This is a genomic window from Pseudomonas sp. SCA2728.1_7 (genome assembly GCF_018138145.1).
Taxonomy (GTDB): Bacteria; Pseudomonadota; Gammaproteobacteria; order Pseudomonadales; family Pseudomonadaceae; genus Aquipseudomonas; species Aquipseudomonas koreensis_A.
This window is the reverse complement of sequence record NZ_CP073104.1, coordinates 4888793-5004135: the sequence shown is the minus strand read 5'-3', so window position 1 is coordinate 5004135 and position 115343 is coordinate 4888793. Positions and strand designations below refer to the sequence as shown.

The 115343-nt window shown below is 60.3% G+C and carries 103 protein-coding genes and 1 pseudogene (2 of these 104 running past the window's edge); 53 read left to right on the top strand and 51 right to left on the bottom strand.

Annotated features, from left to right (window positions below; genetic code table 11):
- Nucleotides 1-778 carry the 5' portion of a DUF6515 family protein gene (locus KBP52_RS22390; protein WP_212620982.1) on the bottom strand. The gene continues 296 nt to the left of window position 1, outside the view, so the window shows 778 of its 1074 coding nt (coding positions 1-778); its start codon is at nucleotides 776-778; its stop codon lies off the left edge, out of view.
- Nucleotides 779-1230: 452 nt separating this feature from the next.
- Between KBP52_RS22390 and KBP52_RS22385 the strand changes: the two genes are divergently transcribed.
- Both KBP52_RS22385 and KBP52_RS22380 read left to right on the top strand, forming a co-directional pair.
- A complete protein-coding gene (locus tag KBP52_RS22385) occupies nucleotides 1231-1710 on the top strand; it encodes an Lrp/AsnC family transcriptional regulator (protein WP_008081091.1) in 480 nt (159 codons plus the stop codon).
- Between the two features lie 413 nt (nucleotides 1711-2123).
- Complete coding sequence (locus KBP52_RS22380) at nucleotides 2124-2333, top strand: DUF2788 domain-containing protein (protein WP_007909655.1); 210 nt, start codon at nucleotides 2124-2126, stop codon at nucleotides 2331-2333.
- Here the strand turns inward: KBP52_RS22380 and KBP52_RS22375 are convergent.
- The 4 genes from KBP52_RS22375 to KBP52_RS22360 all read right to left on the bottom strand — a co-directional run bounded on the left by KBP52_RS22375 (nucleotide 2328) and on the right by KBP52_RS22360 (nucleotide 8814).
- Nucleotides 2328-2963 carry a pseudouridine synthase gene (locus KBP52_RS22375; protein ID WP_077574650.1) on the bottom strand — a complete coding sequence of 212 codons (636 nt, stop codon included), beginning with the start codon at nucleotides 2961-2963 and terminating at the stop codon, nucleotides 2328-2330. The genes KBP52_RS22380 and KBP52_RS22375 overlap by 6 nt on opposite strands.
- A gap of 70 nt (nucleotides 2964-3033) precedes the next feature.
- Nucleotides 3034-4533: an AMP nucleosidase gene (gene amn / locus KBP52_RS22370; protein ID WP_161986511.1), complete on the bottom strand. Its 1500-nt coding sequence runs from the start codon at nucleotides 4531-4533 to the stop codon at nucleotides 3034-3036.
- 180 nt (nucleotides 4534-4713) lie between these two features.
- Complete coding sequence (locus tag KBP52_RS22365) at nucleotides 4714-6363, bottom strand: acyl-CoA dehydrogenase family protein (RefSeq protein ID WP_212620981.1); 1650 nt, start codon at nucleotides 6361-6363, stop codon at nucleotides 4714-4716.
- A gap of 93 nt (nucleotides 6364-6456) precedes the next feature.
- Complete coding sequence (locus tag KBP52_RS22360; protein ID WP_212620980.1) at nucleotides 6457-8814, bottom strand: hybrid sensor histidine kinase/response regulator; 2358 nt, start codon at nucleotides 8812-8814, stop codon at nucleotides 6457-6459.
- Nucleotides 8815-9117: 303 nt separating this feature from the next.
- Between KBP52_RS22360 and KBP52_RS22355 the strand changes: the two genes are divergently transcribed.
- From KBP52_RS22355 to KBP52_RS22340, 4 genes are all read left to right on the top strand, one after another.
- The gene (locus tag KBP52_RS22355) at nucleotides 9118-9915 is read left to right on the top strand and encodes a hydroxymethylpyrimidine/phosphomethylpyrimidine kinase (protein ID WP_007909650.1); all 798 of its coding nucleotides are present in this window, start codon (nucleotides 9118-9120) and stop codon (nucleotides 9913-9915) included.
- A gap of 18 nt (nucleotides 9916-9933) precedes the next feature.
- Nucleotides 9934-10557: a thiamine phosphate synthase gene (gene thiE, locus KBP52_RS22350; protein ID WP_212620979.1), complete on the top strand. Its 624-nt coding sequence runs from the start codon at nucleotides 9934-9936 to the stop codon at nucleotides 10555-10557.
- 15 nt (nucleotides 10558-10572) lie between these two features.
- Nucleotides 10573-11856, top strand: coding sequence for a glutamate-1-semialdehyde 2,1-aminomutase (gene hemL / locus KBP52_RS22345; RefSeq protein WP_212620978.1), 1284 nt, complete (start codon nucleotides 10573-10575; stop codon nucleotides 11854-11856).
- 225 nt (nucleotides 11857-12081) lie between these two features.
- A complete protein-coding gene (locus KBP52_RS22340; protein ID WP_003228518.1) occupies nucleotides 12082-12636 on the top strand; it encodes a tetratricopeptide repeat protein in 555 nt (184 codons plus the stop codon).
- A 137-nt stretch (nucleotides 12637-12773) separates the two neighbouring features.
- On the opposite strand, the gene KBP52_RS22335 is transcribed toward KBP52_RS22340, so the two are convergent.
- A complete protein-coding gene (locus KBP52_RS22335; RefSeq protein ID WP_003185742.1) occupies nucleotides 12774-13103 on the bottom strand; it encodes a DUF1820 family protein in 330 nt (109 codons plus the stop codon).
- 133 nt (nucleotides 13104-13236) lie between these two features.
- Between KBP52_RS22335 and miaB the strand changes: the two genes are divergently transcribed.
- The 5 genes from miaB to lnt all read left to right on the top strand — a co-directional run bounded on the left by miaB (nucleotide 13237) and on the right by lnt (nucleotide 18628).
- Nucleotides 13237-14565, top strand: a complete 1329-nt coding sequence (gene miaB / locus KBP52_RS22330) for a tRNA (N6-isopentenyl adenosine(37)-C2)-methylthiotransferase MiaB (protein ID WP_212620977.1) — start codon at nucleotides 13237-13239, stop codon at nucleotides 14563-14565.
- Between the two features lie 194 nt (nucleotides 14566-14759).
- Nucleotides 14760-15758: a PhoH family protein gene (locus KBP52_RS22325; RefSeq protein WP_038361873.1), complete on the top strand. Its 999-nt coding sequence runs from the start codon at nucleotides 14760-14762 to the stop codon at nucleotides 15756-15758.
- Complete coding sequence (gene ybeY, locus KBP52_RS22320; protein WP_007909643.1) at nucleotides 15751-16245, top strand: rRNA maturation RNase YbeY; 495 nt, start codon at nucleotides 15751-15753, stop codon at nucleotides 16243-16245. The genes KBP52_RS22325 and ybeY overlap by 8 nt, the downstream gene beginning before the upstream one ends.
- A gap of 5 nt (nucleotides 16246-16250) precedes the next feature.
- The gene (locus KBP52_RS22315; RefSeq protein ID WP_007909641.1) at nucleotides 16251-17090 is read left to right on the top strand and encodes an HlyC/CorC family transporter; all 840 of its coding nucleotides are present in this window, start codon (nucleotides 16251-16253) and stop codon (nucleotides 17088-17090) included.
- 14 nt (nucleotides 17091-17104) lie between these two features.
- Complete coding sequence (gene lnt / locus KBP52_RS22310) at nucleotides 17105-18628, top strand: apolipoprotein N-acyltransferase (RefSeq protein ID WP_212620976.1); 1524 nt, start codon at nucleotides 17105-17107, stop codon at nucleotides 18626-18628.
- An 81-nt stretch (nucleotides 18629-18709) separates the two neighbouring features.
- Here the strand turns inward: lnt and KBP52_RS22305 are convergent, their stop codons facing one another.
- Entirely contained in the window at nucleotides 18710-19471 is a 762-nt protein-coding gene (locus KBP52_RS22305; RefSeq protein ID WP_212620975.1) for a YdcF family protein, read from the bottom strand.
- Between the two features lie 104 nt (nucleotides 19472-19575).
- Entirely contained in the window at nucleotides 19576-19899 is a 324-nt protein-coding gene (locus KBP52_RS22300) for a hypothetical protein (protein ID WP_077574659.1), read from the bottom strand.
- A 255-nt stretch (nucleotides 19900-20154) separates the two neighbouring features.
- Between KBP52_RS22300 and leuS the strand changes: the two genes are divergently transcribed.
- The 5 genes from leuS (at nucleotide 20155) to KBP52_RS22275 (ending at nucleotide 26262) form a co-directional block, all read left to right on the top strand.
- Nucleotides 20155-22761, top strand: a complete 2607-nt coding sequence (gene leuS / locus KBP52_RS22295; protein ID WP_116029850.1) for a leucine--tRNA ligase — start codon at nucleotides 20155-20157, stop codon at nucleotides 22759-22761.
- A gap of 87 nt (nucleotides 22762-22848) precedes the next feature.
- Nucleotides 22849-23454, top strand: coding sequence for an LPS assembly lipoprotein LptE (gene lptE / locus KBP52_RS22290; protein WP_116029851.1), 606 nt, complete (start codon nucleotides 22849-22851; stop codon nucleotides 23452-23454).
- 39 nt (nucleotides 23455-23493) lie between these two features.
- Nucleotides 23494-24531, top strand: a complete 1038-nt coding sequence (gene holA / locus KBP52_RS22285; RefSeq protein ID WP_077574662.1) for a DNA polymerase III subunit delta — start codon at nucleotides 23494-23496, stop codon at nucleotides 24529-24531.
- Between the two features lie 183 nt (nucleotides 24532-24714).
- Nucleotides 24715-24879, top strand: coding sequence for an alternative ribosome rescue factor ArfA (gene arfA / locus KBP52_RS22280; protein ID WP_016986126.1), 165 nt, complete (start codon nucleotides 24715-24717; stop codon nucleotides 24877-24879).
- A gap of 60 nt (nucleotides 24880-24939) precedes the next feature.
- On the top strand, nucleotides 24940-26262 hold the full coding sequence (locus KBP52_RS22275) for a lytic murein transglycosylase (RefSeq protein ID WP_212620974.1): 1323 nt from the start codon (nucleotides 24940-24942) through the stop codon (nucleotides 26260-26262).
- A 112-nt stretch (nucleotides 26263-26374) separates the two neighbouring features.
- Here the strand turns inward: KBP52_RS22275 and KBP52_RS22270 are convergent, their stop codons facing one another.
- The 13 genes from KBP52_RS22270 to KBP52_RS22210 all read right to left on the bottom strand — a co-directional run bounded on the left by KBP52_RS22270 (nucleotide 26375) and on the right by KBP52_RS22210 (nucleotide 38959).
- A complete protein-coding gene (locus tag KBP52_RS22270; protein WP_212620973.1) occupies nucleotides 26375-27325 on the bottom strand; it encodes an LD-carboxypeptidase in 951 nt (316 codons plus the stop codon).
- Nucleotides 27326-27498: 173 nt separating this feature from the next.
- Nucleotides 27499-28497 carry a lipoyl synthase gene (gene lipA / locus KBP52_RS22265; RefSeq protein WP_161986515.1) on the bottom strand — a complete coding sequence of 333 codons (999 nt, stop codon included), beginning with the start codon at nucleotides 28495-28497 and terminating at the stop codon, nucleotides 27499-27501.
- 25 nt (nucleotides 28498-28522) lie between these two features.
- Nucleotides 28523-29170 (bottom strand): lipoyl(octanoyl) transferase LipB, encoded by a 648-nt coding sequence (gene lipB / locus KBP52_RS22260; protein ID WP_008087909.1) that lies wholly within the window; start codon nucleotides 29168-29170, stop codon nucleotides 28523-28525.
- On the bottom strand, nucleotides 29170-29445 hold the full coding sequence (locus KBP52_RS22255) for a DUF493 domain-containing protein (protein WP_077574665.1): 276 nt from the start codon (nucleotides 29443-29445) through the stop codon (nucleotides 29170-29172). The genes lipB and KBP52_RS22255 overlap by 1 nt, the downstream gene beginning before the upstream one ends.
- Before the next feature lie 85 nt (nucleotides 29446-29530).
- The gene (locus KBP52_RS22250; protein WP_038361911.1) at nucleotides 29531-30688 is read right to left on the bottom strand and encodes a D-alanyl-D-alanine carboxypeptidase family protein; all 1158 of its coding nucleotides are present in this window, start codon (nucleotides 30686-30688) and stop codon (nucleotides 29531-29533) included.
- Between the two features lie 185 nt (nucleotides 30689-30873).
- Entirely contained in the window at nucleotides 30874-31884 is a 1011-nt protein-coding gene (locus KBP52_RS22245) for a septal ring lytic transglycosylase RlpA family protein (RefSeq protein ID WP_007909599.1), read from the bottom strand.
- A complete protein-coding gene (gene mltB / locus KBP52_RS22240) occupies nucleotides 31884-32894 on the bottom strand; it encodes a lytic murein transglycosylase B (protein ID WP_007909597.1) in 1011 nt (336 codons plus the stop codon). Before mltB ends, KBP52_RS22245 begins: the two co-directional genes overlap by 1 nt.
- Before the next feature lie 17 nt (nucleotides 32895-32911).
- Complete coding sequence (gene rodA, locus KBP52_RS22235) at nucleotides 32912-34015, bottom strand: rod shape-determining protein RodA (RefSeq protein ID WP_049802149.1); 1104 nt, start codon at nucleotides 34013-34015, stop codon at nucleotides 32912-32914.
- Between the two features lie 31 nt (nucleotides 34016-34046).
- Entirely contained in the window at nucleotides 34047-35942 is a 1896-nt protein-coding gene (gene mrdA / locus KBP52_RS22230; RefSeq protein ID WP_212620972.1) for a penicillin-binding protein 2, read from the bottom strand.
- Nucleotides 35943-35952: 10 nt separating this feature from the next.
- Nucleotides 35953-36420, bottom strand: a complete 468-nt coding sequence (gene rlmH, locus KBP52_RS22225; protein WP_003185785.1) for a 23S rRNA (pseudouridine(1915)-N(3))-methyltransferase RlmH — start codon at nucleotides 36418-36420, stop codon at nucleotides 35953-35955.
- Nucleotides 36421-36429: 9 nt separating this feature from the next.
- On the bottom strand, nucleotides 36430-36924 hold the full coding sequence (gene rsfS / locus KBP52_RS22220) for a ribosome silencing factor (protein WP_016986117.1): 495 nt from the start codon (nucleotides 36922-36924) through the stop codon (nucleotides 36430-36432).
- Nucleotides 36925-36996: 72 nt separating this feature from the next.
- Entirely contained in the window at nucleotides 36997-37686 is a 690-nt protein-coding gene (gene nadD / locus KBP52_RS22215; RefSeq protein WP_212620971.1) for a nicotinate-nucleotide adenylyltransferase, read from the bottom strand.
- A gap of 1 nt (nucleotide 37687) precedes the next feature.
- Entirely contained in the window at nucleotides 37688-38959 is a 1272-nt protein-coding gene (locus KBP52_RS22210; RefSeq protein WP_077574669.1) for a glutamate-5-semialdehyde dehydrogenase, read from the bottom strand.
- 177 nt (nucleotides 38960-39136) lie between these two features.
- Here KBP52_RS22210 and KBP52_RS22205 point away from each other — a divergent pair, with 177 nt between their 5' ends.
- The 7 genes from KBP52_RS22205 (at nucleotide 39137) to KBP52_RS22180 (ending at nucleotide 51063) form a co-directional block, all read left to right on the top strand.
- Complete coding sequence (locus KBP52_RS22205) at nucleotides 39137-39832, top strand: DNA-3-methyladenine glycosylase (protein WP_123593163.1); 696 nt, start codon at nucleotides 39137-39139, stop codon at nucleotides 39830-39832.
- Nucleotides 39833-39899: 67 nt separating this feature from the next.
- Nucleotides 39900-41216: a bifunctional DedA family/phosphatase PAP2 family protein gene (locus KBP52_RS22200; RefSeq protein WP_212620970.1), complete on the top strand. Its 1317-nt coding sequence runs from the start codon at nucleotides 39900-39902 to the stop codon at nucleotides 41214-41216.
- Nucleotides 41217-41531: 315 nt separating this feature from the next.
- Entirely contained in the window at nucleotides 41532-43595 is a 2064-nt protein-coding gene (locus KBP52_RS22195) for a hypothetical protein (RefSeq protein ID WP_212620969.1), read from the top strand.
- 52 nt (nucleotides 43596-43647) lie between these two features.
- Nucleotides 43648-47127: a calcium-binding protein gene (locus KBP52_RS22190; RefSeq protein WP_212620968.1), complete on the top strand. Its 3480-nt coding sequence runs from the start codon at nucleotides 43648-43650 to the stop codon at nucleotides 47125-47127.
- A 307-nt stretch (nucleotides 47128-47434) separates the two neighbouring features.
- Nucleotides 47435-48841 (top strand): hypothetical protein, encoded by a 1407-nt coding sequence (locus KBP52_RS22185; RefSeq protein WP_249122204.1) that lies wholly within the window; start codon nucleotides 47435-47437, stop codon nucleotides 48839-48841.
- A complete protein-coding gene (locus KBP52_RS30580) occupies nucleotides 48822-49037 on the top strand; it encodes a hypothetical protein (protein WP_249122203.1) in 216 nt (71 codons plus the stop codon). The genes KBP52_RS22185 and KBP52_RS30580 overlap by 20 nt, the downstream gene beginning before the upstream one ends.
- Before the next feature lie 49 nt (nucleotides 49038-49086).
- A complete protein-coding gene (locus KBP52_RS22180) occupies nucleotides 49087-51063 on the top strand; it encodes a hypothetical protein (protein ID WP_212620967.1) in 1977 nt (658 codons plus the stop codon).
- A 58-nt stretch (nucleotides 51064-51121) separates the two neighbouring features.
- Here the strand turns inward: KBP52_RS22180 and KBP52_RS22175 are convergent, their stop codons facing one another.
- The 5 genes from KBP52_RS22175 to KBP52_RS22155 form a co-directional block, all read right to left on the bottom strand.
- Nucleotides 51122-51682 (bottom strand): hypothetical protein, encoded by a 561-nt coding sequence (locus tag KBP52_RS22175; protein WP_077574676.1) that lies wholly within the window; start codon nucleotides 51680-51682, stop codon nucleotides 51122-51124.
- A 72-nt stretch (nucleotides 51683-51754) separates the two neighbouring features.
- A complete protein-coding gene (locus KBP52_RS22170) occupies nucleotides 51755-51970 on the bottom strand; it encodes a hypothetical protein (protein ID WP_116029864.1) in 216 nt (71 codons plus the stop codon).
- Between the two features lie 114 nt (nucleotides 51971-52084).
- A complete protein-coding gene (locus tag KBP52_RS22165; RefSeq protein ID WP_212620966.1) occupies nucleotides 52085-52675 on the bottom strand; it encodes an LON peptidase substrate-binding domain-containing protein in 591 nt (196 codons plus the stop codon).
- 10 nt (nucleotides 52676-52685) lie between these two features.
- A complete protein-coding gene (locus KBP52_RS22160) occupies nucleotides 52686-53402 on the bottom strand; it encodes an LrgB family protein (protein ID WP_077574679.1) in 717 nt (238 codons plus the stop codon).
- On the bottom strand, nucleotides 53402-53764 hold the full coding sequence (locus KBP52_RS22155; RefSeq protein WP_102899886.1) for a CidA/LrgA family protein: 363 nt from the start codon (nucleotides 53762-53764) through the stop codon (nucleotides 53402-53404). Before KBP52_RS22155 ends, KBP52_RS22160 begins: the two co-directional genes overlap by 1 nt.
- Before the next feature lie 181 nt (nucleotides 53765-53945).
- Between KBP52_RS22155 and KBP52_RS22150 the strand changes: the two genes are divergently transcribed.
- The 3 genes from KBP52_RS22150 (at nucleotide 53946) to KBP52_RS22140 (ending at nucleotide 56910) form a co-directional block, all read left to right on the top strand.
- Entirely contained in the window at nucleotides 53946-54401 is a 456-nt protein-coding gene (locus KBP52_RS22150) for a MaoC family dehydratase (protein ID WP_212620965.1), read from the top strand.
- Nucleotides 54402-54513: 112 nt separating this feature from the next.
- The gene (locus tag KBP52_RS22145; protein WP_077574681.1) at nucleotides 54514-56241 is read left to right on the top strand and encodes a C13 family peptidase; all 1728 of its coding nucleotides are present in this window, start codon (nucleotides 54514-54516) and stop codon (nucleotides 56239-56241) included.
- 27 nt (nucleotides 56242-56268) lie between these two features.
- On the top strand, nucleotides 56269-56910 hold the full coding sequence (locus KBP52_RS22140) for an oxidoreductase (protein ID WP_034153753.1): 642 nt from the start codon (nucleotides 56269-56271) through the stop codon (nucleotides 56908-56910).
- Between the two features lie 107 nt (nucleotides 56911-57017).
- Here the strand turns inward: KBP52_RS22140 and KBP52_RS22135 are convergent, their stop codons facing one another.
- The 4 genes from KBP52_RS22135 to KBP52_RS22120 form a co-directional block, all read right to left on the bottom strand.
- Nucleotides 57018-57302, bottom strand: a complete 285-nt coding sequence (locus tag KBP52_RS22135; protein WP_150706818.1) for a YceK/YidQ family lipoprotein — start codon at nucleotides 57300-57302, stop codon at nucleotides 57018-57020.
- Nucleotides 57295-57942, bottom strand: a complete 648-nt coding sequence (gene ubiX / locus KBP52_RS22130) for a flavin prenyltransferase UbiX (protein ID WP_007909567.1) — start codon at nucleotides 57940-57942, stop codon at nucleotides 57295-57297. Before ubiX ends, KBP52_RS22135 begins: the two co-directional genes overlap by 8 nt.
- Complete coding sequence (gene mpl, locus KBP52_RS22125) at nucleotides 57939-59288, bottom strand: UDP-N-acetylmuramate:L-alanyl-gamma-D-glutamyl-meso-diaminopimelate ligase (RefSeq protein ID WP_007909560.1); 1350 nt, start codon at nucleotides 59286-59288, stop codon at nucleotides 57939-57941. The genes ubiX and mpl overlap by 4 nt, the downstream gene beginning before the upstream one ends.
- A gap of 551 nt (nucleotides 59289-59839) precedes the next feature.
- Nucleotides 59840-61753, bottom strand: coding sequence for a sigma-54-dependent Fis family transcriptional regulator (locus KBP52_RS22120; protein WP_212620964.1), 1914 nt, complete (start codon nucleotides 61751-61753; stop codon nucleotides 59840-59842).
- Between the two features lie 301 nt (nucleotides 61754-62054).
- On the opposite strand from KBP52_RS22120, the gene KBP52_RS22115 reads away from it, so the two are divergent.
- From KBP52_RS22115 to KBP52_RS22050, 14 genes and pseudogenes are all read left to right on the top strand, one after another.
- The gene (locus tag KBP52_RS22115) at nucleotides 62055-63575 is read left to right on the top strand and encodes an aldehyde dehydrogenase family protein (protein WP_034153748.1); all 1521 of its coding nucleotides are present in this window, start codon (nucleotides 62055-62057) and stop codon (nucleotides 63573-63575) included.
- Nucleotides 63576-63883: 308 nt separating this feature from the next.
- Complete coding sequence (eat, locus tag KBP52_RS22110; protein ID WP_116029869.1) at nucleotides 63884-65254, top strand: ethanolamine permease; 1371 nt, start codon at nucleotides 63884-63886, stop codon at nucleotides 65252-65254.
- Between the two features lie 183 nt (nucleotides 65255-65437).
- A complete protein-coding gene (locus KBP52_RS22105) occupies nucleotides 65438-66832 on the top strand; it encodes an ethanolamine ammonia-lyase subunit EutB (RefSeq protein ID WP_137216637.1) in 1395 nt (464 codons plus the stop codon).
- A gap of 5 nt (nucleotides 66833-66837) precedes the next feature.
- Nucleotides 66838-67662, top strand: a complete 825-nt coding sequence (eutC, locus tag KBP52_RS22100; protein ID WP_212620963.1) for an ethanolamine ammonia-lyase subunit EutC — start codon at nucleotides 66838-66840, stop codon at nucleotides 67660-67662.
- Nucleotides 67663-67777: 115 nt separating this feature from the next.
- On the top strand, nucleotides 67778-68239 hold the full coding sequence (locus KBP52_RS22095) for a GNAT family N-acetyltransferase (protein WP_007910890.1): 462 nt from the start codon (nucleotides 67778-67780) through the stop codon (nucleotides 68237-68239).
- A 229-nt stretch (nucleotides 68240-68468) separates the two neighbouring features.
- Complete coding sequence (locus KBP52_RS22090; RefSeq protein WP_007910892.1) at nucleotides 68469-69119, top strand: DedA family protein; 651 nt, start codon at nucleotides 68469-68471, stop codon at nucleotides 69117-69119.
- Between the two features lie 4 nt (nucleotides 69120-69123).
- A complete protein-coding gene (locus KBP52_RS22085) occupies nucleotides 69124-69936 on the top strand; it encodes a zinc-dependent peptidase (RefSeq protein WP_077574687.1) in 813 nt (270 codons plus the stop codon).
- 112 nt (nucleotides 69937-70048) lie between these two features.
- Nucleotides 70049-70576 carry an inorganic diphosphatase gene (ppa, locus tag KBP52_RS22080; protein ID WP_003205933.1) on the top strand — a complete coding sequence of 176 codons (528 nt, stop codon included), beginning with the start codon at nucleotides 70049-70051 and terminating at the stop codon, nucleotides 70574-70576.
- 223 nt (nucleotides 70577-70799) lie between these two features.
- Nucleotides 70800-71546 (top strand): helix-turn-helix transcriptional regulator, encoded by a 747-nt coding sequence (locus KBP52_RS22075; RefSeq protein ID WP_077574688.1) that lies wholly within the window; start codon nucleotides 70800-70802, stop codon nucleotides 71544-71546.
- 459 nt (nucleotides 71547-72005) lie between these two features.
- Nucleotides 72006-72743 (top strand): hypothetical protein, encoded by a 738-nt coding sequence (locus KBP52_RS22070; protein ID WP_212620962.1) that lies wholly within the window; start codon nucleotides 72006-72008, stop codon nucleotides 72741-72743.
- Nucleotides 72744-72876: 133 nt separating this feature from the next.
- Nucleotides 72877-74418: pseudogene (locus tag KBP52_RS22065) on the top strand (DUF2875 family protein); the annotation flags it as partial.
- A gap of 220 nt (nucleotides 74419-74638) precedes the next feature.
- On the top strand, nucleotides 74639-75814 hold the full coding sequence (locus KBP52_RS22060) for a diguanylate cyclase (RefSeq protein WP_212620961.1): 1176 nt from the start codon (nucleotides 74639-74641) through the stop codon (nucleotides 75812-75814).
- Between the two features lie 127 nt (nucleotides 75815-75941).
- Nucleotides 75942-76499 (top strand): hypothetical protein, encoded by a 558-nt coding sequence (locus KBP52_RS22055; protein WP_212620960.1) that lies wholly within the window; start codon nucleotides 75942-75944, stop codon nucleotides 76497-76499.
- A gap of 62 nt (nucleotides 76500-76561) precedes the next feature.
- Nucleotides 76562-76996 carry a hypothetical protein gene (locus KBP52_RS22050; RefSeq protein WP_212620959.1) on the top strand — a complete coding sequence of 145 codons (435 nt, stop codon included), beginning with the start codon at nucleotides 76562-76564 and terminating at the stop codon, nucleotides 76994-76996.
- Nucleotides 76997-77019: 23 nt separating this feature from the next.
- On the opposite strand, the gene KBP52_RS22045 is transcribed toward KBP52_RS22050, so the two are convergent.
- The 6 genes from KBP52_RS22045 to KBP52_RS22020 are packed head-to-tail and all read right to left on the bottom strand — an operon-like array spanning nucleotide 77020 to nucleotide 87198.
- On the bottom strand, nucleotides 77020-77829 hold the full coding sequence (locus tag KBP52_RS22045; RefSeq protein WP_212620958.1) for a DUF2135 domain-containing protein: 810 nt from the start codon (nucleotides 77827-77829) through the stop codon (nucleotides 77020-77022).
- A gap of 3 nt (nucleotides 77830-77832) precedes the next feature.
- Nucleotides 77833-79452 (bottom strand): DUF2300 domain-containing protein, encoded by a 1620-nt coding sequence (locus KBP52_RS22040; RefSeq protein WP_212620957.1) that lies wholly within the window; start codon nucleotides 79450-79452, stop codon nucleotides 77833-77835.
- 1 nt (nucleotide 79453) lies between these two features.
- On the bottom strand, nucleotides 79454-84028 hold the full coding sequence (locus tag KBP52_RS22035; protein ID WP_212620956.1) for an alpha-2-macroglobulin: 4575 nt from the start codon (nucleotides 84026-84028) through the stop codon (nucleotides 79454-79456).
- Nucleotides 84025-84663, bottom strand: coding sequence for a DUF1175 family protein (locus KBP52_RS22030; RefSeq protein WP_077574696.1), 639 nt, complete (start codon nucleotides 84661-84663; stop codon nucleotides 84025-84027). Before KBP52_RS22030 ends, KBP52_RS22035 begins: the two co-directional genes overlap by 4 nt.
- Nucleotides 84660-86372: a DUF2138 domain-containing protein gene (locus KBP52_RS22025; protein ID WP_212620955.1), complete on the bottom strand. Its 1713-nt coding sequence runs from the start codon at nucleotides 86370-86372 to the stop codon at nucleotides 84660-84662. The genes KBP52_RS22030 and KBP52_RS22025 overlap by 4 nt, the downstream gene beginning before the upstream one ends.
- A 34-nt stretch (nucleotides 86373-86406) precedes the next feature.
- Nucleotides 86407-87198 carry a DUF2135 domain-containing protein gene (locus tag KBP52_RS22020; protein ID WP_095048805.1) on the bottom strand — a complete coding sequence of 264 codons (792 nt, stop codon included), beginning with the start codon at nucleotides 87196-87198 and terminating at the stop codon, nucleotides 86407-86409.
- 354 nt (nucleotides 87199-87552) lie between these two features.
- Here KBP52_RS22020 and KBP52_RS22015 point away from each other — a divergent pair, with 354 nt between their 5' ends.
- The 4 genes from KBP52_RS22015 to KBP52_RS22000 all read left to right on the top strand — a co-directional run bounded on the left by KBP52_RS22015 (nucleotide 87553) and on the right by KBP52_RS22000 (nucleotide 92692).
- Nucleotides 87553-87795 (top strand): exodeoxyribonuclease VII small subunit, encoded by a 243-nt coding sequence (locus KBP52_RS22015; protein ID WP_003228627.1) that lies wholly within the window; start codon nucleotides 87553-87555, stop codon nucleotides 87793-87795.
- Entirely contained in the window at nucleotides 87792-88679 is an 888-nt protein-coding gene (gene ispA / locus KBP52_RS22010) for a (2E,6E)-farnesyl diphosphate synthase (protein WP_116029881.1), read from the top strand. Before KBP52_RS22015 ends, ispA begins: the two co-directional genes overlap by 4 nt.
- Before the next feature lie 91 nt (nucleotides 88680-88770).
- Nucleotides 88771-90669 carry a 1-deoxy-D-xylulose-5-phosphate synthase gene (gene dxs, locus KBP52_RS22005; RefSeq protein WP_212620954.1) on the top strand — a complete coding sequence of 633 codons (1899 nt, stop codon included), beginning with the start codon at nucleotides 88771-88773 and terminating at the stop codon, nucleotides 90667-90669.
- Between the two features lie 139 nt (nucleotides 90670-90808).
- On the top strand, nucleotides 90809-92692 hold the full coding sequence (locus tag KBP52_RS22000; RefSeq protein ID WP_212620953.1) for a TonB-dependent receptor: 1884 nt from the start codon (nucleotides 90809-90811) through the stop codon (nucleotides 92690-92692).
- A gap of 138 nt (nucleotides 92693-92830) precedes the next feature.
- On the opposite strand, the gene KBP52_RS21995 is transcribed toward KBP52_RS22000, so the two are convergent.
- The 12 genes from KBP52_RS21995 to nrdR form a co-directional block, all read right to left on the bottom strand.
- The gene (locus KBP52_RS21995; RefSeq protein ID WP_212620952.1) at nucleotides 92831-93631 is read right to left on the bottom strand and encodes a cobalamin-binding protein; all 801 of its coding nucleotides are present in this window, start codon (nucleotides 93629-93631) and stop codon (nucleotides 92831-92833) included.
- On the bottom strand, nucleotides 93631-94050 hold the full coding sequence (locus KBP52_RS21990) for an MFS transporter (protein WP_116029885.1): 420 nt from the start codon (nucleotides 94048-94050) through the stop codon (nucleotides 93631-93633). The genes KBP52_RS21995 and KBP52_RS21990 overlap by 1 nt, the downstream gene beginning before the upstream one ends.
- Entirely contained in the window at nucleotides 94047-94664 is a 618-nt protein-coding gene (gene ribA / locus KBP52_RS21985; protein ID WP_212620951.1) for a GTP cyclohydrolase II, read from the bottom strand. Before ribA ends, KBP52_RS21990 begins: the two co-directional genes overlap by 4 nt.
- A gap of 245 nt (nucleotides 94665-94909) precedes the next feature.
- Nucleotides 94910-95647: a transporter substrate-binding domain-containing protein gene (locus KBP52_RS21980; RefSeq protein ID WP_212620950.1), complete on the bottom strand. Its 738-nt coding sequence runs from the start codon at nucleotides 95645-95647 to the stop codon at nucleotides 94910-94912.
- A gap of 35 nt (nucleotides 95648-95682) precedes the next feature.
- Entirely contained in the window at nucleotides 95683-96186 is a 504-nt protein-coding gene (locus KBP52_RS21975) for a phosphatidylglycerophosphatase A (protein ID WP_007910933.1), read from the bottom strand.
- Nucleotides 96183-97148: a thiamine-phosphate kinase gene (gene thiL, locus KBP52_RS21970; protein WP_212620949.1), complete on the bottom strand. Its 966-nt coding sequence runs from the start codon at nucleotides 97146-97148 to the stop codon at nucleotides 96183-96185. The genes KBP52_RS21975 and thiL overlap by 4 nt, the downstream gene beginning before the upstream one ends.
- Nucleotides 97149-97166: 18 nt before the next feature.
- A complete protein-coding gene (gene nusB, locus KBP52_RS21965; RefSeq protein ID WP_039761889.1) occupies nucleotides 97167-97667 on the bottom strand; it encodes a transcription antitermination factor NusB in 501 nt (166 codons plus the stop codon).
- Nucleotides 97664-98140, bottom strand: a complete 477-nt coding sequence (gene ribE, locus KBP52_RS21960) for a 6,7-dimethyl-8-ribityllumazine synthase (RefSeq protein ID WP_003228649.1) — start codon at nucleotides 98138-98140, stop codon at nucleotides 97664-97666. The genes nusB and ribE overlap by 4 nt, the downstream gene beginning before the upstream one ends.
- 91 nt (nucleotides 98141-98231) lie before the next feature.
- Nucleotides 98232-99323 (bottom strand): bifunctional 3,4-dihydroxy-2-butanone-4-phosphate synthase/GTP cyclohydrolase II, encoded by a 1092-nt coding sequence (ribBA, locus tag KBP52_RS21955; protein ID WP_212620948.1) that lies wholly within the window; start codon nucleotides 99321-99323, stop codon nucleotides 98232-98234.
- A 16-nt stretch (nucleotides 99324-99339) separates the two neighbouring features.
- On the bottom strand, nucleotides 99340-100005 hold the full coding sequence (locus KBP52_RS21950; protein ID WP_212620947.1) for a riboflavin synthase: 666 nt from the start codon (nucleotides 100003-100005) through the stop codon (nucleotides 99340-99342).
- Nucleotides 100006-100052: 47 nt separating this feature from the next.
- Nucleotides 100053-101186, bottom strand: coding sequence for a bifunctional diaminohydroxyphosphoribosylaminopyrimidine deaminase/5-amino-6-(5-phosphoribosylamino)uracil reductase RibD (gene ribD / locus KBP52_RS21945; RefSeq protein ID WP_123593138.1), 1134 nt, complete (start codon nucleotides 101184-101186; stop codon nucleotides 100053-100055).
- On the bottom strand, nucleotides 101183-101647 hold the full coding sequence (gene nrdR, locus KBP52_RS21940; RefSeq protein WP_007910946.1) for a transcriptional regulator NrdR: 465 nt from the start codon (nucleotides 101645-101647) through the stop codon (nucleotides 101183-101185). The genes ribD and nrdR overlap by 4 nt, the downstream gene beginning before the upstream one ends.
- A 128-nt stretch (nucleotides 101648-101775) precedes the next feature.
- On the opposite strand from nrdR, the gene KBP52_RS21935 reads away from it, so the two are divergent.
- From KBP52_RS21935 to trxA, 3 genes are all read left to right on the top strand, one after another.
- A complete protein-coding gene (locus KBP52_RS21935; RefSeq protein ID WP_053124259.1) occupies nucleotides 101776-102240 on the top strand; it encodes a YbaY family lipoprotein in 465 nt (154 codons plus the stop codon).
- Nucleotides 102237-102890 carry a 50S ribosomal protein L11 methyltransferase gene (locus tag KBP52_RS21930; RefSeq protein WP_212620946.1) on the top strand — a complete coding sequence of 218 codons (654 nt, stop codon included), beginning with the start codon at nucleotides 102237-102239 and terminating at the stop codon, nucleotides 102888-102890. The genes KBP52_RS21935 and KBP52_RS21930 overlap by 4 nt, the downstream gene beginning before the upstream one ends.
- Nucleotides 102891-103073: 183 nt before the next feature.
- Nucleotides 103074-103946: a thioredoxin gene (gene trxA / locus KBP52_RS21925; RefSeq protein ID WP_116029891.1), complete on the top strand. Its 873-nt coding sequence runs from the start codon at nucleotides 103074-103076 to the stop codon at nucleotides 103944-103946.
- Nucleotides 103947-104034: 88 nt separating this feature from the next.
- Here the strand turns inward: trxA and KBP52_RS21920 are convergent, their stop codons facing one another.
- Nucleotides 104035-104394, bottom strand: a complete 360-nt coding sequence (locus KBP52_RS21920) for a hypothetical protein (protein WP_077574711.1) — start codon at nucleotides 104392-104394, stop codon at nucleotides 104035-104037.
- Between the two features lie 135 nt (nucleotides 104395-104529).
- Between KBP52_RS21920 and KBP52_RS21915 the strand changes: the two genes are divergently transcribed.
- The 5 genes from KBP52_RS21915 to KBP52_RS21895 all read left to right on the top strand — a co-directional run bounded on the left by KBP52_RS21915 (nucleotide 104530) and on the right by KBP52_RS21895 (nucleotide 108696).
- On the top strand, nucleotides 104530-105129 hold the full coding sequence (locus KBP52_RS21915; protein ID WP_116029892.1) for a DUF2796 domain-containing protein: 600 nt from the start codon (nucleotides 104530-104532) through the stop codon (nucleotides 105127-105129).
- Between the two features lie 138 nt (nucleotides 105130-105267).
- The gene (locus tag KBP52_RS21910; protein WP_016984101.1) at nucleotides 105268-105978 is read left to right on the top strand and encodes an ABC transporter ATP-binding protein; all 711 of its coding nucleotides are present in this window, start codon (nucleotides 105268-105270) and stop codon (nucleotides 105976-105978) included.
- Nucleotide 105979: 1 nt separating this feature from the next.
- The gene (locus KBP52_RS21905) at nucleotides 105980-107245 is read left to right on the top strand and encodes an ABC transporter permease (protein ID WP_212620945.1); all 1266 of its coding nucleotides are present in this window, start codon (nucleotides 105980-105982) and stop codon (nucleotides 107243-107245) included.
- An 11-nt stretch (nucleotides 107246-107256) separates the two neighbouring features.
- On the top strand, nucleotides 107257-107775 hold the full coding sequence (locus tag KBP52_RS21900; protein WP_034153908.1) for a DUF3299 domain-containing protein: 519 nt from the start codon (nucleotides 107257-107259) through the stop codon (nucleotides 107773-107775).
- A gap of 222 nt (nucleotides 107776-107997) precedes the next feature.
- On the top strand, nucleotides 107998-108696 hold the full coding sequence (locus tag KBP52_RS21895; RefSeq protein ID WP_077574716.1) for an OmpW family outer membrane protein: 699 nt from the start codon (nucleotides 107998-108000) through the stop codon (nucleotides 108694-108696).
- Nucleotides 108697-109166: 470 nt separating this feature from the next.
- On the opposite strand, the gene KBP52_RS21890 is transcribed toward KBP52_RS21895, so the two are convergent.
- Together KBP52_RS21890 and KBP52_RS21885 are read right to left on the bottom strand one after the other, a co-directional pair.
- Nucleotides 109167-110099, bottom strand: coding sequence for an NAD-dependent epimerase/dehydratase family protein (locus KBP52_RS21890; RefSeq protein ID WP_212620944.1), 933 nt, complete (start codon nucleotides 110097-110099; stop codon nucleotides 109167-109169).
- Nucleotides 110092-110976: a sugar nucleotide-binding protein gene (locus KBP52_RS21885; RefSeq protein ID WP_116029895.1), complete on the bottom strand. Its 885-nt coding sequence runs from the start codon at nucleotides 110974-110976 to the stop codon at nucleotides 110092-110094. The genes KBP52_RS21890 and KBP52_RS21885 overlap by 8 nt, the downstream gene beginning before the upstream one ends.
- A 278-nt stretch (nucleotides 110977-111254) precedes the next feature.
- Between KBP52_RS21885 and KBP52_RS21880 the strand changes: the two genes are divergently transcribed.
- Nucleotides 111255-115343 carry the 5' portion of a DEAD/DEAH box helicase gene (locus KBP52_RS21880; protein WP_212620943.1) on the top strand. 198 nt of this gene lie beyond the right edge of the window, so the window shows 4089 of its 4287 coding nt (coding positions 1-4089); the start codon lies at nucleotides 111255-111257; the stop codon falls past the right edge of the window.

The following is a 115343-nucleotide window of genomic DNA, read 5'->3' as shown; positions in this document are numbered from 1 at the left end:
CGGCGAGGAACAGCAGCGAACCACCGATCCACACTTCACGGGCGTAATCCGGCAGATACTGAATGCGGATCCCGCGCGGCGGTTGCACGACGATGTAGCGCGGGCCTTGTGGGCGATACCAGTAACCGCCGGAAAAGAAGTAATCCTGCCCGCGATACGGCACGCGGTAATCGCGATCCGGGAAACGGTCGATCACATGCCCCGGCCGATATTGCGGACCCGGGCCCCAACCGTTGCCGTGTCCGTCGGGACGTCCCGGCCAGCGATTGTCGTTGGGCCGGTTGCCGGTCTGCCATTGCTGGTTGTGGTAACCGTTCTGCGGACGCTCGTCGCGGTAGTAACCCTGACGCGGCTCCTGGGTCTGACGCACAGTGTCGGGCCGTGGCTGGATCGGCAGGCTATTGGCCGGCAGTTGCGGTGGCGGTGGTGGCTGGCGCACCGGGTTGGGATTGTAGGCCGGGCGGTTCTGGTCGTGGTTTTGCCACTGGCCATTGTTGTTGTGCTGCTGACCGTTGTGCTCGAACTGTCGGCTGTTGTCGCCACGAATGATCTCGTTGTTCTGCGGACGCGGCTGATTCTGTTGCGGCTGACTCTGCGATGGATTGTTCTGCGGGCGCGGCTGATTGTTGCCGCCATGGCCCTGATTGTTGCCCTGATGATCCTGGCCGTGGCCGCCGCCATCCGGGCCGCGATTCTGCGGCTCATCGGCAAGCGCTTGCGCACTGACACTCACACACAGCAAACCAACACCGGCCAGACGCCAGATGCGCGACTTCATGCTTTTTCTCACTGCGGGGCCTGCAAATGTAAGAGGACTTGTCACTAAGACCGGGAATACACACACCGGGTTCTGCAACAGGTTATCAGTCGCGCAACTTATTTATTAAGCGCTAGGGCATGAAATCGCAGGCAAGAAAAAAGGGAGACCCGTCGGCCTCCCTTCTAGAGAACTTCGTCCTGGCTCGACGCTTTTGACGTCGGCTCACCTCACGCCGTCTTCTGGACAGTGTGCAGCTCGGGGGCCGGCACAACCCCGGTGGGGGTGGCGGCCGCGGCAGGCCGGATAGGGCGGGCCGCGTGGACTGTGTTACCGAGCAGTGATTCTGGTGATAAGAATAGGCCTGAGGCGGCGACAGAGGATTGCGAAGATTGCTGAAATAAACACCACTTGCGCAATTTTTAACCCTGGATAGATAATCTGCCGCAATAGTTACAACCAAGGACAGATTGATGAGCAAACTCGACCGTTACGACCTGAGCATTTTGGCGGAATTGCAGCGCGACGCCCGCATCTCCAACCAGGAATTGGCCGAGCGCATCGGTCTGTCGCCCTCCCCGTGCTCGCGCCGGGTCAAGCAGCTGGAAGACGACGGCTACATTTCGCGTCAGGTGGCGTTGCTCGATCGCAAGATGCTTGGGCTGAGCCTGACGGCGTATGTGCTGATCGGCATGGACCGGCACACGCCGGAGCGTTTCGAAAACTTCGAGGCGGCGATTCGTACGTTGCCGCAGGTGCTGGAGTGCAGCCTGGTGACGGGGGTGGATGCGGATTACCAGTTGAAGGTGGTGGTGCCGGATATGGATCACTATCAGAAGCTGTTGCTTGGGCACCTCACCCGGATTGAGGGCGTGACCAGCGTTCGTTCGAGCTTCGTACTGAATCAGGTGCTCAACAGCACAGAATTGCCCTTGACCCACCTGCGCAACTGATCAAAGGCACCCTCACCCCAGCCCTCTCCCGGAGGGAGAGGGGGCCGACCGAGGTGTCTGGCGTCATACATCGACCTGAAAGATTGAGTCGATTATGGATTCACAACAAAACGTTCAGGTCGGCGTATTCCTTGAACATCCCCCAATCAGCCCCCTCTCCATCTGGGAGAAGGGGCCGACCGAGGTGTCTGCTGTCATACATCGACCTGAAAGATTGAGTCGATTATGGATTCACAACTTCTGGATCAAGTCGGTGTAGTTCTCAAGCATCCCCCGGTCAGTCCCCTCTCCCTCTGGGAGAGGGCTAGGGTGAGGGCAACAGTTCCGGATCAGACCCAGATCAATGCCCCCCCCACAAACCTTGGCGTATACTCGCCGCGCCCTTTTAGCCGCATGCGCGCCGGAGAAATCCAATGGATCCAGCATTATTAGAAGAGTGGATGATGACCGGCCTGGTCAGCATCCTGATCATTTTCATGGGTTTCATCGTCTGGGATCTGGCGAAGAAGTCCAAGGCCGGGCGCTTTGGCTCGTTCATTCTGTTCTTCGTGCTGGGCCTGGGCGTGGCCGCGTTCATCATCAAGAGTGTGGTGATCGGCCTGATCGAATCCGGCGCGTTATAAGCGCGCCGGCACTTCCTTCCACTGGCCTTGATCGAGCCCTTCGATCGTCCAGTCACCAATCCTGACCCGCACCAGCCGCAACGTCGGCAGACCGACCGCCGCCGTCATGCGCCGCACCTGACGGTTGCGCCCCTCGCGAATCACCAGTTCCAGCCATGAAGTCGGTATGGTCGCGCGAAAACGCACCGGCGGATTGCGCGGCCACAGCTCAGGCTCATCCAGTTGCCGCGCCTCGGCAGGCAAGGTCATACCGTCATTCAGCTCCACGCCGTCACGCAAACGCTGCAGCTGTTCGGCCGTCGGCACACCTTCAACCTGCACCCAATAGGTCTTCGCCAATTTGTGTTTCGGATCGGCGATACGTGCCTGCAACTGCCCGTCGTTGGTCAGCAGCAACAAGCCTTCGCTGTCGCGATCAAGGCGTCCGGCCGGGTAGATACCGGGCACATCAATGAAATCCTTGAGCGTCGCCCGCCCTTCGCCGTCGCTGAATTGCGTGAGCACATCGAACGGTTTGTTGAACAGGATCAGTTTCGGCTCGGCCGGTGGTGCCTTGGCAACACGACGCGGGGAAGCAGACTGAGGCTTCGCGCCAGGACGGCGGGAAGGTGGACGTGGAGGACGGGACATGGCGAAAAGAACATCTAACGGTCAGGGCTGCCAATGCTAGTAGCCTGACCGTTAAATGACCATCAACAAATCAGCGGAACGGCGGTTCGTCGAAGCTGCGCAGTTTGCGCGAGTGCAGCGAGTTGAGCTCGGTACGCAGCAGATCCACCGCTTCGATGCCGATTTTCAAGTGCTGGCTGACTGCGCGTTCATAGAAGGCGTTGGCCGAACCCGGCAGTTTGATTTCACTGTGCAGCGGTTTGTCCGAAACGCACAGCAACGTGCCGTACGGCACCCGCAGGCGATAACCCTGCGCGGCAATCGTGCCGCTTTCCATGTCCACCGCGACAGCGCGGGACAGGTTGATCAACGGCCGTTCCTGCGCCCAACGCAATTCCCAGTTACGGTCGTCGTAGGTCAGCACGGTGCCGGTGCGCAGGCGTTTTTTCAGATCGTCGCCCTTCTCGCCAGTGACATTCGCCGCCGCCTGCTGCAACGCCATTTGCACCTCGGCCAGGGCCGGGATCGGAATGTTCGGCGGCACCACGCGGTCGAGAATGCCATCGCGACGCATGTAAGCGTGCGCCAACACATAGTCGCCGATGGTCTGCGACTGACGCAGGCCACCGCAGTGGCCGATCATCAGCCAGCAATGCGGACGCAGCACCGCCAAGTGGTCGGTGATGTTCTTGGCGTTGGACGGGCCGACACCGATGTTGACCAGCGTCACGCCGTGGCCATCGCTGGCGATCAGGTGATAGGCCGGCATCTGGTAACGGTGCCAGACCACACCGGCAGCAATCGCCGAGGCTTCGCCGTGATCCATGCCCTTCTCGATGATCACGTTACCCGGCAACACCATGCGCACGAAACGCGGGTCGCTGCGCAGTTGCTCCAGACCATGGACGATGAACTGGTCGACGTAACGGTGATAGTTGGTCAGCAGAATCCACGGCTGCACATGGCGCCAGTCGCTGCCGGTGTAGTGCACCAGTCGGCGCAGGGAGAAATCCACGCGCGCCGCGTCGAACAAGGCCAGCGGCAGCGGATCGGTGTTTTCCCAGTCGTAGAGACCGTCGGCGATGCCATCGGTGGCCGCGGACAGATCGGTACTCGGGAACACCCGCGCCAGCACCGCAGCGGTGACGCCGGAGCCGGCCAGTTCATCACCCTGCTCGACCACGTACGGATACGGAATGTTTTGCTGGCTGACACCAACTTCCACGGTCACCGTGAAGTCGTGCATCAGCGGCACAAGTTGTTCGAGCAGATATTTGCGGAACGCAGCAGGGTGGGTGACGGTGACGCTGTAAGTGCCTGGCAGTTGCACCTTGGCGTAAGCGCGGGTGGTCTGCGGGACTTCGCCCTGGCAATGGTAGGTCAGACGCAGTTCGGGATAACGAAACAGAGCACGCTGCGCAGCGTCGGGTTCGACGCGATCCTTGAGGTAACGCTTGAGCGCCGAATTCAGCGCAGTGGTGGCCCGCTCATGCAGCTCGGCCAGACGATCCACGGCTTGTTCGGCGGTTTGAACAACAATAAACGCTTCGGTCACGATCAGCTTCCTGTGTTCTGACTTGCAGAGCTTCATCTTGCCTGCATCGTGGCGTCACGGGAACAGTGGCATGTTGGCAACCGCACAATATGTCAGGCAGACCCGATCCCTGTAGGAGTGAGCCTGCTCGCGATAGCGGTCTATCCGTCGACATTTGCATTGACTGATACACCGCTATCGCGAGCAGGCTCACTCCTACAGGGGATGTGTGGTGGGTCAGAGAATCTGTGGGGTTGAGCGGGCGACGATGGCTTCGACGTCCAGCCCACGCGGCAAGGCGCCGTAAACCCGGCCGCCACCGCTCAGGCGGCTGGCAATGAAGGCATCGCTGACGGCTGAGTTTCCGGCCTCCAACAGAAGCTTGGCCTGCAAACCGAGCGCGATATCTTCAGTCAACTGCCGCGCCCGATACTGAATGTCGCTCGTATCCTTGAACTGCGCCTGCAACTGCTGAATATGCGCAGCCAGTCGCTTGTCGCCATGCCCGTCGCCCAACTCGCTGAACAACACATCCAGCACGCCCGGCTCTTTCGACAAGGCCCGCAGCACGTCCAGGCACTGCACATTCCCCGAGCCTTCCCACGTCGAGTTCACCGGCGCCTCACGGTACAGACGCGGCAGAATACTGTCCTCGACATACCCTGCGCCGCCCATACATTCCGCCGCTTCATTGATCATCGCCGGCGCGCGCTTGCAGATCCAATACTTGCCCACCGCTGTCACCAGGCGCGCAAATTGCGCTTCGTGGCGATCATCCAGATGATCCAGCGCCTTACCCATGCGCAAACTCAGGGCCAGCGCGGCTTCGCTTTCCAGCGCCAGATCGGCCAGCACGTTTTGCATCAATGGCTGCTCGCTGAGCAGTTTGCCGCCGACCTTGCGGTGCGCGCAGTGGTGGCTGGCCTGAGTCAGCGCCTGGCGCATCAACGAACTGGAACCGACCATGCAATCGAATCGGGTCATCGCCACCATCTCGATGATGGTTGGCACGCCGCGCCCTTCCTCACCGACCATCCACGCCAGCGCGCCACGAAACTCCACTTCGCTGGAGGCGTTGGACTGGTTGCCGAGTTTGTTTTTCAGGCGCTGGATGTAGAACTGATTGCGCGTGTCGTCCGGGCGATGGCGCGGCAGCAGGAAGCAGCTCAAGCCCTTGTCGGTCTGCGCCAGCGTCAGGAAGGCATCGCACATCGGCGCCGAGCAGAACCACTTGTGCCCGACCAGCTCATAAGCCTGACCCGGGCCGCTGGCGCCGACCGGATACGCCTTGGTGGTGTTGGCGCGCACGTCGGTGCCGCCCTGTTTCTCGGTCATGGCCATGCCGATGGTCACGCCGGCCTTGTGCGCCATGCCAACGTTGCGCGGGTCGTATTCAGTAGAGAGGACTTTCGGCAGCCATTGCTCAGCGATGTTCGGCTGCAAGCGCAGGGCCGGCACGCTGGCGAAGGTCATGGTCAACGGGCAACCGCTGCCGGCCTCGGCCTGGCTGTGCAAATAAGTCATCGAGGCGCGGGCGACGTGGGCCCCATCCTGTGGATGCGCCCATGGCAGCGAAGTCAGGCCATGCTCGATCGCCGTGCGCATCAGCTCGTGATAGGCCGGGTGAAATTCCACCAGATCAATGCGATGACCATAGCGGTCATGGCTGGCAAACACAGGTTTGTTCTGATTGGCGAGGAACCCGGCTTCCATCAACGGCCCGCCGGCGAGCGCGCCGTAGGCATCGATCCGCGACTCGGCCCAACCAGCACCAAAGCGCCGCGACCACTCCTGCAACGGCAGGTCGATGCGGTACAGGTTGGTGCCGTCCAGCGACGGTGGCTGGTTGGTGACTTCGTGGGTTTCGGCGAACTGATGCAGGTTCATGACGGGCTCCTTTGCTCAACCAAGAGATCCAGTTAAGCACCGCCCCAAGGTTGATCAAAGTGTCATATCCGCCGATTTTGCGGCGCTTTTACCCTACCAATAACACAGTACGCGACGCTCCAGTGCTGACTGCAAGTCCTCGAATTTCACCGGTTTGTTCAGGTAATCGATAGCGGCGCCGGTGCTGCAGAGCTCTCGGTCGGCGGTTAGCGCCAACATAAACACCGGCAAATTCGCGCAGCCTGGCAACGCATGAATCTGGCAGCACAATGATGCGCCGTCGTGAGCCGGCAACTGGCAATCGATCAGCACCGCATCGAAGGCTTCTCGCTGCAGGCAGTCCAATGCCGCCGCACCGTTATCGGCGGTACGCACGCGGAAGCCGAGCTTGAGCAACATGCCACGCATCACCAGTTGGTTGACGCTGTTGTCGTCCACCAGCAACACCGTGCAGTCCTGCGGTGCGCGCACGCAATCGTGTGAAGGAATCGGCGTCGATGCCGCCTCAACCACCGGCAACTCAAACTCGACATCCAGCTGGAAACGGCTGCCACGCCCGGGCTCCGAGCGATGAGTGAGCTTGCCGCCGAGCAACTCGACCAACTGTCGGCAGATCGCCAGACCGACGCCCAGCCCGCCGTATTCGCGGGTCATCGAACCGTCGAGCTGGAAGAAACGCTGGTACATCGTCGCTTCGCCCAGATCAGTGAACCCGATGCCGGTGTCGATCACCGCAAATGACAGCGCCAGACGATTGCCCGTCGACGGCTTGCCCGTCACGCGCAACGCCAACCCACCGACACGGGTGAACTTGATCGCATTGTCGAGCAGGCATTCCAGGCATTGCGCGAGTTTTGCGCTGTCGCCGTGCAAGCGATCCGGCAGGGTCGGCAGCACCTCGACTTTGAAGTCCAGCGACTTGCTCGCCGCGTTGCCGTCGAACTGCACGCGCAACGCTTCAACTACTGCGCGCAGACTGAAGCTGCCCGGCGATGCCTTGAGCTTGCCGGCCTGCAATTCGGTCAGGGTAAGGATGCCGTTGACCATGCGCATCATGTCCCGCGCGGAACCGGCGGCGGTCTGCTGATATTGCTCAAGCTCCGGATCCAGATCGACGGTCTGCATCAGTTCCAACGAACCGATCACGCCGTTCATTGGCGTGCGCAGTTCGTGGGTCAAGGTCGCGAGGAATTCGTCTTTGAGCTTGTTGCTGTGGGCCAGTTGCTGGTTGAGCACTTCGAGTTTCTGCCCGGCGTCGTACAGGGTTTGCGCCTGTTGCTCACGCATCGCGTTGATGCGGTCGGCCAGTGCCAGCGACAGCAGCGCCACCTCGATGGCCGAGCCGATCTGGCTGGCGTACATGGTCAGGAACACGTTCGGCAGCAAGCCCAACACCATCAGGGTGTTGACGATGCCGCCGAGCAGGAACGCCGACCAGGCGATGATGAAATAGCGCGCCACCCGCAAGCCGCGCCACCAGGCCAGAATCCCGGCGGCGAAAATCACCACAGTGAAGGTCAGCGCCAGTATCGTCGCCAAGCGCAGCGACAACGCGTAACTGGTCATCAGCGACAAACCGATGACCAATGCTCCGAAGGCAATCAGCCCGATCAACAAGCGGTCGAGCCAGCGACTGTGGGTTTTGGTCTGCAGGAAGCTGCGGGCGAACTGGCTGCCGAACAACCCGGCGCAACCGATGAAGAATGGCGTCGCGGCGTTGGCCCACCACGGATTGTCCGGCCAGAAATATTCGACCGCCGCACCGTTCACCGACAACTGATAAAGGCCAAACGAAGCGATATAGAAGATGTAGTAGAGATAGCTGGTATCGCGCACGCTGAGGAAGATGAACAGGTTGTAGACCACCATCCCCAACAGCACGCCATAAATGATGCCGAGCACATACAGGCGCACTGGCTGGTCTTCGAGGTACGCCGTGCTCGACCATAACGTGACCGGTGCCTGAATCGAACCTTCGCTGGCCAGTCGCAGGTACACGGTTTGCTGTTGATCCGGTTTGAATGAAAGGTCGAACAGATAGTTGTTCTGGCGAATCTCGCGGCTGGCGAACGGCAAGGCATCGCCGGTTTGCCGGACGAGGCGGTAGTCGCCAGCGGCATCGGGCATGTACAGGTCGAGATGGTCGAGCGGTGGATAAGCCAGTTCCAGCAGCCAGGTGCGCTGGGCGGCGGGATTGCTCGGACGATAATGCAGGTCGATCTTCAGCCAGAACGCCGAGCGTGAATAACCGGCATTGAGCGTGGCTTTATCGTGAGGTTTGAAATTGCCGGCGGCAGCTTGCGCACGAACATCGGCAATGCTCGCCTGACCGCTCGGGTCTTCGAACACTTGCAGCGACCGGCCCAGAGGGAGGCTCTGGGTAAATTCGTCGAATTCGACGGCGCTCGCCATAAGGGGCAAGCAGAACAGCAACATCAGCAGATAGCGCATTGAAGCCCCAGCGTGGCTCGTCCGGTTGTGTCAGGAAGCCCCCCATTCCCTTTGAGTAGACGTAAAACCGGTATTACCTGTTATTGGTTTGGATCCAGACTAGCATAGCCGTTGATGGCCATTGAGCACCATTGAAATTTTTCCTACAAAGGCTCTAGAACGGGCGTTCCAGAGCAAAGCAGCGAGCTAGAGCTGTTGAGTTGGTCAGCTTGTGACAGAGCGGTCGGATTCTCCTGCCAGGTTATCGCCCCGGGACAACGGCACTGAACCCGAAAATCAGGTTTGGTGGTAAGCTCGCGCACCATGAATATCTACAGCTCCCGCCCCGTTGTCCTCTGTCTCTCCGGCCACGACCCAAGTGGTGGCGCCGGCTTGCAGGCAGATATCGAAGCTCTGCTCGCGCAGGGTTGCCATGCGGCTCCGGCCGTCACCGCCCTGACCGTGCAAGACACCGTCAACGTCACTGACTTCCGCGTCCTCGACCGTGAGTGGGTACTGGCTCAAGCCAATGCCGTGCTCAACGATTCCGAAGTCGCTGCGGTCAAACTGGGCATGCTCGGTTCGCTGGAAATGGTCGACACCGTTGTCGAACTGCTTTCGGCGCACCCGCACTTGCCAGTGGTCTGCGACCCGGTGCTGCGCGCCGGCGGCGGCGGACGTCTGGGCAAGGACGAGGTCGGCTATGCGATGCGTGAGCGTCTGCTGCCGCTATCGATCATTGCCACCCCCAACCTTCCTGAAGCGCGCATCCTCGCCGAACTGCCCGAAGGCACCGCCGACGAGTGCGCTGAAAAACTCCTGCCGTTCGTCAAAAACCTGCTGATCACCGGCGGTCACGGCGACGAAACTGAAATCCACAACCGCGTGTACAGCCGCGACGGTCTGCGTGAAACCTTTATCTGCCAGCGTCTGCCGGGCAGCTATCACGGTTCCGGTTGCACGCTGGCCAGTGCTTTGGCCGGTCGCCTGGCGCAGGGCGAACACCTCGCCAGCGCCGTGCGCAGTGCACTGGATTACACCTGGCGCACCCTGCGCGATGCCGAACAACTGGGCAAAGGCCAGTTCGTCCCGCGTCGCCTGCCGCTGGATTTCTGCTCGTAACGTCGTGAGGTCTGCCCGATGAAACTACGTGGCCTGTATGCCATTACCGACAGCGCACTGCTGGCGGGCAAGTTTCTGTCTTACGTGGAGGCGGCGCTGGAAGGCGGCGTCACCCTGCTGCAATACCGCGACAAAAGCAGTGACGAGGCCCGCCGTTTACGTGAGGCCGAAGCGCTACGTGATCTGTGCGAGCGCTACAAGACGCAACTGATCATCAACGATGACGCTGAGCTGGCGGCGCGCCTCAACGTCGGCGTGCACCTCGGTCAGACCGATGGCCCGCTGTCGCCGACCCGCGCGCTGCTCGGTTCGAAAGCGATCATCGGTTCGACCTGCCACGCGCAAATCGCGCTGGCCGAACAAGCGGCCAAAGAAGGCGCGAGCTATGTCGCCTTCGGCCGCTTCTTCAATTCCAACACCAAACCCGGCGCGCCGACCTGCAGCCTCGATCTGCTCGACGAGGCCAAACGCACGCTGCACCTGCCCGTCTGCGCGATTGGCGGCATCACCCTCGACAACGCTGCACCGCTGGTGGCCCATGGCGTCGACCTGCTCGCCGTGGTCCACGGTCTGTTTGGTGCCGAGAGCAGCGCCGAAGTGACCCGCCGCGCCCGCGCGTTCAATGAATTACTGAAAGTCTGATTTGAGAGCCCGATCATGTCTCGTTCCGAAACCCTGTTTGCCAATGCCCAGAAACACATCCCCGGTGGCGTGAACTCGCCAGTCCGCGCATTCAAGAGCGTTGGCGGTACGCCGTTGTTCTTCAAGCACGCTGAAGGCGCTTACGTAACCGACGAAGACGATAAGCGTTATGTCGATTACGTTGGTTCCTGGGGTCCGATGATCCTCGGCCACAGCCACCCGGACGTGCTCGATGCGGTGCGTAATCAGCTGCAACACGGCTTGTCGTACGGCGCGCCGACCGCGATGGAAACCGAGATGGCCGATCTGGTCTGCTCGCTGGTGCCGTCGATGGACATGGTGCGCATGGTCAGCTCCGGTACTGAAGCGACCATGAGCGCGATCCGTCTGGCCCGTGGTTACACCGGCCGCGACAGCATCATCAAGTTCGAAGGCTGCTACCACGGCCACTCCGACAGCCTGCTGGTCAAGGCTGGTTCTGGTGCACTGACCCAAGGCGTTCCAAGCTCGGCCGGTGTGCCCGCAGCATTTGCCAAACACACCCTGACCCTGCCGTTCAACGACATCGACGCCGTTGAAAAGATGCTCGCTGAAGTCGGCGAGGAAGTGGCGTGCATCATCGTTGAACCGGTGGCCGGCAACATGAACTGCGTGCCACCGGCGCCGGGCTTCCTCGAAGGCCTGCGCGCGCTGTGCGACAAACATGGTGTGGTGCTGATTTTCGACGAAGTGATGACCGGTTTCCGCGTTGCCCTCGGTGGTGCTCAAGCGTACTACGGGGTCAATCCTGACCTGACCACCTTCGGCAAGATCATCGGCGGCGGCATGCCGGTTGGCTGCTTCGGCGGCAAGCGTGAAATCATGCAGCGCATCGCGCCGCTGGGCCCGGTGTATCAGGCCGGTACGCTGTCGGGTAACCCACTGGCGATGGCCGCTGGTTTGACCACGCTGCGTCTGATCAGCCGTCCGGGCTTCCACGCTGAGCTGACCGACTACACCACGCGTCTGCTCGACGGTCTGCAACAGCGCGCCGATGCTGCCGGCATTCCATTCGTGACCACCCAGGCTGGCGGCATGTTCGGTCTGTACTTCAGCGGCGCCGATGACATCGTCACCTTTGAAGACGTGATGGCCAGCGACGCTGCGTTGTTCGGGCGCTTCTTCCACCTGATGCTGGAAGGTGGCGTGTACCTCGCACCGAGCGCTTTCGAAGCTGGTTTCACCTCGATCGCTCACGGCGAAGCCGAGTTGCAACTGACGCTGGACGCTGCCGAGCGTGCCTTCGCTGCACTGAAGTAATCGCCGTACCGCTGACGTTGGCTATCGCCAGCGTCAGCATTCACCTACATCCGCGCTGTTTTTCCGATGCCCCTGCTAAAAATCTCCCCTAAAGTGGGCGATATATTCCCCGCGCAGCAGAAAAACGAGTAAAGACTTTGTAAGGTTGGCCCTGCTTATTTCATAATGCGCGCTTATTGGATCCCTCGATGGGTCCGCGTGCCCTTCAGAGGTAAGTCGATTCCCATGAACCGCACCGGCCGCACCCTTGCCTTGGGCTGCCTGTTGCTCCTTCAGCCCCTGCTCGCGCATGCACAAGCAGGCGGCAACTCGTTGTTGATCCCGGCGATGGGTCGTTGCACCCTCAATACTCAGCCGCAAGACGTCACGCAGGCACTGGCCGCCTGCCAGAAAGCGGCGGACGAAGGGGATGCGCAAGCGCAATACGAGTTGGGTGAGTTCTACTACGACGGCAAGAATGCGCCGCGCGACCTCAATCAAGCCCTGAGCTATTTCGAAAAAGCCTCGTTGCAAGGCCACGCTCAGGCTCAGTTCAAGCTCGGCACGATGTTCTTCCACGGTGAAGGCGTACAGGCCAACAACATTCAGGCGTATATCGTGCTGAAGATGGCCGCGGTCAACGGCGCTGAAGATGCGCTGGACACGGCCGACGAAGTTTCCGAAAAAATGTCCCGCGAAGACCTCGAAACCGCGACCCAGGTGCTCGGGCAAATTTTCCGTAAATACCTGATGGAACTGCAGAGCGCCGATGGGCGTACGCCTTTCTCACCGCTTCCCTGATTTTTGCATCGACCTTCCTGACCTCTTCGCGAGCAGGCTCGCTCCCACAGGGATCTTCTGAACACTGGAGATCTACTGTGGGAGCGACGGTGCGACGATTCGACCTGCTCGCGAATGAGGCGACTCGGTTTTAAGGCTTACTTCTCAGGCATCGGCATCGGGAACGGCATCACATTACCGACCGCGCCACGGGCTTCGCTGATTTTCGGGGTGCCCAGACGTTCCACTTCGTCGATGCGCACGATCGAATGCATCGGCACAAAGCTGCGCACCACGCCTTCAAACTGCGCCTTGAGCTTTTCTTCGCTCGGGTCGACGACCACTTGCGTGCGCTCGCCAAAGACGAACTCTTCCACTTCCAGAAAACCCCACAGATCACTTTGATAGATCTGCTTGGCGTACATTTCGAACACCTGGCCCTGGTTGAGGAAAATCACCTTATAGATTGGAGCTTCGCGTTTGGTCATGGCGGGGGGATAACATCGGGGATAAAAATGAGGGCGCAAACTATAGCATAGCCTCCGGACGCACAGCGGTAGGAACCTGCGGGCTTGTTCCCTATAATGCCGGGTTCTTTGAATCACGTGACGACACTAATCCATGGCCAAGAAGCTTTACATCGAAACCCACGGTTGCCAGATGAACGAGTACGACAGCTCGCGCATGGTCGATCTGCTGGGTGAACATCAGGCCCTGGAAGTCACCGCGCGTGCGGAAGACGCCGACGTGATTCTGCTCAACACCTGCTCGATCCGCGAGCGCGCCCAGGATCGCGTGTATTCGCAGCTCGGCCGCTGGCGCGAACTGAAACTGGCCAACCCCGACATGGTCATCGCCGTCGGCGGTTGCGTGGCCAGCCAGGAAGGCGCGGCGATCCGCGATCGCGCGCCGTACGTCGATGTGGTCTTTGGCCCGCAGACCCTGCACCGCCTGCCGGAAATGATCGACGCCGCGCGCATCACCAAATTGCCGCAAGTCGACGTGTCGTTCCCGGAAATCGAAAAATTCGACCACTTGCCCGAGCCGCGCATCGATGGCCCGAGCGCTTATGTGTCGGTGATGGAAGGTTGCAGCAAGTACTGCACGTTCTGCGTGGTGCCTTACACCCGTGGCGAAGAAGTCAGCCGGCCATTCGACGACGTGATCGCCGAAGTCATCCACCTCGCCGAAAACGGCGTGCGTGAAGTGACCCTGCTGGGGCAGAACGTCAATGGCTATCGCGGCACCACCCATGATGGTCGTCTGGCCGATCTGGCCGAGCTGATTCGTGTAGTCGCGGCGATTGATGGCATTGACCGCATTCGCTACACCACTTCGCACCCGCTGGAATTCTCCGACAGCCTGATCCAGGCCCACGCCGATGTGCCGGAACTGGTCAAGCACCTGCACTTGCCGGTGCAATCGGGCTCCGACCGGATTCTCGCGGCGATGAAGCGCAATCACACCGCGCTGGAGTACAAATCCAAACTGCGCAAACTGCGCGCCGCGGTGCCGGGAATCTGCATCAGTTCGGACTTCATCGTCGGCTTCCCTGGCGAGACCGAGAAAGATTTCGAACAGACCATGAAGCTGATTGCCGACGTCGGTTTCGACTTCTCTTATTCCTTCGTCTATAGCCAGCGCCCGGGCACCCCGGCTGCCGATCTGGCCGACGACACCCCGGAAGAGCTGAAGAAGGAGCGCCTGAACGCGCTGCAACATCGCTTGAATCAGCAAGGTTTCGAGATCAGCCGACAAATGGTCGGCTCGACCCAGCGGATTCTGGTAACTGATTATTCGAAGAAAGACCCGGGCGAGCTGCAAGGGCGCACCGAGAATAATCGTATCGTCAACTTCCGCTGCGACAATCCAACCCTGATCGGTCAGTTCGCCGACGTGCATATCGACGCGGCACAACCGCACTCGCTGCGAGGCTCGCTGGTCCAATAATCAACACAGGGCACTGTGGGAGCGAGCCTGCTCGCGAAGGCGGCGACACATTCAACAACAATGTGTCTGACCCACCGCTTTCGCGAGCAGGCTCGCTCCCACAGGAACAGCGATGATTTAAGAGCTTTCGCACCCAGGCCTCTGGCGTTATCCTTGATTTCATCTTAATTGCCCCAGGGCGGCTAAATACGACCTTGAACGCACCCATAGAACCACATCGTTTTATCCTCGAGCCCTTTGAGGCTCGCCGCTTCGCCAATCTGTGCGGGCAATTCGACGAGCATTTGCGCTTGATCGAACAGCGCCTGACCATCGAGATCCGCAACCGCGGAAACCAGTTCGAGCTGATCGGCGACCCCAAACACACCACGTCTGCGGAAAATCTGATTCGTCGCCTGTACCGGGAAACCAAAGGTTCAGAGCTGTCGCCAGATACGGTGCACCTGTTCCTGCAGGAATCGGCCGTGGTCGAGCTGGACAATCACGCCCCCGCCGAAGCCTCCGTCGCCCTGCGCACCAAGAAAGGCATGATTCGCCCTCGCGGCTTGAATCAGTTGCGCTACGTGAAGGAAATCCTCGGCAACGACATCAACTTCGGCATTGGCCCGGCCGGTACCGGCAAGACCTATCTGGCCGTCGCTTGCGCCGTGGATGCCCTAGAGCGCGAACAGATCCGGCGCATCCTGCTGGTGCGTCCGGCGGTTGAAGCGGGTGAAAAACTCGGCTTCCTGCCCGGCGACCTGTCGCAGAAGATCGACCCGTACCTGCGCCCGCTCTACGACGCACTCTACGAAATGCTCGGCTTCGAATACGTGGCCAAGCTGATCGAGCGTCAGGTGATCGAAGTTGCGCCGCTGGCCTACATGCGTGGCCGTACGCTGAACAACAGCTTCATCATTCTCGATGAAAGCCAGAACACCACCGTCGAACAGATGAAGATGTTCCTGACCCGGATCGGCTTCGGTTCCACCGCTGTCATCACCGGTGACATTACCCAGGTCGACCTGCCGAAAGGCACCAAGTCGGGTCTGCACCATGTGATCGAAGTGCTCAAAGACGTGCCGGGCATCAGCTTCACCCACTTCCAGCCCAAAGACGTCGTGCGCCATCCTTTGGTCCAGCGGATCGTCGAAGCCTACGAGCGCTTCGAAAACCGTGACGAAGCCCCTAAGGACACCTCGCGAAATGCTTGAGCTAGACCTGCAAATCGCGACTGAAGCGAGCGCCCCGAGTGAAGCCGATTTCCGCCTGTGGTGCGAACTGGCCCTGCGCCAGCGCACCGCCGACTCGGAAATGACCATTCGTCTGGTCGACGAGGAAGAAGGCCGCGAGCTCAATCACACCTGGCGCCACAAGGATTACGCGACCAACGTCCTGTCGTTCCCGGCTGAAGTGCCCGACGAGTTTCTCGACATCCCGCTGCTCGGCGATCTGGTGATCTGCGTGGCCGTGGTCGAACGCGAAGCCGCCGAACAAGGCAAGGAACTAAAGGCCCACTGGGCACATCTGGTCATTCACGGCTGCTTGCATCTGCTTGGTTACGACCATATAGATGACGAAGAAGCCGAAGAAATGGAAGCACTGGAACGCGAGTTGCTTGCCGAATTGGGCTATCCCGATCCGTACGCGGACGACGAACCCGAAACATCCCCTATCGTTACAACAAAGGATTCAGAGTAATCGCTATGAGCGAAGATCGATCGAGCAACGGGCAGAAGTCATGGCTGGGTAAACTGACCCAGGCTTTTGCCCACGAGCCGAAGAACCGTCAGGAGCTCCTCGAGCTGCTGCGTGATGCACATCAGAACAAACTGCTGGACAGCGAAGCGCTGGCCATCGTCGAAGGCGCCATTCAGGTGGCTGACCTGCAAGTACGCGACATCATGGTCCCGCGTTCGCAGATGATCAGCATCAAGGCGACCCAGACACCCCGTGAATTCCTCCCGGCCGTGGTCGATTCGGCCCACTCGCGCTATCCGGTGATCGGCGAAAGCCATGACGACGTGATGGGCGTGCTGCTGGCCAAGGATCTGCTACCGCTGATCCTCAAGGAAAACGGCGACAGCTTCAACATCAAGGATCTGCTGCGCCCGGCCACCTTCGTGCCGGAGTCCAAGCGCCTGAACGTGTTGCTGCGTGAATTCCGCGCCAACCACAACCACATGGCCATCGTCATTGACGAATACGGCGGTGTGGCCGGCCTGGTAACGATTGAAGACGTGCTGGAACAGATCGTTGGCGACATCGAAGACGAGCACGACGTCGAGGAAGACAGCTACATCAAGCCGCTGCCTAGCGGTGACTTCCTGATCAAGGCGCTGACGCCGATCGAAAACTTCAACGAGTTCTTCGACAGCGAATTCTCTGATGACGAGTTCGACACCGTCGGTGGTCTGGTGATGAGCGCTTTCGGGCACTTGCCAAAACGCAACGAAATCACTGAAATCGGCGCCTATCGTTTCCGCATCCTGAACGCCGACAGCCGTCGGATTCATTTGCTGCGACTGACGCCAATTGCTCGTTAATTCTAAGGACTGAAATGCGCTGGACAACCCGCCCCGGCTGGCCCGGTAACCTGCTGGCCGTGGCGGCCGGTGCAATCACCACCTTCGCTCTGGCACCGTTCAACATCTGGCCGCTGGCTTTGCTGGCGGTCGGCTTGTTCTATGCCGGTCTGCGCGAACTGAGCCCGCGTCAGGCGCTGGGCCGCGGCTGGTGCTTCGGTTTCGGCCTGTTCGGCGCCGGTACCAGCTGGATCTATTACAGCATCCACCATTTCGGCGGTGCTTCGGTGCTGCTGGCCGGGTTCTTGATGCTGTTGTTCACGGCGGCGATTGCCTGGTTCTTCGCCCTGCCCGCCTGGATTTGGGCGCGCTGGTTGCGCCGTAATGAAGCGCCGCTGGCCGATGCCCTCGCGTTTGCTGCGCTGTGGGTCGCTCAGGAAATGTTTCGCGGCTGGTTCCTGACTGGTTTCCCGTGGTTGTACTCGGGTTACAGCCAGCTCGACGGCCCGCTGGCCGGTCTCGCGCCGGTGGGAGGCATGTGGTTGGTGGGCTTCGTGCTGGCACTGACCGCTGCACTGATCTACAACGCGCCACGCTTGCTGCAAAGCGGCCGCAAAGCTTTTGTTGTGGCCGGTCTGGTGCTGTTGGTCGGGCCGTGGATCGTCGGTATTACGCTTAAGGGTCACGCTTGGACCAGTCCGTCGGGCGCGCCTTTGAGCGTTGCTGCGATTCAGGGCAACGTCGCGCAAAACATGAAATGGGATCCGGCCGAGCTCAACGCGCAGTTGGCGTTGTACCGCGATCTGAGCTTCCGATCGAAACCGGTGGATCTGCTGATCTGGCCGGAAACCGCTGTGCCGGTGCTCAAGGAATCTGCCGAAGGCTACCTGAGCATGATGGGTAACTTCGCCGCCGAGCGAAAATCCGCCCTGATTACCGGCGTGCCGATTCGCGAAATGGTTCGTCACGAAAAACGCTTCTTCAACGGCATCACCGTGGTCGGCGAAGGCGATGGCACTTACCTGAAGCAGAAACTGGTGCCGTTCGGCGAGTACGTGCCATTGCAGGACGTCCTGCGTGGCTTGATCGCGTTCTTCGATTTGCCGATGTCCGACTTCGCCCGAGGCCCGGCTGATCAGGCGCTGCTGCAAGCCAAGGGTTATCAGATTGCGCCGTTCATCTGCTACGAAGTGGTGTACCCGGACTTCGCTGCCGGACTTTCGGCACGCAGTGATTTGCTGCTGACGATCAGCAACGACACCTGGTTCGGCACCTCGATTGGCCCGCTGCAACATTTGCAGATGGCGCAAATGCGTGCCCTGGAAGCCGGGCGCTGGATGATCCGCGCAACCAACAACGGCGTGACCGGGTTGATCAACCCGTTCGGGCAGATCACCGAGCAGATTCCGCAGTTCGAACAAGGGATTTTGTACGGTGAAGTGGTGCCGATGCACAACCTGACGCCCTACCTGCAATGGCGCTCGTGGCCGTTGATCATCGTGTGCTTGCTGTTGTTTGGCTGGGCACTGATGGCCAGCCGGATGTCGAAAACCCTCTAAAGCAAAAGATCGCAGCCGGCGGCAGCAGGGAAAACGCAAATCCCAATGCAGGAGCTGCCGCAGGCTGCGATCTTTTGATCTTCAGCGGTAAAACAACGAATACCCCACCTGCCCCACCGCTTCATTCAGCAACTGCCCGCTCTGCCAGATAGACTTGAACTCCGGCAGCCAGCCACCAAAGGGTCTTGCGTTATCTGTACCTAAAAAGCCTACCGGCGCCGGTACTACGTCAAATCCCGCCTGTTGAAAGCTCCATACCGATCGCGGCATGTGCCACGCCTGCGTCACCACGACCACACGTTTGATCCCCTGCGGCAACAAGATATCGGCGGTGAACTTGGCGTTTTCCCACGTGGTACGGCTTTCGCCTTCCTGCCAACGCACCGTCACGCCAAAATCGTCGCGCAATGAATCCGCCATCAACTTCGCCTCAGTCGGCGGCGTACCGTAATGCAAGCCACCCGTGGTCAGAATCGGCAAACCGGATGCCTTCGCCAGCCGCGCCGCATAACGCTGACGCTCGAGCCCCACGCCAGTCGGCTGATCCTCACCCCACGCCAGATCACCGCGCTCTCGCCCGGAACCCAGCACCACAATAGCGTCAGCCCGTTGCGCCAGCGTCGTCCATTCTTCACGGGCCAGCGGTGGCTCGCGCTCCAGTGCTTTTGCGCCCCACTGCACGACCACCGGCAGGCTCATTAGCCACAATCCGCCAAAGCCAAGGGCAAAACACACGCCAGCCAGGCGCGGCCGTGAGCGACGCAGCCACCACGCAGCCAGCAACAACAGCAAAAGAATGCCGGGCGGCAATAAAAGTTGTTTGATGAAATAACGAAAAGGCATCGAGCATCTCCAGAGATGCCCGAAGCCTAAGAGTGTTAATAAAGCGTTACAACCAATAGGTGGGATCCTGTTGAAAAAGATCCGGTTCTTGACCTGCCATGCGCTTACTTGGCCTGCACAGAGCGAACCTTGACGGTGTCTCTGCCGGGCGCCTTGTCCTTGAGCCAGATGACCTTGGCCGAATGTGCTGCATCGAGCTGCTTCACTGCCTGTGACAAGCATCCGTGCGTTTCACGTTCACTGCGATCCAGATAGGCCTTGACCAGTTTGAACTCGGCGGGGCTCAAGCCACGCAATTCCAGTTCCAGGGGGCGCTCGTCGCGCAGCCGGTCAGCGGTTTTTACTGCGTCCAGGGCCATACCCAGACGGTCGATCAACCTTTCGTACAACTCGGGTTTCGTCACGTTTTTTTGCCGTTGCTCCACCATCCCTCACCTCATTGAAGATAAGACTCACTCCCCAGTTAGAGCTTAGCTTCGCTGCACAAACCGGCTGCACGCCGCGACCAACGGCCCTCGCCACGAATTTGCCGGGACAAACAGCTGTAATCAGGGTTTCCCTAGGCCAAGCACGGTCATGTATGCTACGGCGCTTCCTGTAATTCCACTTCCAGCTCGTCCGGGCCAACCCCGGAACCTGCGTTGAAGAGGATTAGGCCACCCCTATCCAGTACAAAAGTAGCCATGCACGAACAATATCAGCCCCGTGAAATAGAAGCCGCCGCCCAATCGTTCTGGGACGAGCAAAAGTCCTTTGAAGTCAGTGAACAGCCAGGCAAGGAAACCTACTACTGCCTGTCGATGTTCCCTTACCCCAGCGGCAAGCTACACATGGGGCACGTGCGCAACTACACCATCGGCGACGTGATCTCCCGCTACCAGCGCATGCTCGGCAAGAACGTTCTGCAACCGATGGGTTGGGACGCGTTCGGCATGCCGGCGGAAAACGCCGCGATGAAGAACAACGTCGCGCCGGCCAAGTGGACCTACGAAAACATCGCCTACATGAAAACCCAGCTGCGCAGCCTGGGTCTGGCGGTCGACTGGTCGCGCGAAGTGACTACCTGCAAACCGGATTACTACCGCTGGGAACAATGGCTGTTCACTCGCCTGTTCGAAAAAGGCGTGATCTACCGTAAAAACGGCACCGTGAACTGGGACCCGATCGACCAGACCGTTCTGGCCAACGAACAGGTGATCGACGGTCGCGGCTGGCGTTCCGGCGCGCTGATCGAAAAGCGCGAAATCCCGATGTACTACTTCAAGATCACCGCTTATGCGGATGAGCTGCTGGAGAGCCTCGACGAACTGACTGGCTGGCCTGAACAGGTCAAGACCATGCAGCGCAACTGGATCGGCAAATCCCGCGGCATGGAAGTGCAGTTCCCGTACAACGTCGACTCGATCGGCGAAGCCGGCACCCTCAAAGTCTTCACTACCCGTCCGGACACCCTGATGGGCGCGACCTATGTCGCCGTGGCTGCCGAGCACCCGTTGGCCACCCTGGCCGCGAAAAACAACGCCGAGCTGCAAGCGTTCATCGCTGAATGCAAGGGCGGCAGCGTTGCTGAAGCCGACGTCGCCACGCAAGAGAAAAAAGGCCTGCCGACCGGCCTGTTCGTCGAGCACCCGCTGACCGGTGAGAAACTGCCTGTCTGGGTCGCCAACTACGTGCTGATGCACTACGGCGACGGCGCTGTAATGGCCGTACCGGCGCACGACGAGCGCGATTTCGAATTCGCCCACAAGTACAACCTGCCGGTTAAATCCGTGGTGCGCACCAGCTCTGGCGACAGCAACCCGGCCCCTTGGCAAGACGCCTACGGCGAGCACGGCACGCTGATCAACTCCGGCGAATTCGACGGTCTCGACTTCGCTGGCGCATTCGACGCCATGGAAGTGGCCCTGATCAAGAAAGAACTGGGCGCCTCGCGTACTCAGTTCCGCCTGCGCGACTGGGGCATCAGCCGTCAGCGCTACTGGGGCTGCCCGATCCCGATCATCCACTGCGACACTTGCGGTGACGTGCCGGTGCCGGAAGATCAACTGCCTGTGGTCCTGCCGGAAGACGTGGTGCCGGACGGCGCCGGTTCGCCGCTGGCACGCATGCCTGAGTTCTACGAGTGCAGCTGCCCGAAATGCGGCCAGCCTGCCAAGCGTGAAACCGACACCATGGACACCTTCGTCGAGTCGTCGTGGTACTACGCCCGCTACGCCTCGCCGCACTTTGAAGGTGGCCTGGTGGAAAAATCCGCAGCCGATCACTGGCTGCCGGTCGATCAGTACATCGGCGGTATCGAACACGCCATTCTTCACCTGCTCTACGCGCGTTTTTTCCACAAGCTGATGCGTGACGAAGGCCTGGTCAGCTCGAACGAGCCGTTCAAGAACCTGCTGACCCAAGGCATGGTGATTGCCGAGACTTACTACCGTCGCGAAGCCAATGGTGCTTACACCTGGTTCAACCCGGCGGACGTAGAACTCGAGCGTGACAGCAAAGCCAAGGTCATCAGCGCCAAACTGATTGCCGACGGTCTGCCGGTGGAAATCGGTGGCACCGAGAAAATGGCCAAGTCGAAAAACAACGGCGTCGACCCACAGTCGATGATCGATCAGTTCGGCGCCGACACCTGCCGCCTGTTCATGATGTTCGCTTCGCCACCTGACATGAGCGCAGAGTGGTCCGACTCCGGCGTCGAAGGTTCGCACCGCTTCCTCAAACGCGTCTGGCGCTTGGCGCAAGCCCACGTTACTCAGGGGCTGCCGGGCAAACTGGACATCGCCAGCCTGAACGACGAGCAGAAAGCCGTGCGCCGCGCGATCCATCTGGCCATCAAACAGGCCAGCCATGACGTCGGCCAGAACCACAAATTCAACACCGCCATCGCCCAGGTGATGACGCTGATGAACGTACTGGAAAAAGCCGCACAAGCTACCGAGCAGGATCGTGCGCTGATTCACGAAGGTCTGGAAGCCGTGACACTGTTGCTGGCGCCAATCACCCCGCACATCAGCCACGAACTGTGGAACAAGCTGGGTCACGCTGACGCAGTCATCGACGCTGGCTGGCCGGCTGTGGACGAAAGTGCGCTGGTTCAGGACAGCCTGACGCTGGTCATTCAGGTCAACGGCAAGCTGCGTGGCCAGATCGAAATGCCGGCCAGCGCGACTCGCGAAGAAGTCGAAGCCGCCGCACGTGCCAACGAAAACGTCCTGCGTTTCGTCGATGGCCTGACTATTCGTAAAGTGATCGTAGTGCCCGGGAAACTGGTCAATATCGTCGCCAGCTAATTGGATTGTGCGTCAGGCTCGCCTGACGCCGGATAAAACCTTTCGGGCCGCACGGTCGGCCCACCTGGTTTCAAGGGGAGCAACACAATGATCAAACGCAATCTGCTGGTGATGGGCCTCGCCGTTCTCTTGAGCGCCTGCGGTTTCCAGCTGCGCGGCACCGGCACCAACGAACTGACGATCAAGGAGCTTGATCTGAGCGCCCGTAATGCCTACGGCGAGACGGTCACGCAACTGCGTCAGGTACTGGAGTCGAGCGGCGTCAAGGTTTACAGCGGCGCGCCGTACAAACTGTTCCTGGCTGACGAGCAGGAAAGCCAGCGCATCCTCAGCTACGCAGGTGCCGGTCGTACCGGTGAGTATCAGGTCACCACCGTCCTGAGCTACGACATCCGTGGCGACAAAAACCTTTCTCTGCTGAGCGACAAGCTTGAAGTACAGAAAGTGTTTATCCACGACGGCAACAACCTCGTCGGCTCCGACCAGGAAGCCAGCGACGCCCGTCGCGATATCCGTCGCGAGCTGGTTCAACGCATGATGCTGCGCCTGCAACAGCTGACCCCAGTTCAACTGGAGCAATTGCAGCAAGCTGCGAACAACCGCGCCAAGGCAGAAGCCGACGCGTTGGAAGCGGCGCAGAAAGCTGAAGCGGAAACTCCGCGTCAGTCGCCGCTCGAAATCCCGCAGCAGTAAGACGTTCGGGGCGCTCAGGCGCCCCGTTCGACCTTTCTTATGAAGCTCGCTCCCGCCCAACTCGGTAAACACCTGCAAGGTACTTTGGCGCCTGTCTACATCATCAGCGGCGATGACCCGCTGCTGTGTCAGGAAGCCGCCGACGCCATCCGCAGTGCTGCGCGCCAGCAAGGTTTTGATGAACGCCAGGTCTTCGCCGCCGACGCCAATTTCGATTGGGGCACGTTGTTGCAGGCCGGCGCCAGCATGTCGTTGTTCTCGGAAAAACGCCTGCTGGAACTACGCCTGCCTTCGGGCAAGCCCGGTGACAAAGGCGCCGCTGCATTCATCGAATATTGCTCGCGTCCCGCCGAAGACACGGTGCTGTTGATCAGCCTGCCCAAGATGGATGGCAGCGCGCAGAAGACCAAGTGGGGCAAGGCGCTGGTCGAAGGTCAGCAAACCCAGTTCATCCAGATATGGCCGGTGGATGCCAATCAGTTGCCGAGCTGGATTCGTCAGCGTCTCTCTCAGGCCGGGCTATCGGCGAGTCAGGACGCCGTCGAATTGATTGCTGCGCGTGTCGAGGGCAACCTGCTCGCCGCCGCGCAGGAAATCGAAAAGCTCAAGTTGATGGCCGAAGGTGGCCAGATCACCGTCGAAACCGTGCAGGCCGCTGTGGCCGACAGTGCGCGGTTTGACGTGTTCGGCCTGACCGATGCCGTGCTCAACGGCGAGCCGGCCCACGCACTGCGCATGCTTGAAGGGCTGCGCGGCGAAGGCGTCGAACCACCGGTGATTCTCTGGGCGCTTGCTCGCGAGCTACGTCTGCTGGCCAATATCTCGTTGCAATACAGTCAGGGCACGCCGCTGGACAAGTGTTTCAGCCAAGCGAAACCGCCGGTCTGGGACAAGCGCAAACCGTTGATGAGCAAAGCCCTGCAACGCTACTCGGCGCAACGCTGGGCGCAGTTGCTGCTCGAAGCACAGCGCATCGACGCGCAGATCAAAGGCCAGGCGGCCGGTTCGCCGTGGATGAGCCTGAGTCGCTTGGCATTGTTGATGTCCGGCCAGCGTCTGACACTCCCCGCCGAATAACCTGTTCTACCGCATAACGGCCATTCGCGAGCAGGCTCGCTCCCACATTGAAATGCATTCCAGATGTGGCGGCGAGCCTGCTCGCGAAAGCGCCAGAACATTCCTACACAACAGGGACTGGACAGACGCCCGACATCGGCAGATTATTTCCCCCGCAAAACCCACTCAATCGAGAGAACCCTCATGAGCAAAAAGCCATCGAAACATGGCCCCAACAAGGCCAAATCCATCGTCGCCCAGCCCCTGTTCCGTAGTCGCCAGGAACGACCAACCAAGGGTAAAGGCAGCTACCGCCGCGAAGCCTTCCAGTCTGACAGCTGGGAGGCTTCTTACTTTCTGGCCGCTTGAAGCGCAGTACCCCCCGGTCATGTTAAGGTCTGCACCTGATTCGTTTTCCTGGAACTGTGCATGCCCCTAAGTCTTTCCCGTCGTTGGCCTGTTCGCCAATTGATCGCTGCCTCCAGCTTCATTCTGCTTGTCGCCTGCGCGGAAAAACCGACCGCCGCCGATGCGCAACCCCTTCAAGCCGCGCCTGTCGCCACGGCCCCAGCGATTATCCCGCCGGTAGTGCCGTCCGCCGACCCTCTTGATCTCCAGCCGACCCAAACCTTTGCCGAATGGCAGGCAGGCTTTCGCAAAGATGCACTGGCCGCCGGGATTAGCCCAGAGCTGTTCGATCGCGCCTTTGCCAATGTCAGCTTCGACGCCAGTGTGATTCGGGCCGACCGCAGCCAACCAGAGTTCTCGCGCCCGGTATGGGAATACCTCGACGGTGCACTGTCGCCGCTGCGCGTGCGCAAAGGTCAGGCGCTGATCAGCCAGTACGCCGACATTCTGCAAAGCATCGAACAGCGTTATGGCGTTGATCGTCAGGCGCTGGTGTCGGTGTGGGGCATGGAAAGCAACTTCGGTCAGTTCCAGGGCAGCAAGTCGGTGATCAACTCGCTCGCCACCCTTGCCTACGAAGGCCGTCGCCCGGGCTTCGCTCACGCACAGCTGATCGCCGCCCTGCAGATCCTGCAACAGGGCGATATCTCGCCGGAGAAGATGCTCGGCTCGTGGGCCGGTGCCATGGGGCAGACCCAGTTCATTCCGACCACCTACAACACCCATGCTGTGGACTTTGACGGCGATGGCCGCCGCGATATCTGGGGTAGCCCTGCTGACGCACTGGCCTCGACCGCGCATTACCTGCAAAGCTCCGGCTGGCAGCGTGGCCAGCCGTGGGGGTTTGAAGTGCAGCTGCCGAGCAGCTTCAACTACACCCTGGCTGATGGCGCAACTCGCAAGAGTGTCGCCGAATGGCGTCAGTTGGGCATGACTCTGCCGAATGGCGGTCAGGTGCCAGCAGGCTCTGAACAGCTGTCTGCCGCCCTGCTGCTGCCGGCTGGTTATCGTGGGCCGGCGTTCCTGATCCTCGACAACTTCCGCGCGATTCTCAAGTACAACAACTCCTCGTCGTACGCGCTGGCAGTGAGCCTGTTGTCCGAGCGTTTCAGCGGTGGCGGCTTGATCAACGGCAGTTGGCCAAAAGATGATCTGCCGCTGAGCCGCACCGAGCGTATGGAATTGCAGACCCTGTTGAGCGCGCGCAATTACGATGCCGGCACCGCGGACGGGATTATCGGCGCCAATACGCGTAAAGCGATTCGCAGTGCCCAGCAGTCATTTGGCTGGCCGGCGGATGGTTATCCGACGCATAAACTGCTGGAAAGCCTGCGTTCCCAATAGAACGAATGCCGTATGGCTGATATCGCTTTCGCGAGCAGGCTCCCACATTGAAATGCATTGCAAATGTGGGAGCGAGCCTGCTCGCGAAGACTGACTTTCAGGCAATAAACCTTCAGGCCTTGATCACCACATCCTGCTCCAGGATCAATTCCTGCTTCCCGGCATCCAGTCGCACCAGTGCGCCCAGCGGCAGCGTCAGGTTCGGATCACAATGCCCGCTGCGCCAGCCAGACAAAACCGGAATTCGTAAAGGCTCGAAGGTCTGCTTGAGCAAGCGGTTCAGCGCTGCGACATCCACGCCGGCAATATCCCCGACCAACACCCCGCGCAACTTGGCCAACTTGCCGGCCAGACGCATCTGGGTCAGCAAGCGATCAATGCGATACAGCGGCTCGTTGATGTCTTCGATCAGCAGAATCACCCCCTCGACATCGATTTCGTAAGGCGTACCCAACGTCGAAGCGATCATCGCCAGATTACCGCCGAGCAAGCGTCCGTGCGCGATGCCAGGTTCGACGCTAGTCAACGGATAAGCCACCGGATGGCTCAGCACACTGCCCGCCTTCAATTGCCCGCGCAGCATGGCGAAGAACGAAGTCACCGTCGGTGGCTCCTTGTCACCCAACAGGTCGGCATTGAGCAGCGGACCGTGAAAAGTCACGAATCCTGCGTATCGACTGATGGCCAGGTGCAGCGCGGTGATATCGCTGTAGCCAACGAAGGGCTTGGCGTTGCGGCTCAGCAGGTCGTAGTCGATGCGGTCGAGCAATCGCGGCGTGCCGTAGCCACCGCGCAGGCAAATGATCGCATCGACCTCGGGATCAGCGAACGCCGCGTGCAGGTCACGCAGGCGCACATCGTCACTGCCGGCCAGATAGCCGTCCTTTTCATAGACACCGGGAAACACCTTCAGCCCATAGCCACGGGCGCGCATCCATTGCACCGCCTTGTCGGTGTCCAGAGTACCGGGACCGGCAGGTGCAATAACGCCGATCAGTCCCTCTGAAGGCAGTGCGGGCACGGCTCTGTGCGGACAAAGTGTGTGGGTCGGTCGAACGGTCATCCTTGGATCTCCCTGTGAAGTCATGCACACACAGTAGTCAGGAACGGCGGCAAACAGAAGAGGGTCAGCCACGCCGTGGATTGAAGGAAAAATCAGCAGCGAAGGTAATCCGGGCAAAAAAATGCCCGCCGGGCATCAAAGCCTCGGCGGGCATGTTTTCATTCAACGCGGACTCAGGAACCCAGCAGCTCAGCCTTGACCAGCTTCGCTTGCTCGTCGGCGTGGTACGAAGAACGCACCAGCGGGCCCGAAGCAACGTTTTTGAAGCCCATCTTGTAACCTTCCTCGGCGAACCAGGCGAAGGTGTCCGGGTGCACAAAACGCTGCACCGGCAAGTGGCTGCGCGACGGCTGCAGATACTGACCGAGGGTCAGCATGTCGATGTCGTGTTCGCGCATGCGCTTCATGACTTCGATGACTTCTTCGTCGGTCTCGCCCAGACCCAGCATCAGGCCGGATTTGGTCGGAATGTGCGGCATCATCTGCTTGAAGCGTTGCAGCAGGGTCAGCGACCACTGGTAATCCGAACCCGGACGCGCAGCCTTGTACAGACGCGGCACGGTTTCCAGGTTGTGGTTGAACACATCCGGTGGCTCGGCGGCGGTGATTTCCAGCGCGACGTCCATGCGCCCACGGTAGTCCGGAACCAGAGTTTCCAGCTGCACGTTCGGCGACAGTTTGCGGATTTCGCGGATGCAGTCGGCAAAGTGCTGGGCACCGCCGTCACGCAGGTCGTCGCGGTCAACCGAAGTGATCACCACGTACTTGAGCTTGAGGTCGGCAATGGCGATGGCCAGGCTTTCCGGCTCATTGACGTCCAGTGGCTTCGGACGACCGTGGCCGACGTCGCAGAACGGGCAGCGACGGGTGCAGATGTCGCCCATGATCATGAACGTCGCGGTGCCACCGGAGAAGCACTCGCCGAGGTTCGGGCAGGACGCTTCTTCGCAGACGCTGTGCAGCTTGTGCTTGCGCAGCAGGCTCTTGATACGGTCGACTTCCGGCGAAACCGGGATGCGTACACGAATCCAGTCAGGTTTCTTCGGCAGTTCGGTAGTCGGAATGATCTTTACCGGAATGCGTGCAACCTTCTCGGCGCCGCGCAGCTTGACGCCGGCTTCTACCTTGGGACGCGGGGCCGGGCGCTCGGTCACGTCGAGCGTCGGGATCATGGTTTGCACTGCATCAGTAGTCATATCAGTCGATTCCGCCCGTCAGGGTCGTCTGCTCAGCATAGTCGAGGTGTTTGACGAGCTGCGCACGCAGCCGGGCACTTACCTCGGCAAATTCAATCGATCCTGCGTGGTCGCTCAGCTGGGTCATCGCCAGCCCGGCATAGCCGCAGGGATTAATCCGTCGAAACGGTTCCAGGTTCATATCCACGTTCAGGGCCAGGCCATGAAAGGAACAACCGTGGCGAATCCGCAAACCCAGAGAAGCGATTTTCGCTCCATCGACATAGACGCCGGGAGCATCTGGCTTGGCTGCAGCGGTTACGCCGTAGCTGGCCAGCAGTTCAATCAGGCAAAGCTCCATGCGGCTGACCAGATCACGCACGCCGAAACCCAGCTTGCGTACATCCAGCAACAGATAGGCCACCAACTGGCCGGGGCCATGATATGTCACCTGCCCGCCGCGATCGACCTGCACTACCGGGATATCACCCGGCAGCAACAGATGTTCGGCTTTGCCGGCCTGGCCCTGAGTGAACACCGGCGGGTGTTCGACGAGCCAGATTTCGTCGGCGGCATCGCTGCCGCGTTCGTTGGTAAAGCGTTGCATGGCATGCCAGACCGGCTCGTAAGCCATCTGGCCGAGCTCACGAAAGCCCAGCGTGCCCGGCATCACAACACCATGTGCACGAAGCCGGTCGCCCGCAGTTCGCTGTTGATGTTGTACAGCTGATCCTGATCGGTCGCGACGATGTGCAACTGAATTGTGGTGTATTTGCCGTTGGTGCTTTGGCGCTCGTCGATGCGCTCATCGTTGATGGTCGCGTGTTTCAGGACGATCTCGATGATCTTGTCCTTGTTGCCAACACCCGTATCACTGATCACCTTAATCGGATAATCAGTCTGCGGGAATTCGATCTTTGGCGCCTTTACTTCGGTATCGGTCATGGCGTAACGGCCTCTTGAGCGCAAGCCGTGATAACGCGCATGGCCCCGCACCGGATCGGGGCGGGGCCATGCAGGTCAACACAAATCAGTTGAACAAGCCGTAGAAGAATAGACGGATGCTATCCCACATGCGGCGGAAGATACCACCCTCCTCGACGCCATCCAGAGCGATCAGGTCAGCGCTGTGCACGACCTTGTCTTCCAGTTTGACTTCGACTTTACCGATCACGTCGCCCTTGGCGATTGGCGCGGTCAGCTGCGGGTTCATGGTCATGCTGGCAGCAAGCTTCTTCAGCTGGCCTTTTGGCAGGGTCATGGTCAGGTCTTCAGCCAGGCCGGCCTTGACTTGATTGGTGGTGCCTTTCCACACCGGGGCCTGAGCCAGTTCGGTGCCCTTCTGATAGAAGGTCTGGGTTTCGAAGAAGCGGAAGCCGTAGGTCAGCAGCTTCTGGGTTTCAGCGGCGCGCGCCACTTCGCTGTTGGTGCCGAACACCACGGCGATCAGACGCTGACCATCACGTACTGCCGAAGACACCATGCAGTAGCCGGCTTCGTCGGTGTGACCGGTTTTCAGACCGTCAACGGTCTTGTCGCGCCACAGCAGCAGGTTGCGGTTAGGCTGCTTGATGCCGTTCCAGAAGAACTCTTTCTGCGAGTAGATCGCATAGTGAGCCGGGTCTTCGTGGATGATTGCGCGAGCCAGAATCGCCATGTCGTGAGCCGACGAGTAGTGCTCAGGGTTTGGCAGACCGGTCGGGTTCATGAAGTGGGAGTTGGTCATGCCCAGATCGGTGACAGTCTTGTTCATCAGATCGGCGAACGCATCTTCGCTGCCGGCGATGTGCTCGGACAGCGCCACGCTGGCGTCGTTGCCGGACTGGATGATGATGCCGTGCAGCAGGTCGCTGACAGTCACCTGCGAGCCGACCTTGATGAACATCCGCGAACCGCCGGTGCGCCAAGCGTTTTCGCTGACGGTCACCGGATCGTTTTCACCGATCTGGCCACGACGGATTTCCAGGGTCGCGATGTACGCGGTCATCAGCTTGGTCAGGCTGGCCGGTGGCAGACGCTGGTCGCCATTGTTCTCGACCAGCACGTTGCCGCTGCTGGCATCCATCAGAACGTAGGCTTTGGCGGCCAGTTGCGGTGGCGACGGCATCATCTCGGCCGCGAAGGCGGCTGGCGAGAGGAGCAGCGGGACTAGCAGACACAGGCGTTTGGCAAAGGTGGTGATGTTCATCCGTCTCTCGAAATCGCTAATGGAAACTGTCCTTGCGGACAAAATTTAATCAGATGACTTTCTAACGAGCCATCGCGTGTTCAGTTGCTCACTCCAGTCACCCTTGCCGGGCTTTTGTTCTTCGACGAGCCAACAACCTGATTCACCCCCCAATCGCTGGCGAATCGTCAATCAAGTTCTACGTATTACTCGGTGACCACACTTGGCGAACCAAGGTTGGCCAGGCGCACACTGTTCTGCACCTGGGCAATCTCACCCGGCGAGCCGATCGGCCCCAGGCGAACCCGGTGCAGGGTCTGCTGATTGCGCACGATCGAGCTGATGAACACCGGAGCGCTCACCATCCCGCTGAGCTTCGACCTCAGGAGTTCTGCAGCGTCCGGGTTGGCGAACGCGCCCACCTGCAGATACTGGCCAGTTGCTGTTGCAGAAGCGTTTTTTTTTGCACTCATCGGCACAGGGACGGTGTCGGAGGCATGTTGCTGCGGCGGTGGCGTCCATTGCTCGACGGTGCCGGCCGACGCCGTGATCACCGGAGCGCTGTTCTGCGCGACCTGCGGCTCGTTGAGCATCAACGGTGCCGGACGGCCCTTGGCTGCCCAGTATTGCTGCGGATCGATGCCTTCAACCTTGACGCGCGCGGTGCCGGTTTCGGCGTAACCGAGTTTTTTCGCGGCGGCATAAGACAGGTCGATGATGCGATCGGAATAGAACGGCCCACGGTCGTTGACGCGCAGGATCACTGTGCGGTTGTTGTCCAGGTTGGTCACCCGAACGTAACTTGGCAGTGGCAATGTCTTGTGTGCAGCACTCATGCCGTACAGGTCGTAGACCTCGCCGTTGGCGGTGTTCTGACCGTGAAACTTGGTGCCGTACCAGGACGCTGTGCCGGAAGCGACGTAAGTCTTGGATTCCTGCAACGGGAAATAGGTTTTGCCCAGTACGGTGTACGGGTTGGCCTTGTACGGACCAGTGTGCAGGGTCGGCGTGGCATCGGGGATGCGCGAGACATCGACATCCCACCACGGCGCGCCGTCTTTGTGCGCGCGGTTGATGTCCAGACCCGGCTGCGCTCGCACAGCGGTATTGGAGGTTTTCGGCGTCGGCGAACGGCTGGTCGTGCAACTGGCGACCAATACCGCCAACGCAGCGAATGCCACCAGCTTCAGGGGTTTATTGTTAGGCAATGCCCGCATTACTTGACGCCCCGTGCTTGTACCAGCTGTTCAGACAGTTGATGTACGGCCATGGCGTACATCACGCTGCGGTTATAACGCGTGATCGCGTAGAAATTCTTCAGGCCCATCCAGTATTCAGGGCCGTTGTCGCCTTCGAGGCGAAATGCAGTAACCGGCATATCATCGCGCAGCGCATCATGACTTGACCAGCCCAGCACTCGCAACTCTCCAACGGTTTTCGTCGGTTCGATGCCGGTGGTCAGGCCTTCATCGACCTGCTCGCCACGGACATCGGCGCGGCTGACCACAGGCTCACCCGCGACCCAGCCGTGACGCTTGAAATAGCTCGCGACGCTGCCGATCGCATCATCCGGGTTGTTCCAGATATTGATGTGGCCGTCACCGTCGAAATCCACCGCGTAAGCGCGGAAGCTGCTCGGCATGAACTGCGGCAGGCCCATGGCCCCGGCGTACGAGCCTTTGAGGGTCAGTGGATCGACCTGTTCTTCGCGCGCCAGCAGCAGGAACTCACGCAGTTCCTTGCGGAAAAATTCGGCACGGGGAGGATAGTCGAAACCGAGCGTCGACAAGGCATCGATCACCCGGTAATTACCGGTATTACGTCCGAAAAAGGTTTCAACACCGATGATCGACACGATGACTTGGGCCGGCACGCCGTATTCCTGCTCGGCACGGGCCAGCGTCGCCTCGTGCTGACGCCAGAAATCCACACCACGGGCGATACGCGCGTCGGTGATGAACATCGGGCGATATTCTTTCCACTGCTTGACGCGCTCGGCAGGTCTGGAAATGGCGTCGAGAATCGCCTGTTTGCGCTGAGCCTCGCGGAACACCGCCATCAATTGCTCACCGGCAAAACCGTAGTCGCGGGTCATTTCACCGACGAACTCGGCCACCTGAGGCGAGCCTTCGTATTCGCCGGCCAGCGCTTCCTGGACGCTACCCAGAAGGCCCATCAGGCCTACCAGCGGCGCGCATCGAGTCGCCCAGCCACGCATTACTTGCATTGAACTCTTCACCTTATTCAAACCTGTGCGATCCACTTGCGATGGGTATGGATCGACATCAAAACCCCAAACGCTGACAGCAGCGTCACCAGCGAAGTTCCGCCGTAGCTAATGAACGGCAACGGCACCCCTACGACCGGCAACAGGCCACTGACCATACCGATGTTGACGAAAACGTAAACAAAAAACGTCATGGTCAACGCACCGGCGAGCAATTTGCCGAACAGCGTTTGTGCCTGAGCGGTGATCACCAGCCCCCGGCCAATCAACAATAGATAGATCAGCAGCAGCGCGCAGATGCCCACCAGGCCGAATTCTTCGCCGAGCACGGCAATGATGAAGTCGGTGTGGCTTTCCGGCAGGAAGTCCAGGTGTGACTGGGTGCCGAGCAGCCAGCCCTTGCCGAACACGCCGCCGGAACCGATCGCGGCTTTCGACTGAATGATGTTCCAGCCGGTACCGAGCGGATCGCTTTCCGGGTCGAGGAAGGTCAGGATTCGCTGCTTCTGGTAGTCGTGCATGATGAAAAACCACATCGCCACCGACACCGGAATCGCGGCGGCCAGCACGCTGAGAATCCAGCGCCAGCGCAGCCCGCCCATGAACAAGACGAATGCACCGCCCGCCAGAATCAGCAGCGAAGTGCCCAGATCGGGCTGGCGCACGATCAGCGCGAAAGGCACGCCGATCAGCATCAGGCTGATGCCGACATGCTTGAGTTGCGGAGGCAACGTACGCTTGGACAGATACCAGGCAATGGTCGCCGGCATCAGGATCTTCATGAATTCCGAGGGCTGAAAGCGGATTACCCCGGGGATGTTGATCCAGCGCGTCGCGCCCATGGCGTTGTGGCCCATGATGTCCACCACCAACAGCAGCACCACGCCGATCACATAACCGAGCGGCACCCAGCGCGCCATGAAACGCGGCTCGAACTGGGCGATGATGATCATCGACACCAGGCCGATACCGAACGATGTGGCCTGTTTTGCCAACAGATCCCAGCTCTTGCCGCTCGCCGAATACAGCACGAACAGGCTGCCGGCAGCGAGAATCAGCAGCAGGATCAGCAACGGGCCATCGATATGCAGTCGTTGCAGCAACGTCGCGCGGCGACGCATCACATCCTCACTGGAGAGCATGCGATCAAAGTTATTCATCACGGGCCGTAGCCTCCGCACTGATTGGGCTGGCGTATTCGGCCTTCAAACGTCCGTCCTTATCGAGCAGCCAGGCGTCCATGACCTGACGCACCACGGGCGCGGCGACGCCGGAACCGGACTCACCGTTCTCGACCATCACCGAAACAACAATTTTCGGGTCATCGGCCGGGGCAAAACCGACGAACAGGGCGTGGTCACGGTGGCGCTCCTGAACCTTGGAGCGGTCGTACTTCTCACCCTGCTTGATCGCGACGACCTGTGCCGTACCGGACTTGCCGGCGATGCGGTATTGCGCACCGATAGCGGCTTTACGCGCAGTACCGCGCGCACCGTGCATCACCTGCTGCATGCCGTGGTTGACCTTGTTCCAGTCGGACGGATCGCGCAGGACAATGTCCGGCATCGGATTCTCGTCAACCGGCTTCACCCCTTCGAGGGATTTGGCCAGGTGCGGACGATTCCAGATGCCTTTGTTGGCGACCAGCGCCGTGGCCTGAGCCAGTTGCAGCGGCGTTGATTGCATGTAGCCCTGGCCGATCCCGAGGATCAGGGTTTCACCCGGGAACCACGCCTGTTTACGCGTCGCCCGTTTCCATTCGCGGGACGGCATCAGGCCGGGGGATTCTTCGAACATGTCCAGCGAGACCTTCTGGCCGATGCCGAACTTGTTCATGTAGGCCGACAGCCGATCGATGCCGAGCTTGTGCGCCAGGTCATAGAAGTAGGTATCGTTGGAACGCATGATCGCCGTGTCGAGGTCGACGAAACCGTCGCCCGTACGGTTCCAGTTACGGTATTTGTGATCGTAGTTGGGCAGCATGTAGTAGCCCGGGTCAAACACCCGGCTCGAAGCCGTGACTACGCCAGAATCGAGACCGGCAATCGCCACCGCCGGTTTGATCGTCGAACCCGGCGGATACAGACCGCGCAATACACGGTTGAACAACGGCCGGTCGATCGAATCACGCAACTCGGCATACGCCTTGAAGCTGATCCCGGTGACGAACAGGTTCGGGTCGAAACTCGGCTGGCTGACCATCGCCAACACTTCGCCGGTCTTCGGGTCCAGCGCAACCACCGCACCACGGCGCCCGCCCAATGCCACCTCGGCGGCTTCCTGCAATTTGATGTCCAGACTGAGGACGATGTCCTTGCCGGGAATCGGATCGGTGCGCTTGAGCACACGCAGCACGCGGCCACGGGCGTTGGTCTCGACTTCTTCGTAACCGACCTGACCGTGCAATTCCGGCTCGTAGAAACGCTCGATGCCGGTTTTGCCGATGTGGTGGGTGCCGCTGTAGTTGACCGGATCGAGGCTCTTCAGCTCTTTCTCGTTGATCCGCCCCATGTAACCCACCGAGTGCGCGAAATGCGCGCCCTGCGGATAGTGACGAACCAATTGTGCGACCACTTCCACGCCCGGCAGGCGGAACTGGTTCACCGCGATGCGGGCGATCTGCTCTTCGCTCAGCTCGAACAGGATCGGCACTGGCTCGAACGGCCGGCGCCCCTGACGCATGCGTTTCTCGAAGATCACCCGGTCCTCGGGCGTCAGCTCCAGCACTTCGACGATGACGTCGAGCACTTGCTGCCAGTCGCCGGAGCGCTCACGGGTCATGCTCAGGCTGAAGCTTGGACGGTTATCCGCCACCACCACGCCGTTGCGGTCGAAAATCAGCCCACGGGTCGGCGGAATCGGCTGCACATGGACGCGGTTGTTTTCCGACAGCGTCGAGTGGTACTCGTACTGGATCACCTGCAAGTAATACAGCCGCGCGATCAACACGCCGATCAGCAGCATGATCGCAATGGCCCCGAACACGACGCGGCTACGCACCAGGCGTGCGTCCTTTTCGTGGTCCTTGATGCGGATCGGCTGAGACATGAGGGCTGGATTACTTGTGGTAAGGGTGACCGGACAGCACGGTCCAGGCACGATACAACTGTTCGCCGATCAGGATCCGCACCAACGGGTGCGGCAACGTCAGCGGCGACAACGACCAGCGCTGATCGGCACGGGCACAGACTTCCGGCGCCAGCCCCTCCGGGCCACCAACCATGAAGTTGACCGTGCGCGAATCCAGCCGCCAGCGATCGAGTTCGACCGCCAGCTGCTCGGTGCTCCAGGGCTTGCCGTGGACTTCCAGCGTGACGATCCGCTCGTTCGGCCCGACCTTGGCCAGCATGGCTTCGCCTTCCTGACGGATGAATCGGGCCACGTCGGCATTCTTGCCACGGGTATTGAGCGGTATTTCCACCAGTTCCAGCGCCAGCTCGGACGGAAGACGCTTGGCATATTCATGCCAGCCTTCTTCCACCCACTTGGGCATGCGTGAACCGACGGCGATCAGGCGCAGTCGCACAGCAATCCCTTACAGCTGGTCTTTGTTGAGCTTGGTGAAGTGCTCGTGGGTGTTTTCCGGGCTGTGGTGCTTGGCGTCGGCCGCACGGCTCTGCTCGGCACCGGCCCACAGGCGCTCCAGGTCGTAGAACTGACGTGCCGAGGCGGTCATCATGTGCACGATCACCAGGTCCAGGTCGAGCAGCACCCAGTCGCTGTCGCCCTTGCCTTCTTCGCCCAGCGGCTTGGCGCCCTGCTTTTTGACTTCTTCGCGAACCTTGTCGAGCATCGCGTTGATCTGGCGGTTGGAGGTACCGGTGGCGATGATCATGTAGTCAGTGATGCTCTGCTTGTCGCGAACATCAATGATCTGGATGTCTTGTGCCTTGACGTCTTCCAGCGCAGCTACAGCCAGCTTGACCAGCTCGTCGCCCTTCAGCGGCTCATTGGTGTTGACCGGTTCTGGCAGCGGGGCGCTCTTGAATGTGCCTTTGCGCTTTACTTTGGTTTGGTCTTTGTCAGTCATATAAAACTCGTTTTGCTCATATATTCGGCGGCTTGGCGATACGTGGATTCGTATCAGTGAAGCACGCCTTGCTCAGTTCGACGCACGGTACAGACCGTGCGCATCGATGTAGGCCAGGACCGCGTCGGGCACCAGGAAACGTACCGACTTACCGCTGGCCAGCAGTTGACGGATCTGGGTGGCGGAAACCGCGAGCGGTGTCTGCCAGACGAATGCAATCTGTCCGCTAGGCCCCTTCAGGGCCAGCGGGTCGCTCACCGAACGCGCTGCCAGCAGGTTGCGCAAGGCATCCGGCGGTTCGCTGTCGGCGTCCGGGCGCTGTAGCACCAGGATGTGGCAATGCTGGAGCAACTCTTCCCAGCGGTGCCAAGTGGGCAGGCCGCAAAATGCGTCCCAGCCCAAAAGCAGAAAAACCTGGGTCTCGGCGGGCATTTCAGCGCGCATCGACTCCAGGGTATCGATGGTCCAGGACGGCTTGTCCCGCTGCAATTCGCGGGCGTCCACCATCAGCGGCGGCATGCCGACCACCGCACACTCGACCATCGCCAAGCGATCCTGCGCCGACACCTGCGGCGTACCGCGATGGGGCGGCCGCGCATTCGGCATCAGGCGCAATTCATCGAGCGCCAGCGCTTCGGCGACTTCCAGCCCACCGCGCAAATGGCCGATGTGCACCGGGTCGAACGTGCCGCCCAGCACGCCGATGCGCCGCGGACGGGTTTCGCTGCCGGTTTGCGGCGCTGTCAGGTCGAGGTCGGTCAAGTCAGACCGGCGCCTGGCCGCGCAACTGGCCATCACCGACCACGATGTACTTCTCGCAGGTCAGTCCTTCGAGACCCACCGGGCCGCGGGCGTGCAGCTTATCAGTAGAAATGCCGATCTCGGCACCCAATCCGTATTCAAATCCATCGGCGAAGCAGGTCGGGGTGTTGATCATCACCGACGCCGAGTCGACTTCCGCCACAAAGCGCCGGGTGTCAGCGAGGTTTTCGCTGACGATCGAGTCGGTGTGATGGGAGCCGTAATGGTTGATGTGTTCGATGGCCTGATCCAGACCGTCGACCACACGGATCGACAGGATCGGCGCCAGATATTCGGTGTTCCAGTCGTCTTCGCTGGCGGCAACGGCGTCGATGATCGCCCGGGTGCGCTCGCAGCCACGCAGTTCGACGCCTTTTTCGCGGAACTGGGCGGCCATCGACGGCAGGAAATCTTGCGCAACCGTTTGATCGACCAGCAGCGTCTCCATCGCACCGCAGATGCCATAACGATAAGTCTTGGCATTGAAGGCGATGCGCTGGGCTTTCGCCAGATCGGCGTGGGCACTGACGTAGACATGGCAGATACCGTCCAGATGCTTGATCACCGGCACCCGGGCATCGCGACTGATGCGTTCGATCAGGCCACGGCCACCGCGCGGCACGATCACATCGACGTACTCAGGCATGGTGATCATCGCGCCAACAGCGGCACGGTCGGTGGTTTCAACCACTTGCACCACAGCAGCGGGCAGTTCGGCCTCGGCCAGACCGCGCTGAATGCACGCGGCAATCGCCCGGTTGGAATGAATCGCTTCGGAACCACCGCGCAGAATGGTCGCGTTGCCGGACTTAAGGCACAGGCTCGCGGCATCGATAGTCACGTTGGGACGGGATTCGTAGATGATCCCGATCACGCCCAGTGGCACGCGCATTTTGCCGACCTGAATCCCCGACGGACGGAAGCTCATGTCACGGATCGCACCGACCGGGTCCGGCAGTGCCGCGACCTGACGCAAACCGACGATCATGCCGTCGATGCGCGCCGGGGTCAGTTGCAGACGTTCCAGCAATGCCGGTTCCAGACCATTGGCGCGACCGGCAGCCAGATCCTGCTCATTGGCGGCGGCAAGCTCGGCGCGTGCGGCGTCCAAGGCATTGGCAGCAGCCTGCAAGGCGCGGTTCTTCTGCGCGGTGCTGGCACGGCCGATGACCCGGGAAGCTTCGCGGGCGGCGCGACCCAATCGGGTCATGTAGTCAAGAACGGACTCAGTCATGGTCTGCTGGGGTCTTGGCAAAGAGGAAAGCGGCAGATTATAGCTGTCGCGTCCCGGGACTAACAGCGGTGACGGGCGGATGGTCGAAATGAACGCGGATTCGCCGGCGTTCAGGCCCAATTAAGCCGTGCGTTGTTATCATCACGACCTCCTGAGCCTGGATAAACGTTGCCTGCCATGTCCAACCTGACCGTTCGCCACCGCGCCGAACGCCTGCCGCTGGGGCTGCCGGACGCCTTTTTCGACCGAGATGCGCAAGTGTTGGCGCAGGATCTGCTCGGCAAAGTCATTCGCCACCGGGTCGGCGATCTGTGGCTGAGCGCGCGAATCATCGAAACCGAAGCCTATTACTGCGCGGAAAAAGGCAGTCACGCGTCCCTCGGCTACACAGAAAAGCGTAAGGCTTTGTTTCTGGACGGCGGGCACATCTATATGTACTACGCCCGTGGCGGTGATTCGCTGAACTTCAGCGCACAAGGGCCGGGCAATGCGGTATTGATCAAATCCGCCTATCCGTGGGTCGATGAAGTCAGCGGGCCGGCGAGCCTGGCGCAGATGCTGCTGAACAACCCTGATGCTCAGGGACGTGCGCGCCCTTCGCAAAAGCTTTGCGCCGGACAAACCCTGTTGTGCAAGGCGCTGGGGCTGAAAGTACCAGTGTGGGATGCCAAACGTTTCGATCATGAAGTCCTTCTGGTAGAAGACACCGGGCCTGCGCCCTCGCACATCATTCAGACCACCCGCCTGGGTATCCCCCACGGCCGGGACGAACACTTGATGTACCGCTTCGTCGATGCGACTTACGCGCAATGGTGCACGCGGAACCCGCTGCGACGCGGTCAGGTCGAAGGCCGGGATTATTTTCTGCTGTAAACACACGCCCCTGCGGGCTGCCGACGGCTGCGCCTGCCGGGTTAATCAATGATTGGAGTTTTTCTGTATGGGCCCATGGCTCGATAGCGTGACCGGGTGGCTGGCGGCCAATCCACAATGGCTGGCTGCTGCGGTGTTCATTGTTGCTATGGTGGAATGCCTGGCGATTGCCGGTTTGATCGTACCGGGCACCGTGCTGCTGTTTGCCATCGCCGTGCTGGCCGGCAGCGGCGCACTGTCGCTGAGCGAAACCCTGCTGCTGGGCTTCCTCGGCGGGATTCTCGGTGATTTGATCTCGTATTTCCTCGGTCGCCACTTCCACCAGAACATCCGGCGCCTGCCGGGCTTGCGCCATCACCCGGAGTGGATGGCCGGCGCAGAAGGCTACTTCCAGCGCTACGGCATCGCCAGCCTGTTGGTTGGACGTTTTATCGGACCGTTACGGCCGATGCTGCCCATGGTCGCCGGCATGTGCGACATGCCCTTCCCGCGTTTCGCCGCTGTCAGCCTGTTGGCCGCCGCCGGCTGGAGCCTGGCCTATCTGCTGCCGGGCTGGGCCACCGGCGCGGCTTTCCGCCTGCCATTGCCTGAAGGGTTCTGGCTGCAAGCCGGGATTGTCGCCGGCAGTATTGCGGCAATGGTCGGCCTCAGTGTGAACAGCAGTTTGCGTCGTCACCGCCGCGCAACAATCTGGATCAGCAGCAAGAGCCTGTTGATTCTGATCGGCCTGTTCATCGGCTATCCGTATTTGACAGCGCTTGATCAAGGCGTGATGACTCTGGTGCAGGAACATCGCCAGCCGGTTCTGGACGAAGTTGCCGTCACGCTGACGCTGATCGGCGAGTTCCGCAACATGTTGATGTTCAGCGCACTGCTCGTTGCCCTGCTGTTGCTGTGCCGACAATGGCGCCACGCGTTGTTCGCGGTGGGTACGCTGCTGGTCACCGCGCTGGCCAATACCGCGACCAAGTACTTCTTTGCCCGGGTGCGTCCGGAAGTACTGACCGATCCGTTGACGACTTTCAGCATGCCCAGCGGTCACGCGTCGGGTTCCTTTGCGCTGTTCCTGACGCTGGCGGTGCTCGCCGGCCGTGGTCAGCCGCCGCGCATGCGCCTGACGTGGCTGCTGATCGGCTGCATGCCCGCCTTGGCCATCGCTCTGTCACGGGTCTATCTCGGCGCGCATTGGCCGACCGATGTATTGGCCGGTGCGATGCTGGCTTGTTGCGTCTGCGCCGCCAGCCTGTGGCTGAGCCAGCGCTCGACATCACTCAACCCCATGCCATTCAAAGTGTGGTGGTTGATCTTGCCGGCCATGGTAGCGATGTTCGCCTTCTTTGTTCTTCGGCACTTGCCACATACATTGCTGCGCTATGCCTACTAATTAACATTTAACAAGGCTTATTGTTTTGGCGCTGCTTTTTTAGGAAACTTCCGACGAGAGCAGCGTTATTACCCCACTCCAAACTTCCCTCCTCCGGTAACTTTTCTTTAGTAGCCGGACGGCAACTTCCTGCACAAAAAACCAATAAAAATCAAAGTTACATATTTAATGAAAATCCAGACAGCTATTGCTTTCACGATTTTGAAAAGCCGTTAGATTGACTCGACATCCAACTTAAATATTGATCATTAAAACCATTCAAAAACAGCTTTACACCTGTGAATGTTTTATCGATCCGTTGAACTCGAGTAATTCATGAGTCCGAAAATACCGCGCAAACCGCCTCTTTCCACAGTGCAACAACCCGAGCAGGGCAACCCTGCAACCTCACGCCCCGACACACCGCTGGCGACCGGTACACCGACTGGCTATCGACTGCCCGGTTTTCCCGATTACGCAAACCCGATGCCTGACACTGGCGCCCGGCCCGTGACAGATTTGCCCCGGACGCCCGCCGTGGTCATCCACGAAATGCCGACAACAAATCATGCCCTCCCGGTCCACGATGGCTCCGTAGCCAAGTACTGGCTGAATGACGATTTTCTGCGCGGCATGAAGCCGGCGGACAGCGATGGTTTTCGCTGGATCGTCGGGCGAAGATTTGTCGACGTCGAATACCAGGGCAACCTGTACACCACCCATGTCGGCCTCGATGAGTCCGGCCTCCTTCGCAGCAAACTGCTGACCGAACGCCAACCTTCCGGCCCACGCCTTTACAAGAATGATGGCCGGCCAAGCTGGCGCCTGAGCGAGCAGGCCAGCGAAACACCGGCCGTGGGCAATGAGCCGCCGACACCCGGCGCATCGCAGAAACGCCCGGCTGCCGTCACCAGCGAGCCAGACGCCAAGCGCCCTCGCGCTGCGAGCACACCGACCTTCATTGATCTGCGCCTCTACGCACACTCGTCACGTTCACCGGATGCCCAGGGTTATTACGCGTTCACGCCGATTCGCAAGACCGACGCCGCTGACACCCGGTTTGCTTTCAAGGACCGATTCGGCAACTGGATCGAAGTCGATCCACCGGTGGCGGGTTTTGGCGCACAACCCACACATCTGAAGCATTGGACCGATCACGAGATATGGCAGTTGTACGGCATTCAGGGTGAGGATATCCGACGGTTCCGCGCCGAAGCGCAAACTCACGGCAGGGCACCGCAATGGGCAGAGTCCGTCACGACGGATAATCCGGCCAACGACCTGGCGCGTGACGCTTTGCGCTGGCTGCATCCGGGCATGACGTTGAAGCAGCGCGAGGCCTTGCTGCAATCCTACAATTTGCTGCCCAGCCAATTGACGCGTCTGCGGCAAGACCTGAAGGGTGGACACACAATCCCGCAATGGGCTCAGGTGCATAAACGCCTGACTGAAGAGGTCAGCAATCCCCGACGCCTGGAGAAGTGGAGCCTAGAGGCGGTCAATGAACTCAACCTCAAACGCGATGCCCGCCATGACTGGTACAGCCCCGAAACCAGCCTGACCCTGGAAGTGCGCGAAGCACTGCTGAAGAAACTCGGCTATCTGCGCAACAAGAACAACTGCCTGTACCGCACCGACGTCCCGGCACTGTTCCGTGGCGATGAGCGCACACCGTTCGAACTCGCCAATGACGGCTTCATGCTGCCGCGCTATCACCATGAACCCGGCGCCACCACACACAAGCCAATGAGCGCCACGTTCAGCCTCAACGAAGGGCAGATGTACGCTCGCACTCCTTCTGCCGAGTACTTGCTTTACAACAGCCAGACCCACAAGTACCCCGGACGCAGTGCCGACGACAGCGGCTCGGAAAGTGATAACAGCGACTCGCACAGCAGCACGTCTTCCGATTGGTCCGAGCCGGCCAGCCCGATCTACTGGGATCACGACCGGCACTACGAACCGACCCGAACACGGCAGGCGGAAATGTTTCTGTATGCGCTGGACACCCGCCATCTGGAGGTGGTCCCCCATGAAGAAAACATGAGTTTCAACTCGGCAGCCCGCGACACACCACCGACGTGGTTTCCTTCCGACGACTTTGAAGGACTGATCTCGGTGACCCGCAGCGGCCTGGATAGCGATCGTATCTGGCTGATCAACTCTGCGCTGACCAAAGCAGTGCAGATCGATCACATCAAGGAACAGGCCGGCGCAAGCGCCGAGCGCATCGAAGCGGCCACCCATGCCGGCCACCACAACAAATTCGAATACGACCAATTGATCGATAAAGCCGAGACCGCCGGCAAACCCGTGCTCAGGCTTTCCGGCAACGGCGACGAATTTGCCTATGACATCCGCTGGCCTGAACCGGAAAAAACACTGACTCAAGACACGTGACACACCGGTACGGACACCGGCGCGCAAACCTCATCATTAAAGGATTAATGACATGTCAAAAATGATTACCCCGCCCCTGCAAATGGCCAACTTCAGCCCCGTTCAGGTCTCGCCCATCAACGCTTCGGCCAATCCCCATGCGCCCCAGGCCGGAACGCTCAACAGCGCAACATCGCCCGATGATGCAGATGCTGCCTGGCGGCGCACGCTGAAATCCCTCGACAAGCATTTCGGCCCGTTGCGCATCGGTGAGGTGATGACCAGCCGGGTCGAACTGCAGGCCATGGGCGCGACAGTCCATGGCGAGGCCATCAGTCCGGCGAATGCCGGCATGCAGCGCGCGGATCAAGGCTTTATCGACGGGCTCAACTTCGACGCAGACAAGGTGCAGGCGCGGGTGAAATCGGCGGACATCGCCGACAGCGGCGTGGCGGCCATGCTGTTCTATGAAATCGCCTGCAAACGTTCCGTCGATGCCGCACCGCTGTTCGTCGCCGACACCGCGATCGACCCCGGCAGTGCAATGGATCGCCTGAATCAGTTGGGCAAAGCGGCGCAAAGACTCGATATCCACCGGGTCGATGCGCTGGAAAACGCACCGGGCTGGATCAGCAAAAACAAAAGCTATCTGCTCAGCGGCGCCGGCGTGGGCATGCAAGCGTTCGGCATCTACAGCGGTTACAAGGCGATGATCGATGCGATCAAGGCTGGCGACACACTGGAGGCGATTTTTCAGGGCGGCTCCATCGCCGCCGAGTTCGGCTCGTTGATCATAGAGCGGGGACTGACCAAAACCGGTGAGGCGATGCTGAGAAACGGCGGCACCGCGCTGAAGTATTTCCCGCTGACGTCGGTGGGCAAATACATGAGCCGGGGGGCCGGGATGTTCGCCAGCGCAATCACCCTGCCCTTCGACATCGCCGACGCTATCAAATCGTTCAATGCCGCCGCCGCAGCACAGGGCAAAGAAGCACAGGATCACTATGTCAGCGGCGGCTTGAGCGTAGCGGGTGCGAGCTTGAGCCTGGTACTGGGTGTCGCCGCACTGGCCGGTTTTGGCAGTATTGCCGGCCCTGTCGGTCTGGTCGCCGCCGGGTTGCTCATCGCAGCCTCGATCATCTACCAGGCAGCACGAGTGGTGGACGACATCGATGACTACATTGAACTGACCTTTGAAGAACGCATGCGCTCAGGCTGGTTCGCCTTTACCCGCCAGGAACTGGACAAGGAGGTCATGGATCGCTTCAAGCTCTCCAAGGGGTTTCATGATTACCAGAAACAGCTCGACGTGTCGGCCAGGGACATGCTGGAGGGCGCGTACAAGCACTCCATCGAACACGTGATCAACGGCGCTTTCCAGGTTGAGCTCAAGCCCGTGGAACTCTGGCGCTACCAGTGGGATGAAAGCGCCGGCGAACAACCGTTCAAGCTTGACAGTCAGGCCGCCATTGTCGAGGGCGACGACGTGATCGATGCCGGCAACGGACTGCCCGTCAATCTCAAGGGCAAAGTATCGGGCAGCGCCGGCGACGACAAAGGCGTTTTCTGGCGCCTGGGCAGCGGCAATGACCGGGTCATCGGCGTAAAGAACAAAGCCAATCTGTTCAGCTATCGCGACGATCACAAAGCGCTGACCGGTGGCGACAAAAACGATGCGTTTTATCAGGACGTCACCGAAAAGGAATTGAACCGCCTCCGCAAACCACCCCATCTCAATGTGCTCGATGGCGGTGCCGGTTCCGACACGCTGGCCTTTGAAGGCAGCCGGCCGCTCAGCGATACCCGCCACATCGGCCACGACATCGATCTGCACAGCGGCAGAGTCGCGTTGCGGCGCCTTGATCCGACTGTCGATGCCGTCGACGTCGCGCAACTCACCTCGATCGAGAACGTCTCGACCCTGCGCAAAGGCACCAGCCGCGTCACCGGCAACGACGCGGCCAATCGCATTGCGGCCAACGGCTACGATCGCATCAGCGCGGGCGCGGGCGATGACACGATCGCTATCTACGGGCTGGACTGTCGGGTCGAGGGCGGTACTGGCGCGGACCGCTACTACATCGCCAGTAGCAATGCGCGAACGACCCTCGTCGAGGATGGCGAACAGTCGAGCCTGATCGAATTCGGCTGGCCGGCAGACATCATTCAGCGCTGGCAGATCGTCGGAACATCGCTGGTGGTCAGCTCCCTGCGCGGCAAGGATGGCAACGATCCCGAGCATGTGCTGACGATCGAAAATGTCTACCAGTGGATCGATGGCAAACGCCAACTGAAGAACGATCAGTTCACCTTCAAGACCGCGGATGGCTATGAGCTGCGGGTCCAGCTACCCAAGGAGCCGGGGGATGCACCGACTCTGTCTGTCGAGCCCGCCGTCACCGTCATTGGCCAAGCGGCACCGGCTGTACACATCATCAACGGTGGCACTGTCGAAATCACCGAAGACGGTATGAAGCGGCATTTCGTGTCGCGCACGGATCGTCCGGTGGAGTTTGTCGCCCGGCGCGATACACCCGAAACATCCCGCTCGGTTTTTCTGGCGTTCAACAACGCCGAGATTGTCGATGTACTGCTCACTTATGAAGTGCAAGTGCGCAAAGGCATCTCCGGTACCACTCACCTGTACTACCGCGACATCAACCTGTCCGTCCTGCTGCCAGCGAAAGTGCTGACCTTCAAAGGCATCGTTCAGCCCATCCCGGCGGCCACAGGTTACAGCGGCAGAAACAGCCTGAAAGTCACCACGCCCCGTCTGGTGCAAGAGGTGGTGTTGATCATGCAGGACGGTATTTCCTACCGGCTTCAAGTTCCCGAACTGAACTATGAAGACGATGTGAAACATCCCGGGATTCGCGTCCTCAGCACCCGCAGTTTTCTCCAGCGACGCAATGGCAGCTATCGCTTTGTCCGACCGTTGGCGAGCGTAAAACCCGTGCTGACCGCACACCCCAGCCGGATCACCATTGAAGCGGGATCCCACACCGGCATTTATGTACTCGAAGGCCAGAGTTCGACTTATGACGTACTGCTGGCAAGCAATTCGATCATTCGTATTTCAACGCCTGGCGCCGCGGCAAAAACCGCCGATGCCTCGACCTGGAACCTGTACACCCGGACGTTGAAAGAACGGGTAGCACGCGCAGATATAAAACTCGAAGGCAACCGCTTGTACATCGCCAGCGTGACCGTCGAACTGCCGGATATCGACGACGATGCCCCGGTGGAGTCAGTCAGCGTAGTGACTTCAGCGGGCAACGTTTATGAGATTTCCCTGCTGTTTGAAGTGCTCCAACTGTACGTCGTCGATGCGCGTGGGTATGCCAGTGTCGAAGCACTGGTGGCCGACATCGATGCACATCAACAACGCCACGAACTGGCGGCGAAAGTTCATGTCACCCACATCGGTTTCGCCCCCGGGAAATCCGGCACGGTGTTTTACAGCAGCGTAAGAAAGTACTGGGGCCTGGACAGTGATCCCCTGGCGCGAATCAAACCGGAAGATCTTCAGATCCTGCCGCCCGCGCAAACCTGAGTTCCGAGAAACCAAAAACCGTGCGCCGGTGTGAGCGGAGGCCCACACCGGCGCCTATCCAGTTCAGCCAACGGAAGGCTGACTTATCCACAGGGAGTGACTGCCAATGCGACAAAAACCCGGCCCACGCTCAAAGTCCCCACCCGTCGACCGAGCGGCCAGTTCTTCACCGCCGCTAAACCGCTCGACCGACACCCCGACTCTGCAAACACCCGACAGTGTTTTTTCGCCCGACGTGCCCTCCTCGCCAAAACGACCGCGCCAGGATGAGCCGGGTACGTCCCGGTCAGTCTCCCGGGCAATCGAAGTGAGTGTTTCACCGGCCGCCAGCGCCGACACGGGATTCTTTGCGGCGGGTTCACTTGAGGATTACGCGCATCCGTTTTTAGGCGACATGCCGGCACCGAATGCGGCCGGCATCCGCAGTTATCTGGGCAAAGACTGGGTTGACGTGCAGCTTGCGGGCACAGAGGGTCTGCATCACGTGTGTGTTCAATACGATGCGGACCTCAAGGCCTACCGGGTCATTTCGTTCAGACGTCTGGCGCCCGGCCCGCCGGTTTATCGCAGAGCCCAGGACAATCTCTGGAGCCTGGCAAAAAGCCCAATGCCGCCAGCGGCGAAGCTCGCGCACTGGACTGATCAGGACATCCAGCAGATGTACATTCTGCAAGACACACAGTTGGCGGACTTCCGTGAGCAGGCAGAGAAACACGGCCAGCCACCGCAGTGGGCCCTGCGGGTGCAGAACACCGAGGACTACAGGCACGTCGCCGACTCCTTGAAGTGGCGGCATCCACAGCTCACGCTCGAGCAGCGCCTGCAATTACAGCGCAGCTATAACCTGAGCAAAGTCCAACTGCGCCAGCTTCGAGAAGAGCTCGGTCATGGGCCGATACCGCAGTGGGCCGAACAACATAAACGCCAGACACTCGACGCCAGCAATGAACAGCGTTTCAAACTGATCGGCGAGGAGCTGGACAACTATGTTCAAGACTTGCGATCCCAAGGGTTGGCCCTCAATCATCACTGGCCCGCCACCCGCTATAGCGACAGTTTTTTAGCTGACTACGCGGCTCATCTCGGCTACCTGCGAAGTAAACACAACATGTTGTACCGCACCGACATCCCGGCGATGTTCCGCGGCGAAACACGGCTACCGTTCGAATTGGCCAGGGACGGGCGAATGATGTACCGCAAAGGCAATCCCACGGGCACCACCAACAAACGCGCGTTGAGTGCAACCTTCGGACTGCATGACGCCACTGCCTACGCGGCGACCCGGGGCGGCTTCTATCACGAGCTGCATTACAACTCGCAGGCCAATCTTTTTCCCGGGGTGAATCCGCAGCGTTCGCAAGCACGTACCGGCGAGTCCTCCGATTCGGGCAGCAGTTCAGTCTCGGACGGTAAACGGACCGGCGACGAGGTCGACTCTGACAGCTCGTTCGTTTTCGATGATTCGAAAGGTTATGAATCCACGCGACGTCAGCAAACGACATCCTTTGTGTACGCCATTGATACCCGAGGCCTGGAAGTGGTGCCGGGCGCGGAAAACAAGGCGTTCAACCCCGGCAACGGCAAGTTCCTCTTCGACGACATGGAGGGTCATATCTCCACGCCTACACGCGGCATCAGTGCCGAGCGGATCTGGCTGGCATTCCGACCTGACCCGCGCCGCCCGGGTCAAGGATGTGCTGCAGCAAGCAGGTGACCGTGTCACGGCAATCGAACAGGCGACCTGGGCGGGAACCGACAACCGCGTCGCTGGTTACTTTGGCAGCAACGCCTATGACAGCCTGATCGACGACATCGCCCGTTCAGGCGGCGTGATACTGGATCTGCCCAAAGGCGACAAGACCTTCGCCGATGATGTCGTCTGGCCGGTCCCCGAGCACGACCGGCCTTGAACCCAATTCAGCCAACGGATGGCTGACTCAACCACATGGAATGACTTTTATGCGCCAGAAACCCGGGCCGCTGCGCCCATCCCCCTCAGCTGAAACACCGGGAACATCGACATCCCGTCCTGCGCCCTACGATCGGCCAGCGGACCTCGATTCGCGTTTGCCTGGCCGCGTCAGAACGGATGCCTCGAACGCGTTGCCGGGCATTGATTCCGATGCTTCTCCTGGCCGCAACACGAGAACGGAGCCCGCCATCACAATCACCCAGATGCTCGAGACGCAGGCGCCCCGGCAGCCTGCAACGACATCACCTCTGGAGCCCTATTTGCAAAGTGTTGACCAGACACTGGGCCACAATGCCGACGGGCTGAAGAGCTACAAGGGACGACAGTTCGCAGACATCGCCAATGAGGACGGATCAGCCGCCGGGCTGACGGTGATGGTGGCGTTTCACGACTTGATCAAGACGCACCGGGCGAAATTGCCCAGTGAGCGGGTTCCCTCCGGCCCGCCGCTTTATCGAGTGGCCGGCAGCAATCTCTGGAGTTTGCACAAGTCCGTCGAGTACTACCTTCCTGAGCGCTACACCCTAAATGACAGGGGTAACTCTTACTCTCGTCCTTTGCCAGATGCCCAAGGCTATTACACGGTCAACGAATGGGCCGACCTACCGTATCAGGGACGGGTGGTCACACGCACAAATGTCGGCTTCGCCCTGCTTGGTGAACATGGCAGGCTGGTTAAAGTTGACCCGAGTGAATCTCGCGGAGATGGCTCCGTACCGGCAAAACTTGCGCACTGGACCGATGGCGAAATATGGGACGTATACAGCATCCATGGTGCAGAAGTTGTGGCGTTTCGTGCCGAAGCCCAAGCCAGTGGCAGAGCGCCGGAATGGGCAACACGCGCAGATAATGACGATCACCAGAAATTCCTCTTGGACTCCATGAAGTGGTCCCACCCGCAGAAAACCCGAAGTGAGTGCGCTGAACTCTTGCGCAGCTACAACTTGAGCAAAGCTCAGCAAAAACGCTTGCGACCGGACATGGAAAACGGCTTTCCCGAATGGGCAGAACAGCACCAACAACTCACTCAAAACACGTTGGACGACAAGCGGTTTGACCTGATTGCGCAAGAGCTGGGCCCTTTCAGTCTCAGACTCAGAGAAGAAGGCGAAAACCATATTGATGACTTACCTCCCGTCGAACAGCGATATGAAGAAAGCTTCCTGAAAAGCTACCTGGAACATGCAGGCTATAAACGCAACAAGCATGACTACCTGTACCGAACGGACATCCCGGCCATGTTTCGCGCCGACTTGCGCACGCCTTTTGAGCTGGCACGGGACAAGCGGTTGATCAAGTTAAGGGGTAACCCTTCCGACTCCACGACCCAATCGGCTTTTAGCGCGACATTCGTTGCGGGCGATGGATTGACTTACATGGGCTTTGATTACTACTCCAACCCTCGGCATTACAACAGCCAGGCCAACCGTTATCCGGGGCATTTTTCTGACAGTGATTCGTCGAGCGGAAATCGACACAGTTCGGCAGCGGAGTCTGATACATCGTTTGAAATGGATGACTCCCGCGACTATCCATTGCTGCGGCGCAACCAGACACTTGGCTTCCTGTATGTCATCGACACCCGCGGCATTGAAGTAGTCCCGCGAGTGGAAAACATTTATCTGAACGACAGGGATTTTGACGGCGATAGACTGGAAGGCCGGATATCAATGCCAACGCGAGGCATCAGTGCAGAAAGGATCTGGCTGGTGAGTTCGGATCTGAGCAAGGCCGCCAGAGTCGAGGATATTTTGCGGCAGGCCGGTGACGACGCCGAGGCGATAGAGAAAGCCACGTGGGCGGGTACCGACGGGAACGATGTCTACTGGCATGGCAGCACTGCTTATGACGGATTGATCAATCAAGTAGCCGGCTCCGGCGGTGTTGTCCTGCTATTGCCCAAGGGCAAAAACACATACTCCAACGACGTGATCTGGCCTGTGGCCGAACATTACCGAGCCTGAAAAAAAGGCGCCATTCATCTCAATAATGAATGGTGCCTTTTATTAAACAGTCGTGGCTTTACCTGAACAACTTGATCACGAATGTCGCCGGTTTGTTATTGAAGGCATTGTGTCCCGTACCGTTGGGATCAACGTCCAGAAATGTGCTCATGCCACTGCTCATGTGACGATACAGGGGCCTGTCATTCGGCTCGGCGGTCAACTCAATATAGGCCGGACCGGGTTCGATATTGCTGAGCGAGGCCTTCGACGCACCATGGGTACTGATTGAAAAGTACTGTGCCGGGGCACGGGTACTGGCCAGCAAGTTATGTGTCTTGTCCTCAATGAATAACCGCGCACCTTCGAACGCTCCCGGATTTACAAGGCTGATCGCATAAAGGTCACCCTGCGCCACGAACTTCAACAGCAGCGGAGGATCGTCCTCATGGTCAGCCAGCGTAATGAAGCTGGAGATACGCAGATCTGCCAGCCCGACTTCGGCATGCAGTTTTTCGCCTTGGGTTATGCGCAGGTCGCGCAGGGCCTGTTGCAGACGTTGTTGATTGAGTACCACTGGCCGGCCATCAAGATAAAGATGCGCCGTGAACGCTGTGTTGTTTATGTTTGCCAAAGACATGGAGTTGCCCACCTGTAAACACCCTGCCACCGCTAAGCTGCAACGGCAGGCAATGCTGAAAAAGGGAAATAATCAAACGGCGATTGCGGCGCTTATCGACATCCGCGGAACATCACCGACAGGGACTTTTTCAGATTTTCGTTTACGCCGGGCTATCACCATGCGGTCGGCATACGTTGAGGCGGCTGCGATGACGTTATCGACGTTATGGTCAGTTTCGGCATGTTTCAAAATATACTTGCCGGCAATGTCATCCCAAAACGCCCGTTCATCTTCATAGACAGTCATGTGTTCATCCTTGTTGTTATTCAAATTGCCCGCGTCCTGCGGGCAACTTGAAATTAAGACAAAGACAACAGCAAGACAATGCTGGCAACGCCGGCCAGTTAATTCAAAGTACAACTAGGCAAACAACTCGCCTTGCAGCTCATCGAGCAATGCCTGAATCGTATCCAGCCGCTGTTGTGGATCGTCGAGTTGCAGCAGGTCGATCTTGTCTTCTTCGGCGAATGGCAGCAGATAGGCCAACTGATTGGCCAGCGATTGCTGACCAAGCGCCTCGGTGCCCATGTTCAGCGCTTCCACCATCGGGTGCTCGGCCAAGGCCTTGAGCAGCGCCACCAGATCAGCGTCTTCGTCCTGTAGCGGTTGCTCGGGCTCGTCATCCAGCCACTCGACATCGGCGAGGATCAACTGATCGCGCTGCACCTCGGTACGCAACACCGTGAACCGGCGCCCACCCTGCACTCGTATCCCCAGCAAGCCGTTATCCTGCTGCTGGAAATCGGTGATGCGTGCTTCGCAGCCGACCAGCGCAAACCCTTCTGGCGCGACGCCGACTTCGTGGCCGTCAAGGATGCACACCACGCCGAAACCGCCGCCCTGTTTCATGCAGCGGCCGATCATGTCGAGGTAGCGCGCTTCGAAGATCTGCAAGTCGAGGTTGCAGCCGGGAAACAGCACTGTGTTCAACGGGAAAAGCGGCAGACTCATAGACATTTCCTTACACCACCATCGACACCGCCAACGGCAGGAACACCGCCGTGGCCACGCCCATCAGACTCATCGCCAGCGCCGCGAAGGCACCGCACTCATCGTTTTCCTGCATGGCCACCGCCGTGCCGACCGCATGGGCGGTCATGCCCAGCGCCATGCCTCGCGCTTCGGGACTGTGCACGCCGAGGCGGGTGAGCAGCGCCGGGCCGAAGATCGCGCCGATCACCCCGGTGATCAGCACGAACACCGCCGCCAGCGCCGCAACGCCACCAATCTGTTCGGCCACCAGCATGGCAATCGGCGAGGTCACCGACTTCGGCGCCATGGTCATCAGAATCATGTGCTCGGCACCGAACCACCAGCCCAGCAACACACCCATGCCCGTTGCCACCACTCCGCCTATCACCAGCGTAGTAAAAATCGGCCAGAACAATTGCCGAATACGTCGCAGGTTGAGGTACAGCGGCACCGCCAGTGCCACGGTGGCCGGGCCGAGCAGAATGCTCAGGATCTCGGTGCTCTTGCGGTACTCGGCGTAAGTCAGGCCGCAGCCAACCAGCACGCCGATCACCAACAGCATGGAGACCAGCACCGGTTGCAGAAAGATCCAGCGGGTTTTCTCGAACGCCGCCAGCACCAGTTGATAGGCACCGAGGGTGATGCCGATGCCGAACAACGGATGATGAATCACCGAAGCCCAGGCACCTTGCCAGTCGAAGAGCATCAGGACTCCTCCGACGCAGGCGCGTGACGCTTGACCAGGCGCTGCATCAGCACGCCGGCAAAGGCCATCGACAGGATCAGCGACAGCACCAGTGCGCCGACAATCGCCCAGAAATCGGCAGCAATGTCGCTCGCATAAACCATCACGCCCACGGCCGGCGGCACCAGCAGCAGCGGCAGATAACGCAGCAGGCTGCCGGCCGCGAGATTCAGCGGCTCGCCGACTTCACCGCGAATGATCAGAAAGACCAGCAACAGCAGCAGGCCGATGATCGGCCCCGGCAGTACCGGCAACAGCAAATGATTGAGCGCCGTACCGAGCAATTGAAACAGCACCAGCATGGTCAGGCCACGTAGCAACATCAGACATCTCCCCCCACAAGTCGCCCGCATTATAAGCACGCCTGCGCTATGGATCGGCATTCGCCAAAAGCATGGTCGGTTGACCGGAGCAAATCGCCATGATGATCTACAGTGGTTCGCAGGGAGGTCAAATCCCCCCACCTTAAAAACTATAAAACCGATGAACCCAAGGAGAGTCTCAATGCCCTATGTTCCAGTTGCAGAGCTCAAAGATTATGTCGGCAAGGAACTCGGACGTTCCGAATGGCTCACCATCGATCAGGAACGCATCAACCTGTTCGCCGAAGCCACCGGTGATTATCAGTTCATTCACGTCGACCCGGTCAAAGCCGCGCAAACGCCTTTCGGCAGCACCATTGCCCACGGTTTCCTGTCGTTGTCGCTTATCCCGAAATTGATGGAAGACATCCTCGTGCTGCCCGAAGGCGTGAAGATGGTCGTCAACTACGGGCTGGACAGCGTGCGTTTCATCCAGCCAGTGAAGGTCAATTCCAAGGTCCGGATCAAGGTCGATCTGGGCGAAGTGACCGAGAAAAAACCGGGCCAGTGGCTGCTCAAAGCCACCGCGACACTGGAGATAGAAGGCTCGGACAAACCGGCCTATATCGCCGAACCGCTGTCGCTCTGCTTCGTCTGATGGTTCTGGATGCGAAGCAGCGCACGCTGTTTCGCGTCAACACTGGTTTTACCGGCTGCATTAGTTCACATAGCTGCGGCATACTCGGTCGCCTAATTGCCCGGATCCCGCTATGCGCTCACTTGCACGTCTTGCACCCCTTGCCTTGACCCTGATGCTCACCGCGTGCGGCGACGGCGAATCGCTGTTGCCGCCAGATGCGCGCCTGCCCGATGGCGGACGCTATCGCGGTGAACTGGTCGATGGCTTGCTGCAAGGTCAGGGCCGCGTCGACTACCCCAACGGCAGTTGGTATGCCGGGCAGTTCGACAAGGGCCAGTGGCATGGTCAGGGCGAATGGCATGGCAGCAATGGCGAGATCTATCGCGGCCAGTTCCAGCAAGGCCTGTTCGACGGTCAGGGCAGCCTGACCACCAACGCCAGCAGCTACACCGGCGGCTTCAAGCAGGGCCGCCGCGAAGGCGAAGGCACCCTGAAAGAAAACGCCATGACCTACCGTGGCGAATTCAAGGCTGATCAATATTCCGGGCTCGGTCGTCTGGAGATGGACGACGGCAGCTCCTATCAAGGCCAGTTCGCCCACGGCAAACCGAACGGCGAAGGCCAGCGCGGCGACGCCAGCGGTAATTCATTCACCGGGCATTTCGTCAACGGTCAGCTGGAAGGCAACGGTACGTTCAACAGCGCTGACGGCGATATCTACGTCGGCGGTTTCAAGAACAACCAGTTGCATGGCAAGGGCCGCTACGAAAACGCCGACGGCGACGTCTGGCTCGGCCAGTTCAAGGAAGGCGCACTGACCGGCAAGGGCGAACTGATCGGCGCCGACGGCAGCCACTACGTCGGCGCGTTCAGCGACTGGCGCTTCAGCGGTCAGGGCCGTTTGAACCTGCCTGATGGCAGCTTCTACATCGGCGGCTTCGACAATGACAGCTACGCCGGACGCGGCACCCTGGTGCTGACCGATGGCAGCGTCATGAGCGGCACCTGGATCAACGGCCAGCGCGTGCGCGACGCCGACGGCAAGTTACTGCCCGACACCCTCGAACTCGGTTTGCTCGCTCAGGGTCGTCTGCTCGAAGACGCATTGGCCGCCATCCCGGCGTCGACCCCGGCGGTCGAGCTGTACACCCTGACTCTCGGTGGCGACGGCAAGCAAAGCGTGTTCCTGCGCGAGTCCGACTACGTTGCCAACATGCTCAACACGCGCTTTGGTGCCTATGGCCAGATCCGTCTGGTCAACCACCGCGACCACCTCGGCGACCGGCCGATGGCCACGCGCGAAAACCTGCGCCGCGCCGCGCAAACCCTCGCCGAACGCAGCGGCCCGGAAGACTTGCTGTTCATCTATCTGACCAGCCACGGCACCGCCGAGCATGAACTGGTGCTCGACCAACCGCGCATGGAACTGGCCGACCTGCCCGCCGACGAACTCGCCGCCGTGCTGGCGCCGCTGAAAAACCGCGACAAGATCATCGTGATTTCCTCGTGCTACTCCGGCGGCTTTATCCCAGCGTTGAAAGACGAGCGCACGCTGATCATGACCGCCTCGCGTGCGGATCGGGTGTCCTTCGGCTGCTCGGAAGAAGCCAACTTCACCTATTTCGGCGACGCACTGTTCGCCCAAGCGTTGAACCAGACCGATGATCTGGAGCAAGCCTTCAAACTGGCCAAGGCCACCGTCGCCGAGCGTGAACTGGCGGACAATTTCGAAGCCTCGGAGCCGCAGATCTGGGCACCGAAAACCGTGCTGTCGCACTGGCAACTGCTGCGCAAACAGCAAGCAAGAAAAGCTTTGCAAAGTGCTGCATTGAACGACGGAGCGATAAAGAGCAACTAAGCTGAACAGTATCAAGGGAGAGACACTATGTACTTGACGCCTCAGCACGTATTGCTTGCCGGAGCCACCGGTTTGACCGGTGAACATCTACTCGACCGTTTGCTCAACGAGCCAACGATTTCTCGCGTGCTCGCCCCTTCGCGTCGACCCTTGGCGGAACATCCACACCTGGAAAACCCGGTGGGTGATCCGCAGGCGTTTCTGCCGCAGCTCAGTGGTCGTGTCGATATCGCCTACTGCTGCCTCGGCACCACGATCAAGCAGGCAGGTTCAGAAGCGGCGTTTCGCGCGGTGGATCTGGACATGGTCGTGGCGTTCGCCAAACGCGCGCGGGAGATGGGCGCGCGGCACCTGATTGTGATCAGCGCGATTGGCGCCGATCCGAAATCGTCGGTCTTCTACAATCGGGTCAAAGGCGAAATGGAGCAGGCATTGCGTGCGCAGGACTGGCCGCAACTGACCATTTGCCGGCCTTCGCTGTTGTTGGGCGAACGCACGGAGCCACGCTTGGCCGAACAGCTGGCCGGGCCGTTGTCGAAACTGATTCCGGGTAAATACCGTGGCATCGAGGCCTGCCAATTGGCGCGGGCGATGTGGCGGTTGGCGCTGGAAGAGCAGGATGGTGTGCGGGTGATCGAATCGGATGAGCTGCGCAAGTTAGGCAAATAATCTATAGCGCTTGGAAGAAAGCTTTCGCGAGCAGGCTCGCTCCCACATTGGCACCGCGTTCCTCTGTGGGAGCGAGCCTGCTCGCGAATGGAGTGCGCAGCGCTCCCCTACAATCCGCCAGTCGCCTGAAAACCCACACCTATCACCGTCAGCAATGACAACGGCAACAACAGCGTATCGAGCAAGGCACTCGCCGGCAGATCCACCCCCGGATAGCTCGGCGCCTCAGCCCCGAAACGATCCATCGCGCAACACCCGCCATTCAAAGCATACAAATCCAGCCGCGTTCCGGAATACACCACCGGCGCACCCGGCTTGGCCGCATCCAGCGTGCGCGCCGTCGCACACCCGGTCAGCAACAACACCAGCCCAATTGCCAGCAGCTTATTCATCGCTGCTCAGATGATGCTCACCCCAACGCGGCAGCATGTCCTGGGGAATGCCGAGCAGATTGAGAATTCGCGCCACGACGAAATCGATCAGGTCATCGATGGTCTGCGGCTGATGATAGAAACCCGGCGAGGCCGGCAGAATGGTCACGCCCATGTTCGACAGCTTGAGCATGTGCTCCAGATGAATACTCGAATACGGCGCCTCGCGCGGAACCAGAATCAACTGGCGACGCTCTTTCAATGTCACATCAGCCGCGCGTTCGATCAGGTTGTTGCACGCGCCCGTGGCAATTGCCGACAGCGTGCCCGTTGAGCACGGCACCACGACCATTGCCGCCGGAGCGCCCGACCCCGAAGCTACCGGCGACATCCAGTCTTCCTTGCCGTAGACGCGGATCTGCCCGGCGGCAGCTCCAGTGTATTCGGTCAGGAAGGCCTGCATCATCTGCGGTTTGGGCGGTAGCGTGACATCGGTCTCGGTCGCCATGACCAGTTGCGCAGCCTTGGAGATCAGGAAGTGCACTTCGCGATCTTCCCGCACCAGACAATCGAGCAGGCGCAAACCGTATTGGGCGCCGGACGCGCCGGTCATCGCCAGCGTGATGCGTTCGGGGCCATTGCTCTCAAAACGAGTGTTCATTGCAGCGCCTCGGCGAGTTTGCCGTGCAGGCCGCCGAAGCCGCCGTTGCTCATGATCACCACGTGCGTGCCTGGCTGCGCCTGGCTCTTCACGCGTTCGATGATGCCTTCCAGCGAGTCGCTGACAATCGACGGCACGGTGCACAACGCGGCGGTGCCGGCGAGGTCCCAGCCGAGGTTGGCCGGGGCGTACCAGATCACCTGATCGGCATCGACCACACTGTCCGGCAAACCGTCACGGTGGGCGCCGAGTTTCATCGAGTTGGAGCGCGGCTCGATGATCGCGATCAGCGGTGCGTCGCCGATGCGTTTGCGCAGGCCGTCGAGGGTGGTGGCAATGGCAGTCGGGTGGTGGGCGAAGTCGTCATAGATGGTAATGCCGCGTACTTCAGCGACCTTCTCCATGCGGCGTTTGACGTTCTTGAACGCGCTCAGGCCAGCGATGCCCATCGACGGCACCACGCCCACATGACGCGCAGCCGCCAAGGCAGCCAAGGCGTTGGCAACGTTGTGCTGACCGGTCAGCTCCCACTCGACGGTGCCTTGCGACACACCTTCGAACATCACTTCGAAGGCCGAACCGTCTTCGCTGAGCAATTTGACTTGCCACTGACCGCCGGCACCGGTGGTTTGCACCGGGGTCCAGCAGCCCATCTCGATCACACGCTGCAAGGCCGGCTCGGTGGTCGGGTGAATGACCAGGCCTTCACTCGGAATAGTCCGCACCAAGTGGTGGAATTGCCGCTCGATCGCCGGCAGATCCGGGAAGATGTCGGCATGATCGAACTCAAGGTTATTGAGAATCGCGGTGCGCGGACGGTAGTGAACGAATTTCGAGCGTTTGTCGAAGAAGGCGCTGTCGTATTCGTCGGCCTCGATCACGAAGAACGGTGTACCGCCCAAACGCGCCGATACCGAGAAGTTCTGCGGCACACCACCGATCAGGAAACCCGGGCTCATGCCAGCGTGCTCCAGGACCCAGGCGAGCATGCTGCTGGTGGTGGTTTTGCCGTGCGTACCGGCAACCGCCAGCACCCAGCGACCTTGCAGCACGTGATCAGCCAGCCACTGCGGGCCGGAGACGTACGGCAGGCCTTTGTTCAGCACATATTCCACTGCCGGATTGCCGCGGGACATGGCGTTGCCGATCACCACCAGATCCGGCGCCGGATCGAGCTGCGCCGGGTCATAGCCCTGCGTCAGCTGAATGCCTTGGGCTTCAAGCTGTGTGCTCATCGGTGGATAGACGTTGGCGTCGGAGCCGGTCACGTGATGGCCCAGCTCTTTGGCCAACACCGCCATCGAGCCCATGAAAGTCCCGCAGATACCCAGAATATGAATGTGCATAGTCGACCTCGTAAAACATGGCCGCAGGTTAGCGTAGGGAGGGGGAAATCGCACTCTTTAGGTGAGGGGCGGGACTGGTTGGGCTTGGCATTTGGACTCGCCTGTAGACTGCGGCCCCTCACCCCAGCCCTCTCCCGAGGGAGAGGGAGCCGATCTGCGTCGTTTCCAAATCCTGAGTTCGGCTCGATATTTCAGGTCGGCGTAAATTGGCAGAACACCGCGGTCAGTCCTCCGGGAGAGGGAGCCGATCTGCGTCGTTTTCAAATCCTGAGTTCGGCTCAATATTTCAGGTCGGCGTAAATTGGCAGAACACCGCGGTCAGCCCTCCGGGAGAGGGAGCCGATCTCGGTCGCTTTCAAATCCTGAGTTCAGCTCAATATTTCAGGTCGGCGTAAATTGGCAGAACACCGCGGTCAGCCCTCCGGGAGAGGGAGCCGATCTCGGTCGCTTTCAAATCCTGAGTTCAGCTCTATAACTCAGGTCGGCGTAGATCAGTAGAGCGAATCGGTCAGTCCCCTCTCCCTCTGGGAGAGGGCTAGGGTGAGGGCCTTCTAACTGACTCGCCGCTCAATCCCATGCTTACGCAGCTTTCTATAAAGGGTATTGCGGCTGACCCCAAGCTGCTCAGCCGTTTGCGTCATATGCCACCGCGTCTGCTCCAAAGTTTTAAGCAGTGCAATCCGTTCTGCGTCTGCCAGTGGGTGTTCGCCAGACTCGGCTGGCGGAAGAACTGGACATCCCTGCCGAATCATCACCGGCAAATCCTCCACCCCGATCCGCCCCTCATCACACAACGCCGCCAACGTGCGCAGGACATTGCGCAACTGCCGCACATTGCCCGGCCAATTGAACGCCAGCAACGCCTCACGCGCCGGCTCGTCGATCACTATCGTTTCACCGCCCGCCTCTTCGGCCAGCAGAAAATCCAGCAACTGCGATTTATCACTGCGCGCGCGTAATGCCGGCAACCCCACTTCCAGCCCATTGAGCCGGTAATACAAATCCTCACGGAAGCTGCCGTCCGCGACCCGCTCCAGCAGATTACGGTGGGTGGCGCTGATGATCCGCACGTTGACCGACTCCGGCTCGCCGCCGATCGGCACCACCTGACGATCCTCCAGCACGCGTAACAGACGAGTCTGCAAGGCCAGCGGCATATCGCCAATTTCATCGAGAAACAGCGTGCCGCCATCAGCCTGCTGCAACTTGCCGCGCATGCCGTCCTTGCGTGCGCCGGTGAAACTGCCGCCGCGATAGCCGAACAGTTCGCTCTCGATCAGACTTTCCGGAATCGCCGCGCAGTTGAGCGCAACGAAGGCTTTGTTCGAACGCTGGCTGGCCTGATGCACAGCCTTGGCGAAGGCCTCCTTGCCGGAGCCGGTTTCACCATTGATCAACAACGGCACATCACGTTCGAAAACGCGTAAGGCTTTGCGGAAGTCTGCCTGCAACGCCTCGTCACCGAGGCAGATGCCCGACAGGCGCGGCGCCTCAGCGACCACCGGCGTCGATACCCTCGGTACAGCTTTGCGCGATTCCCCGCGCAACACCGCAAACAGATGTCGCCCGTCACGGGTGCGCAGCGGCCAACTGGCGCTGGCATGGGCACTGGCGCGGTCAAGCAATTCATCCAGCGAACAATCGAAAAACGCCTCCACCGGTTTACCCAGCAAGCCGCCACGAATATGCCCGAGCAGATTCAGTGCACTCTGGTTGACCGCGCTGATCCGCCCTTCCCCATCAAACGCCAGCAAACCTTCACTAAACAGCCCAACGGACTCGGCCTGCAGATGAAAGCGCAGCAACCATTGGTTATCGAAACAACGCAGGAAATAGCAACTCTCGATCATCTTCGCCGACAGATTGACCAGCGCCATGGTGTGGAACTGGCTTTGCCGCGAGACGTCATGGCGCGCCGAAGAGACGTCGAGCACCGCCAGCAGTTCGCCATGCGGGTCGAACACCGGGCTCGCCGAACAGGTCAGGCCGGTGTGGCGACCGCGAAAGTGTTCATCTTGATGAATGGTCAGCGCCTGACGTTCGACCAGGCAGGTGCCGATGCCATTGGTGCCTTCGCAGGCTTCGCTCCAGTCCGCACCGAGCCAGAGGCCGGCGCGCTCGAAGATCTTGCGTTCGGCGGGCGCGGTGACGCAGTTGAGGATCACCCCGCGCGCATCGGTCAGCAGCACCGCGTGGCCGGCGCCGGAGAGTTGTTGATGCAGGCTGCTCATTTCATTGCCGGCGATCTGTAGAACCTGCTGCAGACGTTCGCGGCTTTCCAGTACCCGGCCGTGTTCGAGCACAGTCGGCGCCATGCTCAGCGCCGGGTCGAGGTGATAGTCCTCAAGACAGCGCAGCCACGAACGGGCAATCGACGGATCGGCACCGGGCCCGTGCAGGTGCGGTTTGCCCTGGGTAGCAGTGAGAACCTGTTGGGCATGGCGACTCAAATGGTTGTCGTGCATTTCTTATTGTTCTCCCCGAGGCTCGACGGCCCAATGCTGAGGTGACGCCCAGCATCCCCCAGCCACCGACGCATTGCAATGCTGGCAAGACTGTCCGGTCACGGGCTGTACCGAAAGCGGTACAAACTGTCACCCCATCTGTACCGAAACCGTCACAGGCAAAATCCACTCGTCCGACAAAAACCTGCCAAGCCCTTGATTTACCTACCCTGCACGGCAGTGGCCCGACCTTTGCTCTACGCTTATAGCAAGCGCACTTGCGCGTTTCTCTAATAAGTACAAAGCCAAGGAGAACATCATCATGCGTTACGCTCACCCCGGTACTGAAGGCGCCAAAGTCTCGTTCAAAGCCAAGTACGGTAACTACATCGGCGGCGAGTTCGTCGCGCCTGTCAAAGGTCAGTACTTCACCAATACCTCGCCAGTGAATGGCCAGCCGATTGCCGAATTCCCCCGCTCCACTGCCGAAGACATCGACAAGGCACTGGACGCCGCCCACGCCGCTGCCGACGCGTGGGGCGCGACCTCCGTGCAGGCGCGCTCGCTGATCCTGCTGAAAATCGCCGACCGCATCGAAGCCAACCTTGAACTGCTGGCGATCACCGAAACCTGGGACAACGGCAAAGCCATCCGCGAAACCCTCAACGCCGACATCCCGCTGGCCGCCGACCATTTCCGCTACTTCGCTGGCTGTCTGCGCGCCCAGGAAGGCAGCGCTGCCGAAATCGACGGCAACACCGTGGCCTATCACATCCATGAACCGCTGGGCGTGGTCGGCCAGATCATCCCGTGGAACTTTCCGATCCTGATGGCCGCGTGGAAACTCGCCCCGGCACTCGCCGCCGGCAACTGCGTAGTGCTCAAGCCTGCCGAGCAGACCCCGCTGGGCATTACCGTGTTGCTGGAACTGATCGGTGATTTGCTGCCGCCCGGCGTGCTGAACATTGTTCAGGGCTACGGCAAAGAAGCCGGCGAAGCGCTCGCGACCAGCAAGCGCATCGCCAAGATCGCCTTCACCGGCTCGACCCCGGTCGGCTCGCACATCATGAAATGCGCCGCCGAAAACATCATTCCGTCGACCGTGGAACTGGGTGGCAAATCGCCGAACATCTTCTTCGAAGACATCATGCAGGCCGAGCCGACCTTCATTGAAAAAGCCGCTGAAGGTCTGGTGCTGGCGTTCTTCAACCAGGGCGAAGTCTGCACCTGCCCATCCCGTGCGCTGGTGCAGGAATCGATCTACGACGAGTTCATGGCCGTCGTCATGAAGAAAGTCCTGCAAATCAAACGTGGTGATCCGCTGGACACCGACACCATGGTCGGCGCGCAGGCGTCCGAGCAGCAATTCGACAAGATTCTTTCGTATCTGGAAATTGCCAAGGGCGAAGGCGCCGAGCTGCTGACCGGTGGCAAGGTGGAAAAACTCGAGGGCAATCTGTCGACCGGTTATTACATCCAGCCGACCCTGCTCAAGGGCACCAACAAGATGCGCGTGTTCCAGGAAGAAATCTTTGGCCCGGTGGTGAGCATCACCACCTTCAAGGACGAAGCCGAAGCACTGGCCATTGCCAACGACACCGAGTTCGGCCTCGGCGCCGGCCTGTGGACCCGCGACATCAACCGCGCCTACCGCATGGGCCGCGCGATCAAGGCTGGACGTGTGTGGACCAACTGCTACCACCTGTACCCGGCGCATGCCGCGTTTGGCGGGTACAAGAAGTCTGGCGTGGGCCGTGAAACCCACAAGATGATGCTCGATCACTATCAGCAGACGAAAAACCTGCTGGTGAGCTACGACATCAATCCGTTGGGCTTCTTCTAAAACCTTCGGGCGACTCAGATATTTCTGTGTCGCCCGCTCAACCGCTTTCGCGAGCAAGCTCGCTCCCACAAGGGAGTTGTGCCGCACCACATACCCAGGCTCGCCACAAATCCACTGTGGGAGCGAGCCTGCTCGCGAAGGCGTCCTGTCTGACACACCATCAATGGCCTGGCCGCTCTGGCACGGCCCTTGCGTACCCGTCATTCAGGTTTTGCGTGAAAACTGCCGCTGCGTGAACAGCATCCATCCACCTCAACCGCGCCACCCGAAAGTCCAACAGATCGAACAATAAAAACCAGAGAGGACTTATGACTTCCACCACACAGCTCAAACCCACACTCGGCACCCTGCACCTGTGGGGCATTGCCGTCGGCCTGGTGATTTCCGGCGAATACTTCGGCTGGAGTTACGGCTGGGGCACCGCCGGCACGCTCGGCTTTCTGGTCACGGCCTTAATGGTCGCGACGATGTACACCTGCTTCATCTTCAGCTTCACCGAATTGACCACCGCCATCCCACACGCCGGCGGGCCGTTTGCCTACAGCCGTCGGGCCTTCGGTGAGAAAGGCGGATTGATCGCCGGCATAGCCACGCTGATCGAGTTCGTCTTTGCGCCACCAGCGATTGCCATGGCCATCGGCGCCTATCTGAATGTGCAATACCCGGAGCTTGATCCGAAGATCGCCGCCGTCGGTGCCTATTTCGTGTTCATGACCCTGAACATCCTTGGTGTCAGCATCGCCGCGACTTTCGAATTGGTGGTCACCGTGCTCGCCGTTGCCGAGTTGCTGGTATTCATGGGCGTGGTTGCCCCGGGCTTCAGCTTCAGCAATTTCGTGCTCAACGGCTGGTCGGGCGCCAACGAATTCACCCTCGGTTCGATTCCGGGGATCTTCGCGGCGATACCGTTTGCGATCTGGTTCTTTCTCGCCATCGAGGGTGCCGCCATGGCCGCCGAAGAGGCGAAAGACCCGAAACGCACGATTCCCAAGGCCTACGTCAGCGGCATTCTGACCCTGGTGTTCCTCGCTATTGGCGTAATGGTCATGGCCGGCGGCGTCGGCGACTGGCGTCAGCTGTCGAACATCAACGATCCGCTGCCGCAAGCAATGAAAGCCGTGGTTGGCAATAACTCGACGTGGATGCACATGCTGGTGTGGATCGGTCTGTTCGGTCTGGTGGCGAGCTTCCACGGGATCATTCTCGGCTACTCGCGTCAGTTCTTCGCCCTCGCCCGGGCCGGTTACTTGCCTAAAGGACTGGCCAAGCTGTCGCGTTTCCAGACCCCGCACCGGGCGATTCTGGCTGGTGGCGTGATCGGTATTGCGGCGATTTACAGCGACGGCCTGGTCAATCTGCAAGGCATGACCCTGACGGCGGCGATGATCACCATGTCGGTGTTCGGCGCGATCGTGATGTACATCATCAGCATGCTCAGCCTGTTCAGACTGCGTAAGACCGAGCCGAACCTGGAGCGCACCTTCCGTGCGCCGGGCTATCCGGTGGTGCCGGCGATTGCGCTGTTTCTGGCGCTGGTGTGTCTGGTGGCGATGGCGTGGTTCAACACGCTGATCGGCTGTGTGTTCCTTGGTTTCATGGCCGCCGGTTACCTGTATTTCCAGCTGACCGCCAAGCAACGCGCCGAAGCGCCGGCAGACGCTATGCTCGAAGGTATCTAGCTGCACCGGCACCGGGCCAAATACCTGGTGCCCGCATTATTGAAGTGCATACAACACCTGTAGGAGTGAGCCTGCTCGCGATCGCATCGACGCGGTATGACTGTTGTACCGAGTTGCCTGCATCGCGAGCAGGCTCACTCCTACATAAAGCAGATTGCAGCAATTATTGGAGGACACCGCCCCATGGCCGCATTCGCCCATTCCGTCGGCGCCCAGACCTATCGCTTCGACAGCCTCAAGGACGTCATGGCCAAAGCCAGCCCGGCGCGTTCCGGGGACTTTCTCGCAGGCGTCGCCGCCCTAAACGACGGCGAACGCGTGGCCGCGCAAATGGCGCTGGCCGACATTCCGCTCACGCACTTCCTGCAAGAAGCGCTGATTCCCTATGAGGCCGATGAAGTCACCCGGCTGATCATCGACACCCACGACAAACAAGCCTTCGCCGTGGTCAGCCACCTCACCGTCGGCGGTTTCCGCGACTGGCTGCTCAGCGACGCCGCCGATGAAACCAGCCTGCGCAATCTCGCCCCCGGCCTGACGCCGGAAATGGTCGCCGCCGTGTCGAAAATCATGCGCGTGCAGGATTTGGTATTGGTCGCGCAGAAGATCCGCGTGGTGACGAAATTTCGCGGCACCCTCGGCCTGCGTGGGCGCCTGTCCACGCGTCTGCAACCGAACCACCCGACCGACGAACCGTCCGGCATCGCCGCGAGCATTCTCGACGGCCTGCTCTACGGTAATGGCGATGCGATGATCGGCATCAACCCGGCCACCGACAGCATCGCCTCGATCTGCGCGATGCTGGAAATGCTCGACGCGATCATCCAGCGCTACGACATCCCGACTCAGGCCTGCGTGCTGACCCACGTCACCACCTCCATCGAGGCAATCAACCGTGGCGTGCCGCTGGACCTAGTGTTCCAGTCAATTGCCGGCACCGAAGCGGCCAACGCCAGTTTCGGCATCAACCTGAACGTGTTGCAGGAAGGCTATGACGCCGGTCTGAGCCTGAATCGCGGCACCCTCGGGCAGAACCTGATGTATTTCGAAACCGGTCAAGGCAGTGCACTGTCAGCCAACGCCCATCACGGCGTCGACCAACAGACCTGCGAAACCCGGGCCTACGCCGTAGCGCGACATTTCAAGCCGTTTCTGGTCAACACCGTCGTAGGATTTATCGGCCCGGAGTACCTGTACAACGGCAAACAGATCATCCGCGCCGGCCTCGAAGATCACTTCTGCGGCAAGCTGCTCGGCGTGCCGATGGGCTGTGACATCTGCTACACCAACCACGCCGAAGCCGATCAGGACGACATGGACACCTTGCTGACGCTGCTCGGGGTCGCCGGGATCAACTTCATCATGGGCATCCCCGGCTCCGACGACATCATGCTCAATTACCAGACCACCTCGTTCCATGACGCGCTCTACGCGCGGCAGACCCTGGGCCTGAAACCGGCGCCTGAGTTCGAGCAATGGCTGGCCAACATGGGCATCTTCACCCAAGCGGATGGCAAGGTTCGCTTCGGTAACAACCTGCCGCCGGCCTTCCGCCAAGCGTTGGCGCAACTGGGATGAGTCACATGGAAAAACCACCCATCGACCCGCAGAACCCTTGGCTGCAACTGCGTCGCCTGACCCCTGCGCGGATCGCCCTCGGCCGCACCGGCACCAGCCTGCCGACCAACGCGCAGCTGGACTTCCAGTTTGCCCACGCGCAAGCGCGGGATGCCGTGCACTTGCCGTTCGATCACGCCGGGCTCAGCGCGCAACTCGGTGAGCGCGGGCGCGAAAGCCTGCTGCTGCACAGTGCCGCCGTAGATCGAAACAGCTATCTGCAACGTCCGGATCTGGGTCGCAAGCTCAGCGATGAATCGGCGCAGGCCTTGCGTGATTACGCTGCAGCGCATCCCGGCGGTGTCGATCTGGCAATTGTCGTGGCTGACGGCCTGTCGGCACTGGCGGTGCATCGGCATACCTTGCCGTTTCTCACGCGCTTGGAAGAACAGATGAACGCCGACGGCTGGTCGATGGCGCCCGTTGTCCTGGTGGTACAGGGCCGCGTCGCGGTCGGTGATGAAATCGGCCAATTGCTCGGCGCGAAAATGCTGGTGATGCTGATTGGCGAACGTCCGGGACTCAGTTCACCGGACAGTCTCGGTTTATATTTCACCTACAATCCAAAGATCGGCCTGACCGATGCCTATCGCAATTGCATCTCCAATGTGCGGCTCGAAGGCTTGAGCTACGGCATGGCGGCGCATCGCTTGCTCTATCTGATGCGCGAAGCCTGTCGGCGGCAGTTGTCGGGGGTCAACCTGAAGGACGAAGCACAGGTTCAAACGCTGGAATCGGACGCTGGTGTAGATATGAAAGGCAATTTCCTACTCGATCCGCCCACAACCTGAACCGTTTCCGCATTGCGTTTCTGCGCCGGTTTCAGGCAGGATCGATGCACGGCCGCACGGGTTTCCCATCGCCGTCAGAGCAGTTGAAGACAGCCACTTGAAGACGAGACCTATCATGCGGATTATTCAAGCGACCCTCGAACATCTGGATTTGTTGACTCCGTTGTTCGTCAAATATCGCGAGTTCTATGGTTCCCTGCCTTACCCGGATTCCTCCCGCGCCTTCCTCGAAAAACGCCTGCGCCGCAAGGAATCGGTGATCTATCTGGCGCTGGCCGATGATGATGACAAGAAACTGATGGGCTTCTGCCAGCTCTACCCGAGCTTCTCCTCGTTGTCGCTCAAGCGTGTGTGGATCCTCAACGACATCTATGTCGCTGAAGATGCGCGCCGCCAACTGGTCGCCGACAACCTGATCCGTACCGCGAAGAAAATGGCCAAGGAAACCCAGGCTGTGCGCATGCGCGTTTCCACCAGCAGCAACAACGAAGTGGCGCAGAAAACCTATGAGTCCATCGGGTTCAAGGAAGACACCGAGTTCAAGAACTACGTGCTGCCGATCAGCGAAGAACTCTGACTGCAAATGCAACGTGTGATGAGGGAGCCCGCTCCCTCAGGCACCCCGAATGCTTCCTGACAATTGTTCACACCCCGACATCCCCCGCTACAAAACCAACGCGCTTTTCATTCTTCAGACCGTATAATCCCGATCTTTCCGGCTTGTAAGAAAAACTACACCCCGCTGTAGGCTTACACGAAGTCATCCGCACAGGCCTGCCGAGTCGGGCCGTCAAACAGGTGCCCCCATGGATTTCAACCCGCTCGACCTTATCCTGCATCTCGACGTCTATCTCGATTTGCTGGTGAACAACTATGGGCCATGGATCTACGCCATTCTGTTTCTGGTGATCTTCTGTGAAACCGGTCTGGTGGTAATGCCCTTCCTGCCGGGTGATTCGTTGCTGTTCATTGCCGGCGCCGTGGCGGCTGGTGGTGGCATGGACCCGGTGCTGTTGGGCGGCTTGCTGATGCTCGCGGCGATCCTTGGCGACAGCACCAACTATGTGATCGGACGAACGGCTGGCGAAAAACTGTTCAGCAACCCGAACTCGAAAATATTCCGTCGCGACTACCTGCAAAAAACCCACGATTTCTATGACAAACATGGCGGCAAGACCGTAACACTGGCGCGCTTCCTGCCGATCATCCGCACCTTTGCACCGTTCGTCGCCGGTGTGGCGAAGATGCCGTATCCGCGTTTCTTTGGTTTCAGCGTGCTGGGCACCATCCTCTGGGTCGGCGGCCTGGTGACATTGGGCTACTTCTTCGGCAACGTACCGTTCATCAAGAAAAACCTGTCGTTGCTGGTGGTGGCGATCATTCTGTTGTCGCTGGTGCCGATGATCCTTGGCGTGGTTCGCAGCCGTTTCGGCGGCACCAAAGCCCAATCGCACTAAGCCGATGTGGTCGCTGAGCGCCTGGCGTCGCCGGCGCATTCTGGCGAAGCACCCGATTGCCGACGAGATGTGGCAACGGGTGCGTCATCACCTGAGTTTTCTTGACGGCATCAGCGCTGCCGAAGACCAGTGGCTGCGCGAAGCCTGCGTGCTGTTCCTTGAAGACAAACACCTGAGCGCCCTGCCCGGCGTCGAACTGCATCAGGAACAACGCCTGCTGCTCGCCGCCCAGGCGCAATTGCCCCTGCTCAATCTGGGCGATCTGAACTGGTATCAGGGTTTCCACGAAATCGTGCTCTACCCCGACGACTTTCTCAGCCCGCAACGTCATCGTGACGCCAGCGGTGTCGAGCATGAGTGGGACGGCGAACACAGCGGCGAAGCGTGGCAGCAGGGGCCGATCATCCTCGCCTGGCCCGGCGTCATGGCCAGTGGTGGCTGGGAAGGCTACAACCTGGTGATCCACGAACTGGCGCACAAACTCGACATGCTCAACGGCGACGCCAATGGCCTGCCACCGCTGCATGCCGACATGCGCGTCAGCGACTGGGCAATCGTTATGCAAAAGGCTTACGACGATCTCAACCGCCAGCTCGACCATGACCCGGACGCCGAAACCGCCATCGATCCCTACGCCGCCGAGAACCCGGCGGAGTTCTTTGCGGTCACCAGCGAGTATTTCTTCAGCGCCCCGGATCTGCTGCATGAGGCCTATCCACAGGTCTATGCGCAGTTGCAGCTTTTCTACCGCCAGGACCCGTTGAGCCGGTTGCGGCAACTTCAGGCCACAGACCCGGTCTATCAGGCGCACGACTAAGCTCTGCACGACTTTCGGTACATGGCGTCGACGGCAGAATATGCCTATAATCGCCGCCACTTTTTGGTCAATCCGGCCAAGTGTTTTTGGTCAACTACGGGGGCAACGCCCAATGAGCTACAGCAAGATTCCGGCTGGCAAAGACCTGCCGAACGACATCTACGTCGCGATCGAGATCCCGGCCAACCACGCGCCGATCAAATACGAAATCGACAAAGACAGCGATTGCCTGTTCGTTGACCGTTTCATGGCCACCCCAATGTTCTACCCGGCCAACTACGGTTACATCCCGAACACCCTGGCTGACGACGGTGATCCCCTCGACGTGCTGGTTGTGACCCCTTACCCGGTTGCGCCAGGCTCGGTGATCCGCGCCCGCCCAGTCGGCATCCTGAACATGACCGACGACGGCGGCGGCGATGCCAAAGTCATCGCAGTGCCACACGACAAGCTGTCCCAGCTGTACGTCGATGTGAAGGAATACACCGACCTGCCGCCACTGCTGATCCAGCAGATCGAGCACTTCTTCGCGAACTACAAAGATCTCGAAAAAGGCAAATGGGTCAAGATCGAAGGCTGGGCCGGTGCAGACGCCGCCCGCGAAGCGATCACCAAGTCGGTTGCCGCCTACAAAGGCTAAGCACCTGCGCTATGCGTGAGGCTTGAAGAAAACCCCGGTTGATCCGGGGTTTTTTGTGCTCGGGAAAAGCTGTCTTAAACAGAGTGTTTATCGAGGACTACAGAAAAGTTTTAGCCTGTGTAATTTCCCACAAGAACGTCTTACATCCCGTCGCAAAATTCAGCCCGTTTTTGAACGTCCGGTTTATTCAAACCGCTCTGGCACGGCCGTAGACTCCGTGTTTATGAGAAAGAACACTAGCGGTCCAAGATTCAAGGCACTCCTGGAAGCTGCGAACATCTCGACGACGGGTTTCGCAAAGTTCTGGGGCACGGAAGCCCAAAATGTCCACAACTGGTACACCCGGGGCGTCCCGGCGTATCGCATGGAAGAAGTCTCACGCCTGCTGTCCGTCAACAGCGAATGGCTGAAAACCGGCCAAGGCACAAAAGAGCTGCCAAGCCTGACTCCGCCGGCCAGCAACGGCGACAGCTTTGACGCCCACGATCCACAGGGCGCCTACCGATTCATCCATCCCAATGACATCGAGCTGGCCTTCTTCAAAGAAACACCACAGACCAACGGCTCCGACAAAACCCACGTTATCCAGGACCCGGACCTGTCCATCCGCCTGCTGCGTGCACAGGTTGATCAACTGGAGATCCGCCCCGCCGACGCCATCTGCGCACACATGATCGGCAACAGCATGGCCGAACGCATCGAAGACGGCTCCGTCGTTGCCATCGACCGCGGCCTGACCCAAGTGGTGGACGGCGAAATCTACGCCATCGAACACGACGGCATGCTGCGCATCAAATACTTGCACCGCATGCCCGGCAACGGCCTGCGCCTGCGCAGCCACAACAGCGCCGAATACCCGGACGAAGTGTTCCGCCCGGCGCAGATTGAAGAACAGCGGATTCATATATTGGGCTGGGTGTTCTGGTGGTCGACGGTGAGCAAGCGGCGGCCGGTGGTGCCGTTTCTATGACTTGATGCAGTTTTTCGAGTCTGCACTGAACCCTGTGGGAGCGAGCCTGCTCGCGAAGAGGCCCGGACATTCGGTACAAATCGCGGATTTCTAGCGTAGAAGTCGCTCTAAACCGCACTTCAGACTGGGAATCCCAAGCAAAACTCAGTATCCTGCGCCCCACATTTGCGCATCGACCCGCCCCGCGGCTCAGACAGCGCCCGACGCGGCAGACCAACGTCTGACCAAGTCCCACAGCCGGACGCAGATCCGGATGTACGTTTTGAAGGCTGGCAAGGCTTACCAAAAATAGGCCAAGCCAGTCCCCGAGAAGCCGGCCACAAGCCGGCTTTTTAATGCCTGAAATAAACCCGCCCCACGTTATTCGCACAGGTATCAGTCCACAGCCGCCATCGGCAAAATGACTTCCATAGCGTCATTTCGGATGAATCATTAGGCATCCGGCGCCAGGAGGTATCAATGAGCACACTTACCCGTTATCTGAGCCTGTTTATTGGCGCGAGTCTGTCCTTTCTGGCGAAGGCAGCCCCGGTACAGTTCACCGATTACCGTGCTTTTTACGAGTCGCTGGGCAGCAACCTGTTTACGGGTCCCGGAATTGAACTGACCATGCCCTGCTCGGAATCACCGAGGCATTGCCTTTGGGTCAATGCCATGCGTCCGGCGTTTGAACGTTATGACCAGACGCAGTGGAGCGCCCCCGAAGACTTGGCTATCAGCCCGCCCAAAGGCATACCCGAGATTGTCTTCGATGGCGCGGCCCTGATGATCGGCAAACAGCGTTTGCTACTGCGCGACGCCAGCAACTTCGCGCCACCGGCATGGCGCACAAATGATCCCGTCGCCCCGGAAAATCTGGCATCGGCCACGGTTTGGCGACAAGGCACCTCGACGTGCGTCGAGATGCAGTATGTGAGCAGTGGCCGCGGTGTTCGCTACACTCATGTGTTGTTGGTGCACGAGCAGCACCTCTACGCGCTGCCGCCGCTGTTTGCGTCCTGTGCAGGCATTCGCAGGGCGCCACAGAACCAGTTCAGTTATCCGGACAACGCCTATCTGGGTCCGGAGCTGGAAAACAACCCTCTCGGTCTGAAAATGGATTATCGGCTGTCCGATGGTAAAACGCCGGTTGCGCAGTACCTGTTGCACTTCCCGGACCCGGGCAACCCCTACGTCTTTGAGGCGCAACGTCAATAAGTGGCCGCGTGCAAATCTGTCATGACCTTGGCGCCGTACAAAGGTCATCATGGTCGGGGATCAACGTGAAGGGTCAGCCGATCGACCCCATTCCTCGCGACAAACGGGGTAACTTTCAAGGAAGAAATACACGATGAATCACGCGGCTCAGGCAAAGAAAATCTGTTTCGTCCCTTCGCGCCTCCCGACCAGTGACAACCTGCGCGCCGACGATGACGGTACGGCCTGCTTGCGTCGCAAGAGTAAAAACCGCACGTCTCTCAATCCTGCTTGCCTGCTTCTCATCGTTTTTTTCCTGATCACCTCTCTGGCTCAAGCGGCTGAACAGCCGCTGACGCTCACCCGTTGCTTTGCCAGTCCACCCTCCGCCGTCACACCCTATACCTCGGCCAACGAAGCGAAAGCCATGCCCGTGGATGCCCGTTACCGCGCGCCAGCCACCTCGCCCCGTCTGGACACTCTCGATGTGCTCGCCGTCGGTATAAGTCTCGACGTATTCCGGCAGGGTCAGGTCTGGAAAGCCTTGCAGGAACAAAATGCAAAACACACCGACTCCCTGCACGCTGGCAGCATCCTGCCGACCGATCCAGGAAAATATCCGGTGGATAGCGACGTCAAGGACATGGCCTACGACAAGCGCAAAGCTGATGCGCTGGAACTGGGTTTGCGCGACTTCGTGGAAAAATGGCCCATCCCCACCATCACCGTGCTCCGAGGCTGGAACCCCGCTACGCCGAACCTGCGCTTCTCTCCAGAAAGAACCCGAAAAATGCTCTCAGGCATGGTCAACGCTTACCGCACGGAAGCGGGCCTGCACTGGCATCGCGTGCGCAATCTGCAAGACGGCATTGTCTGCAACGACACCCCGGAAGGTCTGTTGGAAGAGTTGTTCCGGTTGTTCGAGCAAAACCCCGACCTCCCCGCCGTGCTGATCTACAACGTGGAAGGCTTCAGCATGTCGTTTGCCCTCTCGGCAAAAAAAGCGCCGCTGATTGGTGGACCCGGGCCGCGTAAGCCCGGTGAACTCACCGACTCGATGGTCGCCATGGTCGTCGGGCGCCCCGAGCGCGTCGAATGGCTGCGTTACTACGCTCAGTTTGCCAGGATCAACGAGAACAGAATCGACCCGGAGTTCAACGGTTGGGGAATGCGCAAACCCGCCGTGGCATTCCAGCCCTCGCCGTTCATTCCTCAACCCTGGACCCAGCGTGCGTTCGAGCAATGGGATGCGCTGCCGGTACTGGCCAGGCTGCATCGACCGGTCAGCGTGTCGCTGCGGCGGCCGGATAACGGTGAACCGCTGAAGCGTGAGGCCATGACACTGAAACTGGCCGCTGGCTGGCAAGAGGCCACGGCCGGGCTCGTGCAAAAGCCGACCAGGCTGTTCTTTGACAGTGGCTCGAACGCCACGGCAATGGCGCAACTGTTGCCGGCGCTCAACGCGGCACACAGTTCGCTGAACCTGCTCGATTCTCGCGCGGGTTACGACCTGACTCAGCGCTTGGGTGACACGGGCTCGGCCTCGCCTTTTGTCGGGCTCACGCTCGCGACGATGGCCAGCTACTTGAATGCCGACACCAGCGTGGTCATGCCGATGCGGCGTCAGGATCAGGCGACGATCATCGCCGTAACCTCCCCAACACCCGGGAAGAAACCGGTGGGTAATGAGCACTTCAGCGTCACCTTGAAGCCATCCACCACCAGTCCCTATGCAACCCCGTGAACCGCAGATACGGCGTGAGCCTTTAGGCGGTTCCAGTGAGTCACAGGGCAACCGACACTTGCCAATTGCAATCGCTCGGTGCTAAATCCCGCCTTGTAACCACCCCTCTGTTTTTACCCGCATCCCCGACCCCGGCCGGATTCCGGTATTGAGCCTCACGGGAATCCATGGAATGGCCCTGCATATCCCGACCCTGCTGGTCGTTTCGGTCTTCGTCTTCTTTTTGATGGGGCTTTTGACGCTGCACGCCTGGTATCGCGAAACCCGCGAGCCGCCACTGGCGTACCTCGGCAGCATGATGCTGCTTGGCGCCGTGGGCGTAGTATTGGTCAGTTGGCGTGATCGAGGGGTCGACTTCATTCCCATTGTGTTCGGTAATGTTGTTCTGTTGCTCAGTGCTGCGATGAATTGGACGGCCATGCGCACGCTGGTCGGGCGTAGGCCGTCAGTGTCCGGCATTCTGGCTGGGGCGTTCGCCTGGCTGACCTTGTGCCTGATTCCCGCCTTCTACGAGTCGATGCCAAATCGGGTTTTGATCTACTCCTTGCTGGCATTCGGTTACGGCGTGATGACAACGCTAGAACTCTGGCGCAGCAGAAACACCCTGAACGTCGCGTTTATGCCGGCGCTGGTGCTGACCGTTTTGCACACTGTGTTCTACGCCGTTCGCAGTGCGACCGATGAAGGGCTGCCGGTGACAAAGGCGCTCTTGGGCAGTGGCGAGGGCGTGCCGTTTTTCTCGTTCATGCTGTTCGAGTCGATGCTGTATGTCATCGGCATTGCCTATATCACCCTGGCGATGGTCAAGGAACGTGCAGAGCTCAAGCTCAAAGCGGCGGCGTTCAGCGATCCGCTGACGGGCATTGGCAATCGTCGCGCGTTCATGATGAACGCCGGCCAGTTGCTTGCCGACAGTCAGCAACACGCGGAACCAGCGGCGTTATTGCTTTGTGATCTGGATAACTTCAAGCGTCTGAATGACACCTATGGCCATCCCGTTGGGGATCAGGCGTTGATCGCGTTCGGCCGGATCGTGGTCGAGAGCCTGCGCAAGGAAGATGTTTGCGGGCGGATCGGCGGTGAGGAGTTCGCCTGCCTGCTCAACGATTGCGATGAGCAAACCGCATTGGAGATTGCCGAGCGGATCCGCCGTTCGTTCTCGCAATTGTCGATTCTTGAGCCGGGGCTGCTCAGCGTCAGCATCGGCGTGGTGACCACCCGTGAATCCGGCTACGACTTGTCACGCCTGCTCTCGGAAGCGGATCAGGCGTTGTACGGCGCCAAGGACCAGGGACGCAATCGTGTACAGACGTTGCGCTCGCTGTACCTGAGCCTTACCGATAATTAGTGCCCAGCCACCGACCATTTCAATAAGCCATTAGCACATCCGCCCTAATTGCCCCAGCCGGCACCCGCCACTAAATTTCCATTCTGTTTTTGTGCACTACAAAAGCGCCAAGGAATGGAGCAGCACCATGTCATCGTTTTTCAAACTGAGTAAATCCCTCGCTCTACTGACTGCCCTCTTGACTGCTACTTCAGTGTCAGCGGAAGAGCCGAACCCCGTCGGCGACTGGTGGATCATTTACGGCAACGGCGTCCCGCACAAGAACATCATGTATGTCGCCGACAGCACATCAGTGGTGCCGTCGACGCGTACCAAGGGCGCGCAAATGCTGGCGGTGACGCTGGTGTATGAAGAGCCGGGCAAGCCAATGATCGATGCCTACAACCTGGAAGTTCAGTGCAAGACCAACAAGGTGCGGTTTGTTAATGGCCAGTCGGTGGATCGAATTGCCTACATGCTGCGGCACCTGAAAGTGAACGAGCAATGGCAGCAGCCGAAGGAGTTCTGGGTGCAGCGTGCCCTCGCTTTCGTTTGCTCCCCAGAGAAAAAAGACATGATCGCGGTGGGCAAGATGGAGCACTTGCAGATGATTCAGGGCATGCAGCAAATGTTCTTCAAACTGGCACCTATTCAGGAAAAAGGCCAGATGATGGACAACCTCGATTCGATACTGGGCAACAAGTAACAGCCTGACCTCTTAACGCTGCAGCGCGCTATTTCGTCTCGCACATGACACCGGGAGTCATGATGAATCAATGGACTAAAACGTTACTGACGTTGCTGATAACAGCCACAGTATCAATGGTGAATGGCTGCCACCTGATTGCGCAGTCGCGCTGGGAAGGACGGGATGTTCAGGAAGCACTCGATCTATTCGGCAAACCTGACTCGATGAAAAAACAGACCGGTACCAACGGCGAAAATCTGGCCGTCCTGACCTGGTTCAAATCCTCCAGCTGGACAACTACTGAAGCGGCCGGTACTTCCATGAATCACACCGGCAACGGCATGGTGTACACCGAGTACTACGAGACGGTCGGGCATAGCTCTGACTGCAAACTGGAAGCCACCGTCAACAAAGCCAAAAAGATCGTACTGTTTCGGATCGAGGACGGAAAGATCATTCATGGCAAATGCATCAACGTTCCGTTCGTACCCGGTTACATTCCGCCCGGCTTCTAGTGCAACCCTGAGCAGGTACCTGCTCAGGGATAACTGAACGACTTCACCAGCGTCAGCTCTCCCACCGCGCGCATCGGGATCAGAAACGTCTCCATCTTCTCGCTCGGCGTACCCTCTTCAGTGATCACCGTCACCTGCGCCGTGGTCAGCGGCTGCACCGCTTCATCGCCGCCCTCGTCATCGCCGCGATAGCCACCGCCGTAGTAATTCACATACACCAGATACTGGCCCTTGATCGGCGCCGGCATGGCGAAGATTTCCGGGCCATAGCCGGTGGTGACGTCGACGTCGAGCGCGGCACCGTTAGGCGCGGTGCGGTTGCCGTACCAGACGTGCGCGCCGTCGGGGGTTACGAGGTGCAGGTCGAGGTCGGTGCCGTCGCTGTCCCATGCCAGCAGTACGCGCAGTTTCGCCGGGGTGGCGCCGCCGCTGGTGTTGAGGAATTGTGTGCGGTGACGTTGCTGACCGTCGGGGCTGCGCACTTCGACGCTGTTGCTGCCGTTGGGGAACGAGAACGGGCGATCGAAGCGGCCGCTGTCATCGATTTTCAGCGGCATGCTCACGCCATTGACGATCAGCCGTCCGGGTTCGTTGCCCTTCTGCGTAGCTTTGATTTCGCCGCTGATGCGTGCAGTGTTGGCCTGGCCCACCGGGGTGTTGACCGATGAGGCGGGGTAGTTGACGGTCTGGCGGAAGCTTTCGCCCTCGCCTTCGGGTGCACCGCTGCGCCAGCCGCCGACCGGAGTGTCGAGTTTGACGCTGTCGGCAGCAATGACCGGCGAGAGCGCAGTCAAGGTGCAGAGCAGCAAGACCTGTGGATAACGGAGTGTCATGGTCTATTCCAGCAAAAGATGACGGGCGAGCCCTTCGATGTAGGTTTCATCCTGGCCGTTGGGGTGAGCTTCAAAGGCCAGGTGCAGATATTCGTGGGTCAGGTCGAGGCGATCCTGCAGGGTCAGCACGCCGCGCACGTAGATGCGTTGGCGTTCACGGTCGACGAAAGGACGGCCGAAGGCGAGTTTGCACACGGCGAAGGTGCTGACTTCGTTGTAGCCGGTTTCGCTTTCCAGCGTCGGACGCCAGCCGCGACGTTGTTTTTGCAGCCAGTCTTGTGCGGCGGGCAGCGCTTCACAGGAAGCGACCGGGTTGTCCCAACGGCTGAGGCTGGCGCGCGGATAGGCGTGCAGCAGAATCGCGTCGTAACGCTGACCGGCATTAGCTTGCTCGACGGCTTGTTGCCAGGCGAGTTTGTCCGGGCCGGGTTGATCGGAGTGATAGGTGACGGTGCTACCGGCCAGCACCAGATCCGCCGTCCACGCCGCAATGTTGCGCGACTCGGCAGAGGCCGGGCGCGGGGCGACACGCTGGCGATTGCTGCTGTCGTCGATGCTCAGGCAGTCGCCGTTACGTGTGGCGTTTTGCAGCAGATAAGTGCGGATCGCTACGGCCAACGCCTTGGCCGCTTCGGCGGGTTCGGGTTTGGCTTCGCGCTCAAGGACGCGGGCGACATATTCTTCGCGATCAAGCCTTGCGACGAGTTTGTCGTTGAGCAGAAACAGTTCGCCGTCGCTGTGGATATCCAGCGCATTGCCGTTGGCGAATTCGACGCGGTAGTCGCCTTGCAACGGGCCAGATATCGCGAGGCGATCACCCGCTAACACCTTCGAAACTGGGTACTTCGAAAACAGGCTGACTTCGACACAACGCCCCGCCTCCTCGGGCCAGGCTGCCGGCAACACGGTCGCCAATGCTTGGCCGTAATGCCGCAAGACCATCTGACTGGTGCCGCGCCCGCCTGCCCAGACCGGCGAGCCATCAGCCGTCCAACCGGCAAACCCGCCCTGCCGCGATTGCGGGTCCTTATCACCGAGCCAGCTCCAGGTTTTCACCCGCAGGCGCCCGCCCAGTTCGCCGACGACATTGCCATCCGCCGCATTCAGCACTACATCGAGCAGCACTCGACGCGCCTGATCCTGCGCCGGCAAAGTCGCCAGGACCTTCAGCAGCTCAACCACGGAAACCCGTTGAGCCGGCTGCACCGACGGCAAATCCAGCAACCACGACGGCGCCTGCCGCGCCTGCCAATAGTTTCGCCAATCCGCCGCTGCAATACCCAGCCGCGCAGGTTCGAAATACAACCCGCAGGATTTCACCAGCGCCTGATCACGCTCGATCCTGCCGCCCGCCGAGCAGCAATAAACCTCTTCCTTCGACTGCCCGCGACATTCATACGCTGGTTCCCGCGCGCCGCTGTCCACCAGCCATGCGTAGACAAACAACTTCCACAGACTGCCCAGCGGCGTATCCAGCGATGACGGCAACGGTTCACGCTTGATCAGTTGCGTCTGACTCAACGACAACAATTCGCCCTTATAAGCCACGCGCAATGGCTCGTCCTGCGCCGTCGCCAGCGCAGGCATCACACACATCAGCAGCCACAGCAGCGGCCGAGTCATATCAGTTGACCGTGACCTGACCGAGGGCGGCTTTCGCTTCCTGGGCCTGATGCTGCGGCGCGTAGACCTGCTTGAAACGCACCGGTGGCAGGTTGAATTGGCCCTTCTGCGAGAAGCGCACCAGATGACGCAGGCGCAATTCGCCGCTCAGCGCATCCACCGGGACCGCGTAGGCCAACTGACCCGGTTCGAAACGCGCCTTCTCCAGCGCCGTCGGTTCGGTGCCGTCCTTGCCCTGCAACTTGATGCCCCAAGTGGTGCGCTCGACATCGGCGCCCGGTGGCAGCGGCACTTCGAGCATGCCGTAGCGCAGCGGTTTCGCGGCTTTGCTGGTGAGGATCACTTCGTCCAGATACAGACTGTCGCTGGACAGCGGCTTGGTGCCGACCGGCTCCAGTTTGAAGGTGAACGCTTCATCGCCCGGCACCAGTCGCGACAGGCGTCGGGTGATGGTCACGGCCATCGGCTCGACTGCCGGTTGCTGAGTCTGGAAGCTCAGCGCCGCACGCAGCGGACGCTCTTGTGTGCCGGACACTGTCAACACACTCGGCACCGGCGTGGCGCCTTGCCAGGTCCAGTACATCTCGCCGGTTGCACCGTAGTTTTTCTTCCAGCCTGCACCCGGCGTCAATGCGATGGTTGGCGACGCCTGGGCGATGCTGCGTTGCAGCCAGGTCAGCGCCAGCGCACGTTCGAGGGTTGATTGCTGCGGCAGCAGACGTTGCAGCAGCGCTTGCGCACGCGCCTGATCGAATGGTTGCAGCGACAAGTTCAACGCTTCGGCAAAGGGCTGCGAGCTGACCGACAAACGCTGTTGTGCAGCGCCCACCTGACGATTGAACGCGTCCGGCAAGGCCACTTTCGACTGCGTGGCCAGCGCTGCGGTCAACACCCGCGCTGCCGCCAGACCGAGCGCCGAATCCGGATCGCTCATCACCAGGCTGTCTTCGCCGTCGTCCATCAGGGTTTCGGCGTTGCCTTCACCGGCCTTGGCCAGATCCTCCATCAACCCGCTGAGCAAGGTGTTCACCGGCAAATGCATCTGCTTGGCAAACGACAGAATCAGCGCGCGCTGTAACAACGGCGTGTTCGGCGCTTGCTTGGCGTACACCTCCAGCACCCGCTGCCAATGCTCCGGCGGCAAGGTCAGCTCCAGCACCTGGCTGGCGTTGAAGTCGGCGTAATAAGCGTAAGCGGTGAGAAATGCATCCGGCTCACCGTCGTAACCCCACCAGGTGAAGCTCGCCGATGGCCCGGCCATTTGCACCAGACGCAGGCGGCTGTTCTGCATGATCAGACGCAAGCGATCGCGGATCTGCGGGTTCGATGCCAGCGACGGATAGGCGATGCTCAACGGCAGCAAACGACTGGCCGTCTGCTCGACGCCACCGTACGGATAGCTGAGCAGATCATCGAGTGCCGAACGGAACAACGCTTGCGGACTGTCATCCAGACGCAGGCGAATATCGGTGGCATCGGTCGGCAGACTCAGCGCAGTGTCACCACTGGCGACATCAAGGCTTTGCGTCTGCGTCACTTGCCAGCCATCACCGGTCGCACTCAGGCGCACAGCGAGGGAATCGGCGGTCTTGCCGTCCTGCACCAGCTCCGCCGTCCACTCGCCGGAAGCCAATGTGAACGCCGGCAGCGGCAGGTAGTTGATGCCGTTGCTCAGGGTCACCGGCAGGCGTTGTTCGGCGCCCGCGTAATGGGTGACCAGTTCAGCCTTGACCGGTTTCTCGGCCTGACTGAACGCGAACACTCCGAGTTGCGGCTGATCACCTTTGCGGAATTTGCTCGGGCCGCTCCACTTCAGGTACAGCGGTTTTTCCGAACGCACGAACTGTTTCTTTTGCCCGACCTGACCGTCATCGGCGATGGCGCGGGCGGTAATGCGCCAACGGGTCAGCGAGTCCGGCATCTTGAAAGTGAAGCGGGTTTTACCGTCGGCACCGGTCAACAACTCCGGCTGCCACGCAGCGGTGTCGACGTCTTCACGACGCGGCCGCTCCAGCACTTTCACCCCGCGCTCGCTGCGGTTGGCTTTGCCCGGCGCGCCGGGGCTGCCCGGCAACGCGACGTCGTAACTGATGAACGACAGACTGGCGCTGGTGCGCACGTTGTTGCGGCGCGGGTGATAGAAGAACTGGTCGATGGTCGGTGCGACTTCCGGTTGCAGCGCATAGACCATTTCGTCGACGACGCTAACGGTCAGATGCGCCGGAACCGCTTTGCCGGCGAACTGCGTGGTCAGGTCCACCGTGACCGTGTCGCCCGGCAGATACACCGCTTTGTCGGTGCTAATCGCCACGTCGATTTGCGGCGCGACCACTTTGATCCCGGCGTTCTGGAAGCTGTACTGACCGCCCTTGGTGTAGAGCACGGAGAAGGTCAGGTTCGGCGCAAAGTTGTCCTTCACCGGGATGCGCGCGCGGTATTGAGTGTCGCTGAGTTTTTCCAGTTTCAGCCAGTCGCCACCCTTGACCAGCAGCGCAGTGGCTTCGACTTTGTCGCGTTCCAGCGAGAGCAACGCATCGCTGACCGGCTCAGGGAAAGTGATCAGCGCCAGCGCTTCATCACCCGCTTTGTACTCGGGTTTATCGAGGACGATTTCTACGGTGCCCGGCACCGCTTTGACGCCGTCACCAGTGACCGAGTGCCCGGTGGCACCGAGTACGCGACCGTGTTGATCTTTCAAGGTCAGGTTGTAGGTGCCCGGACGTTCGAAAGCGAGACTGAAACCTTTATCCGTCGCTGCGAGTTTACCTTCGCCGGTGCTCTGGTCTTCCAGACGCACCCAGCCATACGTGCTCGGCGTCACCGCTTTGCTTTGCTCGGTGCCGCCCTCGTTGGCGTAGCTGAACGCAACCTTGTCGCCGACCGCGCTGAAGCGTTGCGGCGCGCTCAGGCGGAAGCTCGCGGCGCCACGGTCGATGAGGATTTCCTTGGTGGTCTTGACCCGATACGCCGCGCCATCGCTGGCGAACACGGTGAGCATGTAGCGGCTCGGTTTGTCGGCGGCCGGCAGGTCGAGGGTTGCATTGCCTTTGCTGTCGGTGGTCAGTTCGGTGCTGGTCAGTTCGACCGGGAATTGCCCGAGGTATTGCAGCTCGTTATCGACCATCGACAGTTGCTGGGCACGCAGACTCAGGGTCAGTTTGGCGTTGGCCACCGGTTTGCCGTCCGGGTAGAGCAACACCAGACTGCCCTTCACCGGTTCGCCGGTGCGGTAATCCTGCTTGGCCAGATTCAGCGAAATTTCGAAGTGCGGCTTGATGTACTCAGCTACACGGAAGGCGCTGCTGTAAGCCTGATCCTTATAGTTGAACCGAATCTCGTAACCGCCCGCGACGGCGTTGTCCGGCAACTGGAAGCGGCCCTGAGTGCCGGCCTTCGAATCAAGCTTCAGGTCGAGATGCTGCAACTCGGTACCGGTGGCATCGAGCACACTGACCGTGACATCCGCAGCACCCGGCAACACCGAATCCCGCGCATTCTTGAACTCGCGACCGACGATCTTCAGCGACACCCAATCACCCGGGCGATACAGCGGCCGGTCGGTGAAGGCATAGAGTTTGGTGTCGTAGATTTCGCTGTCGTAATAGAAGTTCTCGGAGACGAATACGCCGCCCTCTTCGTCCTCGCCGATGACGAACGAACGCTCCGGGCTGACGTGTTTCAGGCGCAGCAAGCCATCGGCATCGGTGGCGCCACTGCTCATCACGCCGAGGCCATCCGTCCACAGCACATTGACCTTCGGCACCGAACTGCCTTCATGTTTGCGCGCAGCCCAGACCAGCAATTCATCACCGGCAATCTTGCTCACCGCGACGGTGTTGGAGACGAAGACCATGGTGGTCGCACGGTATTTACCGATCAGCGCTTCAACCAGATACAGACCCGGTTTCAGATTGCCCAGCGGGATGTAAACGTTACCCGGCGCGACACTGACGAAATCGCTCGAAGACCCGGCCAGATTGACCCCGGTCGGCGGCTGAATCGGCTTGGCCTGCCACAATGGATAACGGAACTGGCTGACCACCGGCAGACCCGGGATCAGCGCAAATTGCGGCTGCGCGTCGTACGGTGTGGGTGCGGCGATGGCGTTGCCCATCTTCAGTTCCGGCACTTCTTCGGTGACCTGTTTGCGCGATTCATAGGAGAACGCGCGCTGCATCACCCGCCGGGATTTGCGGTACCAGTTGTCCCACAGGTACGCGAGGGTGTTGGACAGGCCTTCGCCCTTGAACTGACCGTCGCTGACCACGCGGTGCAGGTTTTTCTGACGCTTGAGGAAATCCAGCGGCTTGTCGATGCGGTATACGCGGATGTCGGCGCCGCCGTACGGTTCCATGCGGAAACGGCGATAGTCTCGGCCCGGCGCTTCGAGGCGCACCATCGCCTGCTCGTCCGCCGCAAAACTGCTGTCGGATAGCAGGAAGAAGCTTTCACCGGAGACCGGCGTGTAGCCGCTCGGCTCGACCGAATCTTCGGCGCTGACGGTAGCCACTGGCAGCAACAGCGCCAGCAGCAAAGGAATTCGGGAGCAGAGTCGCAACATGCGGGCACCGGTCATTGGGAGAGAAAGTTCAGTCGATAGACGCCGATGAAGTTGGGGTTGGCTGCGTCGGGTATCCATCGGGTGTCCTTCCATGTCATGAGTTGCTGCAGGCTTGCCGAACGCATGCCGTTGTCAGTCGGGGTGGTGGTGCCAGTGTGATAAGCGATGTAGCGGCCCATCCAGATCATCAGGTGCTGGTCGTCGCCCTGATCGAAAAACATCAAATCACCGGGCCGTGCCTGCGAGACGTCGCGGCTGACCAGATGGCTGTTGAACTGAATCAGTTTGATCGCGTTGACGTACGGCCCGACCTTGCCGCCGCCCTGCTGCCATTGCTGGGCGAGCTTGCGTTGCTCATCGCTGAGCGACAGCTCTGGCGGCAGGTAGCGATTGGACAAACCATTGCTGCGCAGCCATTTGTCGTCGTGTACTTTCAGCGCTTCGTTGGCGGCGAAACGCACCAGCCCGGCACAGTCCTGCTGATACCAGCGCGGGCTCGGGCCCTGGCTCAGTTGCTCTTGGGCAATGCGCACGAACCAGGCGCGAAACACCTGGGATTGCGCCGGGTCCAGCGCTGGCGTTTCAACGGCTCGGGCCCCCGCACTCAATAGCAGCGCGAGCAGGCCGAGGCTGCGGATCAGTGCCGTCACAGCGCTTTCCACTCCAGCGGCAACCACTGCCAGTGGCCATCCGGCTCACTGCCTTCAGGCAAAGTCAGGGCATATTTGCCATAGCCGCCGAGGGTGCGCAGTTTCGGAATCAGGTAGGTTTGTGCAGCGTTATAGAACACCGGCTCCATGTCTTGCGGCAGGCTGTCGAGGGTTTCCTGCTGCATCAGCTGCGCCATCGAATCCGGGCCGAAGTAGATCGGCATCAGCACATCTTTGGGCAGCACGTCGGCCATTGGCGGGAAGCGTTTGTCGAGGGTGCCGAGGGCTTTGTCGACGAGTTTGTCGTCGAGGGAAAACAGCAGCGTCGAACCGTGGCGAGCGAGGCTGACTTTCATGAACGCCTTGCCGGAAATCGCGTCCGGGTTCTCCGCAGTCTTCGCCGCATACGGGCCGAAGTTGGAGCTGACCTGGCGCTGCCAGACGTGGCTCTGGCCTTCCTGCTTCTCGACCACCGGGAAGACGTTTTCTTCGACGTTGGACTCGAACGCACCGACCATCGAACCGAACAGCTTGCCGAGGTCGCCATCGAGTTTGCTGCTGTCCTCGTCTTTCAGACTGGCGACCAACAGCGGCGTGTACAAACGCGAATCGGCGTACCAGCACAGGCCTGCCGCGCCAGCCACATGTCCGGTGAGGGTCTGCGCTACCGCTTCTTCAGCGCCGAGTTTAACCAACAGCGGTTTCTGCGGTTCGGCAGCCACCGGCAAAGTCACGCAGGCACTGGCACCCAGCGGCATGGCTTGCCAGACCGGTTTGAAATCGAAGTCGGGCTGGTTTTCCAGCTCGTCCATGGCCAGGTAGCTGTGCCAGCCCTTGTCGTCCATGTCGAAACGCAGCCCGGCGAAGTTCGGGATGAAGCGCTGATAACCCATGGCGAGAACGCTGGAATTGACTGACAGACGCTGTTTGGTTTCCGCGGTTTTCGCCGGCAGACCGAACGCCTCAGGAAAGAGTTTTTCGCCATTGAGCAGTGCCGCCAGCGCTTGTGGCGAGACGTGCCCCGATTCTTCGGAGACGCCACTTTCCGGGTCGTAATACTTGGCCGGGTTCGACAGCACCACCAGTTTGTCGCCGTGGGAGGCGAACAACAGCGCTTTGCTGGCGTTATAGGTCAGTTGATACAGCGGCACAGTGTCGCCGCCGACCTTGAGTTCGCCCATCTGGCTGAGCTGCGTGTCATCCAGCGCGACTTTCGCCAAGGGCTCGAGCAGCTTCGCCAGCCCGCCGCGATCCATCACCAGCAGGAAATCCTTCAAGCGACCATCCGCGCCACGCCACAACGCGACGTCGGCCGGTTGATCGAAAAGCTGTTCGATCAAGCTGTCCTGCAGTTTCAGGTCATGCTCGTAAATGATCCGGCGCAGACTGCCGATCAAGCCGAGGCGATCAGCATGGGTCTCGTAATAGAAGACGAAATCTTCGGTGAGCGTGGCCTTGAGGAACGGCACCGTCAGCAAGTCCTTGGGCAACTGACTCAGCGAGCGGGTTTCCAGCAACGCATCCGGGCGGCTCAGGCCAAGCTTGTCACTGGCCAATTCCGCCGGCGGTGCCTTGGGCTTGAGCAGCAGCCAGCCAAAACCACCCGCCACGCCGGCCACCAGGCACAACCCGGCCAGGAGCAAAGGCCAGCGCCGCGAAGGTTTGGCCGCTGGCGTGTCGGCAGCCGAAGTAACAGTGTTATCGCTCATCTTCACAAACCCAGTTTCATCCGTGACGGGATGCTTAATAGTTGAAAGTCTTGACCAGCAGCAGATCACCGATCGCCCGCAGGGGCACGATGAACGTTTCGCGTTTTTCGTCGACGGTGTTTTCGTTGAGCACCAGCGTGATTTGCGAGGTGATCACCTCGTTCTGGTTGCTGGTCTCCTCGAAGTTATAGCCGCCGTTGCCGAAGTTGCCCCAATAGTTGACGTAAACCAGGTAGGTGCCATGCAGCGGCGCGGTCATGGTGAACATTTCCGGGCCCGGGCCATCGACACCATCCGGGTCGAGGCCGCCGCCATTGCTCAGCGCCGGTTGTGCCCAGAACGCATGCTGACCGTCGGGCGTGACAATGTGCAGATCGAGTTCGGCTTTCGGATCGTCCCATCCCAAGACAAGACGAATTCGCGCCGGCGTGCGCAAATTGTTTGCTTCATAAAATTGCACGCGCTTGAGCGACTGGCCTTCGGCGCTGATCACTTCGACGCTGTTGGAGCCCGCGCCGAACGCGTACGGCCGGGCGAAACGGCCTTGGTCGTCGGTGTACAGATTCAGTGGATTGCCATTCACGGCAAGACTGTGCGGCGGGCGCATATGGCCGATGGCCTTGAGCTGGCCCTGGATCATCGTGCGATTGCGCTGGATGCCGCGATCGATCGGCGGCGTCGGGTAGGCGACTTGCGGGTTTTCCGTGCGGTCGAGCAAGCCGTGATAGCGCCAGCCACCGACCGGCTCCGACAGCTCGGCCGTCGGCGCCGCCAGCAGTGCGGGCGCGCAGGCCAGGCCGATCAGCAGCCAAAGAAATGAACGCATGTGATGCCTCCTGCCATGCCTGAACGAAACCTTGCACCCGATCCTCGGTACTTCACAGCGGTGAAACTGCGTTTCGTCTGAAAGACCCGTGACTATGGGGTCGTAGAAGGCGCGAAGATTAGCCATTCGGCGGTTTTTTAACAATCGGATACATGTGCTGTTGCTGTAGGAAACATGCTTTTTGCGACGTGTGAGCCGAATAGCGAATTTATTCGGCTCACAAAATGAGCCGAATAAACCTCAACCTTGCTCAATCGCCACAGGAATAAGGGTCGGCCACGACCTGCTCATTTGCCCATAAACCCCCTATCTGCTAGTGTCGCGCCGGTTTAACGTCAACCGGAAATCGCCGCCATGGCCCGCAAAAAAGCTGCACTGGATTTCGAACAGTCCCTCGCCGACCTGCAAACACTGGTCGAACGTCTGGAGAACGGTGAATTGTCGCTGGAAGACTCGCTGACCGCTTTCGAGCAGGGCATCGGTCTGACCCGTGATTGCCAGGCAGCGCTGGCGCAGGCCGAGCAGAAGGTGCAAGTGCTGCTGGAGCGCGATGGCGAACTCGCCGAGGAACCCTTCGACGCGGAACAGCCAGAATGATTGCCGCGTACACGGCGAGCAGTCAGACCCGGGTTAACGCAGCGCTGGAAACCCTGTTCAATGCGCCGTTGCCGGAGCTGGCGCGGCTTTACGAAGCCATGCGCTACAGCGTGATGAACGGCGGCAAACGCGTGCGTCCGCTGCTGGCCTACGCCGCGTGCGAAGCGCTCGGTGGCAAAGCTGAGCAAGCCAACGGCGCGGCTTGCGCGGTCGAGCTGATCCACGCTTATTCGCTGGTTCACGATGATTTGCCGGCGATGGACGACGACGATCTGCGTCGCGGCCAGCCGACCACTCACAAGAAATTCGATGAAGCCTGCGCGATTCTCGCCGGTGACGGTTTGCAGAGCCTGGCCTTCAGCGCCCTGCTCGAACCGCGCCTGAGCGACTGCAGCAGCGACATTCGCCTGCAAATGGTCACTGCGCTGGCTAACGCCGCAGGCCCGGCAGGCATGGTCGGCGGTCAAGCCATCGACCTCGGCTCGGTCGGCCTCAAACTCGATCAGAAAGCCCTCGAACAGATGCACCGGCACAAGACCGGCGCGCTGATCGAAGTCAGCGTCAAACTCGGCGCCCTGGCCAGCGGCCGTGCCGAGCCGGATGAACTGCGCGCCCTGCAGACTTATGCACAGGCCATCGGCCTCGCTTTCCAAGTGCAGGACGACATCCTCGACGTCGAAAGCGATACCGAAACACTCGGTAAACGCCAGGGTGCCGATATCGCCCGCGACAAGCCGACCTACCCGGCGCTGCTCGGTCTCGACGCTGCCAAGGCTTACGCGCTGGAACTGCGCGATCAGGCCCTGCACGCCCTGCGACCGTTTGACGCGGCAGCCGAGCCGTTGCGCGAGCTGGCCCGGTATATCGTCGAGCGGCGCAACTGACGGCGTATCCGCCAAAAAAGACCAACGCGTGGGCAGGGGGCGATGCATCAGGTAAACTGCCGCATCTTCTATACCTATAACGATTCGCCTGATGCCCACGACGTTTCATGAGATTCCCCGCAAGCGCCCGACCACGCCCCTGCTCGACCGCGCGAATACGCCGGACGGCCTGCGCCGGTTAGGCGAAGCCGAGCTGGAAACCCTGGCCGATGAGTTGCGCCTGGAATTGCTCTACACGGTCGGTCAGACCGGTGGGCATTTCGGTGCCGGCCTGGGCGTGATCGAGCTGACCATCGCGTTGCATTACGTCTTTGACACGCCAGACGACCGTCTGCTGTGGGACGTCGGTCATCAGGCGTATCCGCACAAGATCCTCACCGGTCGCCGCGAGCGCATGGGCACCCTGCGTCAGAAGGACGGCATCGCTGCCTTCCCGCGCCGCGCCGAGAGCGAGTACGACACCTTTGGCGTCGGCCACTCCAGCACCTCGATCAGCGCTGCACTGGGTATGGCGATTGCCGCCCGCCTGCAGAACAGTGATCGCAAGGCGATTGCCGTGATCGGCGACGGTGCGTTGACCGCCGGCATGGCTTTCGAAGCGCTTAACCATGCGCCGGAAGTCAACGCCAACATGCTGGTGATCCTCAACGACAACGACATGTCGATCTCGCGCAATGTCGGCGGTCTGTCGAATTATCTGGCGAAAATCCTTTCCAGCCGCACCTACGCGAGCATGCGTGAGGGCAGCAAAAAAGTGCTGTCGCGTCTGCCCGGCGCTTGGGAAATCGCCCGTCGAACCGAAGAATACGCCAAGGGCATGCTGGTCCCCGGCACCCTGTTTGAGGAGCTGGGCTGGAATTACATCGGCCCGATCGACGGCCACGACCTGCCCACGCTGATCGCCACGCTGCGCAACATGCGCGATCTGAAAGGCCCGCAGTTCCTGCACATCGTCACCAAGAAAGGCAAAGGCTTCGCCCCGGCGGAAGTTGACCCGATTGGTTACCACGCCATTACCAAGCTCGAACCACTGGACGCTCCAGCCGCCGCACCGAAGCAGGCCAGCGGGCCGAAATACTCGGCGGTGTTCGGCGAGTGGCTGTGCGACATGGCGGCGGCTGATCCACGTCTGGTCGGGATTACCCCGGCGATGAAGGAAGGCTCGGATCTGGTGGCGTTCAGCGAACGCTTCCCGCTGCGCTACTTCGACGTGGCGATTGCCGAGCAGCACGCGGTGACATTCGCTGCCGGCATGGCCTGCGAAGGCGCGAAACCGGTGGTGGCGATCTACTCGACATTCCTCCAGCGCGGTTACGACCAACTGGTGCATGACGTCGCGGTGCAGAACCTCGACGTACTGTTCGCCATCGACCGCGCCGGTCTGGTCGGCGAAGACGGTCCAACCCACGCCGGTAGCTTCGATCTGTCGTACCTGCGCTGCATCCCGGGCATGGTCATCATGACCCCGAGCGATGAAAACGAGCTGCGCAAGATGCTCACCACCGGCCACCTGTACAACGGCCCGGCGGCGGTGCGTTACCCGCGCGGTAGCGGCCCGAATGCGGCCATTGAGAAAGATCTTGAGCCGATTGAAATCGGTAAAGGCATCGTCCGTCGTCAGGGCAGCAACGTCGCTCTGCTGGTGTTCGGCGTGCAACTGGCCGAGGCGCTGAAAGTCGCCGAGAAACTGGATGCCACCGTGGTCGACATGCGCTTCGTCAAACCGCTGGATGAAGATCTGGTACGCGCGATTGCCGGCAGCCACGAGTTACTGGTGACCATCGAAGAGAACGCGATCATGGGCGGCGCCGGCGGCGCGGTCAGCGAGTTCCTCGCGCGCGAGAACATTCTCAAGTCGATCCTGCATCTGGGCTTGCCGGATATCTACGTCGAGCACGCCAAGCCTGCACAGATGCTGGCCGAGTGCGGGCTGGATGAGGCCGGGATCGAAGCGTCGATTCGTCAGCGTCTGGCCTTACTCGACAAATAAACGCAATACCCTTGTGGGAGCGAGCCTGCTCGCGAATGCGGACTGTCAGTCAAATCAGGGCTGACTGATACAGCGCATTCGCGAGCAGGCTCGCTCCCACATTTGATTTGTGCACATCTGAAATTCCCGATGGATTTCCATGAACCTCTCGCGCCTCGCCCTGCCCTTTCTTCTGCTGCCATCCACCAACGCTTTCGCCGATACCTTCGAGCGTGATCAGGCACTGAAACTGCCGGACATGCTGATCTCAGCCAACCGCCAGGTCGAAGCCCGCAACGACAGCAGCGCCGCCAACACGGTATTCACTCGCGAAGACATCGACCGTCTGCAACCGAGCGACGTGCCGGACCTGCTGCGGCGCGTCCCCGGCGTGCAAGTGGCGCAGGCCGGCGGGCGCGGCAGTCTGCCGGGGATCTACATTCGCGGCACGCAGTCGGCGCAGAGTCTGGTGCTGGTTGATGGCCAGCGCATCGGCAGTTCCACTTCCGGCGACAGCAACCTGCAGCACCTGAATATCGAGCAGATCGAACGGGTGGAAGTGCTGCGCGGTTCGCGTTCGGTGATTTACGGCAGCGATGCGATTGGCGGGGTGATTCAGATCTTCACCCGGCGCGGCACTGAGCAAGGATTGCAGCCACGGATGCATATCGGTTTCGGCAGTAATCAAACGTGGCAGCGCAGCCTCGGCTTGTCCGGCGTCGATGACAAGACCCGCTTCAATCTCGGCGCCAGCCTCGATGAAACCGCCGGAATCGACCGTACCCATGAGTCGTATCCAAGCGATGGCGATCACGACGCCTACCGCAATAAATCCGTCAGCCTGAGCCTCAGCCATGCACTGACCGATGACATCGAAATCGGCGCCAATCTGCTGGATAACCGTGGCAAGGGCGAGTTCGACAACCCGTTCGGTAGATATGACTTCGCGACGGATCAGTCCTACCAGCAGCAGCCCTACAGCGATTTCAACGTCAGCAGCGTCAGCAGTTACGTCGATGCCCGGGTCAACGAGATCTGGAAAACCCGCGTCGAGTTCGGCCATAGCGAAAACCGCGAGAAAACCCTCGACAAGCTCAGCGACGAACGCACGGTGTTCAACACCTACCGCGATTCGGTGAACTGGCAAAACGACCTGACCCTGGATGCCCGCAACAGCCTGATCCTCGGCGGCGACTGGTACGAAGACCGGGTCAACAGCAGCACCGCATTCGACGAAGACAGCCGCTGGAACCGCGCCGCGTTCATTCAGCATCGATATCAGGCCGACAGTTTCTCCACGGAGCTGGGGCTGCGCCATGACGATAACCAGCAATTCGGTAGCCAGAACACCTGGAGCGGCACGTTCACCCTGCCGCTGAACCCGGACAACGATCTGTTGCTGAGCTACAGCGAAGGCTTCCGCGCGCCGACCTTCAACGACCTGTACTACCCGGACTTCAGCAACCCGGATCTGAAACCGGAAACCTCGAAAAGCTACGAGCTGCAATGGCGCAGTCAGTTGACCGATAGCAGTCGCCTGGAAGCGTCGATTTACCGTACCGACCTCAAAGACGCGATCATCTTCGGCAGCAACTCACGTCCAGAGAACGTGGCTTCAGCACGCATCAACGGTTTCGAAGCAGCGCTGAAGCAGGAGTTGTTCGGCTGGCAGAGCAATCTTGGCGTAGCGATCATCGATCCGCGTGATCGGGATACCGGGCACACCTTGGCCCGGCGTGCGCGGCGGACGTTGAGCTGGGATCTGGATCGACAGTTTGATCAAGTCAGCCTCGGCGCCAGTTGGCAGGCGGTCAGCAGCAGTTATGACGATAAGGACAATACGCAGGCGCTGGGCGGCTATGCGCTGTTCGGCTTGCGCAGCAGTTGGGCACTGAATCGCGAGATCAAGCTGGATCTGAAGGTCGATAACATTTTCGACAAGAGCTACAGCCGGGCGAATTACAGCTACGACGGCAGCCAGTATGGCTATCGCGAAGAAGGTCGGGGGTGGATGTTTGGTGTCACCTGGACGCCAGAGCTTTGATCTGAGCTTTGCAGTGCTTTGGCTGCCCTCTTCGCGAGCAGGCTCGCTCCCACAGTAGATTGAGCACAACCACACATTTTGTGCCCGCCAGAGAACCAATGTGGGAGCGAGCCTGCTCGCGAAGAAGTCACCACGGTTTCAGTGGTCCGGCGCAATCAATTGGCAGAGCTTGGCGGTGGCGCTGATCATCTGGCCGCTTGGGCGCTCAAGGCCTTTGTCGGTGACCAACAGTAACTTTGCATGCTTCACCGCCGCCACCTGTGGCCACGCCTTCCACGCATCAAGTTGCGCCTGATCCCCCGCCAGAATCACTTCAGGATCACGCTGCAAAACCGCCTCAATACTCACCTGCGGCGCCGGTAGACTCAGGTCAGCGAACACATTGCGCGCCCCGCACACTTCCAGCGCATCGCTGATGATCTGCCCGCCACCGACGGTGTACAGCGGCTTGTCCCACACCTGATAGAAAACCCGCAACGGCACATCGCGGCGATAGCGCTGGCGCAGCTCTGCGAGTTGTTTGCGCAACTCCGAAGCCCGTTTCACCCCACGTTCAGGTCGCCCCAATTGCGCGGCAATGGCTTCTATCTGGGTAATGAGTTGCTCAAAGGAATGCGGTTCGGCGACGAAGGTCGGGATGCCCAAGCGCTTGAGCTGATCACGCTGCGCAGGGCCGACACTGCCGGGCCACAGCAACAATAAATCAGGCTGGAGGCTCAGCAGTTGTTCCATGTCGAGTTGGCCATAGCGGCCGACAGAGGGGACGTTGGCAATTTCAGCAGGACGCTCCCCGGCATCCAGCACGCCGACCAGCAGGTCAGCCGAATCCAGTTCAACGACAATTTCAGACAGCGACGGCGCGAGGCTGACCACCCGCAGGCTCGCCAGCACCGGAGCCGAGACGGCCAGCAGCAGAACCGCCAGCCAGAGACGGCGCATCAGCCGAGTTGACGCGGGATACGGTAGAGATAAAACAGTACCGCCGTGGACAACGCCAGCAGCATCAACGGTACGGCTTCAAGACCGACAAACACCGCCAGTGCGCCAATCCACGCCGGCAAGGCTGCCGCGAGAAAAGCCGCACGACGACGGGCTGCGAGGGCAATCCACGCGGCAGGTTCAGCAGGGGTATCGAGGGCTTTTTGCGTAGCGATCAGCGCATGTTTGTAGCGACCGAAAAACTTCAGGCTGACAAACATCGACGCGACGCCGGCAATGAAAAACGGCATCGCCAGTACCGGCAGAATCCCCTCGCCCTGACCGAACAGAGCGTTGAGGACAAACAACGGCACCAGCGCCAGCGCGAGGTATTTCCACCAATCAACCGACAACCGGCGCCGCACCTGACCCCGTGTCACGCGCGATCAACCTCGCCCTGATGCTCGTTGCCCATCATGTGGTCGAGCTTGCTGGCCTTGGTCGCCAGGTAGAGTTTGTTGTGCGGGTTGTGGCCGGTGTGCAGCGGCACGCGCTCGGCGACGGTAATACCCATATCGGTCAAGGCTTTGACCTTGCGCGGGTTGTTAGTCATCAGACGCAGGGATATCACACCCAAGTGCTCCAGCATCGGCAGGCACATGGCGTAATCGCGCTGGTCGGCGGCAAAGCCCAGACGTTCGTTGGCTTCTACGGTGTCGGCGCCGCCGTCCTGCAGCTCATAGGCGCGGATCTTGTTCAGCAGACCGATGCCGCGACCTTCCTGACGCAGGTAGAGCAACACGCCTCGGCCTTCGCGGGCGATGGCTTTCAGCGCGCCTTCCAGTTGCGAACCGCAGTCGCAGCGCTGGCTGAACAAGGCATCGCCCGTCAGGCATTCGGAGTGCAAACGGCCGAGTACCGGGGCACCGTCGGCAATTTCACCCAGGCTCAGCACGACATGCTCGCGGCCGGTGGCTTCATCGAGAAAACCGTGCATGGTGAATTGCGCAAAAGGCGTTGGCAGCTTGGAAGCGGCGACAAAGACGACAGGCACCGGTGTGCTCCTGATCTAAAGAGTCTGAAAATTCGCAGGCCGGCATTGTAACAGCAGGTTCCTGCACACGCTTAGGCTGAATTATCGGGCATAACGATCAAAAAGTTTGATAACTGCCTCATGGACGCCGCGGCTCCCTTGTAGGAGTGAGCCTGCTCGCGATAGCGGTGTGTCAGCTAAATCAATGTCTGAGTTAGACCGCTATCGCGAGCAGGCTCACTCCTACAGGGGATTTGTGCAGACCTTCAGTTCGGGTTGAAGGGATACGGCTGCTTCCACTTCTCGAAGATCGGCTTCAACTCGCCGCTCTTCACCAACTGCTCCATGCGTTGGTCATACAGGGCCATCAGCGCTCGCGCCTGAGGCGTGTCGGCAAACCCGAGAAACAGCGGCAGCTCGGCCAGGTGTGAATAGCGATACTGCGCTGGATCGGCTGCGGTTTTCACCACGGCTTCAATCTCGGTCAGCGCATCGATGTAGTAATCCGCCCGCCCCTGCTTGAGCATCGACAGAATCCCGGTACGGCGTTCGATCTGGTTGTAACGCTTGATGTTCGGCAGGTAGTTCTCGTAACGATAACCGCGCACCCAGGCCAGCCGATATTTGCCCAGCGTCGCCTGGGTGGGCGAAGGATTGCTCGCCAGACCCAATGCGTAGATGTGGTCGGAATCGAAGTTCCAGTGCGGATACAGCACTTGCTCGGTTTCATCGCGGTAGGAGCCGACCAGCGCATCGACTTCCTTCAACTGCACGAGCCCGATGGAGCGGGTGTACGGCACGCTGCGGATCTCGACCTTCACACCGACCGGTTCAAAGACCTTGCGCAGCACATCCCAAGCGAGTCCGTGGCCGTCAGCGGCGGTGTAGTCTTCCCAGTCTTCGCTGGCCAGATGAATCACCGCCGGCGCATGCGCAGCTTCCTGAGCACTGACGACAGTGCTCAACAAGGTCAACATCAGCAGCGCCAGCCAGCGTCGAACCATCCCTAGTGTCCTCACTTAACCCTGTACGGTGCGTATCAGGCGAAAATCCATACCAGCCCCTGCATCGCCAGCCAAGCAAACACACCGGCCAGCACGTCATCGAGCATGATGCCGACGCCGCCATGCACGTGCCGGTCGATCCAGCGGATCGGCCATGGCTTGAGAATGTCGAAGAAACGGAACACCAGAAAACCCGCGAGCAACCAGTACCAGCCTTCCGGTACCAGCCACAGGGTGATCCACATACCGACCATTTCGTCCCAGACGATACCTTCGTGATCGTGTACCCGCAGATCGTCGGCGACTTTGCCGCACAGCCAGAAGCCGAACAGCATGGTGATCCCGAGCATCAGCCAGTAACCCCAGTCGGGCAGCATCTGCCACAGCGGGATGAAGGGTAGCGCAACTAACGAACCCCACGTGCCCGGGGCTTTCGGCAGGGTGCCGGAACCAAAACCGAACGCGAGGAAATGCCAGGGATTGCGCCAGACCGACGGCGGAACGAATTCGGCCGGAACCTGTTTCGGGTGATCTGTCACGGTGTCTCCTGAAAATGTTGATAGCCCCGGACTTGCGGGGTGATGTCGTGCCCTTCGCGATCCAGCAAAATCACGCCCTGACCTTCTGCCACTCGACCGATCACATGGATCGGCCAGCCATTGGCCAGCAGCGGCGGCAACTCGACGGACGGCAGGGTGAACGCCAGCACGTAATCATCGCCACCGCTCAGCGCTGCACGCTCGGCGCCGCGCTGACCGAGAAACGCCACTAAAGCATCCGACAGCGGTACGCGCTCGCGTTCAATCTCAAGTCGCACCTTTGAGGCCAGCGCAATGTGGCCACAGTCGGCGAGCAGGCCATCGGAGATATCCAGCGCCGAGGTGGCTTTGCCACGCAGGGCCTGGCCGAGGGCGAGTTGCGGTTGTGGCGACCAGTAATGATCGAGCAGCGGTTGGGCAATTTGCGGCTCAGCATCACGTTGCCCCAGCACCAGCGGCAAAGCGCCGGCCGCATTGCCCAGTTCGCCACCGACACAGAGCAAATCGCCCGGTTGCGCACCGCTACGGGTCAATGCCTGACCCGCCGGCACTCGACCAAACACAGTTACCGTCAGACTCAACGGCCCGCGCGTGGTATCGCCGCCAACCAAGGCAACGCCACAGCTCTGCGCCATACGGTTCAAACCGCGGGCATAGGCTTGCAGCCAATCGGCGGTCACCGTCGGTACAGTCAGGGCAAGGGTAAAGGCAACGGGCGTGGCGCCCATGGCGGCCAGATCGCTGACCGCGACGGCCAGCGAACGCTGACCGAGCAGAAACGGATCGCAGGGGTCGGCGAAATGCACACCGGCCACCAGCGTATCGGTAGAGATCGCCAACTGTTCCCCGGGGGGAACAGCGAGCAAGGCGCAGTCATCGCCGATCCCCAGAGCAACGCCTTCGCCGCCCTGCGCACAAGGCGCGGCGGCGAAGAAATTGCGGATCAGCTCGAATTCGCCCATTGAGGTTTCAAGCGCGATTTAGCGCTTGAACGCCTTCACTTCAGCTTCACGCAGGCGCGGGGCCAGCTTGTCGAGCACGCCGTTGACGAACTTGTGGCCGTCGGTCGAACCGAAGACTTTCGCCAGCTCGATACCTTCGTTGATCACCACGCGGTACGGCACGTCGACGCGCTTGAGCAGTTCCCAGGTCGACAGACGCAGAACGGCCAGTTCAACCGGGTCCAGCTCTTCGATCGCCAGATCCAGGCAAGGCGTCAGGGCGGTGTCGATTTCGGTCTTGAACTGCGGAACCCCGTGGAGAATTTCGCGGAAGTAAGCACCGTCGACATCGGTGAAATCGTTATCAACGCGAAACTGCGCTTCGATCTCGTTCAGCGATTGCTTGGCCATGTGCCACTGGTACAGCGCTTGAGTCGCGAGCTGACGGGCTTCGCGACGCTTGACGCTTTTCGAGGGCTTGCCGGCATCCGCAGGTTTTGGATCGCGCGGGTTGAAACGATCGCTTTCGTCGCTAATCACTTGGCCTCCAACTGTGCCAGCAGGCTGACCATTTCCAGAGCGGACAGGGCAGCTTCGGCACCTTTGTTACCGGCCTTGGTGCCGGAACGTTCGATGGCTTGCTCGATGGAATCAACGGTCAGGACGCCGAAAGCGACCGGTACGCCGAACTCCATGGACACCTGGGCCAGACCCTTGGTGCATTCGCCCGCCACGTATTCGAAGTGCGGAGTACCGCCACGAATGACCGCGCCGAGGGCGATGATGGCTGCGAACTCACCTTTCTGGGCGACTTTCTGCGCTACCAGCGGGATTTCGAAGGCGCCAGGTGCGCGGATGATGGTGATGTCGCTTTCGCTCACGCCGTGGCGAACCAGGGCATCAACTGCACCGCTGACCAGGCTTTCAACCACGAAGCTGTTGAAACGGCCCACTACCAAAGCGTAGCGGCCTTTAGGGGCGATGAAGGTACCTTCGATGGTCTTCAGGGTCATTCGTCAGTTCTCTTAAAGAGCCGGGACGCGTCTGCTACGCGTCCCTCAGTGATTTATTTGCCGCGAATTCGGGTCCGGAAACAACCGGTCATTATTCGGAGGGCACGTATTCTACAACTTCCAGATCGAAACCGGATATCGCATTAAATTTCATTGGCGCAGACATCAGGCGCATTTTGCGCACACCGAGGTCACGCAGGATCTGCGAACCGGCACCGACAATGCTGTAAGTCGTCGGTTTTTTCGGCGCGGCCTGATCACCGGTTTCACGGATATGCGCCAGCAACACGTCGCCATCGAGCGGGTGACCGAGCAACAGCACCACACCGCTGCCCGCCTCGGCAACCGCCGCCATGGCGGCGCGCAGGCTCCAGCGGCCTGGCTGTTTGACCATCAACAGGTCGCGCAGCGGGTCCATGTTGTGCACGCGAACCAGCGTTGGTTCTTCGGCGCAAACAGTGCCCAACGTGAGGGCCATGTGCACGTCGCCTTCCACGGAATCACGATAGGTCACCAGGTTGAATTGGCCCAGTTCGCTGTCCAGTGGCTGCTCGGCAATCCGCTGAACGGTACGTTCGTGGATCATCCGGTAGTGAATCAGGTCGGCGATGGTGCCGATCTTGATGTTGTGTTCAGCCGCGAAAGCTTCCAGCTCAGTGCGACGGGACATGGTGCCGTCGTCGTTCATCACTTCGCAGATCACACCGCTCGGCTCGAAACCGGCCATGCGCGCGAGGTCGCAAGCGGCTTCAGTGTGACCGGCGCGAGCGAGGGTGCCGCCGGCCTGAGCCATCAACGGGAAGATGTGGCCCGGGCTGACGATGTCTTCAGCCTTGGCGTCTTTGGCGGCAGCCGCTTGCACGGTGCGTGCACGGTCGGCGGCGGAAATGCCAGTGGTTACGCCTTCGGCGGCTTCGATCGAGACGGTGAACTTGGTGCCGAAACCGGAACCGTTGCGCGGCGCCATCAGCGGCAGCTTCAACAGTTCGCAGCGCTCGCGGCTCATCGGCATGCAGATCAGACCACGGGCGTGCTTGGCCATGAAGTTGATGTGCTCGGCCTGGCAGCATTCGGCGGCCATGATCAAGTCGCCTTCGTTCTCGCGGTCTTCGTCATCCATGAGGATGACCATCTTGCCTTGGCGGATGTCTTCAACCAGTTCTTCGATGCTATTGAGCGCCACAAGGCACCCCCTTCAGTCAGGATTTGAGGTAGCCGTTGGCGGCCAGAAAGCTTTCAGTGATGGTGCCGCCAGCGCTCGACTCTGCGGCCTTGTCGCCCAAGAGCAGACGCTCCAGATAACGCGCCAGCAAATCGACTTCCAGATTCACCCGGCGACCTGGCGTGTACGACGCCATGATGGTTTCGCTCAGGGTGTGCGGAATGATCGTCAGCATGAATTCGGCGCCATCGACGGCGTTCACGGTCAGGCTGGTGCCGTCGACGGTGATCGAGCCTTTATGGGCAATGTACTTGGCCAGGTCTTTCGGCGCGCGGATGCGAAATTCCACGGCGCGAGCATTGTCACTGCGCGAGACGATTTCGCCGACGCCGTCGACATGACCGCTGACCAGATGCCCGCCGAGACGGGTGGTCGGGGTCAGGGCCTTTTCCAGATTGACCGGACTGCCGCTTTTCAGGTCGTTCATGGCGGTGCAGTCGAGGGTTTCGCGGCTGACGTCGGCCGCGAAGCCGTCGCCCGGCAGCTCAACGGCGGTCAGGCAAACGCCGTTGACTGCAATGCTGTCGCCGAGTTTGACGTCGCTCAGGTCGAGCTTGCCGGTGGCGACGTGGACCCGCACATCACCGCCCTTTGGGGTCAGTGCGCGGATACTGCCGATGGATTCGATGATGCCGGTAAACATGGGGTTCTCCTTGAGAACTAAGCCAGCGTAATAACGATGGCCGGGAATTATACGCTCGGCGAAAGAACAGGGATGGCAGTGACTCGCCAGTCATCGCCCACAGCGCGAATTTCAGTGATTTTCAGCTCCGGGGCGTCCTTCATATAAGCCAACGGCCAGTCCAGAAGAGGACGCGCCGAAGAGCCGAGAAACTTGCCAGCGATGAAGATTACGAATTCGTCGACCAGACCGAGCTGAGCAAAAGCACCGGCCAGACGCGGGCCGGCTTCGACCAGCACCTCGTTGACGCCACGGTTAGCCAGTTCAATCAGCAATTGATGCAGATCGACCTGACCGTCATCGCCCGGCACGATCAGGCACTCAGGGCCGTGAGCGTATTGCTCTTCGATCGCGACACAGGTGGCGACCAACGCCGGGCCGGCCTTGAAGAACGGCGCATCCAGCGGCACGCGCAGGCGGCCGTCGATCAGCACGCGCAGCGGCGGACGGCTCATGGCCAATGCGGTTTGTTCGGCATCCAGACCCAACTCATCGGCCCGCACAGTCAAACGCGCGCCATCGGCCAGCACGGTGTCGGCGCCGGTCAGCACCACGGCGGCCTGAGCGCGCAAACGCTGGACTGCCGAACGTGCGGCCGGGCCGGTAATCCATTGGCTCTCGCCGCTTTCCATCGCCGTACGACCATCGAGGCTCATGGCCAACTTGACCCGCACAAACGGCAAGCCGTGTTCCATGCGCTTCAGAAAGCCTTGATTGAGCTTGCGCGCTTCAGCTTCGAGCACACCGCTTTCGGTGGCGATGCCGGCATCGGCCAGGCGCTGCAAACCACGCCCGGCGACTTGCGGATTGGGATCACGCATCGCTGCCACCACTCGAGCGACACCGGCATTCACCAGCGCGTCGGCGCACGGCGGCGTACGACCATGGTGACTGCAAGGTTCGAGGGTCACATACGCGGTCGCGCCCCGGGCCAGCTCACCGGCGGCGCGCAGGGCATGGACTTCGGCATGCGGTTCGCCGGCGCGCTCATGCCAGCCTTCGCCGACAATCTGCCCGTCACGCACCACCACGCAGCCGACCCGAGGATTGGGATGGGTGGTGTAGTGACCTTTGCGTGCCAGTTCCAGCGCGCGCGCCATGAAGTGGGCGTCGAGGATGGCCTGCTCGGCAACGGTGGTCATTCTTTCACCGGTTCGCGGGCGAGGCGGTCGATTTCTTCGCGGAACTCGTTGAGGTCCTGGAAGCGTTTGTACACCGAGGCGAAACGGATGTAGGCGACTTCATCAAGCTTCTGCAATTCAGCCATGACCAGTTCGCCGACCACGAGGGATTTGACCTCGCGCTCGCCGGTGGCGCGCAGCTTGTGCTTGATGTGAACCAGAGAGGATTCGAGGCGCTCGACGCTCACCGGACGCTTCTCCAGGGCGCGTTGCATGCCGGCGCGGAGTTTTTCTTCGTCGAACGGTTGGCGGCTGCCGTCGGTTTTGATCAGGCGCGGCAACACCAGTTCGGCCGTCTCGAACGTCGTGAAACGCTCGCCGCAGGCCAGGCATTCACGCCGGCGGCGCACCTGTTCGCCCTCGGCGACCAGACGCGAGTCGATGACCTTGGTGTCGTTGGCACCGCAGAAGGGACAGTGCATGGTGGCTGGCAACAAAAAAAGGGAGGGCCATGGTAGCGCATCCCGGTGGCAAGACAAGCCATAGGCTTTGCGGTATACAGAACGGCATGATCGTTTGATCCATGGATTTCATTTTGCCGGAGCATCCAATGCCGTTACGTCCGCTCGTTTTGCTCAGTCTTTTCAGCCTGCTGGTGGCCTGTGGCAGCGATGCACCCAAGCCCCAGCCGCCGACGCCAGGCCCGGCGCCGCAGCAAGCGCAGAAAAAAGCCAAGGAAGCCGCCGAGCTTGGCCCGCTGCCAGCCTATCAACGCGAACTGAGCGGCACCCTGCAAGGCGTGCCGGCCGGCGCCGAGGTCGAACTGGCGCTGTTGGTGATAGACGAGAAGGATCGCCCGCAACAATTGCTCGCCAGTTCAAGTCTGATCGGCAACAACCAGATTCTGCCGTTCCGCCTGCGTTTCAACCCGGACGCCTTCCCCGCCGGTGCGCGGGTTGAGTTGCGTGGCCGCGCCAGCCAGTCCGGCCAGTTGATCCTGCACCTGCCGTCGCAAACCATCAGCCAGCCGACCACTCAGGCGCTGGGCCAACTGCAATTTGTCAAAGCACCATGAATGCACCGCTCGACCTGCAACAGGCGTTAGGTGAATTGCTCGGCGACGCCAGACTCAAGGTCTGTGCGTTGCCGGACACTGATTTACAGCTATGGCTGATCGATGGCGACAACATGGATCGCGAATTCAGCCAGGAAGAAATTCAGCGAATTCTACACGAGCCACCGTACTGGGGTTTCTGCTGGGCCAGCGGTCTGGCGGTGGCGCGGTATCTGGCGGAGTTTCCCGAGTGGGTGCGCGGCAAGCGCGTGCTGGATTTCGGCGCCGGTTCCGGGATTGCCGGGATCGCGGCAGTGAAGGCCGGAGCGCTGGAAGTGGTGGCGTGCGATCTCGATCCGCTGGCGATTGCCGCATGCCGGGCGAACGCCGAGCTCAATGATGTGCAAATGAGTTATTCAACGGATTTCTTTGCCGAAGCCGATCGGTTTGATCTGATCCTGGTGGCGGACGTGTTGTACGACCGGGCGAATCTGCCGTTGCTCGATGCTTTTTTGAGCCGTGGAAGAGAAGCGTTGGTGGCGGATTCGCGGGTTCGGGATTTTCGCCATCCGTTGTATGAGCGCATTGAAATGCTTGAGGCGATGACGTTGCCGGATCTGGCGGAGCCTGAGGAATTTCGGCATGTCAGCCTTTACCATGCGCGGCGCTAGCTAAAAGCTTCGCCAGCAGGCTGGCTCCCACAGGGGTTTTGTGAACGACACAGATCCAATGTGGGAGCGAGCCTGCTCGCGAAGGCGTCCGCACATGCAACACACCTCTCAAAAGCTGACCGCTTCCGGCCACCCCCCGCCAAGCCGTATAGTTGCCCCATCCACGCTTTGACGAGATCCCCCATGAGTGAGCAAACGCCGTACATCTTCGACGCCACGACGGCCGATTTCGACCAGTCGGTGATCGAGGCCTCTTTCAACAAACCGGTGCTGGTGGATTTCTGGGCCGAATGGTGTGCGCCGTGCAAGGCGTTGATGCCGATGCTGCAAGGCATTGCCGAGAGCTATCAGGGCGAGTTGCTGCTGGCCAAGGTCAACTGCGACATCGAGCAGGACATCGTCGCCCGCTTCGGCATCCGCAGCCTGCCGACCGTAGTGCTGTTCAAGGACGGTCAACCGGTGGACGGTTTTGCCGGTGCACAACCAGAGTCCGCCGTCCGCGCCCTGCTTGAGCCGCACGTGCAAATGCCACCACCGGCCGCCGCCGATCCGTTCGAGCAGGCTCAGGCATTGTTCGATGACGGTCGTTACGCTGACGCCGAAGCGGCGCTGGTGGTCATGCTCACTGAGGACAACAGCAACGCCAAGGCGCTGATCCTATACGCGCGCTGCCTGACTGAACGCGGCGAACTGGACGAAGCGCAAACCGTGCTGGATGCAGTCAAGAGCGACGAACACAAAGCCGCACTGGCCGGGGCCAAGGCGCAGATCAAGTTCCTCGGCCTGGCGCGTGACTTGCCGGATGCCGCTGACCTGAAAGCGCGCCTGGCGAAAGATCCGCAGGACGATGAGGCGGTGTATCAACTGGCGATTCAGCAACTGGCGCGTCAGCAATACGAAGCGGCGCTGGAGGCATTGCTCAAGCTGTTCATCCGCAACCGCAACTATGGCGAAGGTCTGCCGCACAAGACCTTACTGCAAGTGTTCGAGCTGCTGGGCAATGATCATCCGTTGGTGACGATGTACCGCCGCAAGATGTTTGCTGCGCTTTATTAAGATCAAAAGATCGCAGCCTGCGGCAGCTCCTACATTGGGATCGTGTACACCCTTGCAGGAGCTGCCGCAGGCTGCGATCTTTTGCGGTTCACTCGATCCAGCTGTAGAGCGGCGTATCCCCGCCGCTCACCACTTTCACGTCGGAACTGTGGCGCAGGCGCACCAGCAAGCGCTTGCCTGCCACCGCGCTGCCGGTCAGCCCTTCCAGTTGATCAAGCAGGTCCGGACCGCTGAGCTGCCCGGCCTTGCGCAACAGGTCCTTGGCCAACTGCCACAAGGCATCGTCCTGATTCAGCGGTTTCGCCGCCGGGGCTGATGCGACCGCCTCAGATTGAGCGACCGGCGCCTGCCCATTCAGCGCTGAACCGAGCTTCGCCCAATCGCCGTCATCCAGTTCCACCGTCAAATCCACCGGCACATCGCCGACGGTTCCGCGTATCCGCAACATTGAGTTCGCTCCCGCACTTTTCTGACCTGCATGCTCCCACGGGACTTGTGCAACGCCAAGCGCACGGGCAAACTCTGCGCACTTTCGTTATAAGATCACATAACAAACTCTTCACTTTACTTCCCGGAGACCGCCATGCGTCGTCTGCTGCTCGCTTTGCCGTTTGCCCTGTTGCCGCTGGCCATCGCCCATGCTGCCGATGAGCATGACCACGATCACGACCATGAACACGGCAGCCTCGGCGCGCATGAACATGGCGTGGGTCGTTTGAATGCCGCGCTCGACGGTCAGACCCTGGAGCTGGAGCTGGAAAGCCCGGCGATGAACCTCGTCGGTTTCGAACACGTCGCCACTTCGGATGCCGACAAGGCCAAAGTCGCTGCCGCCCGCGCGCAACTGGAAAAACCGCTGGCCCTGTTCAGCCTGCCCACCGCTGCCGGTTGCAAAGTGGTCAGCCAGGAACTGGAAAGCCCGTTGTTCGGCGACAAGCCGGATGCCGATGATCATGACGATGATGAAGCGGACAAGGACGGTCACGAGCATCACCACGACCACAGCGAAATCCACGCGCATTACCAATTCAGCTGCGCCACACCGGGTGCGTTGAAGACGCTGGATCTGGCCAACGTCTTCAATACCTTCCCGGCGACGCAGAAAATTCAGGTACAACTGATCAGCGCCAGCGGCCAGCAAGGTACTGAAGTGACGGCCAAGGCTGCTGCCCTGAAATTCTGAAATCTGTGAAGATCCCTTGTAGGAGTGAGCCTGCTCGCGATAGCAGACTGTCAGTTGATTCAGTGCTGACTGGTACACCGCTATCGCGAGCAGGCTCACTCCTACAAAGGGGCCACTCAACTCCATATCCGGTTTCAAATGACCCAAGCACTCATCGAACTGTCCGACCTTGGCTTCAACTGGCCCGGTCACCCGCCGTTGCTGGACATCCCGGCATTTCGTCTGGAAGCCGGCGAAACCCTGTTCCTCAAAGGCCCCAGCGGCAGCGGCAAGACCACCCTGCTCGGTCTGCTCGGCGGCGTGCAGAAACCCGGTCGCGGCAGCATTCGTCTGCTCGGCCAGGAACTGACCGAACTCTCCGCTGGCGCCCGCGATACCTTCCGTGTCGATCACACCGGCTACATCTTCCAGCAGTTCAACCTGCTGCCGTTTCTTTCGGTACGCGAGAACGTTGAGCTGCCTTGCCACTTTTCCAAGCTGCGTGCGCAACGGGCGAAACAGCGCCACGGCAGTGTCGATCAAGCCGCCGCCACCCTCCTCGCCCACTTGGGCTTGAAAGACGAAAGCATCCTCAGCCGTCGTGCTGATTCACTGTCGATCGGCCAACAGCAACGGGTTGCCGCCGCACGCGCATTGATCGGCCAGCCTGAGCTGGTGATCGCCGACGAACCAACCTCGGCACTGGATTACGACGCCCGGGAAAACTTCATTCGCCTGCTGTTCGCCGAATGCCGCGAGGCCGGCTCCAGTCTGCTGTTTGTCAGCCACGACCAGAGCCTGGCGCCGCTGTTCGACCGTCATCTGTCCCTGGCCGAACTCAATCGCGCCGCCACGTCTGCCGAGGTCTGAGATGTATCTGTTTCGTCTGGCCATGGCCAGCCTGGCCAACCGCCGTTTTACCGCCCTGCTCACTGCATTCGCCATCGCCCTGTCGGTGTGCCTGCTGCTCGCCGTCGAGCGGGTGCGCACCGAAGCCAAAGCCAGTTTCGCCAGCACCATCAGTGGCACCGACCTGATCGTCGGCGCACGCTCCGGTTCGGTGAATCTGCTGCTGTACTCGGTGTTTCGTATTGGTAACGCCACCAACAACATCCGCTGGGACAGCTTCGAACACTTCGCCAACAACCCGAAAGTGAAGTGGGCAATCCCGATGTCCCTCGGCGACTCCCATCGCGGCTATCGCGTGATGGGCACCACCGAAGCCTATTTCGAGCATTACCAGTACGGTCGCCAGCAACACCTGGCACTGGCTGACGGCCGTGCGTTTGCCAGCGATCCGTTTGAAGTGGTGCTCGGCGCCGAAGTGGCCGATGCGCTACATTACAAACTCGGTGACAAACTGGTGCTGGCCCACGGCGTGGCGGCGATCAGTCTGGTCAAGCACGACGACAAACCGTTCACCGTGGTCGGTATTCTCAAGCGCACCGGCACCCCGGTCGATCGCACGTTGCACATCAGCCTCGGTGGTATGGAGGCGATTCACATCGACTGGCACAACGGTGTGCCGGCACGCGGAAATGGCCGGATCAGCGCCGATCAGGCGCGCAACATGGACCTGACGCCGCAAGCGATCACTGCATTCATGCTCGGTCTAAACAGCAAGATTTCCACGTTTGCGCTGCAACGCGAAATCAATGAATTCCGTGGCGAACCGATGCTGGCGATTCTGCCGGGCGTAGCGTTGCAAGAATTGTGGAGCCTGATGAGCACTGCGGAAAAAGCGCTGTTCGTGGTCTCGTTGTTCGTGGTGCTGACCGGGTTGATCGGCATGCTCACGGCGATTCTCACCAGCCTCAACGAGCGGCGCCGCGAGATGGCGATTCTGCGCTCAGTCGGGGCGCGACCGTGGCATATCGCGAGCCTGTTGGTGCTCGAGGCGTTTGCACTGGCGCTGACCGGGGTGATTGCCGGGGTAGCACTTTTGTACATCGGCATCGCTGCGGCGCAGGGCTACGTACAGGCCAATTATGGTTTGTATCTGCCGTTGGCGTGGCCGAGCGAGTATGAATGGACGCTGCTCGGTGGCATTCTGGCCGCCGCGCTGCTGATGGGCAGCGTGCCGGCCTGGCGCGCTTATCGCCAATCCCTGGCCGATGGCCTGTCGATCCGTTTATGAGGATGTTCACCATGCCCCGCGCTGCACTCGCGCTGCTGCTGTTGATCGCCCTGCCCGTCTGGGCAGCGGCACCGAAAGACCTGACGTGGTCGGAAATGATCCCGCCGGACGCCGCGCCGGAAGTGCCGAACATGACGCCATTGCACGACATGTCGAAGATGAGCGACGCGCTCTCCGCTGAATCCGCGCCTGCGGCGAAGCAGGACCTGCCGAACGCGCCGGTGGTGCAATCACTCGACGGTCAGAACATTCGTTTGCCGGGCTACATCGTGCCGCTGGAAGTCAATGAAGAGGGACGCACCACCGACTTTTTGCTGGTGCCGTATTTCGGCGCCTGCATCCATGTGCCGCCACCGCCGTCGAACCAGATCGTGCATGTGAAAAGCGAGTTGGGCGTGAAGCTTGATGAGCTGTATCAGCCTTACTGGGTCGAGGGACCGTTGCAAGTCAAGGCGTCGAGCAGTGAACTGGCGGATGCCGGGTATCAGATGGATGCGGACAAGATTTATGTGTATGAGCTGCCGGAGTGAATCCGGCGGTTTTGTGTTGATTGATCCATCGTCTTCGCGAGCAGGCTCGCTCCCACAGGTGATCACATTCCAGGGTGGGAGCGAGCCTGCTCGCGAAGGGGCCCTCAAAGGTTCCACAGAAACCCGCTCCTTCACTGTTTCATTGAGCTGAGTCAAAAGACCGTATCAGTTGGCTTCGTACCATAGGACATCAGACATTTCTAACGTCCTTTCGGAGCCCCCATGAACAAGTCCTTGCTCAGCGCTTCGCTGTTTGCCCTCGCGCTCGCAGCCCCGCTCGCCCACGCCCACGAAGCCGGTGACATTCTCATCCGCGCCGGTGCGATCACCGTCAACCCGAAGGCCGACAGTTCCAGCGTCAAGGTCGATCAGGGTCCGTTGAGCGGCACCAATCTGGGCGGCAAGGCGACCATGAGCAGCGACACCCAACTGGGTCTCAACTTCGCCTACATGCTCACCGATCACGTCGGCCTCGAACTGCTTGCGGCGACGCCGTTCGAGCATGACGTCAAACTCAAAGGCACTGCCCTGCCAGCGGCCAATGGCAAGCTCGGCACCCTGAAACACCTGCCGCCAACCCTCAGCGTCGTCTACTACCCATTGGATTCGAAATCGGCCTTCCAACCGTACGTTGGCGGTGGCATCAACTACACCTGGATCTATGACGAACACGTCGGCAGCGAAGCCAGCGCCAACGGTTTCAGCAACTTCAAGGCGAAAAACTCCTGGGGTCTGGCCTGGCAGGTCGGTGCTGATTACATGCTGACCGACAACATCATGCTTAACGCCCAAGTGCGTTACATCGACATCGACACCCGCGCCACCGTCGAGAACAACGCCGTTGCCCCGGGTACTCGCGCACGGGTCAACGTCGATGTGGATCCGTTCATCTACATGGTCGGCTTGGGCTATAAATTCTAAGTCGAGTTATCGGACGTTCACGTGGTGGTGAATGAGGCTTGGTGGCGAGCAGGCATAGAACTGACGGCGACCGTACGCAGTTGATCGGGGGATAACATCCCCTTGCCACAGGAGTAGCGACATATTCCGGCCGTGAAAAAGGCGCCTGTCAAAGGGCGCCTTTTTCATGTCCGCTGGAAACCTGTGGCGTGAGTTGGATCTCCCCCTCACCCCAGCCCTCTCCCTCAGGGAGAGGGGGAAAGGGAGCCGATTTTCGTGTTCTTCAAAACCTGAGTTCGACTCGGTATCTCACGTCGGCGTAACCCGAAAGAACACCTCGGTCAGTCCCCAATCCCCCCCGGGAGAGGGAGCCGATTTGGGTGACTTTCAAAACCTGAGTTCGACTCGGTATTTCACGTCGGCGTAACTCGAAAGAACACCTCGATCAGTCCCCTCTCCCTCTGGGAGAGGGTTAGGGTGAGGGACTCTTTTCAGGAACGCCCCAACAACCGCGCCAACCCCACACTCATCGCCGTCTGCTGTGGCAGCTTGAAGCGCTCCAGCAAACGAGCGTTGTTCGCCCGCGAATGCCGGATGTCACCGGAGCGCGCCGGGCCGTAGCTGACGGGCGGCAACTCACCGACCACCGCTTGCAGTGCTTCAAGCATCTGCTTGAGGCTCATCGCCTGATTCCAGCCAACGTTCACCGGACCGACGTCCACCTCAGGCTTTTCGATGCCCTGCACCAGCAAATCGACCAGATCTTCGACGTACAGGAAATCACGCGTCTGCTCACCATCACCGAACACCGTAATCGGCAGACCTTTCTGCGCGCGTTCGCTGAAGATGCTGATCACCCCGGAGTACGGCGAGGACGGATCCTGGCGCGGGCCGAAGATGTTGAAGAAGCGGAAAGTCACCGGCTCCAGGCCATGCTGGCGGCGATAGAAATCGAAATAATGTTCGCCCGCCAGTTTGTCCGAGGCGTAAGGCGTCAGCGGGGCTTTGGGCGTGTCTTCATCTATCGACTCACCCTCACCGTTGTTGCCGTACACCGCCGCACTGGACGCATACAGCACACGTTTGACGCCGGCCAGACGCATGGCTTCGCAGACATTCAGCGTGCCGATGAAATTGCTCTGGTGAGTTTTCACCGGATCATCCACCGACGCCTGCACCGAAGCCACGGCCGCCAGGTGCGCGACCGCGCTGCAGCCTTGCATGGCCTTGGCCACCAGCGCCGCATCGGCGACATCACCAACAATCAGTTCAACCTTCGGATTGTCCAGCGCCAGGTTGCTGCGCTTGCCCGTCGACAAATCGTCGAGGATGCGCACCGAATGCCCCTTGGCGAGCAAAGCGTCGGTCAGGTGGGAGCCAATGAAGCCGGCTCCGCCGGTGATTAAAACAGTCCCTTTAGCCATGGCGGTAGAACCTATCCAGTAAGCCCGGGAGTGCAGCGCGCCAGGCACGCGGCTTGATCCCGAAAGTATGCAGAATTTTCTTGCAGGCCAGCACCGCGTGTTGCGGCTCTTCGGCAGCGTCCGGCCGCGCGGCGTGAGCCTGAGCGGTCGGTGCTTCGATAGCCAGCGCATGCAGGCTTCGCGCTTCAGTGAGAATCGCCTGACCCAGCGCCAGCGGCGTGGTCGCCTCGTGGCCGGCGTAGTGGTAAGTGCCCCACAGTGGCGCGGCACAGTCGAGTTGCTTGAGCACCGAAATGATCACTCGCGCGGCATCGTCGACCGGCGTCGGGTTGCCACGGCGGTCATCCGCCAACAGCAATTCGTCCGGTTGCTCGGCCCGTGCGAGGAAACGCCCGAGCGTGCCATCCGGGCTGTCATCGAGCAGCCAGCCGAAACGTAGCAGGACATGTTGCGGGCAAGTGGCGCGAACGCTTTGTTCGATACGCCACAATGCTTGACCGCGCAGGCCCAACGGCACCGGTTCGTCTTTTTCGCTGTACGCCGTGGCACGCGAACCATCGAACACCCGATAACTGGAGGGCTGGACGAGAACGATGTTGTGGTGCTGGCACAGTTCGGCCAGACGCTCGATCGCGCGTTCCTGCCCGGCCATGCGGCCTTCGCTGACGGTTTCGGCCTGGAACCAGTCGAAATAGTAGGCGAGGTTGATCAATGCATCGGGACGGGTGTCGTCGAGCAATTGGGTCAAGCTCGCGGCATCCCAGCCGTTTTCGGGCGGGCGTGGGGCGAGGAAACCGATGTCTTCCTCTGCACCGAGGCGAATCAGCGCCTGCCCAAGGGCATTTCCGCCGCCCAGTAACATAAGGCGCATTCGCATAGAGTCAGCAGGCCCAGTCTGATTGGAACGATGGCTTTAGCGACGGATCTCGTGGAACCGTCGTCGATAATTACCGGAATCGTTGCATTTTGCGGGTTTAGTGCGCAACCGTCATCCGTAAAGTGTACATCCCGGATATTTGTAGCGCTTCGACTGGCGCCATCGCGAGCAGGCTCACTCCTACAATTGAAATGCATTCCCCTGTAGGAGTGAGCCTGCTCGCGATGAGGCCCGAACGGTACTTGCATCTTCACACCCGCGCCCGCATAACTTAAGCCATGAATCTGCCCATCCCAACGGACGCGGCCCTGGCAGGCTTTCACCCCGCCGTCAGCGCCTGGTTCAGCAAAACCTTCCCGACGGTCACCGCCGCCCAGGCCCGCGCATGGCCGTTGATCCGCCAGCGCCGTTCGACGCTGATCGCTGCGCCCACCGGATCCGGCAAGACCCTCACCGCATTTCTCGCCGTGCTCGACGATCTCGTCCACCGGGGCCTGGAAAACCCCGACGGTCTGCCCGACGAAACGCTTGTAGTTTACGTTTCGCCGCTCAAGGCACTGTCCAACGACATTCGCATCAATCTGCAAAATCCACTTGCCGGAATCACCGAACAGCTGCGGCAAATGAACCTGCCGGAAATACACATCACCACCGCCGTGCGCACCGGCGACACCCCGCAGAAAGAACGCGCCGCCATGCGCAAGACCGCGCCGCACATTCTGGTGACCACGCCGGAATCGCTTTACGTCCTGCTCGGCTCGGAATCGGGACGGAAAATGCTCGGCACCACGCGCACGGTGATCATCGATGAAATCCACGCGATGGCCGCCGGCAAACGCGGCAGTCATCTGGCCCTGAGCCTTGAGCGCCTGCAAGCGCTGTGCGCCGTACCGCTGACCCGCATCGGCCTGTCCGCCACACAGAAACCGGTGGAAGCGGTGGCGCAATTTCTCGTCGGCCACGACCGTCCCTGCGAAATCATCGACATCGGCCACGCCCGGCCACGGGATCTGGGCATCGAGGTGCCGCCCGTGCCGTTGTCGGCCGTCATGGCCAACGATGTCTGGGAATTGGTATACGACCGCCTCGCCGAACTCGCTCGCGAGCACCGCACCACGCTGATTTTCGTCAACACCCGGCGCCTCGCCGAGCGCCTGAGCCGACACCTGAGCGAACGCCTCGGCAAGCACGCAGTGGCGGCGCACCATGGCAGTCTGGCCAAGGAGTTTCGCCTCGACGCCGAACAACGCCTAAAGCGCGGCGAACTGCAGGTGTTGATCGCCACCGCCTCGCTGGAACTGGGCATCGACATCGGTGAAGTCGATCTGGTCTGTCAGATCGCTTCACCGCGCTCCATTGCCGGATTTTTGCAACGGGTCGGTCGTTCCGGTCACCAGGTGGGCGGTACGCCCAAGGGTCGGTTGTTCGCCACCACCCGCGACGATCTGATCGAATGCACCGCCCTGCTCGACTGCGTGCGCCGTGGCGAGCTCGATACCCTGCACATCCCGGTCGCGCCGCTGGATGTTTTGGCGCAGCAGATCATCGCCGAAGTCAGTTGCCAGGAATGGACGGAGGACGCCTTGCTGGCGATGTTCCGCCAAGCCTCGCCCTATCGCGATCTTGACGAAAGACACTATCAGGCCCTGCTGAGCATGCTCGCCGAAGGCTACAACGGTCGTCAGGGCATCCGCAGCGCCTACCTGCACCGCGACGCCGTCAGCCGCACCTTGCGTGGCCGCCGAGGCTCGCAGCTGACCGCCGTGACCAGCGGCGGCACCATCCCCGACAATGCTGACTACAGCGTGATGCTCGAGCCGCAAGGCCTGAACATCGGCAGCGTCAACGAAGACTTCGCGGTGGAAAGCATTGCTGGCGACGTGTTTCAGCTCGGCAACACCTCCTATCGCATCCTGCGCGTGGAAACCGGCAAGGTCCGCGTCGAGGATGCCCACGGCCAGCCGCCGACCATTCCCTTCTGGCTTGGCGAAGCGCCGGGACGCAGTGATGAATTGTCGTTCGCCGTGGCACGTCTGCAAGCGCAGCTCGACGAACTGCTCGGCGCCAGCCCCGGCGATCTGCAACCGGCGCTCGACTGGCTGACGCAGACCCTCGGCCTCAACCACGCCAGCGCCGAACAATTGGTCGAATACCTCGCCCGCGCCCGTCAGACCCTCGGCGCCCTGCCCTCGCAGGACACGCTGCTGATGGAGCGCTTTTTCGACGAGTCCGGCGGCACGCAATTGATCATCCATTCGCCGTTCGGCAGCCGCATCAACCGCGCCTGGGGTCTGGCCCTGCGCAAGCGATTCTGCCGCACCTTCAACTTCGAATTGCAGGCTGCCGCCAGCGAAGACGCGATCGTCCTGTCGCTGTCCACCAGCCACAGCTTTGAACTCGATGACATCTGGCGTTACCTGCACAGTAACAGTGCTGAACACATCCTCATCCAAGCGGTACTCGATGCGCCGCTGTTCGGCGTGCGCTGGCGCTGGAATGCCGGGGTGGCGCTGGCATTGCCGCGTTTTACCGGCGGACGCAAAGTCGCGCCGCAGTTGCAGCGGATGAAAAGCGAAGACTTGATTGCCAGCGTGTTTCCCGACCAGATTGCTTGCCTGGAAAACCTCGCCGGTGAACGCGAAATTCCCGAGCACCCGTTGATCGAACAAACCCTCGACGATTGCCTGCACGAGGCGATGGACAGCGAAGGCTGGCTCAATCTGCTGCGGCGCATGGAGCGTGGCGAGGTGCGTTTGATCAGCCGCGATCTGCCGGCGCCCTCGCCGCTCGCCGCTGAAATTCTCAGTGCGCGGCCGTACACCTTCCTCGACGATGCACCGCTGGAAGAACGTCGCACCCAAGCGGTGATCAACCGCCGCTGGAGCGATCCGCAATCGACCGATGATCTCGGTGCGCTGGATGCCGACGCGATTACCGCCGTACGTGAAGAAGCCTGGCCGACACCGAACACTGTGGATGAAATGCACGAGGCGTTGATGAGCCTGGCGTGCATCAGCAATGAGGAAGTGCAAGCGAACGAAGGCTGGCGTGCATGGCTGGAAAATCTGGCCAGCAGTGGTCGCGCCTGCCGTCTGCAGATCGATGCCGAGCATTGGTTATGGCTGGCCCGCGAACGCCTGACGTGTCTGCAAGCGCTTTATCCACAGGCCAATTTGCAAGCCGAACTGGAGGCGTTACCGGGATTCGATGAAGCCTGGACGTTCGATGAAGCGCTGGTCGAAGTGCTCCGCGCACGCCTCGGTGCCTTCGGACCGCTGCCGTTATCCGCGATTGCCGAACCGGTCGCGCTGCCGACCACTCAAGTCCATCAAGCCCTCGCTCAGCTGGAGCGCGAAGGTTATGTGCTGCGTGGTCAGTTCACGCCCAAGGTCAACGTTGAAGAATGGTGCGAACGGCACCTGCTCGCGCGTATTCATCGCTACACGGTCAAGCGCCTGCGCCGGGAAATCGAACCGGTGGCGCTGCAGGATTTCATGCGGTTTCTGTTCGACTGGCAGCATCTGTCGCCCGCGACTCGCGGTCAGGGCAGTGCCGTGTTGCCGGCAATTGTCGGCCAGTTCGAAGGCTACGCAGCGGCCGCTTCGGCGTGGGACAGCGACATTCTGCCGGCGCGCTTGAAGGATTATTCGCCGAGCTGGCTGGATGAGTTGTGCCGCAACGGCAAACTGGTGTGGACGCGCCTCAGTGCCCGGCAGAAAGTCAGCGGCACGGCGTTGCGCAGCACGCCGATTGTGTTGCTGCCGCGCAGTCAGGTCGGCTTATGGAGTGCGCTGGCGGAACAGACGCCGGTGAATGAACTGTCGCCGAAAACCCAGAAGGTGTTTGAAGCCTTGAGTCAGCACGGCGCGTTGTTTTTCGATGAGCTGATCCATGAAGCGCACCTGCTGCGCACCGAGCTGGAAATCGCTTTGCAGGAACTGGTCGGTGCCGGGCTAGTGAACGCCGACAGCTTCGCCGGCCTGCGCGCGCTGATCACCCCGCCGAGCAAGCGCCAGCAGCGCAGTAGTCGGCGTGGCCGCGGCGCGTTTGTCGGTGGCATGGATGACGCCGGGCGCTGGGCGTTGTTGCGGCGTGGCGCGGCTGTGGATAACAGCGAGACGCTGGAACATGTCGCGATGACGTTGTTGCGGCGCTATGGCGTGGTGTTCTGGCGCCTGCTGGAGCGTGAGGCGGATTGGCTGCCGAGTTGGCGCGAATTGCTGCGCACGTTTCATCGGCTGGAAGCGCGTGGCGAGATTCGCGGCGGGCGGTTTGTCAGCGGTTTGGCGGGGGAACAGTTTGCCTTGCCCGAGGCGATTCCGTTGTTGCGCGAAGTGCGCCGTCGGCCGCATGACGGCAGTCTGGTG

Bases quoted from the DNA above. Each gene is read 5' to 3' on its own strand.
- KBP52_RS22385 (WP_008081091.1), top strand. From the start codon at position 1,231: ATGAGCAAACTCGACCGTTACGACCTGAGCATTTTGGCGGAATTGCAG.
- KBP52_RS22380 (WP_007909655.1), top strand. From the start codon at position 2,124: ATGGATCCAGCATTATTAGAAGAGTGGATGATGACCGGCCTGGTCAGC.
- KBP52_RS22375 (WP_077574650.1), bottom strand. From the start codon at position 2,963: ATGTCCCGTCCTCCACGTCCACCTTCCCGCCGTCCTGGCGCGAAGCCT.
- amn (WP_161986511.1), bottom strand. From the start codon at position 4,533: ATGAAGCTCTGCAAGTCAGAACACAGGAAGCTGATCGTGACCGAAGCG.
- KBP52_RS22365 (WP_212620981.1), bottom strand. From the start codon at position 6,363: ATGAACCTGCATCAGTTCGCCGAAACCCACGAAGTCACCAACCAGCCA.
- KBP52_RS22360 (WP_212620980.1), bottom strand. From the start codon at position 8,814: ATGCGCTATCTGCTGATGTTGCTGTTCTGCTTGCCCCTTATGGCGAGC.
- KBP52_RS22355 (WP_007909650.1), top strand. From the start codon at position 9,118: ATGAATATCTACAGCTCCCGCCCCGTTGTCCTCTGTCTCTCCGGCCAC.
- thiE (WP_212620979.1), top strand. From the start codon at position 9,934: ATGAAACTACGTGGCCTGTATGCCATTACCGACAGCGCACTGCTGGCG.
- hemL (WP_212620978.1), top strand. From the start codon at position 10,573: ATGTCTCGTTCCGAAACCCTGTTTGCCAATGCCCAGAAACACATCCCC.
- KBP52_RS22340 (WP_003228518.1), top strand. From the start codon at position 12,082: ATGAACCGCACCGGCCGCACCCTTGCCTTGGGCTGCCTGTTGCTCCTT.
- KBP52_RS22335 (WP_003185742.1), bottom strand. From the start codon at position 13,103: ATGACCAAACGCGAAGCTCCAATCTATAAGGTGATTTTCCTCAACCAG.
- miaB (WP_212620977.1), top strand. From the start codon at position 13,237: ATGGCCAAGAAGCTTTACATCGAAACCCACGGTTGCCAGATGAACGAG.
- ybeY (WP_007909643.1), top strand. From the start codon at position 15,751: ATGCTTGAGCTAGACCTGCAAATCGCGACTGAAGCGAGCGCCCCGAGT.
- KBP52_RS22315 (WP_007909641.1), top strand. From the start codon at position 16,251: ATGAGCGAAGATCGATCGAGCAACGGGCAGAAGTCATGGCTGGGTAAA.
- lnt (WP_212620976.1), top strand. From the start codon at position 17,105: ATGCGCTGGACAACCCGCCCCGGCTGGCCCGGTAACCTGCTGGCCGTG.
- KBP52_RS22305 (WP_212620975.1), bottom strand. From the start codon at position 19,471: ATGCCTTTTCGTTATTTCATCAAACAACTTTTATTGCCGCCCGGCATT.
- KBP52_RS22300 (WP_077574659.1), bottom strand. From the start codon at position 19,899: ATGGTGGAGCAACGGCAAAAAAACGTGACGAAACCCGAGTTGTACGAA.
- leuS (WP_116029850.1), top strand. From the start codon at position 20,155: ATGCACGAACAATATCAGCCCCGTGAAATAGAAGCCGCCGCCCAATCG.
- lptE (WP_116029851.1), top strand. From the start codon at position 22,849: ATGATCAAACGCAATCTGCTGGTGATGGGCCTCGCCGTTCTCTTGAGC.
- holA (WP_077574662.1), top strand. From the start codon at position 23,494: ATGAAGCTCGCTCCCGCCCAACTCGGTAAACACCTGCAAGGTACTTTG.
- arfA (WP_016986126.1), top strand. From the start codon at position 24,715: ATGAGCAAAAAGCCATCGAAACATGGCCCCAACAAGGCCAAATCCATC.
- KBP52_RS22275 (WP_212620974.1), top strand. From the start codon at position 24,940: ATGCCCCTAAGTCTTTCCCGTCGTTGGCCTGTTCGCCAATTGATCGCT.
- KBP52_RS22270 (WP_212620973.1), bottom strand. From the start codon at position 27,325: ATGACCGTTCGACCGACCCACACACTTTGTCCGCACAGAGCCGTGCCC.
- lipA (WP_161986515.1), bottom strand. From the start codon at position 28,497: ATGATCCCGACGCTCGACGTGACCGAGCGCCCGGCCCCGCGTCCCAAG.
- lipB (WP_008087909.1), bottom strand. From the start codon at position 29,170: ATGCCGGGCACGCTGGGCTTTCGTGAGCTCGGCCAGATGGCTTACGAG.
- KBP52_RS22255 (WP_077574665.1), bottom strand. From the start codon at position 29,445: ATGACCGATACCGAAGTAAAGGCGCCAAAGATCGAATTCCCGCAGACT.
- KBP52_RS22250 (WP_038361911.1), bottom strand. From the start codon at position 30,688: ATGAACATCACCACCTTTGCCAAACGCCTGTGTCTGCTAGTCCCGCTG.
- KBP52_RS22245 (WP_007909599.1), bottom strand. From the start codon at position 31,884: ATGCGGGCATTGCCTAACAATAAACCCCTGAAGCTGGTGGCATTCGCT.
- mltB (WP_007909597.1), bottom strand. From the start codon at position 32,894: ATGCAAGTAATGCGTGGCTGGGCGACTCGATGCGCGCCGCTGGTAGGC.
- rodA (WP_049802149.1), bottom strand. From the start codon at position 34,015: ATGCGTCGCCGCGCGACGTTGCTGCAACGACTGCATATCGATGGCCCG.
- mrdA (WP_212620972.1), bottom strand. From the start codon at position 35,942: ATGTCTCAGCCGATCCGCATCAAGGACCACGAAAAGGACGCACGCCTG.
- rsfS (WP_016986117.1), bottom strand. From the start codon at position 36,924: ATGACTGACAAAGACCAAACCAAAGTAAAGCGCAAAGGCACATTCAAG.
- KBP52_RS22210 (WP_077574669.1), bottom strand. From the start codon at position 38,959: ATGACTGAGTCCGTTCTTGACTACATGACCCGATTGGGTCGCGCCGCC.
- KBP52_RS22205 (WP_123593163.1), top strand. From the start codon at position 39,137: ATGTCCAACCTGACCGTTCGCCACCGCGCCGAACGCCTGCCGCTGGGG.
- KBP52_RS22200 (WP_212620970.1), top strand. From the start codon at position 39,900: ATGGGCCCATGGCTCGATAGCGTGACCGGGTGGCTGGCGGCCAATCCA.
- KBP52_RS22195 (WP_212620969.1), top strand. From the start codon at position 41,532: ATGAGTCCGAAAATACCGCGCAAACCGCCTCTTTCCACAGTGCAACAA.
- KBP52_RS22190 (WP_212620968.1), top strand. From the start codon at position 43,648: ATGTCAAAAATGATTACCCCGCCCCTGCAAATGGCCAACTTCAGCCCC.
- KBP52_RS22180 (WP_212620967.1), top strand. From the start codon at position 49,087: ATGCGCCAGAAACCCGGGCCGCTGCGCCCATCCCCCTCAGCTGAAACA.
- KBP52_RS22175 (WP_077574676.1), bottom strand. From the start codon at position 51,682: ATGTCTTTGGCAAACATAAACAACACAGCGTTCACGGCGCATCTTTAT.
- KBP52_RS22170 (WP_116029864.1), bottom strand. From the start codon at position 51,970: ATGACTGTCTATGAAGATGAACGGGCGTTTTGGGATGACATTGCCGGC.
- KBP52_RS22165 (WP_212620966.1), bottom strand. From the start codon at position 52,675: ATGAGTCTGCCGCTTTTCCCGTTGAACACAGTGCTGTTTCCCGGCTGC.
- KBP52_RS22160 (WP_077574679.1), bottom strand. From the start codon at position 53,402: ATGCTCTTCGACTGGCAAGGTGCCTGGGCTTCGGTGATTCATCATCCG.
- KBP52_RS22155 (WP_102899886.1), bottom strand. From the start codon at position 53,764: ATGTTGCTACGTGGCCTGACCATGCTGGTGCTGTTTCAATTGCTCGGT.
- KBP52_RS22150 (WP_212620965.1), top strand. From the start codon at position 53,946: ATGCCCTATGTTCCAGTTGCAGAGCTCAAAGATTATGTCGGCAAGGAA.
- KBP52_RS22145 (WP_077574681.1), top strand. From the start codon at position 54,514: ATGCGCTCACTTGCACGTCTTGCACCCCTTGCCTTGACCCTGATGCTC.
- KBP52_RS22140 (WP_034153753.1), top strand. From the start codon at position 56,269: ATGTACTTGACGCCTCAGCACGTATTGCTTGCCGGAGCCACCGGTTTG.
- KBP52_RS22135 (WP_150706818.1), bottom strand. From the start codon at position 57,302: ATGAATAAGCTGCTGGCAATTGGGCTGGTGTTGTTGCTGACCGGGTGT.
- ubiX (WP_007909567.1), bottom strand. From the start codon at position 57,942: ATGAACACTCGTTTTGAGAGCAATGGCCCCGAACGCATCACGCTGGCG.
- mpl (WP_007909560.1), bottom strand. From the start codon at position 59,288: ATGCACATTCATATTCTGGGTATCTGCGGGACTTTCATGGGCTCGATG.
- KBP52_RS22120 (WP_212620964.1), bottom strand. From the start codon at position 61,753: ATGCACGACAACCATTTGAGTCGCCATGCCCAACAGGTTCTCACTGCT.
- KBP52_RS22115 (WP_034153748.1), top strand. From the start codon at position 62,055: ATGCGTTACGCTCACCCCGGTACTGAAGGCGCCAAAGTCTCGTTCAAA.
- eat (WP_116029869.1), top strand. From the start codon at position 63,884: ATGACTTCCACCACACAGCTCAAACCCACACTCGGCACCCTGCACCTG.
- KBP52_RS22105 (WP_137216637.1), top strand. From the start codon at position 65,438: ATGGCCGCATTCGCCCATTCCGTCGGCGCCCAGACCTATCGCTTCGAC.
- eutC (WP_212620963.1), top strand. From the start codon at position 66,838: ATGGAAAAACCACCCATCGACCCGCAGAACCCTTGGCTGCAACTGCGT.
- KBP52_RS22095 (WP_007910890.1), top strand. From the start codon at position 67,778: ATGCGGATTATTCAAGCGACCCTCGAACATCTGGATTTGTTGACTCCG.
- KBP52_RS22090 (WP_007910892.1), top strand. From the start codon at position 68,469: ATGGATTTCAACCCGCTCGACCTTATCCTGCATCTCGACGTCTATCTC.
- KBP52_RS22085 (WP_077574687.1), top strand. From the start codon at position 69,124: ATGTGGTCGCTGAGCGCCTGGCGTCGCCGGCGCATTCTGGCGAAGCAC.
- ppa (WP_003205933.1), top strand. From the start codon at position 70,049: ATGAGCTACAGCAAGATTCCGGCTGGCAAAGACCTGCCGAACGACATC.
- KBP52_RS22075 (WP_077574688.1), top strand. From the start codon at position 70,800: ATGAGAAAGAACACTAGCGGTCCAAGATTCAAGGCACTCCTGGAAGCT.
- KBP52_RS22070 (WP_212620962.1), top strand. From the start codon at position 72,006: ATGAGCACACTTACCCGTTATCTGAGCCTGTTTATTGGCGCGAGTCTG.
- KBP52_RS22060 (WP_212620961.1), top strand. From the start codon at position 74,639: ATGGCCCTGCATATCCCGACCCTGCTGGTCGTTTCGGTCTTCGTCTTC.
- KBP52_RS22055 (WP_212620960.1), top strand. From the start codon at position 75,942: ATGTCATCGTTTTTCAAACTGAGTAAATCCCTCGCTCTACTGACTGCC.
- KBP52_RS22050 (WP_212620959.1), top strand. From the start codon at position 76,562: ATGAATCAATGGACTAAAACGTTACTGACGTTGCTGATAACAGCCACA.
- KBP52_RS22045 (WP_212620958.1), bottom strand. From the start codon at position 77,829: ATGACACTCCGTTATCCACAGGTCTTGCTGCTCTGCACCTTGACTGCG.
- KBP52_RS22040 (WP_212620957.1), bottom strand. From the start codon at position 79,452: ATGACTCGGCCGCTGCTGTGGCTGCTGATGTGTGTGATGCCTGCGCTG.
- KBP52_RS22035 (WP_212620956.1), bottom strand. From the start codon at position 84,028: ATGACCGGTGCCCGCATGTTGCGACTCTGCTCCCGAATTCCTTTGCTG.
- KBP52_RS22025 (WP_212620955.1), bottom strand. From the start codon at position 86,372: ATGAGCGATAACACTGTTACTTCGGCTGCCGACACGCCAGCGGCCAAA.
- KBP52_RS22020 (WP_095048805.1), bottom strand. From the start codon at position 87,198: ATGCGTTCATTTCTTTGGCTGCTGATCGGCCTGGCCTGCGCGCCCGCA.
- KBP52_RS22015 (WP_003228627.1), top strand. From the start codon at position 87,553: ATGGCCCGCAAAAAAGCTGCACTGGATTTCGAACAGTCCCTCGCCGAC.
- ispA (WP_116029881.1), top strand. From the start codon at position 87,792: ATGATTGCCGCGTACACGGCGAGCAGTCAGACCCGGGTTAACGCAGCG.
- dxs (WP_212620954.1), top strand. From the start codon at position 88,771: ATGCCCACGACGTTTCATGAGATTCCCCGCAAGCGCCCGACCACGCCC.
- KBP52_RS22000 (WP_212620953.1), top strand. From the start codon at position 90,809: ATGAACCTCTCGCGCCTCGCCCTGCCCTTTCTTCTGCTGCCATCCACC.
- KBP52_RS21995 (WP_212620952.1), bottom strand. From the start codon at position 93,631: ATGCGCCGTCTCTGGCTGGCGGTTCTGCTGCTGGCCGTCTCGGCTCCG.
- KBP52_RS21980 (WP_212620950.1), bottom strand. From the start codon at position 95,647: ATGGTTCGACGCTGGCTGGCGCTGCTGATGTTGACCTTGTTGAGCACT.
- thiL (WP_212620949.1), bottom strand. From the start codon at position 97,148: ATGGGCGAATTCGAGCTGATCCGCAATTTCTTCGCCGCCGCGCCTTGT.
- ribE (WP_003228649.1), bottom strand. From the start codon at position 98,140: ATGACCCTGAAGACCATCGAAGGTACCTTCATCGCCCCTAAAGGCCGC.
- KBP52_RS21950 (WP_212620947.1), bottom strand. From the start codon at position 100,005: ATGTTTACCGGCATCATCGAATCCATCGGCAGTATCCGCGCACTGACC.
- ribD (WP_123593138.1), bottom strand. From the start codon at position 101,186: ATGACCACCGTTGCCGAGCAGGCCATCCTCGACGCCCACTTCATGGCG.
- nrdR (WP_007910946.1), bottom strand. From the start codon at position 101,647: ATGCACTGTCCCTTCTGCGGTGCCAACGACACCAAGGTCATCGACTCG.
- KBP52_RS21935 (WP_053124259.1), top strand. From the start codon at position 101,776: ATGCCGTTACGTCCGCTCGTTTTGCTCAGTCTTTTCAGCCTGCTGGTG.
- KBP52_RS21930 (WP_212620946.1), top strand. From the start codon at position 102,237: ATGAATGCACCGCTCGACCTGCAACAGGCGTTAGGTGAATTGCTCGGC.
- trxA (WP_116029891.1), top strand. From the start codon at position 103,074: ATGAGTGAGCAAACGCCGTACATCTTCGACGCCACGACGGCCGATTTC.
- KBP52_RS21920 (WP_077574711.1), bottom strand. From the start codon at position 104,394: ATGTTGCGGATACGCGGAACCGTCGGCGATGTGCCGGTGGATTTGACG.
- KBP52_RS21915 (WP_116029892.1), top strand. From the start codon at position 104,530: ATGCGTCGTCTGCTGCTCGCTTTGCCGTTTGCCCTGTTGCCGCTGGCC.
- KBP52_RS21910 (WP_016984101.1), top strand. From the start codon at position 105,268: ATGACCCAAGCACTCATCGAACTGTCCGACCTTGGCTTCAACTGGCCC.
- KBP52_RS21905 (WP_212620945.1), top strand. From the start codon at position 105,980: ATGTATCTGTTTCGTCTGGCCATGGCCAGCCTGGCCAACCGCCGTTTT.
- KBP52_RS21900 (WP_034153908.1), top strand. From the start codon at position 107,257: ATGCCCCGCGCTGCACTCGCGCTGCTGCTGTTGATCGCCCTGCCCGTC.
- KBP52_RS21895 (WP_077574716.1), top strand. From the start codon at position 107,998: ATGAACAAGTCCTTGCTCAGCGCTTCGCTGTTTGCCCTCGCGCTCGCA.
- KBP52_RS21890 (WP_212620944.1), bottom strand. From the start codon at position 110,099: ATGGCTAAAGGGACTGTTTTAATCACCGGCGGAGCCGGCTTCATTGGC.
- KBP52_RS21885 (WP_116029895.1), bottom strand. From the start codon at position 110,976: ATGCGAATGCGCCTTATGTTACTGGGCGGCGGAAATGCCCTTGGGCAG.